The sequence below is a fragment of the Rhodopila sp. genome, assembly GCF_965276935.1.
Classification (GTDB): Bacteria; Pseudomonadota; Alphaproteobacteria; order Acetobacterales; family Acetobacteraceae; genus Rhodopila.
On the sequence record NZ_CBDIBS010000004.1, the window covers coordinates 1085039 to 1198005 of the forward strand.

A 112967-nucleotide genomic window follows, 5' to 3' on the forward strand; every position below is an offset into this window, starting at 1 on the left:
CCGCCCTGGTTCCAGGCGCCACCTCCTTGCGGTGGCGCCGGCTGTTGGCGGTTGCCGCCGCCGAATAGGCCGCTAAAGAACCCGCCGCCGCTGCCTGACCCGGCTCCGGGTGGCGGCGCGGCCTGTTGCGCCTGCTGCAAAGCCTGCTGGGTCTGCTGCTGCTCCCATTCCAGCCGCTTGATGCGGTTCTGCGCCTCCACCAGAGCGTGTTCCTGCACGAAGGCGAGTTGTGTGATGCGGTAGCGTGCCTCGGGGTATTGCTGGAAAAGCTGCCCGATCAGCCCATCGGCATCCCGATCAACCGGGGGCAGCGCAGGTTGCGTCGCTGGAACCGAACCGCCGGCAAAACCCGATGGCGCGGCCGAACCACTGACCCGGGTGATGAACTGGCTGATGATATCGCGTTCTTCGTTCGTCATGTATGCCCCCTTTGGTATCCCCTCGCGGGTCGGTCAGTGGGTCATCCCCGGCGGGTTAAGACGGATTCGTTTAGCATATGGTATGTGGCGCCGATATGGGCATGGTTCAATGGTGCGCGGCCTTATGCCGGAGGATCGAGCGGCTTGCTTGAACAGCAGGAAGAGGTGACCGACCACCTGCCCGTCTAGATCAGCAACAAGCGCGCCTCCGCTGGTCTCCCCAACAAGCTGCCAAGCCACGGCGAGAAATTCCCTCGCCGCCTGATGATCCGTAACCCGATCTCCGGTTATCGAATCTTCATGCACATTCAGTCAGAGGAATTGCGCCACCAGGGCGTCATGATCGTCAGGCGTGGCAGGACGGATGAGGACTCCGACGGCTTGACCCAGTCGTTTGCCAAACCGACCGTGTCGACCGATCAGGGAGCGCCATTAAACGGAAAAATACTTTGCCCGCGGGTTCAGCACGACGATCGCGCTGGTCGATTGCTCCGGGTGAAGCTGAAACTCATCGGACAACGAGATGCCGATCCGTTCCGCCCCCAGCAGGTCCAGGATCGGAATTTGGTCCTCCACGCGCGGGCAGGCCGGATAGCCGAAGGAGTAGCGGCTGCCGCGATAGCCCTGTGCCAGCATCTTCTCCATGTCACGGTCGTCCTCGCCGGCGAAACCGAGTTCAGCGCGGATGCGCTTGTGGACGTACTCGGCCATTGCCTCCGCCATCTCCACCGACAGGCCGTGCAGGTACAGATAATCCTGGTAGCGGTTATCCTCGAACCAGATGCGGGCGGTGTCGGAGGCTTTCTGGCCGACCGTCACCACCTGCAGCGCGATCACGTCGCGTTCGGCGTCGTCGATGTCGCGGAAGAAGTCGGCGATGCATTCACCATCATCTTTCGGCTGGCGTGGCAACAAGAATCGAGCCAGCTCGGTGGTGCCGTCCTGTGCGAAGATGATCAGGTCGTTGCCCTGGCCGGCGGCCTTCCAGTAGCCGTAGGCGGCCTGCGGCTTCAGGATGTCCTGCGTGTCGCACAAGGTCAGCATGCGGCGCATGATGGGCCGCAGTTCCTGCTTTGCCCAGCCGAGGAAGTCGTCCAATGAACGGCCCTGTTTCCGGAATCCCCACTGGAACTGGTACAGGCTCCGCTCATTGACGAAAGGCACGATCGCCTTGGGGGCCGATTCAACTATGCGGGCGCCCCAGAACGGCGGCTCGATCACCGGCAGGTCGCAGGTCATGCGATGGCGCCTGCTTCGTACCGCCGCGACATCAACGGGACGGAAGGCCCGTGTGTCGGCCTGACCAAGGGTGCGCGCGGTATTGCGGGCCTTGCCGCTGCGCTTCGACTGGATTGCCGCCAGGTAGTCGTCGAAGCCGTTGCCGGTGACCTTGTCCATCAGATGCAGCCCATCGAACGCGTCGCGGGCATAGGCGACTCGGCCGGAGGCATACGCCTGGACGCAGGCATCCTCCACGTAATTCCGGGTCAGCGCGGCGCCGCCCAACAGGACCGGGATCTCCACGCCCTGGCGCGACATCTCCTGCAAGTTCTCCCGCATCACGACGGTGGACTTCACCAGCAGGCCGGACATGCCGATGGCATGGGCGTGGTTGTCCTGCACCGCTTGCAGCATGTCCGCCAATGGCACCTTGATGCCAAGGTTCACAACACGATAGCCGTTGTTGGTGAGAATGATATCGACCAGGTTCTTGCCAATGTCGTGCACGTCGCCCTTCACCGTGGCCAGGACGATGGTGCCTTTCTCCTGACCCTCGACGCGCTCCATCATCGGCTCCAGGTAGGCGACGGCGCTCTTCATCGTTTCGGCGCTTTGCAGCACGAACGGCAACTGCATCTTGCCGGCGCCGAACAGGTCGCCGACCACCTTCATGCCGTCGAGCAGCACGTTGTTGATGATGTCCAAGGGTGCGAGGGTCAGCAGCGCCTCGTCCAGATCGTCGGTAAGACCCTTGCGGTCACCATCAACGATGCGGTCCTTCAGACGGCCCTCGGCGGTTTCGGCGCGTTCCTTCTTGACCGCGTCGGCGGCCTTGCGGCCGGCGAACAGTTCCAGCAGTTTCTGCAGCGGGTCATAGCCTTCGCGGCGGCGGTCGAAGATTAGGTCCTCGGCGACCTGCCTTTCCTCCGCCGCGATCAGGTGCAGCGAGCGGATCTTCGAGACATGCACGATGGCGCCGCTCATGCCGGCGCGCATGGCGTGGTCCAGGAACACCGAGTTCAGCACGGCGCGGGCCGCCGGGTTAAGGCCGAAGCTGACGTTCGACAGGCCCAGGATGATCTGGATGTCGGGAAATGCCGCCCGGATCGCGGCGATGCCTTCCAGCGTCCACTGCGCGAGCTTCCGGTCATCCTCGTTGCCGGTGGCGATGGTAAAGGTCAGCGGGTCGATCAGCAGGTCGGACTGCGCCAGGCCGTGCTGGTTGCAGGCGAAATCGACCAGCCGGCGGGCGATACGCAATTTTTCATCCACCGTCTTCGCCATGCCGACCTCATCGATGGTCAGCGCGATCACCGCGGCGCCGAAGCGTTTGGCCAGCACCAGCCGGTCAGCGGCGGCCTTCTCGCCGTCCTCGAAGTTGATCGAGTTGATAATCGGCTTGCCGCCGTGCAGCTTCAGCGCGGCCTCCAGCACCGGAGTTTCAGTACTGTCGATGACCAGCGGACTGTTCACCGAGGCGGTGAAGCGGCGAATCACCTCATTCATTTCGGACATCTCGTCGCGGCCGACAAAGGCGGTGCAGATGTCCAGCGCGTGCGAACCTTCATTGATCTGCTCGCGGCCCATGGCGACGCAGCCGTCCCAGTCCTGCGTCTCCTGCAGTTCGCGCCACTTCTTCGATCCGTTGGCGTTGCAACGCTCGCCGATGGCGAAGATCGCGTTCTCCTGCCGCAGCGGGACGGCCTGGTACAGGCTGGCGACCCCGGGTACCCACACCGGCTTGCGGGGGATCGGCGCCGGCCGGAAGTTTCCTCGGTTGCGCAACATCGCATCCAGCGCCTCGATATGGCCGATGGTGGTGCCGCAGCAGCCGCCGATCAAGTTGACGCCATCTTCCGCGATAAATCGTTCAAGCCACGTGGCGAGGTCGGCGGCGCCCAGCGGATAATGCGTGTGCCCATCCACCAGCTCGGGCAGGCCGGCGTTGGGCTGCACCGAGATCAGCCCGGGCCAGTTCGCCGCCAGCCAGCCGACGTGTTCGGCCATCTCCTGCGGGCCGGTGGCGCAGTTCAGGCCCATGAGCGGGACATCCAGCGCGCCGATCACCGCCGCGGCGGCGGCAATGTCGGGCCCGACCAGCAGCGTGCCGGTGGTTTCCACAGTGACCTGGACGAAGACCGGCGTGTCGGTGCCGGCCGCCCGACGGGCAATCTTGGCGCCATTGACCGCGGCCTTGATCTGCAGCGTGTCCTGGCAGGTCTCGATCAGGATCGCATCGACGCCGCCGGCGATCAGGCCGCGGCATTGCTCGGCCAATGCGGCTTCCAGAGGATCGTAGGCGATGTTGCCCAGGCTGGGCAGTTTCGTGCCGGGCCCGACGCTGCCAATGACCCAGCGCGGACGATCGTCGGCGAAAGACTCAGCGGCTTCGCGGGCCAGTTCGCCGGCGATCTTGTTGATCTCGAAGGCACGGTCGGCCAAGTCGAACTCGCCCAGCGTGACCGGCGAGCCGCCGAAGGTGTTGGTTTCCACCATGTCGGCGCCGGCGGCGAAATAGCCGCGGTGGATCTCTCGCACCAAGTCGGGGCGGGACAGCACCAAGACATCAGTGCAGTTCTCCCGTCCCCAATAGTCTTTCTCCACATCCAGGGTCAGTGCCTGGACGCGGCTGCCCATGCCGCCGTCGCACAGCAGCACGCGATCGCGCAGGGCATCGAGCAAATGGGGACGAGTCATGCTGGGACTGCTTTCAGAAGGCGCTTTCGAGGGCGTCGGTGGTGACGGCAACCGGGGCCGCTCCGGTTGCAGGCCAAATCCGCACGGCAAGCGGACCCAGAATCGTAAGAGAGGCTGTCGGATTCAAGCCGAGAGAGGCGAACAGGCGGTTGACGGTTTCATCGGAAAAGCCGGACCAGCGATGGGCGAGACGAGCGGTGAGTTCCTGGCGGTCGTGAGCGGCGAGATCGATCAGCAGCAGCCGGCCTCCTGGGCGCAGCACGCGGGCCGCTTCGGCCAGCACGAGGGCAGGATCCTCGGCATGGTGCAGGACCATCTGCAGCACGACGATGTCATAGGACCGGTCGGGCAGCGGCAGGCGATACATATCCGCCAGGCGAACCGCGCAATGCGTGAAGTCGGGGCCGGCAAGTCTGACGCGGGCCAGGGCGAGCATGGCTTTGGACGCATCCACGCCGAGCGCCTGCCTGACGTGTGGGGCGAGCAGTTCCAGTACTCGGCCGGTGCCGGTGCCGATGTCCAGCAGGCGACCGCCGCCCAGGCCGCTGCCATCGTGCGGTTGCACCAGCGACAGCAGGGCCGCTTCCACCGCCTGGGCTGGTAGGTCCAGCGCCCGCATCTCGTCCCAGTCGGCACCCTGACGCCGGAAACTCTCCGAGGCAATGCGGGCGCGTTCGGCCAGCACCCGCGCGGCCTGACGGCAATCAGCCTCCAGCACCGGGTCGTCCGAGGGCAATTGGGCAATCAGGGCGCGACCCAAAAGGCCATTATGCGCGCCACTGTCGCCAGCAGGCTGAGTGAACCAGACATTCGCCCCTTCCCGCACCCGGTCCAGCAGCCCGCAGTCGCACAGCAGCTTCAGGTGGCGCGACAAGCGTGGCTGCGACTGGCCGAGGATCTCGGTGAAGTCCATGACGCAGAACGCCCCGCGCGCGGCGAGGGCGAGCAGACGCAGGCGGGTCGGTTCGGCGGCGGCGCGCAGCCCGGCGAGGAGCATATCCATGATCGGTGCTCAATGACATAAAGACATCCTTATGTCCAGATATGCTTTGATCAGAAGCGGTCCTCCGAGCTGCCCTTGCCGGCTGGCAGCGTCCGCAGGCGTTCCAGCACGGCGGGTACGTCGTCCAGCACCTCGAACAGATCGCGGCAGGCGGGATCAGCGAAGCCTTGGACGATGGCTTGGTCGATGGTGGCGACCAGAGGTGCCGCCCATCCGGCTATATCGCACAGCAGGATCGGCTTGTTGTGCAGGCGAAGCTGCCGCCAGGTGATGATCTCGAAGGTCTCGTCAAAGGTGCCGAGGCCACCGGGCATGGTCAGGAACGCGTCCGATTCCTGGTACAGGCGGAACTTGCGAATGTGCATGCTGTCGGTGACGACCATGTCCTGCGCGCCTTGATGGGCAACCTCGAGCTGCTTGAGGAAGTCCGGGATCACGCCCAGCACCGTGCCGCCGGCTTCCAGCACGGCGTCCGCGATGACACCCATGATGCCAATGCGGCCACCGCCGTAGACCAGGCGAATGCCGGCGTTGGCCAGACCGTGGCCGAGCGCACGCCCCGCCTGGGCGTACGCCGGGTTGAAGCCAACGCGGGAGCCGCAGAACACGGCGAGTGAGTGAATGGCCGACATGATTATCCTTCTAGCTAAGCTTTCAGTCTGTTCCGCCGCCGCCAACTCTGCTAGCGGATCATTATGGCGGTGCAGCATTGTAATCCGCTGGTGCTACAGCGGCTTGCGATGTTTGACCAATACGAAGTGGAGAAGGCTTTCATCAATGAAATACAGGATCGCTTTAGGTGCCGCCGCCATGCTCGCGGCGATGGGCGCGGCGCGGGCCGAAGGGCCGGACCTGATCGCCGTCCGCCAGGCCGCCTATGATCTGAACGCCGGCACGTTCGCCTTGATCAAGCAGACCGTGACGACCAAAGGCGATGTCAAGCCGTTGGAACAGCCAGCCAGGGGAATAGCAAAGTGGGCTGCGGTGATCCCGTCGATGTTCCCCAAGGGCACGGAAACCGGTCACGACACCAAAGCATTGCCAGAAATCTGGTCTGATTCGGCCGGATTCCAGAAGGATGCGGCGGCGATGGGCGCCGCGGCGACCAAGCTGGCCGATGCGGCGAAGGCCGGCGACACCGAGGCGGTAGCGGCTGATTACAAGGTCCTCGGTGGCACCTGCGGCGCCTGTCACAAAGCCTATCGCGCGAGGTAGCTGGTGTCGTCAGATTACCCAGCCGCCATCCACGGCGATATCCTGCCCGGTGATCTGACGGGCGTGCTCGCCGACTAGGAACAGCACCGCGCCGGCGACATCGTCCGCAGTGGAGATCCGGCGCAAGGCATATTCCGCGGCCATCCGGTCGCGTGCCGCGTCCGCGGTGATTCCCAACCGCTCTGCCATGTCGCCGCGCACGCGGTCAAAGCGTTCGCCTTCCACCATGCCGGGGCAGACGCAGTTGACAGTCACGCCGAATGGGCCGGCCTCCAGCGCGGCTGACTTGGTCAGCCCGCGCAGGCCCCATTTCGAGGCGCTGTAGGCGGCCCGTCCGGCACGCCCGCGCAGGCCAAAGGTGCCGCCGACATTGACAATGCGGCCGTAGCCGCGAGCGATCATGCCGGGCATCACGGCGCGCATCGTCAGGAAGCAGCCGGTGACGTTCAGGGTCATGATCTGCTCGAATTCGGTCAGGCTGTTCTCCCAGAACGGACGACCCAGCGGGCCGGAGCCGCCGGCGATATTGACCAGGAAGTCGATGCGGCCGTCGAACGCGGTATCAACAAGTGTCATCGCGGCGGCGACGTCGGCTTCCCGCGTGACGTCGCAGGCGGCGACAACGATGCGCCGGCCAGTGGCGATGAGTTCGGCGGCAAGCGGCGCAATCGCGTCGGCGTCGCGGGCGACCAGCAGCAGATCGGCGCCGGCGGCGGCCAGCGCGCGGGTGATCGTGGCACCCATGCCCTTGGCGGGTCCGGTGACCAGCCCTACGCGTCCTGCCAGCATGTCATCCTCCGCTTTGGTTCGCGGGTTGGCGTGCAACGGCCGTGCCGGGAAAGATTTTGCGTCCGGGGCTGATGCGCCTGGGGAGCGCCTGAACCGGCGGCGGGATGAGGACGGGGCGATCGAGACCCGTGTGCTGACCGCGGGCGCGATCAGGCTGGACCCGCCGGGGCTGGAGATCACGGTTGAGGCGGTTTATACAGGTTAGGAGGCGACGCCAGTCGCTTGCCACACTGCGGATGTGGGCGATCTCAGGGCCACGGGATCGGCACCAGCACGTTCTTTCAGGAAAGGAGCTGACCGATGACCAGCCTTTACGATGAAGACATCCTACTATGGTCGGAGCGGCAGCGCGATCTGTTGCGCCGTGTTGCGGCCGGCGAGCCGGTGAACGAAGCGCCCGACTGGCCGAACATCATTGAGGAAGTTGAAAGCGTGGGACGCAGCCCCAGCATTGAACCGCCCTTTTGTATCACCAGGGCACCTCTAACCATCTGATATCCTAAACTAATCCGCTAAAACAGGACCTTAATAGGCGCTTGGTGGAGGGGGTTTCCGCCGTTAAGGCCAATTTATGTAGTTAAATCAGTGACTTGCAAAATAGCGTCGCGCTATCCCACAAACTAGCCCATGAGCCTGTGCAGCATGTCGGCGCACACTGGCGCATAACGCTTGACATGGCTGGAGTCGTTTTCAGATCGTGGTGCCGTTTGGTTTGAGCTAAATTAAGGGGTTGCCAGTGGCAGATGCACCAGTTGTCCGCATAGCAGAAAATTCGCCCGAGTATGTGGCATATCAGCTATTCAGGCATGTAGTCGTAGCAGACAAGAAGAGCCTGGGTGGCGGAGCCGCCCCCTCGTCAGTAGATCGAAAGTACATCCTTGATACCTATGCTGAATGCCTGATGGCAGTTAAGAGACCCGATCAGCGATTGCATTCGAATTAGGTCCGGCGTCGTCACCCTCGGCCAAATCGTCCCCCACCTTCCGGTGCTCGACGTGGCCTGCAACCGCTGCCCACGGCGCGGCAGGCTGCGCACCGACCGCCTGATGGCGGAGCATGGTCCAGCACTGCCCATGCCAGCACTGCGGCAGATCGTCGCGGCTGACTGTGCCCGGATGGCCGCAGGACAAACGCATGATGTGTGCGGGGTGCATTTCCCGACGCTGGCCGGGCTGGTGCTAATCCGCACCAGCCATGACAATACACCCATGCCCCTTAGCTACCGGGTCGCTTCTCACTGATACTCGATTGTCGAGAGCAGCTAGAATGACAATTAATCTATCCAAAGAGAAGCGTTCAACATTTCCATTTAGAATGCGCGACACGTCCGGCTGATCAATGCAATCAGCCCTGTCATAGGCGTTGACATGCCGCACCACATCGCTTTGCCTCCAGTTTTTATTTTCTATTGTCTCCCGAATTTTTTCGACTAAGCCGATTTTGATGCGGAAAAGCTCCGGATTTTGATGCCCTCTGGATTTTAAGAACCCCTCAGAACGCCGAACGATAGGCGTATTTTCAAGGGGATCATCGCGCCAGTTCGGGCCATCAAAGTTATGTCCTTGATCAGCCATGTACCCCACTCCTTTGTAAACGCGCACGTCGCTTGGCGCGGGCGTTGAATGCATCCCACAATTCGGCTGCGAGACTTTCGCTGTCGCGTTTTGCATTTGCCAACCGCTCAGCCAACCTGTCCTTCTGCCACTCCGGCACTTCCTTGCCGGACGGAGACTTCTTATCGCCAGCGTCCAGAACAAAAACCACTTGCTGACATCCTAACCAAACGTAAACACGAAAAGCATCACCGTCGTATGGGAGTTTGATTTCCCATATGCCAGTGAGCCTGCGGTCGTTCGTCATAGGCCCGTACATGTTGCCCGATGGAGTTCTACCATTTTGCAGTGCATCAAGAGCACCATCTGCCGTTTCTCCCACCTCTCTTGGCAGGAGAAGGTAGTCCTTCTCACATCGTTGGTTGATAAAGATCACCTCTTTGATATCGATGCTCGTTCCAGATGTCACCGCAATGTCCTAATATGGAAGTTCTGCCATAATCACAAGCGCAATTAGACATTACGGTGCAGCGATGCAAGCACTGTTTGGTTACCAGAGAATGATGGCCGCAGGCGACATCGCCGGCTACATCACCATATCGCGCAATGGTTGCTGAATGGTTAATGGCCGCTGCGAATAATCCAGCATTGCACATGCGTTAAGGTGGGCGGCCAGTGTGGTAGGGATAATATTCCTTTTTGGGGCTTTTGGTCAAGCTCAAATTGATCGGTCGCAGCTCGTCCCATCGGATCAGCTTCCGGCGCCCTTCCGCAGCCGCACCCCCGCCCCTCCACCGTTTTCCTGGATGAACTCGACGCCGGCCGCTTCGAGGGCGGCGCGGATGGCGTCAACGGTCCGGGGATAGAGCGTTTCACCGCGTTCCAACCGAGTTATCGTATTGGTCGAGACGTTCGCGGCCGTCGCCAGTTCCCTGACGCCAAGATTGAGCGCGGCCCGCGCCATCCGACACTGCTCTGGTGTCATGAAACCTCGCTACAGGGTAGCGATTTGGGCTTGCCAACCGCTGATTTGTCGCTACCGTGTAGCAACCTTGCGCCAGATGCACAAGGAAACAAACACGGGAGACACCCATGCCCACGGCTAAATCAGACCCTACCACATCCTCCACCGATTTCACCGCCGCGATCGGCCGGATGCGGGCCATCGCCACGCAGTCGGCCGATCACCTGTTGCTTGGCGACGGACCGCCGCACCCCGACGCGGCCTTGCTCGATATCTGCGCCGAGATCGGGCACCAGCGGCGGGTTGCCGATGCCGCCGCTCAGCGTTGGCGGGAGGCCGATCGCGCGGCACGGTTCCGCAAAACCGAAGCGGACCGAACGACGAAGGACGCATGTGACAAGGACTACACCGCAACCGGCCAGAAATACGCGCACCTGCTGCGAGCAGCCGCGAAGCTGAAGGCGACGACGGCGGCCGGGATCTACGCCAAGGCCATCGCCGTTCGCTCGTCCAAGACCGGCGCCGCCTATTTGGCGACGTCCATGGCCGATGACTTGATCGCCTGCGAGGAATTGCGGCAAACCCTTTGGGCGACGAATGAAGGCGATGCAGCATGACCCGCACCTTCCGTGCCACTGGCGATGCGCCTCCGGCCAAGCCGCCGAACTTTCCTTACAAGCCCCCGGCGAACAGTCCGCCGCGCCGCAAGCCGAAACCGATGCTGCTGCCGCAGAATGACCCACCTGCAGCCTGATCAGCCGCTTACCGATACAGGGGCCGTTCCGAGAGGGACGGCCCCAACGGTCATGCCGGCAGTCCGCCAATGACGACGAACGGGTGCTCTCCATACCACGCGGCATCCACCGCCCGCGCCTGAAACGCGTCCAGGGTTTCACCCGGCTCGCGCGCAATCGATTTACCACCGACCCGCGCCTGCATCGCTTCGCCGCCCGGAAGTCCGCCGTGGACGATGATGATGTCGGGATCGTGCATCGGAATCCTCAATGTGCCAACTGGCTGGCGGATACGACAGCGTTGCCGCCGGTTTGGTTCATGACGGTGACAGAAGCGCCGCCCGGCTTCTGCGCTCTGGCAAGCGCTTCAAGCGCGGTCGCGGCACGGGCCAGTTGCTGCCCGCTCAGGCCCTGATCGACGCCACGCTGAACAACCTCCGGGTCAAAGCGCCGCCCGGTTTCATGACGGGCCATTTCGGCGACTACAGCCGCGGCCGTCTCGCGATTGCGGAAATCAAGCGGGGCATCAGGCGCCAGCCCGGTGCCGCGCGAAACGCTGGCTATGTAGCTGTTCGTGTCGTTTCCGTCGCTGGCGGGTGCCCATTTGTTGATCACCCCGCTGAGCGTGCCAACCCCACCGGCTTGGTATCGCAGAAGCTGTCGCTCGGATGCGGCAAAGCCTGCCTCCGGCGTGTCATAGACGCCGAAGCGCCCATCTGACCCAACCGCTCCCTGACCAGGCGCATAGCTCAGATTCAGTGGGTTGTTGTTTCGGACACCACGAGGTTCCGTGAGCGGCGTCCAGTGGAACCCCAACCCTGGGGTAAAGCCCCATCCCGATTCGCCGGGTGCCGTCTCGGACTTGTTCAACGATGTCCCCGGCGTCGCGGCGGCCTGCTTGGACTTGTCGTCAGGAATAACCCAACTGGCCGCATACTCAAAAGCCGAGCCGATTGATCGCGCCAAGGCCCCAACCTTCGACGTGAAGGACTCCACGTCCGCGGCGAATTGCGGCGTGCCAATGAACTTGGCGAACGCCCCCAGCCCTTCCGCCAGGTCATCAATCCATGCCTTAACTTGGGGGCTTTGCAGGAACGAGCTGACGAGGCCGGTGAAGGCGCTGGACAGCTTCTCCAATTGAGGCGCAAGTGGCGTCAATCCTCGGATGAACGTCGTCTCGATTTCCTCGCCAGCTCGGTGCATTTGCACCTGGAGGTCTTGCCAAGCTTTCTGCTGTTGTGTGGTCAGGTCGAGGGCTTTGACATCGGTCTGATATTGTTTGCCATAGCCCGCGACCTCGTTGGCTGGCGTGGCTTTTAGGCGTTGAAGTTCGCTTAAGCTCATGACAGAGTCGGCTCTGTAAGCGGACATTGTCGGAGCAAACATCGGACCAAGCGGCGTCTTATCGACCAGTCTCTTCAATGCTTGAACTGATTCGATGGCTAAATCGGCGTTATTTTTATTCTGGATATCAGCAGACGATATTCCAGATGCATTGAGTGCAAGAAACTGGTTGCTCCGAACGTCGGTCTTCGCCGTGTTTATATTTTCCAGGAAACGGTTAGGGTCCACGAGCCGTCCGTAATTGACATCAAACGCTTTTTCCTCGCCGGGCGTGACGCCGAGGCCCATGGCGGAACGTCGGGAATTACCGGCGCCGATGGCAAGGCGATCAATACCGAACAAGCCGCCGCCGCCAAGTAGACCGCCGATCAGGCCGGTGAGTTCACCCCAGCGCAGGAGGGTTTTCGTCGCATCGGTAATATGGCCGACGAACGTCTTTGCATTCCGAGCCATGTCGCGCCAAGCCGCTGCCTGAGAGGCCGCAATGCGGCTGGCCGCCGATTGTGAGCCAACGGCTTTCTGAAGAGAACCTGCTTGACCCGCAAGAGCCGTGGCGCCTTTGGCATGAGCCGCGGAAACATCGGTTGCTGCCTTCGCCGTGCCATGCGTTGCTGCTTCTACGGCCTCCGCCCCGCCAATCACGCCTTCCATCGCGGCAACGGCTTCGGTTCCCGTTGTGCGCCACATCTCAGGCGTCTGTTTGAGTTGTTCGCTATACTTATTAAACAGGGATTGGAACCTGACGAAGGCGCCATCATTTATTTCTATGTCGATAATACTTTTCACGGCCACGGCTCAGGCCACCTTGAGTTGTGGCGTCATGTCGAGCACGGTTGCCCAGGAATTGGCATCTGGTTGCCGGAAATTGCCGTAGTGGTGGATTGCAATGACATTGAAATTTCCTGAGAACGTCAGCTTGTTCTTGTCCTGCCCTTGGAATGATGTAAACGCCGCCGCGTTGTTCGTGATCAATGTCTGAGGTAACGTCACCAAATCAAGCAGATCGATATCCCCGCGCATGACGGTCTTGATTTGAACCACGTTCGCTTCCCGCCAAGTCGGCTGTCCGACCAAATCTTGAAACGAAATAGCCGTGGCAGGGTTTGCCGGCCCATACAGATCGGAGGCAATCACTGTCGCACCATCGTAGGAGATGATGACGCCTGGATAACCTGCATCAGTGATAATGGATTTGCTCAACGGATTCAGCACAGCCGCCATGGACTCAAGCGTGCCCCAATAGCCCGTTTCGACATGAGAGAGCACCAGGCGCGGGCTGAGGTTGATGGTTTGCTTGGCCGTCGGCAATGCGGTTGCGAACGTGTTGGACAGAGCGCTCGCAAGCGTTGTTCCCGCCTGCCAGTCCAGCACGAAGTTCATCGGCGTGGTCGCGGTGCCAGTGGCTGGATAGAAGACCAGATCAATACTTTGATCGGTGCCAATCCAGTTCCCGAATGCCTGCAATATTTGCCCCTTGACCAAAAGTCGCGCTTGGCTCGGATCAGCCAATGGCAGTCCTTTCGACATGCCGCCATACACTGAAATGTCGGCGCCGTTCAGGTCGTAGGCGTTGCCGATGTCGCGAAGCCCAAGCCCCCAGATCCGCACGTACGCCGATCCTGCCGGCACATGAAATGGCGCCAAGGGTATATCCAGTTCCACATTCAGCGCGGCCGGATTGAACCCGCCGGTCGGCAACAAGCTCGTAATCCCCATGCCGCCGAGAGATGACGGCAGCAAAGACGCTCCAGTCGTGGGTGACGTGATGTCGATGCTGTAGAAACGCACTTACGCGACATCCCGGATGGCGGCCAGACGCGCCTCACTGGCGGCCCATGCTGCCATGTCGGTTTCCGCCGGCAACCGCTGTAGCGCTCTCTGGTGGCGATTGGTGGCAGTGAATAGGCCGGAGCCGCCGGCGAAATTGACCAGGCCATAAAGCGCACGGTAGACGCCGATCCCAGGCACCTCGGCGGCCAGGATCTGATCCGCCAGACCATCAGCCTGGCGCATGATCGACGCCACCGCCGCGTGATCAGCTTCTGTCATGCAGCCAACCTTTCCTCGTCACACCAGACGCGCCAGGCATGCCGCAGTGCCGCCCCCAGGTTCCGGCCAAACCGCGGACCATCGCACAACGGGCTGTGCCGCATCCGCTCCCGCAGGCCAGCGCGCAATGCGGCCAGCGCCGGAACATCGGCGGCCCGCGCCACAGCCATTTCGATGTAGTCCGGCACGGAACCGGCGATCCAATCCGCCAGGCCGACGTTACGCATGTGTCCGGACGAATGCCGTCCGGCGAAGAAATCGCCCGCTAGGGCAATTGAGGGCACGCCCATCCAGAGCGCCTCGCAGGTGGTCACGCCACCGGAATGGGGGAATGGGGCCAGGGCCACGTCGATTTCACACCACTCGGCCATGTAGCGTCGATGGCTAGACGAGCTCCGCAACTCAAGCCGTCCAGGGTCGATCCCGTTCGCCACGAAGACCGCCCGCATCCGGTCGATGGTCTGCCTATCGTGAAGCCCGTTAGCCTTCAAAATCAGCCGTGCTGTCGGCACCCGGCGAAGGATCACCGACCAGGTGTCGATCACGCCAGCGTTGATCTTTACCAATTCATGGAAACAGCCGAATGTCACATGGCCGTTCGCCAGAGTGGGCAACGGCACGACATCCGGCGCATACGGCGGCGGGCTGTAGCAGACATAGCTGCCTGGCAAGTATAGTAGGCGCTCGGTAAAATGCGCCTCAAACTCAGGCGGCGTATGCCACCAATCGGTGATGAACCAATCCATCTCCGGCATGCCGGCGGTGCCTTCTTTGCCGCCGGCCCACGTGATCTGCACCGGTGCCAAGCGATGGGCGCAGGCGGACAGTCGGCCACTTGTCCCCTGTCCGCCTATATCGAGTAGGATATCGATCCCGCGTTCGCGCGCGGTGGCAACCAGCGCGAGATTGTCCATCGCGCACACCTCCAGCCATTGCGACCGAAAACGAAAGCGATGCGTGACGGGATCATCCCGCAGTGGAATATTCGACAGGCAAATCACGTCAAACTGCGCCCGATCAAGGTTTTCAATGCCGCGGACGGTTACCCATCCCGGTGCATCGGCGCGGAAATGCCCACCCAGCAGGCCAATCGTCAGCTTTCGGTCGGGTGCGCGGGTGTTATTGAACAGCGGTTGCACGCTGCGTGGCAACAGCGCGGCGCTGTCACGCGCCGCTGCCAGCAAATCTTCCGGCGTCGTGCGTTCATGGTATAGCAAAAAGTCGAAGAGCGCCTGTCGCGGCAGCAATGCCGCGGGATCGGACGCTATGGCTTGGCGCACAAACGCCACGGCTCCGTCCTGTAGGCCGACGAGCATGGCAGCGATCGCCAGCATGTATAACACCCAGGCATTTGGCCCGAACCGTGCGAGCGCCGCCATGAGGATCTGTCCGGCTTCCTCGTTTCGAAGCAGCAGCATCAGCACCGTGGCGCAGTCGTATTCCACCCATTGTCTGTCGGGACACCGCGCCCGCAGACGACGCATCAGCGCATCCGCGTGCAGATGCAGTTGCAGCAGATCAGAGGCATAATTATCCTCTTTCTCGAAGACCGCGCCGGGATGCAGCGTGCGATATTGAACGATCATCGCCTCCACGCGCTGGCGAAACTGCATCATAGCCGCGTCGCGATCGACCGAGGTCATCAAGCCGGAGGCGGAGTCTACCTCCATGCGTTGAAGGCAACCTCGATCGCTCCGCCACCCGGCACACCTGACAAGACAATGCCAACCGAAAAATACAAATCCATACTCTGATTCGGCATAGCCGCCGCCATCGTCGCGGTGATTTTCAGCATCTGATTTCCGAGGCTGGCGTCAGCCAATCTTGCGCAGTCATTAAAAATGAACGAGCCAGGGCTGCCTTGCGTGATGACGGTGACACGGGCGATGTGACCGGGAACGGGCTTGATGACAGTCGGGACGGTAATGTTTCTTAGTATCAACGCCCCGGACGTATTAAAGGCTTGGACCGGATCGACCGGCGTCGCACCCCAATATTGTGAATAGGACCCGCTCATCTCAGCCTGCCGGTCGCGTGTTGATGCCGATCAAGCGGCGCGATGGACGTTTCATCTCGTGGATGAACGTATGATCACCAAAAAAATTGATCGTGCGCTGGCCGGTGGCGGGATCGACTTTGACAACCTCTCGGATCACGCCTGGAATGGTTTCAGGCGTGCGCGCCGCAACGACCGCATCGCCATAAATCCGGTCCTCGATCGCGTCGAAGGCCGGGCCTGACAGCGTGGCCAGATCGATCTTGTCAAAGCCCGCCGAATGCCGCTGCAAACCACGCGCCATCCGGGACCGGTAGCCCTGCAACGTTTCGCCCATCATCGGCGACGGCGCGCGCGAACCAAGTCCCAGATACGCGGCATCCGCACGAGCCTGGACAAGCGCCTTGGCAGCAGCATCGGCGCGTTCGTCCTTCGCCGTATCGGCGGCCGTTCGCCGCGTCTCCCCGCGGCCTGGAAGCGAACCATCGTCGTTCAGATCGAGGCCATCCGCATCTTTGCGCCTAGTATCCCGACGCGCCTTGTCGGCTGCCTCCATGGCATCCATCCTCGCACCTATGGTCCCCATGTGCGCAAGTATCTGGTCGATCTTCGCTTCCATATCGGCTGCGGCATCATTGGGCGCCTCAGCTTCTTTTTCCTCGGGGGTTTTTTCGATCTCGTCGCTCATGTCACTACCTTTCAATAAGTCGTTCCTAATACCGGACGGGCCGTTCTCGCGATCCCACACGCCGTTTTCCACCAAGCTGACGTGGCAGAGGTGTTGCGGAGATTTTTCGAGCAAAACATGACTGCCGTCGCCTAGCGGGATCGTCACATTGCCATCGCTCGGACTAAAATTGACCGAAGGGCTGGTCGAAATCGTCCGCTCCTGCAACAGATTGTTTGTTGCGTCGTCATAAATCCTGGCCACGGCCCATACGTCCGGCCCGAAATTCGCAGGATCAGTGTCGTTCTGAAATCCATCTGCATCAGCGATGTATGGCAACAAAATACTGCCAACGTTCCTGTCAGAAAACTCAGAAGAGGTGAGGCGGCCACCGGCCGGGTGCTCAACTAAAACTGGCAGGCCGGCAACTCGCGATAGCATTTCCGGGTCTAACCAGATGTTTGGATCACGAAATACCGTTTCATTGAGCGCAACTCTTTCGGCCGTTCCGGTCGATGTGATCCGGATAGCCCATAGCATGTGATCGGCACACGGAGTGGGGCTGGTCATCAACCCCGTCGCGATCAGTCGTGCGGTTTCAAGTTCGTTCAAGAGGTGGCCGCCGCCGTGCAAGGGCCAACAAACGCAGCGGCGGCCGGGTCCGGCGGGTGACTAGGCCGCCGTACGGGAATGAAGATCATGCGGTGCCGATCGGCTGCGCGCACGCTCGAATAGCCGCGGAGACTTGGAGTGCATCGATGGCAATTGTTTCAGCCATCGTGCCGGCAATCCGATCCGTTCCGAGGCCGTGCAGTCCGTTTAGAAGCGTCTGCGTGCCGCTTATGTGTTGCTCCGCATCCAACTCATTGCAGCCCCGCCCACGGATTTGCCGCGTCGAGTAGCTGACATGCTCAGCCAGACGCGCCGTTACCTCGATCGCAATCCGGTCCTTGGGTGCAGCTCGCGCAAACCGTGACAACAAATTTCGCTCGATGATGACAGCCATCTCGTCGCGAATTTCCGCAATTTCCATGCGCGCCCGTCGCTCGGTCTCGGTCATGGTCGCGCGTCCAGCGCCTGTGCGATGGCCGCACTGACGGCTTCCGCCTGAGCACCGCCTCGGGCAACGGCAACGGCGTCCAGGCGGTCCAGCCAGCCCGTCAGGACCGTTGTCGCTAGCCACGAACGCGTCACCCTCGCGTGCGAGGCTACGGCGTCAAGACGATCGCGGAGGTCAGAGGGGAGCGTCATAGAAACGGTTATGGTCGCCATGCAACACAATATAAGGCATTGGGCCGCCATGTTCAAGTAAAATGCGGATTTTCTCTCACATCTTGTGCGTGTGTGTGCGCCTTTACTACGGAGTAGAGAGTAAGACGCCCTATGGCGGTGGATCGAGCGCCAGTGTAATTGCCCACAACGCCGCCCGCCGCAGCGGATCGTCGCCATCGTCGCCGCCACGAAAGTCCAGCGCGCCACCGAAAGCCGATGTCTGCGCCTTCAGATGAGCCGGCAGGCATAACTTCACCCGGCCCGCCGCGATGTGCGCCGCGGCCGGCAACAGCAGCAGATCGGAAAGCTGGAGATGCTCCGGAATCTCGTGCACGAAATATCCCGCGACCTGAGCCGGGCGTACCAAATCCGGCTGCACGAACAACACTCCCCCACGCTGTGCCCGTATCGCCGTCGCCAGCTCGGCCAGGCGCGTGGCAATGCCACTGAACAAGCCGCCGGTCAGTGGTCCGGCATCGTAATCCAGCACCACCATCGTATCGTCAAACGTCATGGCGCAAAAAATGACAGCCACAATGCCTTGCCGACTGACAGCGAGCGTCGCGAAGATGCCCTTGCACACCGTCGGCAACGGCAATGCCGCATGCCCGGTTAGGAGATCGCCAGACCGCACCATCGCCGGCCGGCGATCCAGATCCAGACCGACCAGCACACCGGCCGCGGCATTGGCACAATCATCATGTGCGCCCTTGGGTTCCGCGATACTGTCCTTACCCGATCGGCCCGTGCGCCGCTCCAGCCCGACGAACTGTGACGCCAACCGCTTGTGGTCCAGCAACTCCACGCGGCCAGCGTTCGCCAGCGGCAGGAAGTCGGCATAGATGTCGGATTTCCCTCTGGCCGACTGCTCGAACGTGATGCCATGCGCGGCAAATCGGGCAACCGGCCACAGACCGGCATAGTGGTCCCCAACGATCCGGGTTATGCCGTAGCGCTTTAACAGCGCGGCACATTCGGCAACCGCCACGTCCGGATCAAACGGCGGCCGGATCTCCAGCAGCGCATCCAGAATGCCAATGTCGCCGGCCTGATGGCCAATCGCCAAGGTGAACGAATCGCTAGCTCCCCCGGACGGATCAACAAACGCCTGATGCTCAGCACCCGGTTCGGGGGGCAGTTCATGCCGTCCCCACATGGTAATGGCGTCGATCGCCTCGCGCGTGATGAAGTCGGCCAGGTCGTCGCGAAATTCTGCGCCGTATTCGGCGCGTGCTGCCTCCGGGTCTTCTTCGTATGCCTCAGCAATGATCGCCGGATCAATGCGCGGGTTCATCGCCTCCGTTGGGGCTTTCCATACCAGGACTCTGGCATCGTCCTTCCCATAGTGACGACGGAATGAGTTATACAGCGCCCCCTTCTTGCCGTAGGGGCTAGACGCCAGCATCAAGACCGATCCGGGTATCGACGCCATGCCGGGACGAAGCGCGCGTAGGATTTCGGTATCGGGGTTGAGGCTTTCCTCGGATCGCCAGAATGCCACCTCATCGGCCAGCACCGCCGCGTAGCTGTAGCCGCGCGTGCTGCGGAAGCTTGCGGCCGCAATCTCGATCTGCACGCGGTTGGACAGCAGGATCGTGTCCTGGGTCTCGTCCAGGATCATCGGGCGCAGGCTCGGTATCTCGCGTAGCAGGCCCTGGACGAAGCGGAAGATGCTCCGCCCTTGCTTCTGGGTCTGCGCCAGCACACCAATCGTCGCCACCTCGCCGGCCGCCAGGTGTTCGTCATAAGACCGCAGCACCGCCAGCGCGACCGCGACAAACGCCAGCACGCGCGATTTTCCGCCACGGCGGCCGACGATCAACGCAGCCTCCGTGAATGGCGTGGCCGGTGCCGTGGTCCGGCCGGTGTAGAGCCGGAACAGCGCGACCTGTTCGGTTGTCATCGGCGCGGCGAACAGGGCGGCCACGAAAGCCCGCCAGGCGTTCCAGGATGTGCCCCTGAAGTGCGGACCGAACATCTCAGGGTCAGTCAAGGCGTCCGAGATAGCCGCGCCATCGTGCATCTCAGGTCCCGCACGTCCTGCTCATCATGGGGTCAGTGGATCAAGGCCCGTGATCTGCCGTGGCGTCCTGACACGTGGCAGAGGAGGCGGGGCGACCTTGAGGCCAAGCTGGCGCAGTAGACGCGATAGGCTGTTTGCCCAGGCGAGGTACGTCCGGGAGTCGTGTTCGGTTTGCTGCTCGGTCTCGGTAAACTTGCGATCCATCGATGCGATGCGAACCGTCAACTGCACCGCCTGATTGATCAGCATGGCTTGCGTGGTTGATGGGTTGCCGCCGACATGTGCAATCAATGCCGCACGAGTGTCACGCATCAGCCGAGCTTCGCGGGTGCGTCCGTCCCGTTTCGCCAGTGCAGCGGGACGAGAGTAGGGTCCGATCGGCGGGATAGATGCGGTGTTGGTTGGCATGGTTGGCATGGTTGTCATCTCTGCATCAGCACATGAACGCACCGCAAGTAGTTTCGTGGGTTAATTTGTGGGATGAGTGCGCCGTTGTGCGGAGTTGTGTTGTAGCAGGCCGATGACAGCGCCAAGTGTGGTGGAAGATACGTCCGCCTATGTTTCGGTGGGGTGACGCAAGAAGTCCGGGACGGCCGAGCGAAAGCATTCGATGCGAGAGGTAGCGGAATTCGTGGCCCTTTTCCCCGCAATCGGACCGTTGACATCGCCGGTTGCGTGCGGTGTGGGGAGGGCGCGCTGCGGCGCGCACCCCCACCACCCGCGCGGCCAAGCCCAAAATTCCGCAGGTTACCCGCATGTCTCCCGCACCCGCATGTCTATGCCTTTGGCCTAGGGAAAAACCACACATGCGGCCGCATGTCTCCCGCATGTCTACCCGCATGTCTCGCCTCAATCCGTGAGCGCATTGACGACGCCGATCTCTGCCAAGATTTCTGCCGCCTTGGCGTCGTCTACCGTCACCCGCTCGACTGAATGCTTACTCGCGTCATGGTAATATTTGCTCTTCACCAGGACTCCGGACTCTATCCATGCGGCGATGATCCGACTGGCCTCACGCTCGGCGCGGCCACCGATGTCCATCAGCGGCTTGCCAGCCCATGGCGTGTGCTTGGCCTGCTTATTTGGGCTGTGGTCTGAGCGGCGCAGAACCGAGAAGACGGATGCCAGTGCAGCGGCGTCCATGCCTTCAAACATGGGACGTGCCTGCCAGACCGTCGCCACGCCGATCTCGTCGCCATCCGGATACTCTGCGGTGGCGTTGTTCAGCGGCACGCCGATCAACTTGAACCACGATGCCTTTTCCGGCGGCGGTGCGTAGTTCTCTTTCGATCCCGCGATCCGGATGTAGCGCCATGGATCTGGAATGTTCATCTTCTCCGCCACCTCTGGCGTCATCCGTGCCAGGATGCGGCAACTTCGAAACGTAGCTCGCAAGCTGGTGGCGCCCATCAGGTCGTCAGGGTTTCCGGCCGAACCTTTCCGCAGGTGATGCAAGACCAGAACCGCAGCATCGCTTTCGCGGGCGATACGGGACATTTCGCCTGCGACCTTGGCAATCATGGCGTTGTTGTTGCCGTCGTCGAGGTTGTGGGCATGGTTGAAGGGGTCGATTAGCATCATCGCGGCGCCGATGGCCTTCAGTTGTTCGATGATTGCAGCGCCATCCGGGTAGGTAACGAAGCCATCAACCGATGCGGCAAAGGACACCCGACCGCTCGGGTTGTGAATGAAGTGGACGCTCCGCAGGACTGCATCATAATCCAGTTGGTAATGGATGCAGGCGGCAGCGATTCGACGATGCCATTCGGTTTCGTCATCTTCGTAAGAGACAATCGCCACGGGTCCGGTTCGCCATATCCGTTCCCCGAGCAGTGGGCGTCCGGTGATCGTGGCCAACATCATGACAACACTGATCGCGCCCTTGCCACCGCCATCCACCGCACCGATGACGGCGGCACTGCCGAACAACAGGAAGCTTCCGTATGCCCATGGCCGGGGCGGAATCCTGTCTGCGCCGATCGGCTCAAGCTTGCTGCGATGGAGGGTACGCGCGTAACCGCCATCATCCGGCATGGGCGTAACCTGCGGATTGCTGTGCTGCCCATGAGGCTGTCTCGGCAATGACGTGCGGTGGAAGCGGTTGATCCCGGCAGCCGTTCATCGCGTGCAGCGTTGCCAGCAGTTGGTCTTCCGAGACGCCCATGCGCAGCAACCGGAATGCGGTGCGGGCAGTGGTTTGCCGGCGGGAATCGGGCACATGCGGCCGATCAGACTTGCGCCTCGGCACCGGGATCGGTGCGTGGCGCCCCGCGTCCAGCCCCCATTGAGCCGTCTTCTGTGCTGCATCCAGATCAAGCGCCGTGCTCGGCAACGCATCCACCAGCCACCGCACCGCCTCGGCGTCGCTGAAACGGGCCTGGTGCTGAATGCCCCCCAGCAACCGCGCCATGTTGCGGAGGGTATAGTGTTTCGCGGTATCCGGTGCGGCACGGACGCGGCTGATTATGTCGTCAACGAACGATACGACGTCGCTGTCCGACGTGGTTTCGCGATCGAGTCTGCGTCCCAGTTCTGGCGGTCTTGATGGGGGTTTCAGGGTGTCCGGGTGTGGCACCATCACGCAAGCCGCGCCGGGGGTGTCTACGATCCGGCAAGGCAGGTGATCCGGCCTGCCGACGAACACCGGAGCTGCGGTGTAAATCGGTTGCGCGGGGCGAAAGGTGCAGGGATCAACCGGATATTGCTTCAGCCAGAAGCCTAGCTCGTCGCCCGTTGCCGGTCGTGACAGCCAGAACCACAACCGCAGCCGGCAACCTAGCTTGATCCCATGCGACGTGGTGGCCTGGACAATGCAGCGCACGCCGTGAAATGCGCCAGGAAGGCACTGGACGGCCTCGGCAGCACAGGCGGCCAGATCATCGGCCCGGATGCTGTCGGGCCGCGCTACCCCGTCCATATCAAGCGCGACCCATTGATGTGGCACCGCTCGCAAGGTCGGCGGATCGCCGGTTGCGGGGTCCGGATAGGCCAGGCGCCGAACGTTCCGGATGCGGGCGGGATCGGCGATGGCACCAAATACCACCGCGCAACTTGGTTGCGGAAGCAGGCGCGCCAGCCAATACCCTATGGCGTCCAGGTTATGCGCGGGCATTTCGAATAGGTCGATTGTCTTGGCGTTGCCGTAGGCTTCGGTGCGGCCGTCCGCGTGGATAGTCTTGGCCAGTCGCAGATAGCGGGAACGAATCACGGTGAGAGTGTCGGTCACTGCATCTCGCTCCGAGCCATCGGTAGCGGATGCACGCCGGCTGGCGGCAGCAAACCGATGGCGGGAATGTTGCGCTTGTGCAGTGCCGCGCCCCATTCATGAGCATGTGCCGAACTAGTTTCGATCAGCAGGAACCGCTGCTTCGTAAGTGCCAATTCGATAGCGAGCCGGTATGAGGCAACGTCGCCGCCAGTTGCGTGGACCATCGCGCCGCGCGCCCAGTAGCCTAGGCGGCGAAAAGCGGTCCAGCCGATGGGGCCGGTGGTGGAATAATCGTCATCGCCCAAGAGCACGATGGTCGGCCGCAGGGACCGCTCCAGTTCTCGCGTAGGCGCGTCCGCGGTGCGCCCCAACTCCACCAGGTTCGTTTCGTGCTGACGCACGGAGCGCAGCAGTTCCACGCGGTGTGGCTTTTCAAGTCGCGCCATTTCGGCAATGAGTTTGTCTATATCCGATGGTTTGCTGATCTGAATGAAGGGGAGCATTTTTGCGTCCTGAATATGGACGCGGCTTGCACGATCGGTCCGGCTCGGCTAAATAATCGGTGTCACTGATTGCCTATCCAGAAGCCCCGCACGCCGCCGCGTGTGGGGTTTTCTTATGCTGCAACCGGCTGACGTGGCCGGGGCGCGCGGATGACAGCCGGCGGCCGGGACCGCAGCCACGCTAAGCCGGCTTCAACGTCGATCAAGGTGCGCGAGCCAACCTTGACGGCTTTCAGTTCGCCGCTGCCAAGATACTCATAGACACTGCGCCTGCCCATGCCGGACATGACAATCCAGTTGTCGATCGTCGTGAATTTCGGGGTTGGGTTTTCCATAATGGCTCCGCATGCATGTTTGTGCGGGGAACCAAATATGCGGGGTTCGTTTCTGAAGCCACGTCAGAAGTTTGGCAGAGGTTTCGACCTGGCCTCTCAACTTCCCCCGAAGTTTTACCCTTGACGTGCGATTCGTTTGGTCTGAGCAAGGCGTCGTCTCGCCCGCTCGGGAGATATGTTGCGCTCTTTCGTGATCGCCTCAACTGCGTTGTGCCCACGATCGGCATCTAGTCCATGCCGGTCATCGTGTCCGTGATCAGCCATTTGGATAAAGGCGTTTTTCTTTCCTTGGCGGCTCAGACCCATGGCGTGGGGGACACGAGCGAGCGCCTTGTCCGGGTCAACGGGCGCGTCACCTTGAAAGTCCCAACCTGACGCCAAGCGCTCAATATTGCGGGTAGTTTGTGCAAGATACGGCAGGCACCATGCGGGAATCGGAAGGGGTGGATCAGCATTCAAGCAGTATGCAAGAGCACGCCAGACATGCAGTGAATTACCGGTCTCCCTCCACCAGGTTTCAGATTGGTCGATCCACATGGCGGTGTATGCTGCTTGATCCATCGCCCCTACCCCATCGCCCGGATCGGCAGAACCGTGTTCGTGTCTGATCCGGTGCGACCGCAGAACGCTGCCCAATCGTTCATCAACCTTTGGCGCTTCTCGAACAGGTCGCCGCGGCGGTAGGCGGCCTCCACCTTCGAATCGATCGTGTGCGCCAACGCCTTCTCGACAACCGCATGCTCGTGCCTGGTCGCCTCGGCCGCCCAATCGCGAAAGCTGGACCGGAACCCATGCACGGTCAGATCATCGCGCCCCATCCGCCGCAGCACCGCCAGCATGGCCATGTTGGAAAGCCCGGTGGACGCCTTGCCGCCCTTGCCGCCGGCAAAGACTGGCGCATCAGCCGTTTCGGTCTGGCGTAGCTTCGCGGCCTGCCGCAGCACGGCCAGGGCGGCATCGGATAAGGGCACGCGATGTTCAGCACCGGCCTTCATGCGGGCGCCTGGCACCGTCCAGACGGCGGCCTTCAGGTCGATCTCCGCCCAGGTCGCGCCGATCACCTCGCCTGTCCGGGCGGCTGTCAGGATCGCGAATCGTAAGGCTAAGCCGGCGACACCTTCCAGCTTTTCCAGTTCCGCCATGAACGCGCCGATCTCTGTCCACGGCAAGGCCGCATGGTGTTCGACCTTGGATACCTTCGCGCGGGCGGGCAGAACGTTATCCAGGTGCCCCTTCCACCGGGCCGGGTTCTCTCCGGCGCGCCAACCATGCACCTTGGCGAAGTCGAGCACGGTTTCGATGCGGCCCCGAACCCGTGCTGCCGTCTCCGCCTTGGTGTTCCAGATCGGCGTCAGAATGCGGGTGACATGCCCGGTGTTGACCGCTGATACTGCGACATCTCCGATCACCGGGTAGACATGCGCCGCCAAGGTCGCGCCCCATTGCCAGGCGTGCTTTTCATTCCGCCATGCGGCCTTGTTGGCTTCAATGTAGCTTTCCGCGGCCTTTCTGAAGGTCACCAGCGCGGCGGCCTCGGCTGCCGCCTCGGCGGCCTTGCGCACCTTCTCCGCCCGCCTGGCGTCCAGCGGGTCGATCCCGTCCAGCCGGAGCTTGCGGGCGGCGGCGGCCCGCTCCCTGGCTTCCGCCAGCCCAATGGTGTGCAGCGGGCCGAGTCCCATCTCCCGCGCCGCGCCGTTCAGCATGAACCGGAACAGCCAACTCTTTCCGCCGGTAGGGCCGACGTTCAAATAGAGCCCGACACCGTCCCCATAGAGGCCGGGCTTGTTCGCATTCTTGACCGCCGCCGATGACAATTTGCCGATCTTCCGCGCCATCCGCCCAACTCCCTGACCCACGATCTATCCCACAATCTATCCCACAAAACATAGTGGGATATGGGCGCACACGGGCGCATAGTCAAGCACAATCGGAGCGACAGGGATGGCCGTTTTCTGCGGATTTTGGCGCTGTAATCGGCGGAGGTCCAAGGCTTTCTGGTGGAGGGGGTTGGATTCGAACCAACGTAGGCGCACGCCAGCGGATTTACAGTCCGCCCCCTTTAGCCACTCGGGCACCCCTCCGGAACCGGGAAGCGCGCACTAAAGCCAAACCCCTGTCCCTGTCAACGCACTTGACCCAGACCGCCTTTTCCCGCCACCTGCGACAAAACCAACCGCCGGGGACGACGCCCATCCACACCCAACTGCAAGCCCCACCCGGATGAGCACCCTCGTCGCTACCCGACACCCCACCTGGCTGCCCTCCCTCCTCGGCCTGTTCATCGCCGTCGGCCCCGCCGCCACCGACATGTACCTACCGGCCTTCCCGGCGGTGGAGGCTTCCTTCGGCACCGCGCCCGGCACCGCGCAACTCACCCTCGCCACCTGGTTCGCCGGCCTTGCCGTTGGCCAGATCACCCAGGGCAGCCTGTCCGACCGCTTCGGTCGAAGACGACCCCTGATGGCAGGATTCGCGATCTTCACCCTGTGTTCCATCGGCTGCGCGCTTGCCCCAACGCTGACTTGGCTGGCCATCTTCCGGGCCGCCGGCGCATTCGGCGCCTCCGCCGGCATGGTCATCGCCCGCGCCGTGGTGCGCGATCTCGCCGCCGGACAGGACGCCGCCATCATGATGTCCCGCTTGATCCTGGTCATGGGCATCTCCCCCATCCTCGCCCCCAGCATCGGCGGCGCCATCCTGATCTTCGCCCACTGGCGGGTCATCTTCTGGATACTGGCGGTCTACGGCACCGCCTGCGTCGTCACCGGCTGGCGCGTCCTGCCGGAGACCTTGCCGCCGGAGCGGCGGACCCGCCTCGGCCCCGCCGCCCAGCTCCAGCGCTATGCCATCATCCTGCGCGAGAGGACGTTTCTCACCCATGCCATCATGGGCGGCTGCAGCACGTTCTGCATGTTCGCCTACCTATCCGGCTGCTCCCCAGTGTTCGAGGATGGTTTCGGCCTCAGCCCTAATGGCTTCGCGCTGGTCTTCGGCCTGTGCGCGATCAGCCTGGTGATCTGCTCGCAGTTGAATGCGAGGCTGCTGCCGCGGTTCGGGCTGTCCGCCATGCTGACGGCGGTGGCATGGATCTCGCTGGGCGGGACAATCGTGCTGCTGGTGCTAGCGTTCAGCGGAGTCCATGTTCTGCCGCTGATCGTGGCACCGCTGGTGGTCGTGGTCGGCTGCCAGGGGTTCGCCAACGCCAACACCAACGCAGGGGCACTGTCGCATCAGGGCGGTCATGCCGGCAGCGCCGCCGCCCTGATGGGAACGTTTCAGTTCAGCCTCGGCGCCAGCTCCGGCCTGCTGGTCGGGTTCCTGACCGATGGCACGCCCCGCGGCATGGCGGCGATGATGTTCTGCGGCATGCTCGGCGCGGTCGTCGCCGACCGGTTCCGGCCGCGCGGCGGGAGCCTCCATCCATGATCGTCGGCATTCCCGCCTGCGCCAAGCGCATCAACGACATGCCGTTCCACCACACGCCGGCGCGCTACGCCGAAGCCGTCATGGGCGGCATCGGCGCCCTGCCGGTCCTCATCCCACCCCTGGGCGAGATCCAGCTCGGCCTGCTCGACCATATCCATGGCCTGCTGGTTCCCGGCAGCCCGAGCAACGTTCATCCCAGCCACTACGCCGGCGGCGACAGCGAAACGCCCGACTTCCATGACATGGAGCGCGACCACACCACCCTGCCGCTTATTCGCGCCGCGATCGCCCGCGGCATCCCCGTTTTGGCGATCTGCCGAGGGATCCAGGAGCTAAACGTCGCGCTGGGCGGCAGCTTGATCCAGCGCGTTCATGCGCGGCCCGGCAGAATGGACCATCGTGGTGGTGACGGCTCGCTTGAGCGCCGCTACGGCCCCAAGCACGAGATCGCGGTCACCGGCCAGCTCGCGCGGATCCTGGGCAATGACAGCATTACCGTGAACTCGCTGCACGGCCAGGCGATCGACCGTCTGGCACAGGGGCTGGTGGTGGAAGCCATCGCACCCGATGGCACGATCGAGGCCGTCTCGATGCCGGCGGCACGCGGTTTCCTGCTCGGCCTGCAATGGCATCCGGAGTGGCGGTTTGCCGACAACCACGACAGCCTTGCGATTTTTCGCGCCTTCGGTGATGCCTGCGGATCAAGATCGTGACCGCACGGGCTGAATCGCCACGGCGGGTGAAGTATGCTTTCAGGCGGTACAAACGTCCATCAGACAAGGCGGGACAACAATGGACCTTCAACTCGCAGGCAAGACGGTACTGATCACCGGCGGCTCCAAGGGCATCGGACGGGCGTCCGCCGAGGTTCTCGCCGAGGAAGGCTGCAACCTCATTCTGGTGGCCCGCGACGCGGCGCTGCTGGATGAAGCCGCGGCGGCGATCCGCGCCAAGCGACAGGTGAACGTCCGTACCATCGCCGCCGACCTGTCCAGCGACGCATCGGTGCGGCGCGTCGCGCAGGAAGCCGGAGAGCTGGACATCCTGGTAAACAACGCCGGGGCGATCCCGCCGGGCGATGTGCTGTCGATCGACGATGCCAGATGGCGTCAGGCCTGGGACCTCAAGGTATTCGGCTATATCTCGTTCTGCCGCGTGATCTACGCGCGGATGAAGGCCCGCCGCACGGGTGTGATCATCAACGTCGTCGGCGCCGCCGGAGAGAAATTCCCCACCAACTACATTGCCGGCGCGGCGGGTAATGCCTCCTTGATGGCGTTCTCGCGTGCGCTGGGCAAAGGCGCGCCGGCCGACGGGCTGCGGGTGGTGGCGATCAACCCTGGCCCGGTGGAAACCGACCGGCTGGTCATGCTCCGCAAGGCCGAAGCACAGCAGAAGTTCGGCGACGCGGAAAAGTGGCGGGAACTGACCACCAGCATGCCGTTCGGCCGAGCGGCAAGTCCGCGAGAGATTGGCAATGCTGTGGCGTTCCTGGCCAGTCCGGCGTCGGGCTACACCACCGGCACCGTGCTGACCATCGATGGCGGTGGCTGAAACCTCTTGCAATCTTCTGTCTGACCAGTTATCTGACTAGTCTAACCAATGAGCAGGAGGCTCATATGCAGACTTGGCCAGTGCAGGAAGCGAAATCGCGCTTCAGTGAATTCCTTGATACCTGCCTGGAAGATGGTCCACAGATCGTCTCCCGCCGCGGCACCGAGGCCGCGGTTCTGGTGCCGATCGGCCAGTGGCGCAAGCTGCAGGCCGCCAGTCAGCCCACGCTGAAGGATCTGCTGCTGTCAGATACGGCGCGCGGCGATCTGGACATTCCCGCCCGTGGCCGCCGCCGCCGCCGCGTGCCGGAAGCATTTAGCTGAACTTGTGTATCTGCTCGACACCAACGTCATCTCCGAACTGCGCAAGCGCCGGCCGCATCCAGCCGTCGTTGACTGGTTGCGGGGCGTGCCGGCCGACACCCTGTACCTGTCCGCGATGACGCTTGGGGAACTGCAGGCCGGTGTGGAAGCGACCCGCGCGCAAGACCACGAGAAGGCGGCGGAGATTGAGTCCTGGATCGATCAGGTGGCCGGCATATGGAACGTTCTTTCCCTGGATGCCCGCGTCATGCGCGCCTGGGCTCGGCTGATGGTCGGCAAATCCGATTATCTGCTGGAGGATGGCATGGTAGCCGCTGTCGCGGTCGTCCACCGGCTGATTGTCGTGACGCGAAATGTCAAGGACTTCAAGCCGTTCCAGGTGGAGATCCTGAACCCGTTCTTGTCGCGCTGACTTCAATGCCAGGTCTGTTCGAACCCGCCAGTCTCTGGCAGGTTCAGTGTGATGTTTAGAATCGCGACCGAAATCGGCCGACGCTTGCCACCAGACAGTCCAGCATGGCTCATGAAAGCACCTCTTCTCGGACACAACCAAGGGCCGCCGCTCGAGTCGGATGAGCCTGATCCGGCCACCGCCGGATGGCGCGCCTTCTGCTGGCGCAAATCCCACCGCGCCGCGTGGAAGACGCCGCCGCGCGAGATCGCGCTTCGCCGACTCGCCAGGGCGGAAGCGCTTGGGATGACCTACCGCGAATACACGCTCGAAATCATGGAGCGCGGCCGATACCTATGACCGCGCGCCTGATCATTCGATGAAGTCCAACGCCGCATTGTGCCGCTGCGATCAGGCCGCACGAACACTGCGGGCAAAGCTGTGCACTTCGGACGAGATCAGTTCCGCCTGCCGCGATAGTCCGCCGGCAGCGCCCAGCACCTGGGCGGCAGCCGTCCCGGTTTCAGTCGTCGCGCGGCTGACGTCGGCGATCGTCGACGTTACCTCCTGCGTGCTGGCCGCGGTCTGCTGGACATGACGGGCAATCTCCGCCGTCGCGCCGCCCTGCTCCTCGATCGCCAAGGCAATTGACCCGGAAATCCGGTTGGCGCGGTCGACGCGGCTGACAATCCCCTCGATCGCAAGCACCACCTGGTGAGTCGCCTCCTGGATCTGCGTGATCTGGGTGCCGATTTCCTCGGTCGCCTTGGCGGTCTGGCTGGCCAGGTTCTTGACCTCGGACGCCACCACCGCGAAGCCCTTGCCCGCGTCGCCGGCGCGCGCGGCCTCGATCGTCGCGTTCAGCGCGAGCAGGTTAGTCTGGCCGGCAATCCCGGTGATCAGCCCGACCACATCGCCAATCCGTTGCGCGGACTGGGCCAGAACCTGCACGATGCCGTTCGTCCGCTGCGCCTCCTCGGCGGTTTCGTTGGTCATCCGAGCACTCTCCGTGACCTGCTGATTGATCGCGCCAATGCTGGCCGCAAGCTCCTCGGCCGCCGCCGCCATGGTCTGCACGCCGGAACTCGCCTCACCCGACGCGCCCGCCACGACCCGCGCCTGACCGGTGGCCCGTTCGGCCGTCGTCGTCATCGTCTTCGCGGTTGCCTCGAGTTCGCCGGAAGCGGTGCGGAGCGCCTCGGCCAAGGAGCCCAGCCGCGTCTCGAACTCACCGGCGAGACGGTTCAGCGTGTCCTTACGGCTGCGCTCAGACGAGGTCTTCATCTCCTCCTGTTCGCCACGCAGGCGATGCACTTCCTGCATGGTGTCCCGGAACACCGCGACCGTGCGGGCCATCGCGCCAATCTCGTCGTTTGAAACGATCTGCGGAACCGCGACCTGGATGTCGCCGCCGGCAAGGCTTTCCATGGTCCGCCGCAAACCGCCCAGTGGACGCACGATGGAACGGATGGCGCCCCAGGACGCAGCCAGCAATACACCCAGGATGCATAGCGCGATTGCACATTCCTGCCGCGCGGATGCCCAGAACGCGGCATCAAGGTCATCAAGGTAGACACCGGTCTGGATGAACCAGCCCCACGGCTTGTAGAAGCGATAGTCGGCGATCTTTGCCAGCGGCGCCGTCTGTCCTGGGCGTGGATACACGTATTCGACAGTCGCATGCCCGTCCCGCGCGGCGCGCGGCATGACATCCTGAACAAAGCTGAAGCCATTGGCATCAGGCGTTTTCGCGCTATTCGTGCCAACGATCGCGGGGTTTGGATGCATCTGCACGATCGACTGGTCATTCGTAACGCTAAAATAACCACTCTCGCCGTAGCGCAATGCGGCAAGTGCCGCCAGCGCGCGGACTTTCGCATCTGCCTCGGTCATATGGTCGTCGGAAGCGACATGGCGAATACGTTCAACAGTGTCGACCGCGATTTCGGTCAACGATCCAAGTTCGGCGAGCCGTTCGGCCCGCATCCCCTGCCATTGCGCCCGTAGTGCGAGTCCCCCTACGGTCGCCAATCCGATGGCGAACAGGCCAATAAGAACATACAGCCGCCGCGTCAGGGTGAACAAAGTCAGAATCCGTTGCATCAAATGAGTCCCTCGCCAAAGCAGCGAAGATAAGGCCAGGGTCAGACGAAGTCTACATATTTCCGTAGCAAAACAACCAAGCACCTGATTTGCCGGGACTGGACAATTTCTGTGCAATAATGAATTGAACCTTAACGCTTGGAAAAGTCCACTATCGCGGCAAACCCGGTTTCCGTGCCAATCAACAGCGTGATGCCGTCCGCACTCCAGGCCAGCGTCGAGATCGGCCCATGATCTGGCGGCACCACCGGCAGAATACGCGAGGACGCGATATCAGCCACCACGACAAGCCCATCGGCGAAGCCGCCGGCGACGATTTCATCCTTCGGGTGGCAGGCGACCTGCTGGCAGATGATCCCGTCACCGCCGGCCAGTTCGACCGGTGCCTTGCCCATTGGGCCGCCGCCGAAGAACGGCCACAGCACCATCGCGTCGGCCCCGCTGCTGGCCAGCCATCGGCCATTGCGGGTAAACGACAGGCTGGCGGTCTTCGCGGGATAGCCGCTCATGCGCATGTGCTGGCCGTCTGGCAGCTTCCAGCCGTGCAAGGCATTTTCCTGCATGGCGGTGACCACGGCCTCGCCTTCCGGATGAAGGATGATGCCGGTGTGGCTACCCTTCCACTCCAGCTTGCGGGGCGTGTCGGTTTTCGCCGCGACGAACCAGAGCGAGGCGCCGTTATAGTGCGATGCGCCGATCCGCTTGCCCTTGCCGTCGAACATCAGCCCGGTGACGGAAGACGGATGCGTCAGTTCCTTTAGCACCTGGCCCGACTGGTCGAACAGCTTCACCAGTTTTCCGGCGCTGGCGGCAATCAGGCCGCGCGTCTTGTCCAGCGGCCAGACCGCGACATGCTCCACCCACTTCATGCCGAAACTGCCGATGTCCGACACCACGCCATCCGCGGCAACCCGACGCAGCGCGCCGTCATCGCCACCGGAGACAAACCCATCGCCGACCGCATCAGCCGCGAAATCCAGGATCGCGCCGTCATGCATAGCAGCGCCGGACCAGTCCGAAAGGTCGGACAGACGGACGATTCGCACGGTTCCATCACCCAGCGCGAACGCCGCGACGCGTCCGTCACGCGCGACGCGCGCCGCAACGACGAAGGCGCCCAAATGCCGCGACACGCCACGGGTTTCCAGAAGAAAGCTGGCCCTGGCAGCTTGACTCATCGCCGGTTCAATCCATCACGCAACTCTCGAACCCGCGCCGCAACTGCGGCCGGTTCAGGTTGCGGCCGATGAACACCAGACGGCTAACGCGCGGATCGCCGTCCTTCCATGGCCCGATGAAATCACCATCGGCAATCATGTGCACCGCCTGGAAGGCGAAGCGGCGATCCTCACTGGCATAGCTTAGAATGCCCTTGGTCCGCAGCAGATCCTGGCCCTTGTCCTGCAGCAGCACGCCGATCCAGGCGTTGAACTTCTCCGGATCGATCGGCTTCTCCACCTCAAAGCTCATGGAGGCGACGTCCTCGTTATGCTCGTGCTCATCATCGCCGCTGAGGAAATCCGGGTGCAGCGCCAGGATGCGTTCCAGGTCGAAGGCGCCACGGTTCAGCACCTGCTCGATCGGCAGGGCGGCACGCTCGGTCCGATGAATGACGGCGAAGCGATTGATCGAGCGGATCGTCGCTTCCACCGCCGCCAGTTCCGCCGGTGTGACCAGATCCGTCTTGTTCAGCACGATGACATCGGCGAAGGCGATCTGATCGGCCGCCTCGTGACTGTCGGCCAGGCGCGCCGGCAGATACTTGGCGTCCACCACGGTGACGATCGCATCCAGCCGGGTTTTCGCCTTCACCGTGTCGTCGACGAAGAAGGTCTGCGCCACCGGGGCGGGGTTCGCCAGGCCAGTGGTCTCGATGATGATGCCGTCGAACTTGTCACGCCGCTTCATCAGCCCGCCGACGATGCGGATCAGGTCGCCGCGCACGGTGCAGCAGATGCAGCCGTTGTTCATCTCGAAGACTTCCTCGTCGGTGTCCACGACAAGGTCGTTGTCGACTCCAAGCTCGCCGAATTCGTTTATGACGACAGCGTATTTGCGGCCGTGTTGTTCAGTGAGGATGCGGTTTAGCAGCGTCGTCTTGCCGGCCCCCAGATAGCCGGTCAGCACCGTCACCGGCACTTGGATGCTGGGCGCCGCGTTGGTGGTGTCAGCCATGATGATATGCTCCCACAGGGCTTGGTCGTCGGGCCAGAGGTGCCCGCCTGGGCCGCCACTAGCTGTCTTCGGGCCAGCAATATAGGTGTGGCGCGCGCGGTTAACCAGCGCCCCCTTCGCCGCCGGCATCCGCTACCCCAACGGCTGTCCTCCGGACGTGCCGATCAATGATGCGGCCCTTGGTCAAAGTCCTCCACCACGGCGGAGAGAGCTTCTGACCCCACCTTCACCGACCCCGCGAACGGATGGTCGATAGCGATGATAATCAGCAGGCCGGAGAAAATCAGCAATGACAGTGCTCCAGTCATCATGGACTGAGCACGGAGGTTTACTGTTCCAAAGAAGAACGTGAAGCCTATGGTGACGAACGCCCCGCCAAAAAGGACCATCCAAACGATTCCCGGCACAATACCCGCGGCCATGACAAGCCGTGCCCGCCGCGCTTCAGTGACGAGATCAAGCTGATGAAGAATCTCGGTAAAAATGGCCGCGCCGCGACGATCAGAAGGGTTGTATGACAAAAGCTCGGAATAGAGGTCGTTCAGCGCCTGGGTCACCACCAGGCTTCCCTTGCCCTGCTCCATTGCTGGCCAATCTTTGGCGATCGCCGCTTCCAGATAGCGCGTCACGCCTGTCCTCAGCGCATCCCCTGGTTCGGCTGCAATCCCGTTCGCCAGCCGGTATATCGTCGTCGCCGCGCCGGCCTCCCGCGCGACGCCCGTCTCAGCATCGCTGAATTTTTCCCATACGACGATAACCACAAAGGCGAGTAGCACGGCGTAAAGCACGCCGACAGTTGCAAACTTAAAACCTGCAACCTCATTGTTCGTGCTCAACTTCTGCAAGCTCACGCGGCGTCGGACGATAATGGGTCCAAGCATTGCAATGGACGTTGTAAGACCAACCAGAAGAACACCGGATAGCCACAAGGGCTGCGTGGTCAAGAACATCGGGCTTACCTGCTTCTGTCCGGTGCGGAGGCGGAAGCCAATTTGGGACTATTCGCAAGCATCAGGCAAACAGGCTAGAACATCATGAGGAATACCCGAATGATACTGCCCTTGTCGGGTTCGGCTACACCGTACTAGCATTGCCACTACTGCCGCGGCTACCACTCCCGCTGGCACTCCCGCTGCGTTAATCTCGTCTGGCAGCAACATTCAGGACATCGCGGCGTAAGGCTGCGAGCTTTTGGACAACAACGGCGACGTCAAACTGGCGCGCGCGCTGCCGGCCGGCCGCGGCCATGGCAGTGCGACGGCTCTCGTCGTGGGCAAGCATGCCGATGGCAGCGGCGATCTCCGCCGAATGGTCCGGATCGGCGTAGACAGCGGCGTCTCCGGCGACCTCCGGCAGGGCGCCGCGGCGGGAGCAGATCAACGCCGCGCCACTCGCCAAGGCCTCCAGCGCAACCAGCCCAAACGGCTCCGCCCAGCGGCTCGGCACCACGACGATGGCGGCGCGCGCCATGGCAGCCAGCACCTCGGGATGGTCGCGATACCCCAGCATGCGGACACCGGCGCTTTCAGCCAGAGCACGAACCATTTTAATAAAAGCCGTGTCGGGACTGCCGCGGCTGAAGCGATCGGCGCCGATGATCTCCGCCCGCCAACCGGGAAGGTCAGGCAAGGCCGCGGCGCAGGCGGTGACGAAGACATCGGGCGCCTTGTCGGCAACAACGCGACCCGCGAACAGGATCAGCTTTTCTCGATTTCCCTGGGGTGGAAGCTCCGTGAAATCCAGGCAGTTGGGCAGCACGACGGGCAGCCGGGTTGGGGCGTTGACGCCATCCATCAGGCGCCGGCGAAGGTACTCCGAGTTGGTGACCACCCGGGCAAGTCGGCCGAGCAGGACGGTGCGCTGAAGCGGGCTGTTGGCTTCGCGCATGGCTTGAGGATCGTTGTGGATGACCGCCGTCACCGGGATGCTGTTGAGGCGGGATGCCAGCGCTAGGGCAATCTCGGGACGGTTGTGCACCTCGACCAGTGCGGGTTTCAACGCCTTTAGCGCGTCGCCGACGGCGGCGGCGTAGCGGATGTTGGTGTTGCCCAGCGTCCAGACGGATGGGCCAATCGATTGGAACCTGATGCCGGGGAAGACCGGCCCGTCCTGCCGGCCGCCGAAGACGACGGTGTCGAAACCGGGGGTCTGTACCAGCCGGCGTACCAGCAGGCCGATCGCGCCGGCGCGGCCGGGGCCAAATCCTTCACGCGGCGGCAGTACGACGGCGACACTAGGAATGACTGACGACATGGCGCCCGGCTATACAGGGGGTCTGATGACCACGCTATCGGCGGCCCTTGCGTCGTCGTATGCCGCTTTTCAGCCGGCGCGGGCTGACAGAGCACCGACCGCCTGGTCGACAAGCATCTGGATGATCGCCGCGACCGGCTTCTCCTCGGTGACCATGCCAACCGACTGGCCGGCCATGACCGATCCGGTTTCGACGTCACCCTCGATCACCGCACGCCGCAGCGCCCCGGCCCAGAAGCGCTCGACGACAAGCTGGGCTGCATCCTTCGTCAGTTCGCCGGCAACCAGCCTGTCCCGCGTCTCCGCCTGATGCTCCAGGAACTTTCTGGTGCCCTGGTTGACCAGGCCGCGCACCGGGATCACCGGCAGGCGCGGGTCCAGTTCGACCGATGGCATCGCATCGCGCGCGCTGGCCCGGATGAACGCCTTCTTGAAATTGGCGTGGGCGATGGATTCCACCGCGGCGGCGAACATCGTGCCAAGCTGAACGCCAGAGGCGCCCATCTCCAGGTACGACAGGATCGCCTCGCCCCGGCCAAGGCCGCCGGCGACAAACACCGGCACCTCCTTCAGATGCGGCAGGATCTCCTGCGCCAGAACGGTCAGCGAGACCGGCCCGATATGGCCGCCGGCCTCGGACCCCTCGATGACGATGGCGTCGGCGCCGGAGCGGACGAGGCGCCGGGCCAGCGACAACGCCGGCGTGAAGGCGATCAGCTTCGCACCGCCATCCTTCACCGCCCGCACGGCAGTGCCTGGCGGGATGCCGCCGGCCAGCACGATGTGACCCACCTGTGCCGCCAGCGTCACCCGGATCAGGTCGTCAAGCTGCGGATGCATGGTAATCAGATTGACACCGAACGGCTTGTCGGTCAGCGCCTGCGCGCCGGCGATCTGCTCGGCCAGCAGATCCGGCGTCATGGCGCCACAGGCGATGACGCCAAAGCCGCCAGCGTTGGAAATCGCGGCAACCAGATGCTTCTCGCTCACCCAGCTCATGGCGCCGCCCATGATGGCGATCGGGCACCCCAGGAACGCCGTCCCGCGCGACCACAGGCGATCGAGGCCGGCGCGGGCGGTGTCTCCCACGCTGGCCGTTGTGGTGTCAGACGGCATCGAGACCATACGCCGTATGCAGTGCACGGACAGCAAGCTCGGTATACTCGGCCGCGATCAGCACGCTGACCTTGATCTCGCTGGTGGAGATCACCTGGATGTTGATCGCCTTGTCGGCCAGCGCGCTGAACATCGTGCTGGCGACGCCGGCGTGGCTGCGCATGCCGACGCCGACGACGCTGACCTTGGCGACATCCGGATCTTCCAGCATCTCGCCGTAGTTGATCAACGTGCGCAGGCCGGCCAAAGCGGTGCGGGCACGCGGCAGATCCGCCTTGCCCACGGTGAACGTCATGTCCGTGGTGCCATCGGCGGAGATGTTCTGCACGATCATGTCCACGTTGACGTTCTGCTCCGACAGCGCGCCGAAGATCGAGGCGGCGATGCCCGGCCGGTCCGGCACGCGGCGTACGGTGATCTTCGCCTCGTCGCGCGAATAGGCGATACCGGAGACAGTCTCTTTTTCCACGATCTCGTCCTCATCCACCACCAGGGTTCCGGTGTTCTCGTCGATCGGGGTATCCTGAAAACTGGATAGCACCCGCACCCGGACGCTTTCGTTCATCGCCAGTTCCACGCTACGGGTCTGCAGCACCTTGGTCCCGACCGACGCGAGTTCCAGCATCTCCTCGTAGGCGATCTTCGCGAGTTTCTTCGCCCTTGGCACGATGCGCGGATCGGTGGTGTAGACGCCGTCGACGTCGGTGTAGATATCGCAGCGATCCGCTTTGAGGGCGGCAGCCAGCGCGACCGCCGAGGTATCGGAACCGCCACGGCCGAGCGTTGTGATCCGGTTGTCGACGGCGAGCCCCTGGAAGCCGGCGACCACGGCCACCTGACCGGCCCGCATGCGGCGGATCAGTTCGCCGCCCTCGATATTCTGGATGCGCGCCTTGCCGTGCGCGGTGTCGGTGCGCAGCGGGATCTGCCAACCCTGCCAGGACCTCGCCTCCACGCCGAGGTCCTGCAGCGCGATGGCGAGCAGGCCCGACGTGACCTGTTCACCGGTGGCGACCACGGCGTCGTACTCGCGCGCATCGTGCATCGGCGACAGCTCGGTGCACCATCTGACAAGCTGGTTAGTGACGCCGGACATGGCGGAGACGACGACGGCGACCTGGTTGCCATGCGCGACCTCCCGCTGCACGCGTCTAGCGACGTTGCGGATACGGTCGAGGTCGGCGACGGAGGTGCCGCCAAATTTCATCACGATGCGGGCCATGAACGGTTGCCAGATTGCAGTGCGGGCGCACACATACTGGATCGGCGGCGACAGGAGCAACCATGACGAATGGGACGGTCTCGGCGGCGGAGATTGCCAAGTTCGACCGACTGGCGTCGCGCTGGTGGGATCCGCGCGGGCCGATGAAGCCGCTGCACCAGATGAACCCGGCGCGGATCGGCTGGATCCGGTCGGTCATCGGCGGCCCGACCCGCGTGCTAGATGTCGGCTGCGGCGCCGGTCTGGCGGCTGAGGCGTTGGCCGAACATGGCTACGACGTCCTTGGCATCGATGCCGCCGGCGAGGCCATCGAAGCAGCCAAGGCGCATTCCAAGGCGGCGCACGCGGACGCGGCGCTGGCCAAGGGAGAGCAGGCCAAAGGCCAGCAACCCGAGGGGCCGGCGCTACGGCTGACCTATCGTGCCTGCACGGCCGAGGACCTGATCGCCGAGGGCCTGCGCTTTCCTGCCATCACCGCCCTGGAGGTGATCGAACACGTGCCTGACCCTGCCGCCTTCGTGCGTGTCCTGGCGGGGTTGCTTGAACCAGGCGGCGTGCTGATCATGTCCACCTTGAACCGGACGCCGCGATCCTGGATCACGGCGAAGATCGGCGCTGAATACCTGCTGCGGATGCTGCCGGTGGGGACGCACGACTGGAAGGCGTTCATCACGCCGGCTGAACTGGCGCGCATGATGCGGACGGCAGGGCTGCGGGTGGCGCGGACCACGGGATTGCTGGCTGATCCGCTGACCGGACAGTGGCGGACCGGGCACGATATGAAGGTCAACTACATGATGGCGGGTATCAGATAGGGTTAGGACACCGTTACCTGATCAGTCCGGTCAGCGGACTCGACGGATCGGCGCCCATCCGCCGCGGCATGCGTCCGGCCAGATGCGCCAGTCGCCCGGCCTCCACCGCCAGCTTCATCGCCCTCGCCATGCGCACCGGGTCTCGCGCGTGGGCGATCGCGGAATTCAGCAGCACCGCGTGACAGCCCAGTTCCATGGCGATCGCCGCGTCGGACGCGGTGCCGACGCCGGCATCAACCAGGAACGGCACGGTGACCTGTTCCATCATCATGCTGAGCATCGCCGGGTTCTGAATGCCGAGCCCAGAGCCGATCGGCGCCCCCAGCGGCATGATCGCGACGCATCCCATGTCCTGCAGCCGCTTCGCCGCCAGCGGATCGTCGGCGCAGTAGACCATGACCTCGAAGCCGTCCTTGATCAGCGCCTCGGCCGCCTGGAAGGTGCCCTGCATATCCGGATACAGCAGCGGCGGCGGCCCAAGCACCTCCAGCTTCACCAGGTTCCAGCCGCCCGCCTCGCGCGCCAGGCGCAAGGTGCGGACAGCCTCGTTGGCGGTGAAGCAGCCGGCGGTGTTCGGCAGGTAGGTGTACTTTTTTGGATCAACGTAATCCTGCAGCATCGGCACCTTGGAATCCGACAGGTTCACGCGCCGCAGTGCCACGGTGACGATCTCAGCGCCGCTGGCCTCGATCGCTCGCCCGGTCTCCTCCAGATCCTTGTAGCGGCCGGTACCGACGATCAGCCGCGACCGGAAGGTTCGGCCCGCCACTGTCCAGGTGTCTTCGGCCCAGATGTCCTGGGCAGGGTATGATCCGTCCATATCTCAGCCTCCACCGATGAAATGCACGATCTCCAGCGCATCACCGCTGGCGAGCCACGTTTCGGTGTAGCGCGACCGCGGCACGATCTCCTCGTTGCGCTCGACCGCAACCTTGCTTGTGTCAAGGCCGAGCGCCACCAGCAGGGCGGTCACCGACAGCGGACCGTCGGCGGCCCCTTCAAACACGCGGCTCTCACCGTTCAATGTCAGGGTTACGGAGCTGTGCATGCCGTCACTATGGTGCGGCCGACGGCTGGCGGCAATGTCGGAGCTGAAGGATTGCCCCAGGGGACTGCTCCAGATCGCGCCGCGCATCGCCCCCAAGGGGGGATTGGACGTGGGCGCACCCGCTGTGCTACGGGCGCAGATCATGCCGCATTCCGCTCCCACGCCATTGATCGCGGTTCTGAACGGTCCAAACATCAACATGCTAGGCCTGCGTCAGCCGCATATCTATGGGCATGCGACGTTGGATGACGTCGAGACGCTGTGCGCCGAGGCGGCGGAGCAGGCCAGTCTCGCCATTGATTTCCGCCAGACCAACAGTGAAGGGGAATTGATTACCTGGGTGCAGGAATGCCGCGGCAAAGCAGCGGGGATTGTGATCAACCCGGCCGGGTATACAACAACGTCAATCGCGCTACTGGATGCCTTGCTGGCAACCGAACTGCCGGTCATCGAGGTGCATATCAGCAATATCCATCGGCGAGAGGCGTTTCGGCAGCAATCCTATGTCTCGATGGTCGCGGTCGGCGTGATCTGCGGGCTTGGTGTCCGCGGCTATGCCATGGCTCTGCAGGCGATGGCCGACATTCTGGAGGAAAATCGTTGACTCGTATTCCCATCGACCCCGACGCGATCCGGGCACTGGCCGCGGTACTGGTCGAAACCGGCCTGAGCGAGATTGAGATCGCCGAAAAGGACAGCCGTATTCGCCTGGTGCGGGGTGGGGTCCTGGCCGCTGCCCCGATGATGGCCACCGCCACGCCGCCCACAACGTCGCCTGGGATCTCCCCTGGCATCTCCCCTGGGCAGTCCTCGCTGGTTTCCGCTGTGCCCGTGCCGGATGTGGCATCGCATCCCGGCGCGGTGACCAGTCCGATGGTCGGCGTCGCCTATCTGATGCCCGAGCCTGGCGCGCCGCCTTTCGTGACGCTGGGCCAGGCCGTCGTGGCCGGCCAGACCCTGCTGCTGATCGAGGCGATGAAGACCTTCAACCAGATCAAGGCGCCGAAGGCCGGGACGGTCGCCGCCATCCTGGTGCAGAACAGTGCGCCGGTGGAATATGGCGAAGTGCTGATCATCCTGGAATAAGCCGTTGTTCCGCAAAATCCTGATTGCCAATCGTGGCGAGATCGCACTTCGCATCCAGCGCGCCTGCCGCGACCTTGGCATTGCCACGGTCGCGGTGCACTCCACGGCGGACGCCGAAGCCATGCATGTGCGGCTGTCCGACGAAAGCGTCTGCATCGGGCCGCCGGCCGCCAAGGACAGCTACCTGAACATTCCGGCGATCCTGTCGGCGGCGGCGATCACCGGGGCGGAGGCGATCCATCCCGGTTACGGGTTCCTGTCGGAGAACGCCGGCTTCGCCGAGATGGTGGAGGCGCATGGCATGGCCTTCATCGGACCTTCGCCGTCGCATATCGGCATGATGGGCGACAAGATCGCGGCGAAGGCGGCCATGGCCTCGCTGGGCGTGCCGCTGGTGCCCGGGTCGCCGGGCGCGGTCATGGATCTGGCGGCCGCGCGCCCAATTGCCGCCCGCATCGGCTATCCGGTCCTGATCAAGGCCGCGGCCGGCGGCGGCGGCCGGGGCATGAAGGTCGCCCGCGAGCCAGCCGAACTGGAGGACGCATTCCGCCTGGCACGCACCGAAGCGCGCGCCGCGTTCGGCAACGATGCCGTCTACATGGAGAAATATCTCGATCGGCCCCGGCACATCGAGTTGCAGGTTCTCGCCGACAATTACGGTCAGGTGGTGCATTTCGGCGAGCGTGACTGCAGCCTGCAACGCCGGCACCAGAAGCTGCTGGAGGAAGCCGGATCGCCGGCCATCACGCCGGCCCAGCGCGATACGTTGGGTGAAACGGCGACGGCCGCGCTGCGCAAGCTGGGCTACCGCAACGCCGGCACGCTGGAGTTCCTGTATCAGGACGGCCAGTTCGCCTTCATCGAGATGAACACGCGCCTGCAGGTCGAGCATCCGGTAACGGAAATGCTGTGCGGCATCGACCTGGTCCGCGAGCAGATCCGTATCGCCGAGGGGGCGCGCCTGGGTTACGAGCAGCGCGACATCAGTTTCACCGGCCACGCGATCGAGTGCCGGATCACGGCGGAGGACCCCACGACATTCATGCCGACGCCGGGCCGGGTGACCGCGTTCCACGCACCGGGCGGGTTGGGCGTGCGGGTGGATTCGGCGCTGTATGCCGGGTATTTCGTGCCACCCTACTACGACAGCATGGTGGCGAAGCTGATCGTCCACGCGCCCACCCGGCCGGACGCGATCAACCGGCTGCGGCGGGCCCTGGACGAGTTCGCGGTGCTGGGTATCCAGACGACCATCCCGCTGCATCGCCGGATCGTCGACGACAAGGCGTTCCAGGCGGGAGACTATACGATCCACTGGTTGGAACAGTTCGTCGCCGGCAACTAAGCCGTCTTTTCCGCGGAGACCATTCCCATGAGCCACAGCCATGATCACCCTTTTCACGATGAAGCACCCGCCGCGGGAACCGTCGACTGGCGGCTCAACGGGGTGCGGGTCATCAAGAGCGATCAGCTCGACAGCAACACTGCGCAGACCCCCGGCATGAACCGCGCCGCGGCGATCAATGCCGCCCGGGTCGGGGCGCGGAAGATCTGGGCCGGCACGGTCAACATCCATGCCAACGCCAAGACCGGGGTGCATCATCATGGCGCGCTGGAAAGCGTGATCTACGTGGTGCGCGGCAAGGCGCGGATGCGCTGGGGCGAAAAGCTGGAATTCGTCGCCGAGGCCGAACCCGGCGACTTCATCTTTGTGCCGCCTTATGTCCCGCACCAGGAGATCAATGCCAGCACGAACGAGACGCTGGAATGCGTGCTCGTCCGCAGCGACAACGAAGCCGTCGTGGTCAACCTAGACATCGAACCGGTCGAGAAGCCCGAGGCGGTCTATTGGGTCGATGCCATCCACAAGCAGCCCTGAGCAGCATTCACACCGCCGGCGCCTCCGGCAACAGGGCTTCAGGCGCCAGGGGTTTATGCAGCAGGCTTTAGGCCGCCGCCTTCAACGCCTTGACGATGGCCGCGACGCCCTGGCCATGCCAGCGCTGGATCGCCTTGTGGTCGGCGCCCAGCGCCTTTCCCAGCCGGCGCCACGGAAACAGATGGCGGTCGGTGATCGGATGCACCAGGCTCCGTGCGCCGACCACGCGGCGCAGCACGTAGCGGTCCAGCGGGATCAGCGGAATCCAGCTCATGGCCTCATCCATGCGGGTGATCTTCTCGGCCGAGGGAACCGCCGGCCGGATGCGCGCGTCGGACCAGCCGTAGGCTTCCAGCGCGGTTCGCACGATCTCCAGTGACGAGGTGCGCAGCCTGGTCGAGTAGCCCGTGCCCGGCAGGGCCAGCAGCGTCGCACCGGCTTCTTCCAGACGATAGATGACGAAATCGGCGTCGATGTCGTAGCCGTTCGTCATCACCGGGCGAACCGCCCGCCGGCTCCTTGCGGCAGTCCCGATAGTGGTTCCCGTATGGCTCCCGATGGCGGAGTTGGATTGGATGGCAGAGCCAGCCGAGGCCGTGGTGGCGCGCGAGATCGTCATGATGGTGTCCTTTATCGGTCGTAACGAGCCAAATGAGGCGTGGCCGGGGTGGACGTCAGCGGATGGCGTCGGGCGTCTGAAATCGCGCGTCTTCCAGCGACGTGCCGCGATTGATCGCCGCCCAGCTTTCGGCGTGGCCGGCCGGCAGCGGCGCGCGATCGGACTCGTCGAGTGCGGCGGCGGCATGCGCCGGCGGCTGTTCGACGCCCAGGATGCGGGCGCGCTCGATCAACGTACAGCGGGCCAGCCCCAGCACCTGAGCGATGACGTCCCAGGACGCGCCTTCGGTCCGCAGCCGCCTGATCTGCGTATCCTGTCCTTCGGTCCAGACGATCTTCCTAGGCATCGGCGCCTCCAACAGAGAACAATTAGCGAACGAAGCATTAGTTAGAGAAACTAACGGGAGACGTCAATGGAAATAACACCCATGCAGAGGAAAAGTTTCTTTGGCAGGGTTGGCTCGATCAGAACCCTCGCCGGGTCCGCCAGTAGCGGATCATGCAGTTGGCCAGAAGTTGGCTGAATCGGCGCTGCTTCATCGTCGTCGTGAGCAGGGTGACCGTGCCTGACAGCGGCGACCGTCCGATCGCTTGACTACTTGCGACGTTCATCCATTCACGGCGTCAGGTCCGTAACCTCGGAAGCCCGCGTACTCTACCGGACCTGCTGCCGGAGCCCACTCGAAGGACGCGGACAACCGGCCGCGACCCGACATTGGAAAGCACCCGCGAATTTTTCTGGCGCTGTTAGCGCAAGATAGTTATACTAACGGTCATGAGCACGCCGCATGATATCGGGACCCGCGTCCGCGCGATGCGCATTGATCGCGGCTTGACCCAGGACCAGCTTGCCGATCAGGTCGGCGTCTCACGCAGCGCGGTGGCGCAATGGGAAACCGGCCGCACGGGTCAAGTGACCGGCAACCTCTCCCGCATTGCCGCGGCGCTGGAGGTGAATGTGGAATACCTGATGTACGGCGACGACAAGCGCGCGCCAGCCGAGGTTCGTCAGGGCGATGAACTCGCCATGCTCCGCCTCTATCGGGAATGCGACCCGGAAGATCGTCAGATGCTGCTGCGCACCGCAAGGCGGCTGGCCCGCCGGGATACCAGTCGGGATACCGCGACAGGCACCGACTGAGGCGGCGGAATTAGAGCGTGATCGCCTGAGGCTGACCCAGTCAGAAGGCGTGAATTACGCAATCTAACAATGAGGTAAAGCGCGATTCGTAGGTCAACCTAAACCAATCGCGCTTTAGCCGCCGATATTCCCTCCCCCGTGACGGGCGCGGGGTCCGCCATTCATGCATTTGTATCCGCATAAGAAAGCTGTTGGTGCCGACCCTCCGTCGGCATGACCAACGCGCACCGCCTGATTGAAGAAGAACGACCTCGGCTGTTGCCGCTTCCGTCAGCCCCGGCTACCCCTGCTCACGCCCATCGCCTGACGCATGAACATTCGCTTCAAGGGTCCGGAGCGGTCTACCGCGGCAATGCCGACATCGCGCGCCTGCCGCAGCAGCCTGTTGTCCGTGCTGAACAGTCGATCCAGCCGATCGGTCATCGCCAGCATCAGCAGGTTGTCTGACTGGCGTTCGCGCTGGTAGCGCGCCAGCAGCGCCGCTCCACCGACATCCTGGCCAGCACGGTCGGCTTCGATGATCATCTCGGACAAGACGATGGCGTCGCGAAAGCCCAGGTTGAGCCCCTGCCCGGCGATGGGATGAATGCCGTGGGCCGAGTCACCCGCCAGCGCCAGCCGCGTATCGATATAGCGGTGCGCGACCATCGCGGCCAACGGATAGCTCCAGCGCCGGCCGATGCCATGGATCGCCCCCAGATGGTCGCCCAGGCGGCGCCCGACCTCCCGCGTGAACCTTGTGTCGTCGAGTGCGAGGATGGTCTTCGCGCCCTGGCTCTCCTCGGTCCAGACGATCGCGGAAACATGGGCGCAGCCACCCGGTTCGGCGTCCGGACTGGGAGCCATCGGCAGCGCGGCGAACGGACCGGCCGGCAGAAAATGCTCCAGCGCGGTGTCGTGATGCGGCCGCTCATGCGCGACGGCGCAGACAATCCCGGTCTGGTCATAGGGCACACGGGTGACCGGGATGCCGGCCTGTTCGCGCAGCGGAGAGTTTCGGCCCTCGGCGGCGACCACAAGCTGGCCGCGGATCGTCGCGCCGTCGGCCAGCCGCACCAGCACGGCGTCCGCCGACCGTTCCACCATCGCCCGGGCCGGGGCGAAGACATGCAGGTTTGCCCGATCGGGCAAGGTCGCATTCAGTGCCCGCCGCAGCGCGCGGGCCTCGACCATCCAGCCGAACGGCGTGGCGCTCTCCCCGACCTCCGCATGATCGGCGCGTTGATGATCGAAATGCAGATGCAGGCGGGAGGCGCGACGGCCAATGCGGCCATCGCTGACGCGAATGTCGCGGATCGGGTTGGGCAGCACTGGCAGGGCATTCCACAATCGCGCCTGCTGCAGCAAGACGCGCGACCCGGCGGCAATCGCGTAGGCCCTGCCGTCGAACGCGGGATGCTCCATCGGCGGCAGTGCCGCCTGGTCGATCAGGGCGACGCTGACCCCGGCGCTCGCCAGGCGGCAGGCCAGGGTACCGCCGACCGGACCGGCACCGACGACGCAGACCTGAACAGAAAGCGTTCCAGTCATGTCAGCTTCCGGCATGTCAGCTTCCGGCATGTCAGCTTCCGGTCTGGGCCGATCGGGTCACCGGCGCGTTGCCAGCAGCATTCCCACTGGTCGTCCATGTCGAAGCCGGCGGTGGCGGACCCGACGCCGGGTTCCAGCGGCCCGACTTCTTCAGCGCATCCGCGACCTCCTTCGGCATGTAGGATTCGTCGTGCTTGGCCAGCACCTCGGAGGCGCGGAACACCCCGTTCGGCTGCATGTTGCCCAGCGCCACCACGCCCTGTCCCTCACGGAACAGGTCAGGCAGGATGCCTCTGTAGGTCACCTCCACGCTGGCCGAACCATCCGTCACCTTGAACCGCGCCGTGGGCTGGCCGTTGCTGGAGCGTTCGACGCTGCCTTGCGCCACCAGGCCACCAAGACGGACGGAGTGCGAGCCGTGGTTTTCCCTTGCCAGATCCGAGGGCGAGACGAAGAAGACCAGATTGTCGCTGAAAGCGGACAAGGTCAGCGCGGTCGCCCCACCTAGCCCGACGCCGCACACCAGCAGAAGGATCAGGCGCCGGCGCTTGCGGGTCATGACTCGCCCCGCTTCCGCCGCGGATCGATCGCGTCGAGGCGGCGGCGAGCGGTGCGAAGCCGCAGCAGCGCCTGCATGGTGAACAAAATCGGCAGCCCGGCCCCAAGGCCATAGGATGCGACGACAAACGGCAGATGGGTCACGAGAAGGCTTCCATGTCGGACGTGGCGCGGGCCATCAGCAAGGCGCGGATGCGACGCTCCATGACAGCGGCCCGCATGCGCCCAACTGACAGCGCCGCGAACAGCAATGTGTAGCCGATCGTGCAAACCAGAAGGGGCCACAACATGCTGGATGCGATTGTCGGCGAGCCGGTCAGCCCGATCGAGGCCGGCTGATGCAGGGTGTTCCACCAGTCCACGCTGAACTTGATGATCGGCAGGTTGATCACGCCCACCAGGGCCAGGATGGCACCGGCACGATAGCCTCGGGTCGGGTCGTCGAACGCGCGCACCAGCGTGATGTGGCCGAGATAGAGGAAGAACAGCACCAGCACCGAGGTCAGCCGCGCATCCCAGACCCACCAGGCGCCCCACATCGGCTTGCCCCACAGGCTGCCGGTGGCGAGGCACAACGCGGTGAAGCCGGCGCCGACCGGGGCAATTTCCACCGCCGCGATATCGGCCAGCGGATGCCGCCAGACCAGCGACACGAAGCTGGCGACGGCGAGGGAAAAATAGCCAGCCGAGGCGAGCCACGCCGACGGCACATGGATATACATGATCCGCGAGGCATCGCCCTGCTGCCAATCCGCCGGCGCGAACAGCAGGCCCCAGACCAGGCCAATCACCGTCAACAGCCAGCCTGTTGACATGAGCCAGGGGAACACCTGTCGGGACAGCCGCAGGAACCGGCCCGGGTTGGCGAAACGGTGCAGCGAGCGTGCCGAACGAAGCGGCGTCGCGGGCAAGGGTGTGTCCACAGGCATTGACATAGCTGATCATCCGCTTGGTTGAAAGCGTCCCTCTATTGACGTATCGACATATTGTGCGGTTCGCCGGCGGTCAAACCAGGAGGGCGATTTGGGCGGCTTTTGGCTGGTGAAATCGGAGCCGGACGCTTTCTCGTGGGATCAGCAGGTCGCCAACCATGTCGAATCCTGGACCGGCGTGCGCAATCACATGGCGAAGAACAACCTGAAGGCGATGCGCAAAGGCGATCTGGCGTTCTTCTATCACTCGAACATCGGCAAGCAGATCGTCGGTATCGTGCAAGTGGCGCGGGAAGCCTATCCGGATCCCACGGCGGAAACTGGCGACTGGGTGTGCGTTGACATGAAGGCCGTCCGTCCACTGCCGAAGCCGGTCCGCCTGACCGAGATCAGAGCCGATGTCGAATTCACCGATCTCGCTCTGGTGCGTCAGCCGCGGCTGTCGGTGATGCCAATTTCGAAGACGCACTGGGACCGGCTATGCCGGATGGGAGGATGGAAGGCATGACCGACAAGTTGCACGCCGCCGACACACCGCCTGCCGCCGACGAACCGCCCCCCGCCGAGGAACCGCCCCCCGCCGAGGAATTGCGTCTTCCCGACGAATTGTATGTTCCAAACGAATTGCGTGTCCCCGACGCGTTGCGTGTCCTCTGCCGGCTGGATGATCTGGCGGACGGTGAATCCAAAGGATTTGAAGGGGCGGCGGGAAGCTTTGTCGGGCTGTTCGCGGTGCGCCAGGGGGACCAGGTGCACGTCTATGCCAATGCCTGCCCACATATTGGCACACCGTTGGACTGGGTGCCCGGCCGTTTCCTGTCGGCCGACCGCAGCCGCATCATCTGCGCCACGCACGGCGCGGAATTCCGCATCGCCGACGGGCTGTGCTTGCGCGGCCCGTGCCGCGGTGACGTGCTCGATGCCGTCCAGGTCCAGGTCAATGACGGCGTAATCTACGTGTCAACAACGGCCGGGGTATAGCTTGTCAACGAGACCCCCACGAGACTACGGCAGGTCGCCTTGCCCGAGGTATGCCTTGCGATGAGCATGTCGCATGCCGCCACGCGCTGGCAATGAACCGACCGCGGCCACCGGGGCCGCCACGGGTCGCGCCGGACACCTGACCTTTGGCAAAAACCGCCGTTCAACGATAGATTCGAGGAAGCGCGCGGTATCGCTCTGGCGACCGGTTCCCGGTCCCGCTCAGCGAACCGGACGTGCGGATTTCCCGCATCCGGCATGTCGACTGGCTGCATGTCAGGCTCACGGCGGAACGCCTCCCCGCCGGCAACGGCGCAGCCTCGGCGCACCGCGGGCTAAACCCGGCTTTCATCGTGAACCGCCTGATGCTCCACGGCGGGCTTCGCGCGGAGCGGTTTTGAGCGCCGTCGCGGACAAGACGGACCCGCACTGAAATGTCCGGACGTCGCCCCGAAGCGACCTGAACCGACGGGGTCCGGCCAAACCACTTTCGCCGCGCTTGAACCGGGCCTAAATGAGGTATGGCTGCGTCCGTCGTCATGTCGGTCCAGCCGGATCACGTATACCGGATCGAGCAAACAAGAAACCATCAGGGATCTCAACCATGTCCGCCATCCAGCCCACCGATACTCGGCTTTTTCCGGTGCGCCCGGAATTTGTCGAGCAGGCGCACGTCACCGCTGAACAGTACCGCGCGCGGTATGACCGCGCCGCCAGCGATCCCGACGGCTACTGGACGGAAGAGGCAAAACGCATCACCTGGATCAAGCCGCCGACCAAGATCAAGAACACCTCGTTTTCCGGCGATGTGTCCATCAAATGGTTCGAGGACGGCATCCTGAACGCGTCAGTATCATGCATCGATCGGCACCTCGCGACAAAGGCCGACCAGACGGCGATCATCTGGGAGAGCGACGATCCCGCGGTCAGCCGGCACGTGACCTATCGCGAGCTGCACGACAAGGTCAGCCGGCTGGCCAACGCGATGAAGTCGCTTGGCGTCAGGCGCGGCGACGTGGTGACGATCTACCTGCCGATGGTGCCGGAAGCCGCGGTGGCGATGCTGGCCTGTGCGCGGATCGGCGCGATTCATTCCGTGGTGTTCGGCGGGTTTTCTACCGACAGCCTGGCCAACCGCATCCAGGATTGCGGCTCCAAGCTGCTGATCACCGCTGATGAGGGCCGCCGCGGTGGCCGCAAGGTGCCGCTGAAGACCAGCGCCGACGCGGCTCTGGCCTCCTGTCCAAGCGTCACCTCGGTGATCATGGTGACTGTCACAGGGGGCGCTGTCACCCAACGACCCGGCCGCGACCACGAGTACGCGGCGTTGCTGGAAGCCGCCTCGCCGGATTGCCCAGCCGAACCGATGGGGGCGGAAGATCCGCTGTTCATTCTGTATACCTCCGGCAGCACCGGCAAGCCGAAGGGCGTGCTGCACACCACCGGCGGCTACCTGGTCTGGGCCAGCTACACGCATGAAACGGTCTTCGATTACCGCCCGGGCGAGATCTACTGGTGCACCGCCGATGTCGGATGGGTGACCGGCCACACCTATATCGTCTATGGCCCGCTCGCCAACGGCGCCACCACGCTGATGTTCGAGGGGATTCCCAACTACCCGGACAGCGCCCGCTTCTGGCAGGTGGTGGACAAGCATCGGGTAAATATCTTTTACACTGCGCCAACCGCGATCCGCGCGCTGATGCGCGAGGGCGAGGCGCCGGTCAAGCGCACCTCCCGTGCTTCGCTGCGGGTGCTGGGCAGCGTCGGCGAGCCGATTAATCCCGAAGCCTGGCTATGGTATCACCGGGTTGTCGGAGACGCGCGCTGCCCGATCCTTGATACCTGGTGGCAGACGGAAACCGGCGGGATCCTGATCAGCCCCCTGCCCGGCGCCACGGCGCTGAAGCCTGGATCGGCAACCCTGCCGCTGCCCGGCGTGCAGCCGCTGCTGGTCGATGCCGAAGGGGTTGAACTGACCGGCGCAACCGAGGGCAACCTATGTATCGCCGACTCCTGGCCTGGCCAGATGCGCACTGTCTACGGCGACCATGCGCGGTTCGTACAGACCTACTTTTCCACCTTCAAGGGCCGGTACTTTACCGGCGACGGCGCGCGCCGGGATGCCGACGGGTATTACTGGATCACCGGGCGGGTCGACGACGTGATCAACGTCTCCGGCCATCGCATGGGCACGGCGGAGGTGGAAAGCGCGCTGGTGGCGCATCCGAAAGTGGCCGAGGCAGCGGTGGTGGGTTTTCCGCACGATCTCAAGGGTCAAGGCATCTACGCCTACGTGACCTTGAACGCCGATGAGGAACCGACCGAGGCGTTGCGCAAGGAACTGGTCGCTTGGGTTCGCAAGGAAATTGGCCCGATCGCCTCGCCCGACGCGATCCAGTGGGCGCCGGGACTGCCGAAGACGCGCAGCGGCAAGATCATGCGACGCATCCTGCGTAAGATCGCGGCGAACGAGACCGACGGGCTGGGTGACATATCGACACTGGCCGACCCAGGCGTGGTGACCGATCTGGTGGACAACAGGGTTCACTAGCCCACGACAGGGAATATGACGTTTCATTTCCGACGGGGACCAGGCCGCCGACGTCTTGATCGGTTATCCGGCTTAACATGCCGGTGAGATGGGGCAGGTTGACCGCGTCTGGCGATTGATGACAAACCCGGTCGCGCCATCACGGCCAGTGCGGAAGCGACGAGAAAAGCATGACCACATCAGCGTCGACCTTGCTGGCGCACGCGACCGGCGATCTCGCGGCCTTCGCGTCGGGCCTGACCTTTGAAGACATTCCGCCCGAGGTCGTGCAGCGTGCCAAGCAGTGCCTGCTGGACGGCATCGGTGTCTGCCTGCATGGCGCCGCGCTGCCGTGGACGCGCATGGTCCAGGACATGGTCATCGCCGAGGGCGGCAATGCCACAGTGTCCATCTGGGGCCGGCGGCAGCGGAGCTCATGGTCGCACGCCGTGCTGGCGAACAGCACCGCTGGGCACGCCTTCGAAATGGATGACATGCACAAGGAGTCCGTGCTGCATCCAAACTCGATCACAGTGCCGATCGCTCTCGGATATGCCGAGATGCAAGGCGGACTGTCCGGAACGGATGTGCTCACCGCGATCATTGCGGGATACGAGATCGGAACGCGGGTGGGAAACGCGGCAACGACGCAGCTTTTCCTGAACGGCTTCCATCCACAAGGCACCACGGGAACCTTTGCCGCAAGTGTCGTGGCCGGCAAGCTGCTCGGCCTCGACACGACGGCGATGCATCAGGCGCTTGGTTCGGCGGGATCGATGGCATCCGGCCTGATGGCGGCGCAGGAGGGCGCCATGGTCAAGCGCCTTCACGCCGGGCGCGCAGCCCAGGGTGGGGTTTATGCTGCCTTGCTCGCGCGGCGTGGCTTCACCGGGATTTCCGATGTGCTGGAGGCGCCATACGGAGGTTTCCTGAGTTCACTATCGCGCGAGCCCGACATGAGCAGGCTCACCAGCCGGCTGGGCGATGAATGGGAGACGTTGCAGGTTGGATTCAAGATGTACCCGTGCGTCACCAGCATTCATGCGGCATTGGACGCACTTCAGGAATTGATGCGCGCTAATGGACTACAACCGGAGGACATCAAAGCGATTGAGGCCGGCGTTGGCCACATGACCTACGTTCACACGGCTTGGCCGTACAAACCGGCTGGAACCACCGCCGCCCAGATGAACATCTTCTTTGGGCTGGCCACCCTGGCCCGCGGTTGCGGCGTGTCCCCCGACGACTATGCGGAGGGCCGCTTGGCCGACCCGGCGCTGCTGGCGTTCTTGCACCGTATTACCGTATTTGAGGATCCTGAGATCAATGCAGGGGGACGCCAAGCCAGGCATGCCTGCCGCATGACCGTCACGACCCGTCGCGGCGAGCGGCTGCGCAAGGATATATACGACCGCCGCGGCAGCCCGGAGAATCCGGTGGACCAGCCCACACTGGAAACCAAGTTCCGTAACAACGTCCGCCATTGCCTGGCAGACAGCCAGGCCGAACGTGTGATGGCGCTGGTCGCCATGTTCGAGCACCTTGAGAGCACCAAGGAACTCACCGGCCTGCTCAGCGGCGCGGGCGACAGATGAGCAGCATCCTGGCCGGCACCCTTCCGACGTCCGATGCGTTCCTGGCGATTAACCCCGTGTGCGGTCTAAGCGACCAAGGGTAGAGTTCAATATTCCGACGGCTGATGCATCTTTGCAGAAGTTGGACGGTGTATTTGTATCGCGGCTTGCGGCATAACCCGTCACCCACCCTGGCATTTCGCCAGCCGCCGCCAACCAATAGTCCATGATCTGGCACTATAAGCAGCAAGACTGGCGGAGGGGATGAGATTCGAACTCACGGTACGGCTTGACACCGTACAACGGTTTAGCAAACCGCCGCCTTCAGCCACTCGGCCACCCCTCCGCCGGAGGGCAAATCCCCAAGCCACCTGCAAAAGCAACCTGGACACGACGTTTGCACGCCTCTTTGTAGGGACCCGTCGCGAAGGCGTCAAACACCAATCAACCAAGCCAACGCAACGGCGGGACTTCCCGACCCACCGTATCAGCTCAGCGCAACCTCAAATCCGCGGGCGACTGCTGGACGCGCCATGATCGTCGAGTACCACCGCTTCACGTTCGGAAAGTCGGCAAGGTCAATCTGATGCCGTTCATGGCGCCAGGCCCAACCCAGGATGGCGAAGTCGGCGATGGAGATCTCATCGGCCACGTAATCCCGCCCCTCGAGACGCCGGTCCAGCACGCCATACAGCCGACGCGTCTCCTTCGAATACCGCTCCAGCCCGTAGCGCTGGTCCTGCGGATCGGTCACGCCAAGGAAGTGATGCACCTGCCCCGGCATCGGGCCAAATCCGCCCATCTGCCACATTAGCCATTCCAGCACCGGCACCTGCCTGCGCGGATCTGTCGGATAGAACTTGCCCGTCTTCTGGCCCAGATAAATCAGGATCGCACCGGATTCAAAGACACTGAGCGACGTCCCGCCAGGACCTTCAGGATCGATGATCGCCGGGATGCGGTTATTCGGACTGATCTTCAGGAAATCCGGCGCGAACTGCTCGTTCTTCGAGATGTTGACCGTGTGCACGGAATAAGGCAGCCCCATTTCCTCCAGCGCCACACTGATCTTGCGGCCGTTCGGAGTATTCCAGGTATGGAGTTCGATTGGCATGGTTCCGCCCTTCACACAGCTCTAATCCGCAGACTGAACACAACTGCGGCCCGCGACAAGGAGACTCAGCCGCCAAATGGAGCAATCCGCATGAAGATCGCGACCTGGAACGTCAACTCCATCCGCCAGCGCGAGGCCCACGTGCTGCGGTGGATCGGCCAGACCCAGCCTGACGTCCTGTTCCTGCAGGAAATCAAGTGCGAGGCGTCCGGCTTTCCCGCCCTCGGGTTCCACGCCGCAGGCTACAAGGCGGAGGTGGTGGGCCAAAAAGCCTATAACGGCGTCGCGGTTCTGGCTCGCGTGCCATTCCGGGTGGTCCATCAGGCCTTGCCGGGGCTGCCGCCCGACGATGCTCAAGCCCGCTACATCGAGGTCGAAGTCAATGGCATCACCCTGATCGGCATCTATCTGCCGAACGGCAACTCCCGCGGTGACGACGGCTTTGCCTACAAGTTGGCCTGGATGGACCACTTGGTGAACCGCGCGCAAGCACTGCTCGATGCCGATATCCCCTTTGTTATCATCGGCGATTTCAATGTCTGCCCGACCGATGATGATTTCGCGCCTGGCTCGCTGTCTCCCACGGATGCCCTGGTGCGCCCGGAAACCCGTCAGCGCTTTCGCCGGCTGCTGTGGATGGGCCTGACCGATGCGATCCGCGCGATCCACCCGCACAGATCGATCTATACCTTCTGGGACTATCAAGCGGGTGCCTGGCAGCGTGACATCGGGTTGCGCATCGACCACGCCCTGCTGTCGCCCAGTTTGGCGGAACAGCTTGTGTCGGCCGACCCCGACAAGGACGAGCGCGGCCTGCCGCAGCCATCGGACCATGTGCCGGTCGTCATCCGGCTGGGATAACGGCTATTGCCAGTGCGCTGGACGCCAGATCCATCGCCCCTGGCGCGGGCCCCAGACCCAGCGACCTGAGGCATACCGCCCGTACTGCGGCCGCCGGTCGACGTAACGACCGCCGAACCAGACATAGCGAACACTGTTCCACTGCCAATGGCCAGGTTCCCAAACCAGCCGTGGGTTCGGCGGCGGCGGCACCACCTCGGCGCGCGGCGGTGGTATTCGGGTATAGCCGGGCGGCGGCGGCTGCGCATTGGCGATGCCGAGCCCGACCAGCAACACCACCCAGCCGGCCAAAAGCCATCTCATCGTCACACTCCTCGAAAGCACCCTTCGCCGTACCACCGCTCCGGGTATCGCCGGACCGCAAAAAGTAACCGATCGTGCAGGGGGCGGTTGCGTCAGATATCGGCGTAGCAATGTGTCTCCGCCGCGGTCCCCGGATGCGTCGTGGCGCCCAGATAGGCCGGCCCGACAAGCTGCGCATATTTCCAGATCGCCCCCGCGTTGTAGTCGGTCCGCCGCGGTACCCACGCCGCCCTGCGCGCCGCCAGCTCGCCGGCCGGCACCGCCAGATCGATGGTGCCCATCTCGGCGTCGATCACGATCCTGTCGCCATTCTTCAGCAGGGCGATAGGGCCGCCCACCGCCGCCTCCGGTCCCACATGGCCAATGCAGAAGCCGCGCGTGCCGCCTGAGAACCGGCCATCGGTGATCAGCGCCACCTGCTCGCCCATCCCCTGGCCATAGATGGCGCCGGTGGTCGACAGCATCTCCCGCATGCCGGGACCGCCCTTCGGACCCTCGTAGCGAATGACGATCACGTCGCCGGCCTTGTAAGCCCGCGCCTGGACAGCGGCGAAACATTCCTCTTCCGAATCGAAACACAGCGCGGTGCCCTCGAACCGCAGCTTGTGTAATCCGGCGACCTTCACGATTGCCCCATCCGGCGCCAGACTGCCTTTAAGGCCAACAACGCCGCCGGTGGCGGAGATCGGGTTGGACACCGGGTAGATCACGTCCTGATCCGTCGGGAACACGACGTCCTTGTGGTTCTCCGCCAGGGTCTTGCCGGTGACGGTCAGACAGTCGCCATGCAGCAGGCCGCCATCGAGCAGCGCCTTGATGATCACCGGAATGCCGCCGACATTGTGCACATCGAAGGCGACATATTTTCCGCCCGGCTTCAGGTCGGCGATGTACGGCGTGCGCCGCATGATCTCCACCACGTCGTCCATGGTGAACGGGATACCCACCTCATGCGCCAGCGCCGGCAGATGCAGGCCGGCGTTGGTGGACCCACCCGTCGCGCCCACCACCACGGCGGCGTTCTGCAGCGCCTTCAACGTGACGATATCGCGCGGCCGGATGCGCTGCTCGATCAGATCCATCACCGCCCGCCCGGACTCTGCCGCGAAACGGTCACGCTCCTCATACGGCGCCGGAGAGCCGGCCGATCCGGGCAGCGCCAGACCGATCGCCTCGGACACCGTCGCCATGGTGTTGGCGGTAAACTGGCCGCCGCAGGCGCCGGCGGACGGGCAGGCGGCGCACTCCAGCGCATGCAGGTCCGCGTCCGACATGGCGCCGGCGGCATGCTGACCCACCGCCTCGAACACATCCACCACGGTGACGTCGCGGCCTTGGAACCGGCCGGGCAGAATCGACCCGCCATACATGAACACGCTGGGAATGTTCAGCCGCAGCATCGCCATCATCATGCCCGGCAGCGACTTGTCGCAGCCAGCCAGCCCGACCAGCGCATCGTAGCAGTGGCCGCGCACCGTCAGCTCCACGCTGTCGGCAATCAGGTCGCGGGAAACCAGCGACGACTTCATGCCCTGATGCCCCATGGCGATGCCGTCGGTCACCGTGATCGTGGTGAATTCCCGCGGCGTTCCACCGGCCTCCGACACGCCCTGCTTGACCGACTGAGCCTGCCGGCTGAGCGCGATGTTGCATGGAGCGGCCTCGTTCCAGCAGGTGGCGACGCCGACGAAGGGCTGGTTGATCTCATCCTCTGTCAGGCCCATCGCATAGTAGTAGCTGCGATGCGGCGCACGTCCCGGTCCAACCGTTACGTGGCGCGACGGCATCTTGCTCTTGTCCCAGCGTCTCTGCGGCATCGTCGTTCCTTTCCGGCATTGTCTGCATGCGGCTGGCGTATCCGATACATGCAGCCGTCGCACCCGTTATAGCGCCACCGGGCGGGTCGCCAAGCCGGGTGATCTCGTGACGTTAATCCAACATTAACCAAATCATTGCATGATGGTGGCTTCCCGAAAGAGGGCCAAGGATGCGGAGAGCTGTCACGTCATGCGCGGCCGTGCTAATCGTTGCCGCCGCGACGACCTGCCACGCATTGAATCCGGCAAATCTTGATATTGTCGGGCTGCGTCTCGGCATGGCGGAGCCGCAGGTCGACGCCCTACTCTTGCGCCAGGGGATCCCCATAAGCCGGATTAACCGCTCGGTTGAACGTTGCCGAAGTTCGCAGGCCTGCGACGTGATGATCACGGCGTCCACCAAGGATGGAACGCTGACGATCAGCCTGAACAAGATTAATATCGAAGCAGACCCCACGGTTGGTCGGATCGCCTATGTTCTGCGAGGGCATGCGGCGGGGGAAGCCAAGATCATTGAAGCGTCGGTCCTTGAACGGTTTGGCCAGCCTGATCAGGCCGTGCCCATGACGTGGTGTCAAAATCCCTCGGCCAATCAGATATGTTCGGCTGGTCAACCATCCCTGCGCTTCGTTCCGGAGTCGCTCACCCTGATCCTGAAATCTGGCGCAGCGGAGGGCGCTGCGGAACAATCCGCGCCAGCCCCGGATTCATAAACCTTTCGTTCATGATTAGCTTCTAAGCGTCGCCGCATGATGTGGCGCGCGATCACTCTCCTCATACTGCTGCTGACGGCGGTTCCAGGCAGAGCGGACGTCCCGTTGATGGGAAGCGACGGTTCGGGACGACTTTGTCGCCCGGCGATCAGTTCGGCGGAACGATCACATGCCATCCCATCGCATCTGCTGGCGGCGATCGCTCACGTCGAGAGCGGTCGTAAGGATCCTGCATCCGGCGCCTTCAACCCCTGGCCATGGACGGTGAACGCGGAAGGGCAAGGCTACTTCTATGACAGCAAGGCGCAGGCTGTCGCCGCCGTGGCAACAATGCGCCGGCAGGGCATACGCTCGATCGACGTGGGCTGCATGCAGATCAGCCTGCTCCACCATCCGGACGCGTTCCCCGGCTTGGAGCAGGCATTCGATCCCACCGCCAACGCCAATTATGGCGCACAATTCCTCAATGAATTGCATGACAAGACAAATTCCTGGCCGAAAGCGGTGGAGTTCTATCATTCCGCCACCCCGGAACTCGGGCAGGACTACGGCCGAAAAGTTTATGCGGCACTGCCGGATGAGCAGCGCCTGGCCGGGCTGAGCCCGTTTGACAATCTCGCCGCCGCCTGGTCCGCGACGATCCCCCGATCACCCTTCGGCGGGTTCCGGGCCAGTCCGGCGCGGGTGATCCTGTTGCCAGCGACGGCGCAACCGGGGATTGGCCCAGGAGGAATTGGCCCAGGCGGAATTGGCCCACGAGGAACAGGCCTGCAGGCGAGCGGCCAAGCAGGGATCGGCCTAGGCGGGAGCGGCCTCGGGCGAAGCCTGCAGTCGTACCGGATGACGCCCGTCCGCCTGGCGTTTCGCGCTCCATAGCAAGTCAGTCGCCCAGGTTCGCTGGATAAGTGATAAAACCGGTTTCGTTATGACCCAACGGCATCTGGTCGTTCATCAGGCTGCCTTGCGAAACGTCGGCGGCAAGCCGGCTTTTGGCATTTGGCCGTGCATCGGCTCCGCCGGCAGCCCGGCGTGCAAGATCCTGCGTGATTCCAGCAGCAGCGGAATGTCGATGCCCGTCGTGACCCCCATGCTTTCCAGCATGAAGACCAAATCTTCCGTCACCACATTGCCCGAGGCGCCCGGTGCATAGGGGCAGCCGCCGAGACCGGCAAGGCACGAGTCGAAAGCGCGGATGCCGACCTCCAGCCCGGCCAGCGCATTGGCAATGCCAAGCCCGCAGGTATCGTGCAGATGCAGGCCATACAGCACAGGGCCAATCGCCTCCCGCGTCGCCGATACCACCTCCCGGACCTGCGCCGGATGGGCATATCCGACGGTGTCCGCCAGCATGATCTGGTCCACGCCCGCGTCCGCCAGACCCCGGCACAGCGCTACCGTCTTCGCCGTCGGCACCACGCCGTCGATCGAGCAGCCAAACGCGGTGGACGCGCCGGCAACCACCGGCACCTTCCGCGGCTGCGCCTTCAGCCAAGCCATGATTTCCCGCATCATCTCGACCGACTGGGCCGGCGTGCGGTTCAGGTTCGCCTGGCTGTGGCCGTCACTGACGGACACCGGAATGCTGATCTTGTGCACCCCGGCATGATAGGCGTTCTGCACGCCGCGCAGGTTGGGCGCCAGCGCCTGGACGGTCAGGCCAGCGATCGTCGCCAGCACCTTCGCGACAATCTCAGGCGTGTCGGCGAGCTGCGGGATCACCCGCGGTGGAACAAAGCTGCCGACCTCGATCTCCTTTATGCCGGCCGCGGCGATGGAGGCGATCCAGGCCACCTTGTCGTCGGCGGTCATGCGACTCTTGGCGATTTGCAGGCCGTCGCGTGGACCGACCTCGCAGATGGATACGAATTCGCTGCTCATGATGGGGGGATCTCCGCGATCAGACTTGCTCTTTGGTCATGCCGAAGCTTCTCCAACCGATCCTTTGGTCATGCCGAAGCCTTTCCAACCGAAGTCAAGATATTGCCGGTAGCGACGCCGCCGGCGAGGCATTGGTCGATCAAACCGGATGCTTTCCAAACTCAATGCGCCCGGATTGGCACCCTGTGCCAGGCGGCGCTCAGGTAGCCTTTGAAGTTCCAGATGTCTTCGGGCCGTGCCGGCTGCGCCTGCCCGGCGGAGTCCCAGGCACGGACGACCAACTCGTGCTCGCCCTTGGGCAGCGTGCAACCCACCTCCCAGAAGGTCCAACTCCAGGGCGCGTCAGCGCGCGGCTCAAGCGCCGCCTGCATCCACGTACCGCCTCCGTTGACCGACACCTCGACGCGCACGATCTTCCGCGCGGTGGCAATCGCGTAGCCGCGCAGCGTCACAAAACCAGCCTCGAGGTCCGCAAAAGGCGCCGGCTCGCAGATCGCGGCATTCAGCGGCATGTCGTAGATCATGATGCCGCGCTCCCAGTCGACGGTCTCGCGCGTCATGTCGGCTGGCAGCATCTTGTAGTCGCGCCGCTGCATGTGGTTGTCGGATGGCCGATCCTGCACGATGACGTCGGTCAGCCATTTCGCGCTACGCACGCCCGCGAAACCTGGCACCACGGCTCGCAAGGGAAAGCCGTGCTGTGGCATCAAGGGTTCGCCGTTCATCTCGAACGCCAGCAACACCTCGGGCGACAAGGCTTTGCCGATTGGGATCGAAACCCCATAGGTGAAGCGGCCCTCACCGTCCATCTCGATCTCGTCCCCGGCGGAGAAGGCGACGTGCAGAGATGGATCCTGTTCTGCCACGCCGGCCGCTCGCAGAACGTCGGCCAGCGCCACGCCGGTCCAGTCGGCGTTGCCGATCGCGCCTGGCGCCCAGGGGTCACCGGTCACCGGTCTCACGGCGTTCAGGTCCGCCCGCCGGTTGCCCGCGCACTGCATGACGGCGGACACCGTCCGGATGGGAAACCGCTCGCGCAGTGCGTCCAGCGACAGCACCATCGGTGTCGTGACGCGCCCGGCCACACGCAGCCGGTACGACGCCGCGTCCAGCGCCGGGATGTCGCCATGGCTGCGGACGTAGAAATCCGCCTGCGCCGTGCGAAAAGCAGCACGCAGCCGCACCAGCCCAGGCTCGGCATTGAACGGGTCGCGTGAACGGATGATCAGGTCCGGATCGACATGAAGCGGGTTCAACATTCGTCCCTCCTTGCACAGCCCAAAGCGCGAACCAGACGAGAAGGTTGCGTCCGTATGGGTCCTAGATCCAAAGCAAAGGCGCGAGCTCATCCTCCTGGACCTTGGCGGATGGGAGCATGCAACAACTGGGGTTCGGACCGTCAGGCCATCGGCGGCATTGGCTTAATGATGAGCGGGCGGATGCCGGCTGGTCAATCGTCGCGGTGCACCCGCTCCATCCGCTCATGCCGTTCCTGCGCCTCGATCGACATCGTGGCGATCGGCCGAGCCTCGAGGCGCTTGATGCCGATGGGCTCGTCGGTTTCCTCGCAGTAGCCATAGGTGCCAAGTTCAATCCGAACCAGTGCCTGATCGATCTTGGAGATCAGCTTGCGGGCGCGGTCCCGGGTTCGCAGTTCCAGAGCCCGGTCTGTCTCCACACTGGCGCGGTCGGTGATGTCGGCTTCGTGGATGCCGCCCTCCGACAGGCTGGCCAGCGTTCCGTCGGCATCCCGCAACAGATCGCCGCGCCAACGCAGCAGCTTCTGGCGGAAATACTCGACCTGGATGGGATTCATGAAATCCTCATCCTCGGTGGGTCGATAATCAGGGGGCAGACTGACCATCATGCGTACGATCCTGGTTATCCTTCCGCCTACCCAGGCCGGGGACACCGAGGGCAGGCGCCCGGCCCATTCCGGGTAGGGAACGCGCTGGCTTATATCCATGTGTCTGCGCCGCGCCAAGACCATCCACGAAAGTGTCAGGCGGTTGTAATGAAACATTTGCTACCTCGGCACGATCTGCCGGCAGATTTTGCCGACCGGCCATTTCTGCCGAGCTCAGTCACCTGGTTTTCCCGGCGAACCGGCCCGCTCCGATCTGGCACGACGGTTGCTGTACGTTCTATACTTTTGTCTTCAGGATGAACCCGTGCGCAAGACGCGCCTGACCGCTGCCCTCGTTGCCGTCCTTTGGTCCATCCACTTGCTGCCAGCGCTGGCCGAGGTGCGGATCAAGGACATCGTCGATGTGGAGGGCGTTCGGGAGAATCAGCTTATCGGCTACGGCCTCGTGGTCGGCCTGAACGGCACCGGCGACAAGCTCAACAACAATGTCTTCACCCGCGAATCGCTGATCGGCATGCTGGAGCGGCTTGGCGTGAACACGCGCGACCAGGTCACCGCCCTGTCCACCAAGAACCTCGCCGCCGTCATGGTCACGGCGGAGTTGCCGCCCTTCGCGCGCAGCGGCAGCCGAATCGACATCGCGGTCTCCGCCCTGGGCGACGCGACCAACTTGACCGGCGGCACCTTGCTGGTGACGCCCCTGCTGGCGGCTGACGGCGAGGTCTATGCCGTCGGGCAGGGCGCGATTTCCACAGGTGCGGTCGCCGTGCGCGGGGCGGCCAGTTCTGTCACCCGCGGCGTGCCAACCGCTGGACGCATCGCAAATGGCGCTACGGTGGAGCGCGAAGTGCCCTTTCAGTTGAGCAAGGAATCCACACTGCGCCTGGGGCTCCGCAATCCAGACCTTACCACGGCCATGCGCATCGCCACGGCGATCAACAGGGCAATTGGTCCCATCGCCAAGGCCACTGACCCACGAACCGTGCAACTCAATCTTGCCAATCGCGACCCGATCGAGACGCTGGGCCTGCTTGAGGACCTGCGTGTGGAACCCGACGATTCGGCGGTCGTGGTGATCGACGAAGCCAGCGGCACCATCGTGATGGGGGCTAACGTGCGGGTCAGCACCGTGGCGATCGCCCAGGGCAACCTGACCATCCGGGTGACGGAGACACCGGAAGTCAGCCAGCCGGATGCCCTGTCAAGAGGAAGAACGACGGTGGTGCCGCGGACATCGATCCAGGTGGACGACGGCCACGACAAGAAGCTGGGGATCCTGAACGGGGGTGTCACCTTGCGCGATCTGGTCGCCAGCCTGAACGCGCTTGGCGTGGGGCCGCGCGACATGATCAGCATCCTGCAATCGATCAAGGCCGCCGGCGCGCTGCAGGCGGACCTGGAGGTACGTTGATGACGAAGATCACGCCGCCGCCAATTCCGCCCTCGGCTCCGCTCATGCCTCGACCGGCGGTTGCCCCTTCACGGCTGGCCGAGCCGCCCGATCCGGCGAAGATCGCCAAGGCCGCGAAGGACTTCGAGGCGATGGCGATCGGCCAGTTGCTGCAGCCGATGTTCGACACCGTGGACACCGCCCATTCCGCGTTTGGTGGAGGCGATGGCGAAGCGGCATGGAAGCCGATGCTGGTGCAGGAAATCGCCAAGCAGATCGCGGCCAACGGCGGACTGGGACTGGCCCAGCCGGTCTATGAGGCGATGCTGCGCATGCAGGAGGCAAAGTCGAAGTGACAGCAGATCTGATGCAGGCCGCGCAGACGTTGGCGGACGTGCTGGCGCGGGAAAATGATGCCTTGAAGCGTCTCGACTTTCGCACCGCGATCGCGCTGGTGCCGGCCAAGGAAGCGGCACTCCTGAGCATCACCAAGGGACGCTCCCCTGCCCCGGCGACCGATCGCAACCCGGTCCTTGCCGCACTTGGCCGGCGCCTGAACAGCCTGGCGGCGGAGAACCGCGCGCTGCTTGAACGCGCGATCACGGTGCAGACCCGTATCGTTGGCATCATCGTCCGGGCCGCGGCTCCGCCAGCCCCGGCAGGGCGCTACGCCGCCAACGGCTACAAGAACCAGCCGCGCAAAGCATCAGCGATGGCATTGTCGGCCCGTGCCTGATCCAAGGGACGCCTGATCCAGGGGACGCCTGATCCAGGGGATGCCTGATCCAGGAGATGCCGGCAGCGGCTGGCAAACCGGCAGTTCAGCCCCGGCCCGAATAGGTCTACAACCTGCGCGGCGCGGCCGGCGGCAACCAACCGGCTTGACGCGCCGAAACAGGTCGAACCAGGGAACCATGGTCATGTCTGCCGTCAGTATTGAGGATCGCGGCGCGATCTCTATTATCCGTATCAACCGGCCGGAGCGGCTGAACGCGATCAGCCAGGCAGTGGCGGTGGAAATGCAGCAAGCTTTCCTGGCTTTCGACGCCGATCCCGGCAAGCGGGTGGCAATCCTGAGCGCCGCGGGGGAACGGGCATTTTCCTCCGGCGCCGACGTCAACGACCTGCCGGAACTGTGGCGCGCGATCCCCAATGTCGGCTTCCGCACCGACAAGCCGATCATCGCCGCGACCTCCGGCTGGGTAGTGGGCGGCGGGATCGTCATGGTCATGATGTGCGACCTGATGGTCTCCACCGAGGACACCCAGTTCTACTATCCCGAGGCGAAGCTGGGCACGACCGCCGGCGGCATCAGCTCGCTCGTCGCGCGGATGCCGCACAAGCTGGCCATGGAGATCATGCTGCTCGGCACCAAGGTGCCAGCCAAAAGAGCCTACGAGGTCGGCTTCGTGAACCGGGTCGTGCCAAACGGCCAGCATGAGACCGAAGCTCTGGCGATGGCCGAACAACTGCTCGAGTCGGCGCCACTGGTAATCAGCACGCTGAAGCGACTGGTTAATGAAATCATGCCCGTGGGTCCGATTGAGCGTATGGTGGCGGTCAGCCAGACGATCGCCCAGGTGCGGCAGTCGGAGGATCTGCAGGAGGGTATTCGTGCCTATAAGGAACGACGCAAGCCCAGCTTCAAGGGTCGGTGATTGGCGGCGGCGAAATGTCTAGCAGGTCCGAACAGGATCGCCGTGATCTTGAACGTTCATTGCGCTGTCCGCGGTTCGGGTGCCTCGCCAATCGGCGGAACCGGCAATGATGCAGCCGGACCGGCTGCACTGTCCGTGTTGCAAGAGTCGGCTCACGGCTATCGCGGCACCGTCCGCAAACGGTTTCCCAGGCGGCTCGCTTCGCTGCACCGGCTGCGATTGGGTCGGCCAGGTCAGGGATGGCATCGCTGATTTCGTCGGTGAGAGCGCCGTATCCGACACCGATCCGCATCAATTCAGCGGTGATGCATCTCATGATGATGTCGCCGCGGCTGAGCTGATCGAACGAATTCGTCTAGCCGCCGGCGATCGCTGGCCGGCAAGCCTGGGCGAGGTGCTGGAGCTTGGTTGCGGCAGCGGGCAGTTGACCCGCGCCTTTTTCCTTACGCTGAACAATGGGGTGCGCGGGCTGATCGTGGCCGACACCGAATTGGACAAGGTGCGTACCTGCCGCGATCGCCTTGTCGGGTTGGGCCTGGGGGCGGACGCGCCGGTGATGTTCGTCCGCCTTAGCGGCCAGGAGGATTCGATCCGCGACACGGTGGCCGACACGGTGGCCGGCACGGCGGTCCTGCCGCGCATCGGCGATGTGCGGGGTTTTCTGACGACGGTGCATCGCGTACTCAAACCGGGCGGGAGGGCTTTCTTCGTGGTGCCCAACCGCCGCTATCACCAGGCGCTGTGTCATGCCGTGGCGAATGCCCTTGTCCATCAGTATGCGCATCACGGCGCATGGTCGGGGCAGGGCGAAGGTGTCATGCACATGCTGGCACGCCTGCGGCGGCAACTGGTCCACCAGGGCGACCTGACCTTTCTAGCCGCGCTGCGGGATAAGCATCTGTTCGACAGCGACGGGCTGGAGGATCTGGCACGGGAAGTCGGTTTTGCCGACGTAAGCGTCATTCCAGTGGACCCGGACCCACTTGGGGGCGAAACAACCAAGCGTCTTTGCCATCACGCCGCGGTACCAGACGCGGTGGCAACCGAATTGGCTGCGCTGGTCGTCTCCGCCGGCGCACCCTATTTCAGCCTGCTGTCGCGCCAGGATGCATCCGCAGAGATGCTGGTGTGGCTGACCAAAGGTGTCGGGCCGCGCCCGTCGACCTTCAGCGCCTTGCCGGTCGCCCCAACCGTCGCTTTCGCAGGGCCGGAAGCCGCGTTGGGTGGTGCGCCACCGCGCTGGTCGATCGAACTGGCGGCGCGCGATACGGTCGATGGCGTTGCGGTCGCGATGGGCGGCTGGTGCCTGATGAACATTGATGTCGTCTGGGTTCGCCTCGGGCTGGATGACGTCACGCGTGAAGTCCCGGTTTGGCGACCTCGTCCGGACGTGCACGAGGTCCTGAACGCCAAGGGCCTATATCATCCGCTGAATGCACTGTGCTGCGGCCTGGATACCAACCTGCTGTTCGACGGCCTGCATCCGAAGGACAATCGATGCCTGCTCCACCTCGAGATCGTTCTGGCGAACGGCATGGTCGTGAAGGGACCGGTCCCGGACATGTTGGTGATGAATGAGAAGCTGATTGTAACTCAGTAGCATCGGATCCCGGCGTGGCCAGAAGGTCGGCGATCAGGCAGGGTCGAGGCATTGTTGATGGCGCGGCACGGGCTGTCGCATTCCTGCTGGTTCTGATCACCCTGGTGCCATCGCCGGCGGTCGCGGCATCCCCGAAGCAAGACGCGGCCCGTCGGGACCTGCGCGATTCGGAACGCCTGAGACGCGAGCAGGTCGCGGCTGGCAAGGATGCCGCCGCACGGGCGGACCGCGCCGCCGCGGACGCATTGCGGCTGTCGCAGGAGCGGGTGCAGGCAGCGGCGAAGCTGCAACAGGCGGACGCCGTGATGCAGGGGGTCACCAGCCGGATCGATGCGCTGGCGGTTCGGCAGCGGGAGGCCGAGCAGCGGGTGAAGGCAAACGCCGCCGCGATACAGCCCTTGTTGCCGCTGGTCGAGCGCCTTTCGCTTTATCCGGCGGAAACCCTCCTCGCGGTGCCAGGCTCGCCCGAATCGACGCTGCGCGGCCTGCTGGTCCTGAAGGGCCTGTCGCGACAGATCGAGCTTGAGACGGAGACCCTGCGACGAGATCAGGCCGATCTCGACGCCGCGACGGATGCGCTGCGGGCGGAGGCCCCCAGGCTGGCGCAAGCTCGGGCGGCGCAGGCGCATGAGGCGGAGGCGCTGGACCAGCAGATCGCGATGGCGCACGCCTCTCGTGCGAAAGCCGAAGCCGAGGCGAGCCTTGCGGCGAACCGGGCTGCTCTGGCGGCCGCACGGACGGATACGCTGCGCGCCGCGCTGACCGTATTGGAGGAGCAGCAGCGCGTTGAAGCGGCGAACGCTCAGGCGGAGGCAGAGCGTGCCGAACGGCAAAAGCGGCCCGAAGTGCCACAGGCTGCGCAGCGGCGGGAAGCAATGCTGGCCCGGATCGCGGGTGCGCCATCCATGGTCGGCGCGGCACCAATTGGTCAGCTTCAGCCGCCGGTCATTGGCGTGGTTGTGAAAAGATGGGGTGATCAGACGGATAGTGGGCCTGCCATCGGGATCTCCTATGATGCGCCACCCCATGCGCGAGTCATCTCCCCCTGCGGTGGCCACGTGGTCTTCGCGGATAGCTTCCGCAGCTATGGTCTGTTGCTGATCGTCGACTGCGGCGGCGGCTACCATGTGGTGCTGTCCGGTCTTGACCGACTGGACGTGAAGCTCGGCCAGAGCATCGTGACAGGGGAACCCGTCGGCGTGATGCCATCATGGGAGCCAGGTTCAACCGCGCCGCGCCCGGCGCTGTATGTCGAACTGCGGCACAATGGACAGCCGGTAAATCCGGCACTTTGGCTGAGGGCAGCGAGCTAGAGTGTGATCGCCTGAGGCTGACCAGTCAGAAGGCGTTGATCACGCGATCAAACCAGACCTGGACCATGATCGGACACTGGTAATGATGCAACCTCAAACAATCATGGTCTAGCGCACGGCCAGTCATGGGATAACCGCATTCATTGGCGGTCAATCCGCACGACGCCGATGCATCTCCACGCTGCCGCAACATGGCTTACCAAAACAACACTGGACGGGGACGGGGCAGCCGCGCGAAAAGATGATGCTGGCCATTTGCGCGATCGGATACGCCATTATCTGTTGTATGTAGGCTGGTCACGCGGCGGGATTGGTCCCGCTGCGTCGAGGGGAATAACGCATGAAATTCCGCGCGCGGCATTTGCGCTATGGTCTTTTGCTTGGAACCGCGTTCATGGCCGGCGTGGCGGCGGGCTCAGGTTTGGGCGTCTTGCATGAGGCGTTCGCCCAGGACAGCTCCCATACCGACATGTACCAGTTGCTGAATGTTTTTAGCGACGTCGTGCAGCGCGTGCGCGCCGAGTATGTCGATCCTGTCGATGATAAGGAGTTGATCGAGAATGCGATCAACGGCATGCTAACAGGACTCGACCCTCATAGCTCCTATATGAACGCGAAAGCGTTTAGGGACATGCAGGTCCAGACCAAGGGCGAGTTCGGCGGCCTGGGAATTGAGGTCAACGAGGATAAGGGCCTGATCAAGGTCGTCTCCCCTATCGATGATACGCCAGCAGCCAAAGGCGGCATTAAGCCGGGCGACATCATCACCGCACTGGATGGCAAGACGCTGATTGGCCTGTCGCTGAACGATGCGGTCGACAAGATGCGCGGGCCGCCGAATTCCAAGATCGTGCTGACGATCAAGCGGGACAAGGTTGACAAGCCGATCGAGATTTCGCTGGTCCGGGAAATAATCCATCTTCAGGTCGTCAAGTCGCGGATGGAGCCGGATGATATTGGCTACGTGCGGCTGTCGCAGTTCACCGAACAGGCCGATGCCGGCATCAAGCAGGCCGTGAAGGCGCTGAAACAGCAAAATGGCGGCAAGCTGCGCGGGTTGATCCTGGATCTGCGTAATGACCCGGGCGGCCTGCTGGATCAGGCCGTGTCGGTCTCTTCCGACTTTGTTGGGCAGGGTGAAATCGTCTCCACTCGTGCTCGGCATCCCGATGACAGCCAGCGGTGGGATGCCAAGGGCACCGATATTCTGGACGGTGCGCCGATGGTGGTGCTGATCAACGGCGGTTCCGCGTCGGCGTCCGAGATCGTATCGGGCGCTCTGCAGGATCATCGGCGCGCAATCCTTCTGGGAACCCGCAGCTTTGGCAAGGGTTCGGTGCAGACCGTGATCCCGCTGCCTGGCAACGGGGCGATGCGGCTGACCACCGCGCGCTACTACACGCCGTCCGGACGTTCCATCCAGGGACTGGGTATCACGCCGGACGTACGGGTACAGGAAACCCGCGACGAGCCCGCCAGTTTTGGCGGCGACCGGGAGTCCGACCTGAACCACGTGCTGAACAACCAGGGCGGCACGGGAGCCCAGGCGCTGCCGCCGCGAACCGATCTGCCGCTGGTCGCCAAGCAGATCCCCGACAAGCCGCCAGAGAATTTCCCCAAGTTCGACGCGTCGAAGCCCGACGAGACCGATTTCCAACTGCAGCAGGGGGTCATGCTGGTTAAAGCCATGGCGGCGCCGAAAAGCGCATCCGCCGACTGATCAAGCTCCTGGCAGGTGGCGCGCGTTTGTGGCCCAGGCGCGACCTTCTGTCCGGGTGGGCCGGGATCGGACGCTTCTGGCTCTTGGTTCTGGCTGTCGCGGGGATCAGCGCCGGGGTATTGCAGACGATCGGTCCCCCGGTGACGGCGCGGCAGACGGCATCAAATCCGCCACAGCCGCCGTCGGGCATCATGCCTGTCGTTCCAGTGCCGGCGGAAAAGCCGGCCCTGGTGACCGCGGATCGGGCACCGCAAGCAGCGACGAGACATCAGGCGGAAGCGCCAGGCCGCAGTGTACCCGGCCCCGTCGCCGACCCTGATCCGGCGCTGATGCAGCCTGACAATGCGGAGGAAAAGACGTTCTTGCCGCGGATCGCCGCGGACGGCAGAACACCGATGCACGAATACGCGGCCGGTTTCGATCCCACCAGCCGGCGGCCGCGCGTCGGTATCCTGGTTGCCGGCATTGGCATGAGCCAGGCGGACAGCCTGAGCGCCGTGCATCTTCTGCCGGGACCGGTAACGCTGGCGATCTCTCCCTATGCGACGAACACGGATCGGCTGCTGGCCATGGCGCGCCTGGCGGAGCATGAATACCTGTTGTCGATTGCCATGGAGCCACAGGGTTATCCGGTCAACGACCCGGATGACCGCCGCGCGCTGATGAGTTCCCTGCCATTGGCGGAGAACCTGACGCGTCTGCACTGGGCCTTGTCGCGCATTGCCGGATATGTCGGCGTGACCAATGCCCTGGGACCAATGCGCGGAGAGCGGCTGGCCGACATGGCGGATCAGTTCGGCGCGATGCTGAAGGATGTGGCCGCGCGCGGCCTGCTGTTCGTAGACGCCAGGCCAGGGCAGCCTGGCGGAAGACTGGCCTGGAACCGCTCGGTCGATCTGGTCATTGATGACCAACCGTTGGATCAAGCTACCTTGGATAGTCGATTGGAGACATTGAGCAAGATGGCAAAAGACAATGGTTCGGCACTGGGGCTGGTTTCGCTGCCCCGGCCGATGACCATGGCGCGTGTCGTCGCCTGGAGCAACACACTGGCCGACAAGGGACTGGTGCTGGCGCCTGTCAGCGCGCTGGTCCGGCCGCCGGCCGAGTCCGAACCGAGCCAATGAGCGAGCTTCCTTATCGGCCGAATGTCGGCGCGGTGCTGTTCAACCCGGCTGGTCTCGTCTTCGTCGCCAGACGCGCCAACATGCCGAACGCGGAGGGGCCGGCCGGCGGATGGCAGCTACCGCAGGGTGGTATCGACGAAGGCGAGGATCCCAGAACGGCAGTACTGCGTGAACTGGAGGAAGAGATCGGCACCCGCAAGGCGGAGGTGATTGGCGAGCATCCGGAATGGCTGACCTATGACCTGCCGCCGGACCTGCTTGGCATAGCTTGGCGCGGCCGGTATCGCGGCCAGCGGCAGCGTTGGTTCGCCATGCGGTTCACCGGACAGGATAGCGACATCCGACTGGACCTGGACCCGCATCCAGAATTTGATGCCTGGCGCTGGGTGACCTTGGCCGAATTGCCAGCGCTGGCGGTGCCGTTCAAGCGGTCGATCTATCAGGAGCTGGCGCGGTCTTTTGCACCGTTCGTGTCGTCTCCACGCGGTTGACGGATCGGACAACTTCGCCATGCTGCGGCATCGCTTGAACAAGAGGGGATGCCAGATGGGTGAGATGATTCAGTTGAAGGCCGCCGACGGCTTCACATTCTCGGCATATGTCGCCGGTCCGGCGAGCGCGACCAAGGGTGTGGTCGTGGTGCAGGAGATTTTCGGTGTCAACCACCACATCCGCGAAGTGGCCGACCGCTTCGCCGCACTGGGTTACGCGGTCGTCGCGCCGGGATTGTTCGACCGGGCATCGCCGGGCGTGGAACTTGGCTACACGCAGGCGGATGTCGACCAGGGCCGGGAACTGCGGATGAAGCTATCGGATGCCGACGTAATGAAGGACATCGAGGCGGCCGCGAACCATTTATCCGGCAAGACGCTGGGTATCGTTGGCTACTGCTTCGGTGGCACGGTCGCCTGGTGGGGAGCAACGCGGACCACGAAGTTCGCGGCATCCTCCTGCTGGTATGGCGGCGGCATTCCCGGCACGAAAGACGAGCAGGCAAACTGCCCCGTACAGATGCACTTCGGTGAGAAGGATGCGTCGATTCCGATGACCGACGTGGATGCGGTGCGCGCCGCGCAGCCGAAGGCCGAGGTGTTTGTCTACGAAGGCGCGCAGCACGGTTTCGGCTGCGACGAGCGGGGCAGCTACAGTGCGCCGGATTACGAACTGGCACAGCAGCGGACGGTCGATTTCTTCGCCAAGAACCTGGGATAGCCGGATCTGGCGATCTGGTCGCCCCTGTACCTCTGATAGGGGGCACGTTATCGCTTTGGCGCAGCGACTTTCACAAATGGGATGGCCGGCCTGCTGCGCCACCCGCCGGCTGACGGCGGCGATATTGCCTCCGTGGATGGGCTGGTTGCCGTCGCACGCCAGCCCACTACAGGCGAACTCGGGCTATGCTCCACGCGCCACATGTACGCGTTGAGACTAATTCCCATCGAGATGAAGTACCAAAACATCGGTTGAAACGCGATGCCGACGAACGCCCCGCTGGTCAGGAATACAGCCAGTCCGGCCTGCAGCGCATCCGAAAGTGCCACGACCCATCGCAGTTCCGGATCTTCACGTGCTCTTTTCGCCGCGCGATGAAGCCGAACGAATGTTACGCCAGCGAGTGCCAGGAACATCAGCAGACCAGGATAGCCCTGCTCGCCCAGGACCTCGAAATAGATACTATGGAAGGCTCTTCCGAACTCGGTAAATCCCGGTTCGTTATCAACGCCGGGGACTTCGATGTGATCGGTTAGATAGGCCTGGAAGCCGCCACCGAAAGGATGCTCCGCGACATAGCCCAGCGTCCATTTCCAGACCAGGATCCGGACATACGCGGAATTTTCGTTTTCGAAATGTCCGATTGTTTCAATTCGCGCATCCCAGGCACTGGATGTGGAATAGACGAGCAGGCATGCCCCTAGGCAGCCGACGACGCCTAAGCGAAGTTTGTGCCGGGACCGCATCCACATGTACGCGAACAGGACAACAAGTCCGATCAGCGCGCTACGTTCAAAAGTACCGATGGCCGTGACAACCGCCAGCCCGGCGATCGCCCAGTACGCCAACGGCATCAGCTTCAGGCGGGGCATGAGCTGACTGTGGCTGCCGAGGTAGATCGCCAGTGGCACGGCCATGAGGCCGACGGTTGACAGCAGGCCACCTTCCGCCAGACCGCTGTTGCCCGCCTGCAGTCCAAGGTTACTGCCGTAGCCGCCGCCCGAAATCAGCGTCTTCAAACCGAACGGTACGAAGTTGGCGGCGAGGGAGAAAACATAGGTTTGGGCGAATGCCTCGATCTGCACGCGGGACCGGATGACGTAGGGCAGAAAGGCAGCGAACATCACGGTCTTGAAAGCCCAGTCCCACTTCTCCCAGGCTGCATCAGGCACCGCCGCCCATATAATGGTCAGGGTAACCCAGATGCCCATCGCCACCTGAAGTATCGTCTCAAGGCTTAGGCGTGGCGGCGAACGTCGGTCGAGCAGGAGGTAAAGCCCAAATGCGGCCGCGCCCATGATCATTGCGACAGGCAATTGATTCAGTATGATGTAGGATATGGCCTGAGGCTGGAACGTATCCACCCACACATATCCAAGTGTGGCGACGAACGGCGCGTTGACGCCCAATCCCAGGAAAGACGTGTAGAGGAACAGCAGCCAGAGGCTACGAAGCATGTAACGGCGGTCCTGCCGAAATTAGACGCGCCGGCTCCAGACTCGATCGGCTTGTCTCTTGGCGCCGTCCTTGCTGGCAATGGTCTCGAACCACGGTTGAACGCGATCGAGTTGCACGGCACGAAGAATGACGAACAGCATCATCCCTGAACTGAAAAGAATTCCAGCTATATCAAGCATTCAAATCCCCTGAATGATGACGACAGCGCCATGCGAAACGATGGCTCGCTATACAGCCTCTCAGGCGATCATGTCACGAAATCTTGTTTGTCCTCCGGTTCACTCGCCTCGTGACTCAGGTATCCGCCAGCGCCTTCATGATTGCGTCCCGCGCCGCCCGGTCGCCCTCGGCATGCACCGGCTGAATTGCGACATGGGTGGCACCAGCGTCAAAATGGGCCCGCAGGCCGTCTTTCACCTTCTCCGCGCTGCCCCACAGCACCATCGCATCGATGAACCCATCGGATCCGCCGTCGGCCAGATCGGCTTCGGTAAATCCGATCTCAAGCCAGGAATTCCGATAATTATCCAATCCCATATACCGAGACAGTTCCGCTCGGCCGAGCGCGCGGGCACGTGCGGGATCGGTTTCAATGGTGACCTTCTGCTCGACCGCCAGCCATTTATCCGGCCCAAGGGCCTTCGCCGCCTTCGCCGTGTGTTTCGGCGTGGTGTTGTAGGGCAGCGCCCCGCGCGTCATCTCGGCTGACAGCTTCAGCATCAGCGGGCGCAGGGCGGCAAGGGCGATGGGCCAGCTTTCGGCGCCGGTCTCGCCCTTCATGATGCCGTTCAGGTAGGACCGCATGGCGGGGATGGGCTTTTCGTAGGTATGGCCGCGCAGGCCCTCCACCATCGGCACATGGCTCACGCCCAGGCCAAGAATGAAACGATCGCCGTACAGCGTGTTCAGGCTGATCATGCCGCGACGGGCGGTGAACGCGTCGCGGGCATAGATCGAGGTAATGGAACTGCCAAGTTTCAACGTTTTCGCCTGCGACAGCATGTAGCCGCCGACCGTGAACGACTCGTAGCCGCGGCTTTCCGGATACCACAGCGTGTCGTAGCCGAGGCCCTCCACGGTCTTGACGAAATCGGCGATGGCACCGGCACCACCTACTTTGTCGGCGGCGTACCAGATGCCCAGGCGACCGAGTTGCATGGTACTCTCCTGCTCAGATGATGTTGTCGGCGCGGAAACCGGCGATCTCGGCTTCGTTGTAGCCCAGTTCCGTCAGCACTTCCTCATTGTGCTGCCCGAACGTCGGCGGTGGCCGGTCGACGGCCGGTCCGTCATGCTCGAACTTGAACGCCGTGACGGGCACTGTGAAGGACCCACTGACGCCGGGGGAATTCTCATGCCGGTGCAGCACGTTGCGAGAGGCGATCTGGGGGTCGTCCAGCGCCTCATGCATCGGGCGCACGCGTGAGGCCGGTACGTGACGCTCCTGCAAGAAGATTTCCCACTCCGCGGCACCGCGGGTCAGCATGATCTCGGTCAGGATTTTCTCCTCACGGTCGTGATCGGCGTCGCGTTCGTCGTTGCTGCGCTTGATCATGTCCGCCCGTTCCAGCACGGTCCACAGCCGGTGCTGCTGCCGCAGGTTCGACGCACCCAGCATGACGATGCCGTCCGCGGTCCGGTAGGCCATGGAGGTGGCGTGGCCAGTGCGGTTGCCCGACGGTTTCGGGTGCTTGCCATTGCGAAGATAGCCGGTGACGTGGCTAGCCATCAGGATCATCGCAACGTCGAGCATCGCCATGTCGATGCGTTGGCCTGCGCCGGTGCGCTCTCGCTGAAACAGCGCGGCGGACAGGGCATAGGCGCCCATCGTGCCGGTCGCGTAATCAATGGCCGGCGCGCCGATCTTGACCGGGTTGACCTCCGGCGTGCCGGTCATGGCCATGATGCCGGAGGTGGACTGGATGACGTGATCGTAGGCCGTGCGCTGACGTTTGGGTCCGCCCTGTCCGAAAGCCGAGAACGAGGCATAGATCAGTCTGGGGTTGATCTTGCGCAGGTCCTCGTAGCCAAGGCCGAGCGCCTCGAACGCGCCAGGGCGGTAGTTTTCCACCAGCACGTCGGCGGTGGCGACAAGTTTCTTCAGGATGGCCCGACCGGTTTCAGTTTTCAGGTTCAGGGTGATGGCGCGCTTGTTGGACCCCTGGGTCAGAAAGCCGGTGCCCATCAGCGCGTGGTTCAGGTCATTGTCCGTGCCGGAGTCCCGGCTCTGATCGGGATCGTCCGGGTGCTCCACCTTGATGACATCGGCACCCATCAGGCCGAGCTGATAGGCGGCGAAGGGGCCGGCGAGGACATGGGTGATGTCGATGATGCGAATGCCTTCGAAGGGGCGGGCCATCGTGTCCTCCTGCGTTTGTCGATTGGCAGGGTGCGTCGTTGGCTGGATGGCGTCAACACGAGTGGGTGTTCGGCTAATCCCTTACCTCCGCTGCATGGGACAGCGAACTTGGGGCAAGATACGCATTCGTCCGGTTTCGCCGGGTTCATTACTACAAAGCACACACCCTGCATCCTGGGCCTCACGCGACGGCCTGACTGCCGGCCTTCAGAACCGCCAGGATCGCGTCGCCTTTCGGCGATCCCAGGCCAGTGACCGGGTCCCATCCGACGCTGCAACGAAAACCATTGTTGTTGCCGGTGATGATGTCGGTCATTGCGTCGGGGCGCGCATACAACGCGGGATTGACGAAGCCCACGTTCGTCTTGAGCGACTGGTTGATCAAAGCGATCAGCCCGGCCCATAGCGGCGCCACCGCACTGGTGCCCCCGACGACCGTGTCCTGCCCATTGATGGTAACGTTGTATCCGGTCACCGGGTCGGCATCGCCCGCCACGTCCGGCACGCCACGGCCAGGCTGGCTGTTGCCGCTCTGCCAGTCTGGCCGGTTGAAGTGCGTGCTGTAGCCGCCGCCGGTGGCGCCGCCTTGCGTGCCGTCATTCCACGCGGTTTCGGCCCCCTGGCGCGGCAACCGCGTGCCGCCGCAGCCAAGAACATGCGGACTGGACGCGGGGAAATCCACCGTCAGCGTACCTTGCGGACCACCGTCCGAGGCGCCGCTATCCCCGGATGCAGCACAGATCGTGATACCAAGGCTGGCGGCGGTCTGAAAGAGCTGGTCCATGGCGTCTACGTCCTGCCCCGCCCAGCCAGTTTCCGGGCCACCCCAGCTAATCGAGATCACCGAGGGCGTGCGCTGCGTATCGTGCACCGCTGCCGCAATGGCATCCAGAAACCCGCTGCCGGCATTGCTGCCGAAGTAGACGGCTATGTTGGCCGATGGCGCGATCGAACCTGCCACCTCGATGTCCAGTTGCACCTCGCCATCCGGCCCGCCGGGATCACTCGGCGGCTGGTTCTGTACGCCGCCGACGGGCACGGCTTCCAATGTGCCGAGCCGCTTGATGTTCTTTGCCGTGAAGTAGTCTGACATCCGCGCGGGATCATAGCCGCCGCCAAGCTCGATCAGCGCGATTGTCTGGTTGGCGCCGGTCAGATCGGCCGGAAAGCCGTAACGCGTGGCGATATCGGCCGGATTGTAGGACACCTTGGCAGGTGTGGTAAGCGGGCGAATGCGGAAATGCGGCCAGGCGATTGGGCGCTGGTCGAACCCCATCACGGCAACCACATTCTCGGCCAGGTGCGCCGGCACGGCCAGGTAGCCGCTGCGCGCGATGAAATCCTGTGCGTTGACGCGGTAGACACCCACTCCCTCCGGTTCGAATGCGCTCTGCGCCTGGGCGTAGGTGCCGGAGAGCCTGACCAGATGCGTTGCCGCATCGGCGTGCTCCACCTGCAATCCGTGGCTTCGGACGTACTCGACAAGATCGTCGACCACCGCCTGACGCGTTCCGTGACGCCTGCCGTAATCCTCACGGCTCATGATCGGGCGCATCGTGTCGATCGACGCATGCGGCTTCAAGACGATGGTCAACTGGATCGGCGTTCCGCCGGGGACATCGCCGACCCGGTCGGCAGTGAGTTCGGCCTGGAAGCTGCGGGCAAATTTCTGCAGATGATGGTTTACCACGAGGGCGTGCTCCTCTGTATTTTTTTCATGTTTGGCACTTAACGGCGACGGCAGGTCTGACCGCCAAGCAAACAAGCGGCGACCCCGCAGGCCGATGCCGTAAATCAGCTTCCAGTGGGTGAAGCGGCCGAATCTTTTGCTTCCTGTGTTGACCGCTGCAATGAACGGACGCGCGCCATGGCGGCGTGATCCGCGGTCGTGACGTCATAAAGATGCACGAGATCCGCTTTCAGCGCGGTCCGTGAGGCACCGTCCAGGTAGATCATGTGCCCGGAAGGATAACATCTGATCGTCAGGTTTTGGCGAATGGTCTGGTTGACGAGCGGCATTGCCTGCAGGTCCAGGATGGTCTGGTGGAACGGCGTCACGGAGTCGTAGTAACCATTCGCCGACAGTACCTTCAGATCGATATTCAAGCTCATCGTCGCCGCTAGATCACCCGCGGTGTAGAGAATGACGTTGCCTTTATCATCAATCCCCTTCTGCGCACCGGTCGGGTCAACATGGTGGAAGTCCCAGTTCGCGAATGCCTGGTCATTCAGATCAGTGAAGGACGAGGTCGAGGTAAACCGCAGATCCTCATTGAGGTAGGTATTCCACATGACGGTATAGGCACCGTTCACCGCCGTCATGGTCGGATCGTTGCCGCCCGATTTCGGATCGATTTGTTCGGCAATTCCGGTGTCCACAGCCGTGGCACGACCATCATAGGAGCCTAGAGCGAGTCCCTTCTCCTTCAGCAGCGTCACGAGAAAAAGCGACGTGCCAAGATCGTTTGCCGCTGCGACGTTGAGGTTCCACGTCAGCAGCGTCTGCGGATCAATGCCGATCCGATCGCTGATCTGGCGCACCGTGTCGGCGTTTGGGTGCGGCATCTGCCGCAGCGCAGCGGCGTAATCCGTATCAGCGAAACGCATGACCTGATCCGCGAACGAAGCTAGATCCGCGGGCATTGGCTGGACCGTGACCTTGCCGTGATACCAGGCATCGGCGGCGCAGGTCGGAAGCAGTCCAACCGGATTGCCCGCCTGGGCATAGTCGAGAATGGACGATTGGATGGTCACGCCATTTAGGTCGACGCCGTCCTCGTGCAACATATAGGACAGCACGGCCGTGCGCGCCGTTCCATAGGATTCTCCAAATAGGAACTTGGGGGAGTTCCAGCGGTCGTTCGCCGTCAGATAGCGCTTGATGAACTGCTTGAGCGACGTCGCATCCTGGTCGGTACCCCAGAAGTCCTTGTTGACTTTCGGGGCGATTGCCGCCGAATACCCGGTGCCGACAGGATTGATGAAAACAAGGTCGCTGCGATCCATCAGGCTGTCGGTATTGGTCTCGATTTCATACGGTGCGGGCGGCGTGAAGCTGGGCAGCGATGTCTTCAGCCGCATCGGCGCAAACGATCCCAGTAGAACATAAACCGAGGATGATCCTGGGCCACCGTTATAGAAGAATGTCACCGGGCGCGTTGTGGGCTCAGCCCCGTCCTTGGTGAACGCGACATAGAAGATCTTCGCGTCTGGCTTCGAGCTGCTAGGGTCTACCGTGACAAGGTGGCCTGCCTTGGCAGTGAATTGAATGAGCGTGCCGCCAAGCTCGATCGAATGATGCGTGGTCGCGGCGTTTTCAGTTGCGTCTGTAACTGAATCGTGCGGTCCGTTGCCGTACGCAACCGGATCGTCAAACGGTTCGTCCCTTTCAGCGGCTCGCACGGGTTGTTTCCGGGGATCGAGCGGCGGTTTCATATTTGCTTGCAACGACACCTGGCCCTCCGTTCACGAACACTACGAAGCTCGGTCCTGGCGTAACGCCGCAATGGCTTGTCGGTTCTTCACTTGGTGAGCGAGCGCGTGATTACCTGAAGCTGTCCGGTAAGGCGACGTTGAGCACGCGATCGAACATGGCGTCACCTATGATCGAGCGCTCGACCCGAAGCAGTCTCAAACGATCATGGCCTAACGCCGCACGACTGGCGATGGAATGCTCTCGATTATGACGTTCACCACCGACGGCTTGCCGCTGGCCAGGGACCGTTCGATCGCGCCGCGCAGGTCCGCCGCGGCTTCCACCAGTTCACCATGGCCGCCGAGGGCAGTGGCGACAAGATCATACCGTGTCGGGTTCAGCTCGCAGCCATGGGCGCGGTTCGGGCCATAGTCGCGCACTTGCAGATTATATTCGGCGTTCCAGCGCGAGTCGGTGCCGACGATCGCCACATAGGGCAGCTCCAGCCGCACCGCCGTTTCGATTTCCGACATGTGAAAACCGAACGTCCCATCGCCCAGCACCGCGAACACGGGCGCGGTCCTTTCGACAACCCGCGCGCCGCCGGCCATCGGCAGCGACGAGCCGATGGACCCCGCCACACCATTGATCATGCGGCGGTCGTTGCGCAGCAGGCTCTGGCCCCACTGCGCGAATTCGCCGCCATCACAGATCAGGACACTGTCCGGCTCGCGTTCGATGAACGGTTGCAGGGTCCGGAAGACCTCCGCCGGATGGAGTCTTCCGGGCGTGCGGGAAACCAGCTCCAACCATGTCGAGGGTCGGTCATCGAAGCAGGCGCGGGCGTCGGCCAGCCAGGCGCGATCGCCCATGAACCGGTCGGCACCACGACCCAGCAGCGCCTCGCCAGCCGGGTAGGTATCGGCAATGCAGCCAAGGCTCAGCAACCGGCCCTTGAAGCGCGCGGCACGATCCAGGATCGCGCCGTCGGGGTCGATCGCGATGAAGCGGCAATCGGACGCGAAGGGCGCGTCACCAAACTTCAGGGTGAAATCCAGCGCCTTGCCCAGCAGCAGCACCATGTCGGTCCGCCGTGCCACCTCGGCATAGGCGCCAAGGCTGGCATCATTGAAGCCACGCGGGCCTTCGCTCAGGCAGGCCGGAATGCCGAGTGTTGCCTCGATCCGGCGCAGCAGATTACGGCCGGCGCGAGTCGCCAGGACCGGCGCACCAATAATCAGCGGCCGCTTCGCGCCTGCCAGCAGATTGAGGACGGTATCAACCACCGCGTCGTGCAATGGCACGGGCGGCGCGGTGAAATCCGCATCCATCGGCCAGAGGACAGCGTCCGCGGCAACCGTCGCGTCCAGCACGTCGGAAGGCAGGCTGAGGTGCACCGGCCCAGGTCGGCCGGCGGTGGCGGTGCGGATCGCATGAGCAACATCCAACCCGACACGAGCGGTATCGGTCGCCATCCACGATGCCTTGGTGACCGGCGCGGCCATCTCAACCTGTCGCAGTTCCTGGAAGCCACCGCGTCCCAACTGGTCAGTCTCGGTATGGCCGGACAGCAGGACCAACGGGGTTTCCTGGCCCAGCGCAGTGAACAGGGCGCCCACTGCATTGGCATGGCCGGGCCCGCCGGTAACCCAGGCAATGCCAGGCCGCCCGGTCAGCCGTCCGTAGGCATCCGCCATATGAACGGTCGCGGCTTCATGCCGCACGTGCATCAGGTTGAGAGACGTCTCGATCGCGGCATCGAACAGCGACATGATGTGGTTGCCGGACAGTGTGAAAATGTCCGTCAGGCCGGCGCGTTCCAAGGTGCGCACCACGATGTCGGCGCCGCGGAGTGTCGATGGCATGGGATGCTGGTCCTCGGGCACTGGTGTCCTGCCCCCAAAGTTCGTCATATCTTATGACGGACGTAGGGGATCAGCAGGCCACTGAAAACAAGTTTGCGATGAAGGTGCCTTTTTGGCTTCGGGCAAGCCCGGTTCCTCATGGCAGGAGAAGATCCACCATTCACACCTCGCGGCGCTGATGGCACCATGGGCATGGATGGTGTGCCTTCGCGCACCATGACGGTAGCGGCTAAAAGATCAGACCGGATCCCACGCGTAAACGTCGCGCGTGCGCTCCAGCGGCGTGAAGTTGTTCTTGACCGCCGGCAGCCAATGTTCGGCCAGCTTCTCCGGCGTCCAGCCGTCCGGACGGGCCATGATCCGGATCGGGCGCGGCTGGTTGTATAAATAAACCTCGTTGCCGCGCACACCGAAGATCTGGCCGGAAACCCCGGCCGCCGCGTCGGTGCCAAGGAATGCGATCAACTGCGCGATGTGGTCCGGACGAGTCTTCGACGCGCGCGCCTGAAGCTGCTCCTCGGTCTGGCCCGGCACTGTCTCGATCATGCGGCTGAACGCGTGCGGCCCGATGCAGTTGGATCGGATGTTGTACCGTTGCATATCCATGGCAATGCAGCGGGACAGCCCGGCGATTCCCAGCTTCGCGGCACCGTAATTCACCTGTCCGACGCTGCCGATCAGGCCGGACGTCGAGGTCATGTGCACGTAGCACCCGCTCTCCTGCTTGCGGAAGTGCGGCACGGCAGCGCGTGACACGTAGAAGGCGCCATAGAGATGCACCTTCATCACCGCGTCGAATTCCTCGATCGACATGTAGTGGAACATGCGGTCCCGCAGGATGCCGGCGTTGTTCACCACCATGTCGATGCGGCCGAAGTTGTCGATCGCATCCTGCACCATTTTCTGGGCATCTTCCCAGCTCGCGACGCTGCCGCCGTTGGCGACGGCGCGTCCGGAACCATTCGCCTGGGTGATCTCCGCCACCACGCGCTGTGCCGGGCCGGCATCCTGGCCCTCCCCCGTCACCGTGGCGCCGATGTCGTTCACCACCACCTTGGCGCCATTCGCCGCCAGCGCCAGCGCGGTCGCGCGGCCGATGCCATTGCCGGCGCCGGTGACGACAGCGACCTTTCCGTCCAACATACCCATTGCGTTTCCTCCTTCGTGCAGGGTCGACGCAGCATGCGACAGAGCGTGATCCGTGTCACGCCACCGGGCCGCGCCACGCCAAGCCGCTCAACAACCAGTCATGGATGTCGCATCCGTCGTCATGGCTGCGCGTGCGCAATCCTCACAGCTGGTCACCTTGGCTGCGTTTCCGAGCAAGGCGTTCAAATGCCTGGCACGGTGGATGCGGAAATTTTCGATGATAATATAGGCTTTACAGGGTGATAAATTGAACATTTGATGGTTCTTTCAGCTAGTTGCTGATTTTAGCGGCAATTTGAGAAGCAGGCGGCGCGTGCTGCATTGCAGCGTATCCGGCTCAAGGCTATGTTCGGCCTGACGAGTTCAGTTCCGGAACCAAATCAAGGACGCAGCCGCATGACGCCACGCGACCATCCGCCGGAATGAAAGAGCCTGTCGCGGAGGATCGCGATCCGACTCGTCGCTGATACGACTTTATCACTTCCTGAACTGGAGCGTTTGTGATGCAGCTTGGTGTCTTCATTCCGATCGGGAACAACGGCTGGCTGATTTCGACCACGTCGCCGCAATACAAGCCCAGCTACGACCTGAACAAGGCGATTGTCGACAAGGCCGAGCAGTTCGGCTTCGATTTTGCCTTGTCGATGATCAAGCTGCACGGCTTCGGCGGTCCGTCCGGGTTCTGGGACTACAACCTGGAATCCTTCACGTTGATGGCTGGCCTCGCCGCGACGACAACGAAGATCAAGCTGTTCGCCACCTGCGCGGTCCTGACCATGCCGCCGCCGATCGCGGCGCGGATGGCGGTGACCATCGACAGCATCTCGCACGGCCGGTTCGGAGTGAACATCATCTCTGGCTGGCAGCGGCGTGAATACACCCAGATGGGCATCTGGCCGGGCGCGGAGCACTACAAGCGCCGCTACGAATACTGCGCCGAGTATGTGACCGTAATGAACGAACTGTGGGCGACCGGCCGTTCGGACTTCAAGGGCGATTTCTTCCAGATGGACGACTGCCGCTGCCTGCCGACGCCGACGGCGGCGAAGATCCCCATCATCTGCGCCGCCCAGAGTGACGCTGGCACGAAGTTCGCCGCCCAGTACGCGGATTACAATTTCTGCGCCGCCTTCGGCTACAACGCACCGACCTCGGTGGCACCCAGCGTCGCCCGCCTGGTGACGGCGACGCAACAGACCGGCCGCGATTGCGGTGCGCTGATCCTGATCATGATCATCGCCGACGAAACCGATGCAGCCGCCGAGGCCAAGTGGGAGCACTACAAGGCCGGCACCGACCTGGAAGCGCTGGCCTACCGCGATGAGCAGGCGCAGGACGACCCGAGCACCGACATCTACGCCCAGCCCAACCGGCGCCGTATCATGGGCACCGACAAGCTGCCGACGAACCAGGGCGTGCTGGTCGGCTCCTACGCCACCGTCGCGCGCATGCTCGACGAATTGTCCGAAGTGCCCGGGGTGCGCGGGGTGATGATGACGTTCGACGATTTCATCATCGGCATGGAGCAGTTCGGCACCCGCATCATGCCGCTGATGCGGTGCAAGAACGCGATCAAGCAAGCCGCATGAGCAGTGCCGGGGAAAGTTCGCTTGTCTCGTCCAGCTTGAATGACCGGTCGATCGCCGTATCGCGAACGCGGCGATCGACCCGGATGCCACCCTGGCTGGTGTCGTGGATCCAGGTCAGCCCGCTTGCCCTGATCCTGGTGCTGCTGTTCGCGCTGCCCACCATTCTGTTCCTGATCGTCAGCTTCTACGATTATGACCGGACCGGCATCTATCCAGCATTCATCTTCGACAATTATCGTGAACTGCTGACGACGCCAGCAACGTGGCGGGTCTATGTCAGCTCGCTCCGGTTCGCTTTCATCGTCTGGGCAATCACCCTCTTCCTGGGCTTCAACATTTCCTACTTTCTGATCTTTCATGTGCGAAACCCGATCACTCGCACGGTTTTCTTCCTGCTGTGCGCGATCCCCTTCTGGACGTCGGGCATCATTCGCACCATCGCCTGGATTCCTTTTCTTGGTCGAAACGGCGCCTTCAACCAGATTCTGATGGACCTGGGACTGACCTCGCAGCCATTGACCTTCCTGCTGTTTTCCGACTTCGCGGTGATCATCACCTATGTGCATCTGTTCACCCTGCTGATGATAGGCCCGATCGCCAACTCGCTGTCGAAGATTGATCCGGCGTTGATGGAGGCGGCCCGGGACGCCGGCGCCAGCCGCTGGCGGACCATGACCAATGTCGTGATCCCGCTGTCGAAGACCGGCATCACGCTGGGCTCCATCCTGGTCTTCACCCAGGTAATGGGGGACTACTTCGTGGTGCGGCAAATGAGCGGCGGACAAAGCGCCTCGATCGTGTCGATGCTGTCCACCGAGATCCAGGCCATGCAGTATCCGCCGGCGTCGGCCAACGCGATGGTGCTGGTGGTCTTCGTCGCCTGTCTGGTCGCCATGATGATGCGGGTCGTCGATGTCCGCAAGGAACTGGTGAAGTAGGAGGCAATCGCATGGCCTACACCGCGATCACCGACAAGCGGCCCTGGACCTTCTACGCACTGGCAACCCTGTTCGGCCTGTTCCTGCTGTTCTTGTATGGTCCGATGCTGGTGATCTATGTGCTGTCGTTCCAGGGACCAAACGGCGGCGTCACCTTCCCGATGGTGGGATTTTCGACCGTCTGGTTCAAGGAAATCATGCAGCCGGGCCAGATGGCGAACATCCCAGTCGCCTTCGGCCGCTCCATTGCCCTGGCGGCCGTCGTCAGTAGCCTGACAGTTGTCATCTCGGTCGCGGCGGGCCTGGGCTTCCGCCGCAATTTTCCTGGGTCGGGCGCATTGTTCTATCTGGCGATCGCCAGCCTGGTGATGCCAAGCCTGCTCGTTGGCTTCGGCATCGGCCTTGGTTTCCAGTTTCTGGGATGGCAGCCCAGCCTGTTCACCTCGGCGTTGGGCGCGCAATTGACCTGGACGCTGCCCTTCGGGTTGTTCGCGATGTTCGCCGTGGTGAACCGCTTCAACCGGGCGTGGGAAGAAGCCGCGACCGACCTTGGTGCCAGCGCCTGGCAGCGGCTGCGCCATATCACCATACCGATCCTGCTGCCGGGGATCATCGGCGTGGCAATGGGCGCGTTCACATTATCCTATGACGAATATGCCCGTACCACCCTGACGATTGGCCCGAAGAACACCTTGCCGCTGGAAATCTACGCGTTGATCTCCTCGGCCACCTCCCCCACGCTGTTCGCGATCGGCACGGTCACCACGGGGGTTTCGTTCCTGGCGATCACCATCGGCCTGCTGGTCGTGCTGCGCATGCAGCGCCGACGCGGCAGAGCACTCGTGAAGGTTGAATGATGGACACACGTTTCGATGTCGAGCTGGTATCCGCCACCAAGCGCTACGGCACGACCTTGGCTGTCGACTCCATCTCCCTCCGCATCCCCCGCGCCACCTACTGCTGTCTGCTCGGCCCCAGCGGCTGCGGCAAAACCACGACCCTGCGGATGATCGCGGGGCATGAGGCGGTGACCGATGGCGATATCCTGATCCACGGCGAAAACGTGTCCGACCTGCCGCCGATCCGGCGTGGCACGGCGATGATGTTCCAGAGCTACGCGCTGTTCCCGCACCTGACCTGCCTGGACAACGTTGCCTTCAGCCTGAAGATGCGCGGCGTCGGCAAGGCCGAACGCCATCGCAAGGCCAAGGAATTCTTGGCCCTGGTTCACATGGAGGGCTTCGCGGCCCGCCTGCCCACGCAGCTTTCCGGCGGTCAGCAGCAACGGATCGCCTTGGCGCGCGCGCTGATCACCAAGCCTCGGGTCCTGCTGCTGGACGAGCCTTTGTCGGCGCTGGACCCATTCCTCCGCATCAAGGTCCGGGAGGAACTGAAGCGCCTTCAGCGCGAGCTTGGCATCACCTTTATCCACGTCACCCACAGCCAGGATGAGGCAATGGCGCTGGCCGACCTGATGGTGGTGATGGAAGACGGCCACATCCGCCAGTCGGCGCATCCGCGCGATGTCTTCGAGCGGCCGGTCAGTCCGTTCATCGCCCGCTTCATCGGCAGCCACAACGTGCTGCGGAACCATGCGGGCTCGATCGCGGTCCGGGCGGATCGGTGCTGGCTGGGTTCGGCGCAGGACGGGCCGCATGTGACCGGCCACGTCGTCGCGGTGGAATATCAGGGGGCGATGGTGCGGGTTGCAGTGATGACGGATTCCGGGGATGAGGTGTCCGCGCTGGTACCGGACCGGTTATTCTACCAGCAACCGACCGAACCGGGGCAGCAGGCGACGTTGGTGTGGTCGGCGCAGGATACGCACGCGTTGATGGAAGCGGAAATCGCAGCCGAGTAGGACACTTTGTCCACGGCAACGCTTGATTGGTTGAGGCAAGCCTTACAAAAGGCCGCGGCACTGGCTTCCGCCTGACACGACATCATGAATGATCGCGCCTGGTCTCCTGTGTCAGCGCCAATAAAGCGTATCGCTCCGACTTCGCGCGTCAACTGTTATCGGCCGGAGCAACACCGACAAACTTGAACTGGTGGACAATGTCGGTTGGCGGGTATTTCGGATCGTAGCGAACCTGAAAGACACTGACCACGTGCGACTCCAGATCGCCGTTCGGATCGAACGCAAGCTCGCCCTGTAGCGTCTTCACCCGACCAACCTGTATGGCGTCGCGAACCGCCGCGCGAGCAACCGGCTTGCCCGACTTCGCCACCGCCGCGATCGCTGCCAGCACCACCTGTGCCGCGTCATAGGCGGTAATCGAGTAGTCGGCCGGCGGTGTGCCCCAGCGCTTGACGTATCGGTCGATCCAGGGCTGCATGACCTTGTCATCCAGCATGTGTGGCGCGGCAATGGTGCTGTACCAGCCTTCCGCCGCTGGAAACCCAGCGCCACCGAGGATGGAAGCCTGGTGCAGGCCGTCGCCGCCAGCTTTCACCACATTGGGCAGGATGTCGTATGATTGCTTGACCAGCTTGATCCCGGCCAACGCGCTGGAGCCACAATACAGCGCCTGTGCATTCAGGCTGCGCACCTTGGTCAGCAGCGCGGAATAGTCGGACGCCATGGGATCCACCCGGTCGCGGCCGAGCACGGTCATGCCGATCTTGCTCGCGCGCGCCTGGAAGGTGTCCGCGATGCCGACCCCGTAGGCCCCACTGTCATCCAGCACGAAAACCGATTTGATCTTGAGTTCCTCGGCCATGAAGTTGGCCATGTTCGGCCCCTGGTAGGAATCCGTGGTCACGGTGCGAAAGTAGATCGGCAGTCCGCCAGGACGGTAGAGCGCGGCGAACTTCGGATCGGTCAGATCGGGATTCGTCGAACTGGGAGTCACCGTCGCCAGATCGGCCTGGCTCAGGATCGCCGCCATCGCCTTGCCGCTGCCGCTGTTCATCGGGCCGATCGCGCCCACCACTGTCTTGTCGATGACCAGCTTGCGGGCGTTGACCGCCGCCTGCACCGGATCATACTGGCCGGCGGTGGTGGTGGCGTTATCCAGCGTCTCGATCCTGACATGGTAGCCTCCAGGACCGCCCGCCGCATTCGCCTCCTCGATCGCGAGCACGGCACCATGCAGGACGTTGACGGCATCCTCGGCACCCGCCCCGGTCAATGGCAGGGTAATGCCGATGGTGACACTGCGGTCCTCGGCCCGCACGGGTTTCGGCCGCAACAGCGAAGCGGCCGCGGTGGTGGCGAGCAAGGCTGTCAAGGTGCGGCGCGTGGGATGCATGAGAGGATCTCCGGGATAAGCGGACGCGCGAGCCAAAAGTCATTATACTGGTAGACTAGCAAGAAACATGCCAGTTTTGCCGTCCTGCCTCGCGATACTGGGATGGCATTAGCCGGAATTCATGCATCTCCAGCCGCACGCTGATCGTGCGCATGCGCACGGGAAATCCCCTGCTTCCTCCGCGCATCAGCGCTTACGGGCGGCTTGACCAAGCCTATCGGCGGATGCTGAATTCGGACAGAATTGGATGTTCAGGCAGCAGCCATTCGGGTGGCCGGTACCGCCGCCTGACATAACCAGGAGAAGCGATCCATGCTCGCAGAACACCAGGTTCGACAATACCATGAGGAAGGCTATTTGTTCCTGCCGGAGACCTTTACCGCGGAAGAAGTCGCTGTCCTGCGATCCGAGGCCGAGGCTATCTATCGTCAGCAGCGTCCGGAAGTGTGGCGGGAGAAGTCAGGCGCGCCGCGTACCGCCTTCGCCGCGCACACTTATAACGAGGCGCACGCGCTTCTGGCCCACCATCCCCGCATGATCCGCCCCATCGAGCAGTTGTTCGGCGAGCAGGTCTACATGCACCAGTACAAGATCAATGCGAAGGCCTCGTTCACCGGCGATGTCTGGCAGTGGCATCAGGATTACGGCACCTGGGCACGCGACGACGGTATGCCGGAGCCGCGGGCGATGAACATCGCCGTCTTCCTCGACGAGGTGATGCCGATCAACGGCCCGCTCATGCTGGTGCCGCGCAGCCACACGCAGGGCGTGCTCACGGCCGAACACGACATCAGCACCACGTCCTATCCGCTGTGGACCCTCGATGAGGATATGGTTACCAAACTGGTGGAGCAGGGTGGCATCGTCGCGCCGACCGGCGCGCCAGGCGGATTGCTGCTGTTTCATGGCAACCTGGTGCACGGATCGGCCGGCAACATCACGCCATACCCGCGCAAGATCGTCTATCTGACGCTCAACGCGGTGTCCAACGCGATCCGGAAGCCGACCCGCCCAGAGTGGATCGCCCACACCGACTTCACACCGATCGTGGCGACGGATGAGGCTGCGCTGACCCGCTACGCGCAGCGGTTCAGGCAGGCCGCCGAGTAGCTTCGGAAACCGTCGCGTTACGCGCTCGGACCGGCGTTTGTCCTCGGCCGGGCATCATGCTCGACCGAGGCACCATCCGGGCTGCCGCCGGGTCAAGCCTTGGGGTGACATCGGGCAGATCGTCACGCACACTCAACGCCGGCTGCTCGCGTGTTACTGAATTGACGGACTTGGTCGGAATCTTGCCACGAGATCACTTTCCAAGCTGTTGCAGACCCGCCAGAAACGGCAATGGCACAGTCTGGCTGCGCCCGGCCGATCCCGCTGGCGGGCCTTTTCAAGGAACCAGGACGATGCAACCAAATCAGCCGATAGGCGTCGTCAGCCGGGGATGACGGAGCCTAGGCGCCTCCTGTCCCGGCTGCGGGACCTCCGGGCGCATGGGGCAGCCCCTTTGTCCGCACTGGTCCGCCTTGTTGGCTCCGAGTTGGTCAGCGAGGTGTGTTCCGTCTACGTCCAGCGTCCTGGCGACATTCTGGAACTTGCCGCGACGGAAGGGCTGAACCCGAATGCGATCGGCTATACCAAACTGAGGGTTGGCGAGGGCATCATCGGCCTCTGTGCCGCGACCGGCACTGTCATGAACCTGCCGGACGCGCAGAATCATCCCGGCTTTGCCTATCGCCCGGAAACCGGGGAAGAGCCTTTCGCCTCGATGCTTGCGGTGCCGGTTCGCCGCTCCGGGCGGATGCTTGGGGTACTGGCGGTGCAGAACCGTGCGCCGCGCCGCTTCACGGATGAGGAGGTGGATGATCTGGAAACCGTGGCCATGCTGCTGGCGGACCTGCTGCCGAACAGCGGTGCCAAGGATGCGTCGCCGGAAGGTGTCGGCGCGACGGTGCCGCGATTGTTTACCGGCACGGCCCTGATGCACGGCCTCGCGGTCGGTCCCGTGGTGCTGCTGCGTTCGACGCGGTCACCAATCAAATTGCTCGCCGACGATCCACAAGCCGAACAGACCCGTCTGGGCCAGGCCGTGGATCGTATGCAGCGCGGCCTGGACGACCTGTTCTCCGATCTGCCGCAGAATGGCCGAACGGCCGATGTGACGGCATCACGGGAGGTCCTGGACGCCTACCGCCTGGTCGCCTCCGATGCCGGGTGGCTGCGACGCGTCGCCGACGTGATCCGCGGCGGAATGACAGCCGAGGCCGCGGTGCAGCGGGTCGCCACCGAACTGCACGACCGCATGCGGCGGATCAGCGACGTTTATCTGCGTGAGCGGCTGGCCGACATGGAAGACCTGGCCAACCGGCTGCAGGCCACCCTGACGGGCGATGGCCACGTCGCCGCCATTCCCGAAGGCGCCATCCTGCTGGCCCGCCGCCTTGGTCCCGCGGAGTTGCTGGACTGGCACGCCCGCGGCATTGCCGGACTCGCGATCGAGGAGGCCAGCCCCGCCGGCCATGCCGCCATCCTGGCCCGCGCCCTGGGCATCCCGGCGCTGGGCGGCCTGAGGGGGATGCTGGAAAGCGCGGAGCCTGGCGATGACGCCGTGGTGGACGCGGACGAAGGACAGTTCATCTTGCGTCCGCAACTGGAGGTCCAGGAGGGTTATGCCCGGGCGCGCGAAGCCCGCAGTGCGAAATTCGCCGGCCTGGCGCCCCTGCGCCATCGTCCCGCCGTCACCGCCGATGGCATCAGCCTGAAGCTGATGCTGAATATCGGGCTGAGCCTGGAACTGCCGCAGCTTGAGCGGACCGGCGCCGACGGCATTGGCCTGTTCCGCACCGAGATCGCCATCCTGGCCCGCGGCTCGATGACGGATGTCGCCGAACAGGCGGCGCTCTATGCTCGCGTGCTGGATGAGGCTGGCGACAAGCCGGTCTTGTTCCGCACCCTGGACCTTGGCGCGGACAAATTGCTGCCGGGCACCGTCAGCGAGGAGGAAAATCCGGCCATGGGCTGGCGATCCTTGCGCGTGGGCCTGGACCGGCCGGCGCTGTTGCGGCGCCAGTTGCGCGGCCTGCTGCTCGCCGCCGGCGGCCGCGACCTGTCGGTGATGTTCCCGATGGTCGCCACGGTCGGCGAGTTTCGCGCCGCCAAGGCGCTGCTGGTGGCCGAGACGAAACGGCTCCACCCGTCACCAGGGTGCCTGAAGGTCGGCACCATGATCGAGATACCCGCGTTGCTATGGCAACTTCCCGAACTGCTGAAGGAAACCGATTTTGTCTCGGTCGGATCAAATGACCTGTTGCAGTTCCTGTTCGCCGCCGACCGCGCCACGCCATCCTTATATGATCGATATGACTTCCTGTCCCAGCCTGTCCTTGATATGCTGGAGCAATTGATCGGCGCGGCCGGTGCCGCCTCGGTTCCCATCTCGGTCTGCGGCGAAGCGGCCTCCAGACCGCTGGAAGCCCTTGTGCTGACGGCGCTGGGGGTAACGACACTGTCGATGCCGGCAAGCGGGATCCTGCCAATGAAGGCAATGTTCGCCGGCGTCGATCTATCGTCGTTTCGCTCCGTCCTGGCGACCATACGCCGCAGCGGTGGCGCCAGAATGCGTGATTCCATCACGACCTGGGCGCGGGAGCGCGGCGTGTTGACGTAGGCCGTCGCCCGCCTGCCGCGAAACATTTCGCCAAACGCCTCAAGAAGCTCGTATCGATCGCTGGAAAAAACTTTTCGTGTGGTCTACAAGCCTACAACCATACTTCACCGTGCAACACGGAATGGTTGTGAGTTTCCCGCAGATGATCGAGATCAACGGGCCCGCGGTGCGACACGAACACTGGTCCAGGCCAGTTGACCGTCAGCCATGATGTCGACGATCGTGCCACGGACGGAAACGCTGACGGCCGGAAGGGTCGGGTCAGCCCTGCGCATCGCGCGGGAGCGTCTGGTCCTGGCCTTGCCGGACATCGCCGCCAGCCTGCACATTCGCCAATGCCACCTTGAAGCACTGGAAGCGGGAGATATCGCGCTGCTTCCCGGCAATGCCTATGCGGTTGGTTTTGTGCGATCCTACGCGAGGGCATTGGGGCTGGACGCGGAGGAGATGGTCAAGCGCTTCAAGGCGGAAGCCGCGGCGGTGGACAGCCGGACAGACCTGGTATTTCCGGTTCCGATGCCGGATCGCGGCCTGCCGGCGGGCGCTGTCATGCTGCTTGGCCTGGTGCTGTCGATCGGCGCCTATGTCGGCTGGTATCGATTGTCCGGCGAAGGCCGCCTGCCGGCCGAGACCGTCACCGCGATCCCGGAGCGGTTGGCACCCTTGGCCGAACAGGCGCTGCCCGCGCCGGTGGCCGAACAGGCACTGCCCGCGCCGGCAAGGTCCGTCATCGCTGCCGCAATACAACCGCAACCACCGTCGCAGGTTGCGCCAGCCGATCCGGCCCCGGCTGTTTCGCTGGTTTCACCGACCTCGGCCGCCGCCGCGCTGGTCCGCGAGCCAATACCGGATCAGGTCCCGGATCAGGTCATGGCGCCGCCTGCTGCCGCCGCCGCGCCGCCGACGGTGGACCCCGGTCGGATCGTGCTGCGGGCGAGCGCCGACGCCTGGCTTCAGGTCAAGGATCGCAATGGCGTCATTCTGCTGAACCGGACGATCAAGGCTGGCGAAACCTGGCCGGTGCCGCGGCAGGATAACCTGCTGCTGACTACCGGCAATGCCGGCGGCACCGACATCCTGGTGGATGGCGTCGCCACGCCCAGCCTCGGTGCCTCCGGCACCGTCCGGCGCGACATGCCGCTGGACCCGGACCAGATCAGGGATGGTAAACTCGCCGCCGCCCTGGCGCCACAGCTTGCCTCAAACCGCCCCCGCCAGTAGCGGATCGTGGTGGAAGACACCATAATGGTGATTGCCGCATCCAGGGTTGCCGAAGACCGGTCGCCTGTTCCAGTGGCCGCGACGGATCCGTCCGTTGCCGGCAAAGGAGACTTGCATGAGCTATCGTCCCTACCAGGAAATCGTCCGTCGGAAGTCCCGCCGGGTCTATGTCGGAAAAGTTCCGGTCGGCGACGGCGCACCCATCACCGTGCAAACGATGACGAACACCTTGACCACCGATGTCGCCGGCACCGTGGCGCAGATCAGGCGCGCCGAAGCGGCAGGCGTGGATATCGTCCGGGTCTCCTGCCCCGATCAGGAAAGTGCGCTGGCGCTGAAGGACATCGTTCGCCAGGTTGAGGTGCCGATCGTCGCCGACATCCATTTTCACTACAGGCGTGCGCTGGAAGCCGCCGACAGCGGCGCGGCCTGCCTGCGCATCAATCCCGGCAACATCGGCAGCGATGAGCGGGTGAAGGAGGTCGTGAAGTCCGCCCGCGACCATGGCTGCTCGATGCGGATCGGCGTGAACGCCGGCTCGCTGGAAAAGCACCTGCTGGAGAAATACGGCGAGCCCAACCCGGAAGCGCTGGTGGAAAGCGCGCTGTACCACGCCAACATCCTGCAGCAGCACGATTTTCACGATTTCAAGATCAGCGTGAAGGCGTCCGACGTGTTCCTCGCCGTCGCCGCCTATCAACAACTGGCCGAGGTCTGCGACCACCCGCTGCATATCGGCATCACCGAGGCAGGCGGCCGCCGGATGGGAACGGTGAAGTCCTCGATCGGCCTCGGGTCGCTGCTCTGGGCCGGCATCGGCGACACGCTGCGGGTGTCGCTGTCGGACGAGCCGGAGGAAGAGGTGCGGGTCGGCTGGGACATGCTGAAGACGCTGGGCATCCGCCATCGCGGGGTGAAGGTGATCTCCTGCCCGTCCTGCGCACGCCAGGGCTACAACGTGATCGAGACAGTGCGAACGCTGGAGGACCGGCTCGGCCATATCGAGACGCCGATCACCTTGTCGATCATTGGCTGTGTGGTAAACGGCCCAGGTGAGGCGCTGATGACCGACCTGGGGGTCACCGGCGGTGGAAACGGTCGGCACATGATCTACAGTGCCGGCAAGACCGACCACACGATCGATGGCGGGTCGATGGTGGATCACATCGTCGATCTGGTGGAGGCGAAAGCCGCCGCGCTGCGGGCGGCGCAGGAGCGTGAGAAGATCGCGGCGGAGTAGTCTCCCATCGGCGCGTAACCGGAAACAACACGGTGTCTCTGGACATAACGCCCTTGATCAAGGCGATTGATCGCTTGCGCGAGGGGCTGGCCCGTTATCAAAACGAGCCGGCGGATGACCAACTGCGAGACGGCCTGATCCAGAGGTTCGCGTTTACCTATGAGCCGTGCCATGGCATGTTGAAGCGCTTTATCCGGCAAGCCGCCGCCTCCCCTGGGGAGGTGGACCGGATGACCTTCCAGGACCTTATCCATACCGCCAACCAACAGGACCTGCTTCTCGGTGACTGGCCGGTCTGGCATTGCTATCGTGATCTGCGTGCGAAAACCAGCCTCGCCTATCATGCCGAAACGGCGGATCAGATCGCGACGTCCATCCCGGCATTTCTGGCTGAAGCCAGCCATCTGCGTGACAGGTTGATACGGCGGCTGGCGTGACCCGGGTCATTGATCTTTCGGACGCCGAACAGGCTGTTGTCAGGGACATCTTGCGCACCCGCCGGCCCGCGTGCGTGGATCCTTGGCTCCCGTGCGACCGGGACCGTTCGGCGATACTCCGATCTGGACGTTGCGCTTGAGGGTAACAATCCTCTGGGCCATGCCGTGCTGGGCCAGATCACCGAGGCGCTGTCAGTGTCGGATCTGCCGTTCAAGGTTGACGTGCTGGATCTCCGCGTAACTGAGGCGGGATTTCAGGCTGTCATCGAGCCGGACATGATCACCCTGCCGTTCTGACATCGGTTAGAAGCACGGCTTTGGCTAGGGACTTCGCGGCCAGCATCCGGCGTCCGACGTGGCTTACCGTGACGGTCCTGCCGGGCAGCCTGGCTGCCCAGGGCCGGTGAACGCCTGCGCAGCGGCAACTGTCGAAACTGGCTCATAATCGTCGTTTGGCTTAAGCGACTGGTCCGGCCGCTTGACGCGGACCACATAGATACTATGCGCTGCGACACCGTCGGCGCGCACCGTCACGGTGCCCAGCAGTGGATCCGGGATCGCGGCTTTTCGTAACGCCGACATGATCTTGTCGCCATCAACGCTCCGCACCGCGTCCATGGCATTCAGCAATGCGAGCGTAGCGGAATACACCTCCGCGTCGATCTCGGTCGGCCCTGCCGCGACCATTCGGTGGGTGAAGCGCCGGGCGAAGTCGCGGGATGCGTCGTTGCGGTTCGCGTAGAACGGTGTCGCGAGGTAGAGCCCTTGTGCATCCCGCAACATCCCCGCGACATCCTGCTGCTGGACATAAAGCCCCGCCATCTTTGGCCCGGACGCGACACCGCTTCGCATGGCTTGCCGCAGCAGGGTTTGCAGGTCTTTTCCGGTTTCGCCGATCGCGACCACGTCGGGCTTTTGCGACATCGCCTGCATCAGATCGTGCGAGAAGTCGCCGGTTCCAAGCGGCGGGTTGATTGATCCGACCACTTCGCCACCAAGTCCGGTTATCGCCGCGCGAGCGGTTCTTTCGACTGCCTGATCAAGCGGTTGATCCGCGGAGATGAAGAACCATCGTCGCGCCCCGTCCTGATGCAGTACGCTTACAAGGCTGCTGCTCAATGCCGCCGGGCTGGCGCCCCATCGCAGCGTCGTCGGCGAGCAGTGGCTGCCGCTGAAACCGAGACCGACGAGATTGACCACGACGAAGATCCGGTTGTGCTGCCGAAGCATGTCGCTGATCGGCAGCGCGGCAGCACTCGCCGCCACATCGATCACCGCGTCGATGTGCTCCTTGTCCAGCCAATCCCGTACCATCCCAGGCTCATTGTCGGGCCTTGCGGTATTGTCCTTGTGTGACTCAACATCCAGATAAGCGTGCCTGGCGCCAAAATCCTCGATCGCCATCTCCATGGCGACCTCGGCACTGCGGGGTGTGCGATGCTCATACAGCGCGGAAGCATCGTCCAGGAAGCCCAGCTTGATCTTGTTCTCTGGGATCTCGGCACGTGCTATGCCCGGTAGCAACAGGATGATGAGCAGGACAGCGTGGGTATGAAAGCGCATGGTTATCCACTGCAATGGGAGCCAGATGTCGCGGTCAAGGCAAATGCCGAGACAACAAGCCTTGGGTTGAGTGGCCTTGCGCCAAGCCTCGGGCTATGAACGCTCTGACCGTGGATGCGGCGAATCAAGTCCTGTTGACGGACAAGACTTATGCACCGGGTGAGGCGCGGGATACCGGCGGTCGGACCGGGAGTTCGCGACCTCTTGCTTTCAATCCGCACCTGGATGGATGTGCCGCTCCGCGCATATCCTGTGGTAGCGCGCTGCAACAGCCGTCAAGACCGCCTGAAGGACCAACCGTGACCAATCTGCAACCCGCCCGCGGCACCCATGATCTGATCGGCGAGGAGCAGCGTCGTTTCCATTATGTCGTGGAAACCGCACGCCGCGTCGTCGCCACCTATGGCTTCGATGAGTGGATGACGCCGATCTTCGAGGACACCCGCGTCTTCGCCCGCACGTTGGGAGAAACTTCTGATGTAGTAACGAAGGAGATGTACAGCTTCAACGACCGAGGCGGCGAATCCATCACCCTGCGTCCCGAGGGCACCGCCGGCGTCTGCCGAGCGCTGGTGTCCAACGGTCTGACTCAGTCGCTGCCGCAGAAAGTCTTCTATGCCGGCCCGATGTTTCGTTATGAACGGCCACAGAAAGGCCGCTATCGCCAGTTCCATCAGCTCGGCATGGAACTGATCGGCCCCGCTGAACCGCTCGCCGATGCCGAGGTCATCGCCTGCGGCTGGGACATCCTGAAAACACTGAACGTTGCCAATGACACGGTGCTGGAACTCAACACCCTGGGCGACAGGGAAAGCCGCCAAGCCTACCGCGACGCACTCCTGGTTTATTTCACCGAGCACCAGGGCGCCCTGTCGCAGGACAGTCTTGCGCGTCTCGATCGCAATCCGATGCGCATCCTGGACAGCAAGGATGAAGCCGATCGCCACATCGTCGCGGGCGCGCCCACCATTGGCCCCTACCTGACCGAAGCGGCCTCGACCTTCTATGCGAAGCTGCAAGACCTCTTGACTATGTTCGGCGTTCCGTTCCGTGAAAACCCTCGCATTGTCCGGGGTCTGGACTATTACGGGCACACCGCTTTTGAATTTGTTACTGCCAGGCTTGGTGCGCAGGGCACCGTCATGGCAGGGGGCCGCTATGACGGGCTGGTGGCGGAGATGGGGGGGCCGCCTACCCCCGCCGTCGGCTGGGCCGCGGGAATCGAGCGGCTGGCCATGCTGTTGGACGCAGCACCTGCCTCACCCGCTCCTGTCGCGGTCGTGCCCATCGGCGAAGCGGCCGAGGCCGCCGCGATCCCGATCCTGCAAGCCCTGCGCGCCGGCGGCATCCGCGCCGAGATGGCCTATCGCGGCAACCTGAAGCGTCGCCTGGAACGCGCCAACCGCACCGGCGCCCGCGCCGCGATCATCCTGGGGAACGACGACATCGCCTCGGGCGTAGCCCAGGTCAAGAATCTGCTCACCGGCACCCAGGAAGCCGTGCCGATCAACCAAATCGCCGACCGCCTGCGATGAACCTTGCTTTCAAGCTCGACCGCATTACCGCCCGCGCCGAGGAACTGCGTGCACTGCTGTCCGAGGGCATCTCCGGCGAAGCCTACGTCAAGGCGTCGAAGGAACTGTCGGACATCGAACCCGTCGTCGCGCGCATCGGCGACCTGCGCGCCGCCGAACAATCCCGCTCCGAAGCGGAATCTCTGCTTGCCGATCCGGAGATGAAGGATTTGGCGCAAGCTGAGCTGTTTACCCTGAAGGACCAGATCCCGGCGCTGGAACATGAAATCCGCCTGGCCCTGCTGCCGCGGGACGAGGCCGATGCGCGCTCCGCCATCCTGGAAATTCGTCCCGCCGCCGGCGGCGACGAAGCTGGCTTGTTCGCCGCGGAACTGTTCGCGATGTATCAGAAATACGCCGAAGCCAAAGGCTGGCGCTTCGAGATCCTGGATTACGCCGACACCGGTCTCGGTGCCATCAAGGAAGCCACCGCCGAGATCACCGGCCGCAACGTCTTCGCGCGACTGAAATATGAATCCGGCGTGCACCGCGTGCAACGTGTCCCGGCGACGGAAAATCAGGGTCGCATCCACACCTCCACCGTCACCGTCGCGGTGCTGCCGGAAGCCGAGGAAGTTGACGTCCAGATCAACGAAGGCGACCTGCGGATCGACATCTATCGCGCCTCGGGGGCCGGCGGGCAGCACGTCAACAAGACCGATAGCGCGGTGCGGATCACCCACCTTCCCACCGGCATCGTGGTGGCGATGCAGGAGGAGCGCAGCCAGCACAAGAACCGCGCCAAGGCGATGAAGATCCTCCGCGCCCGCATGTATGAGCAGCAGCGCGCCAGTTTGCACGCCACGCGCGCCGCCGACCGCAAATCCCAGGTCGGCACCGGCGACCGCAGCGAGCGCATCCGCACCTATAATTTTCCCCAGGGCCGCGTGTCCGATCATCGCATCAACCTGACGCTGTATAAGATCGACCGGGTCATGCAAGGCGATCTGGATGAATTCGTCGATGCTCTGACGGCTGAAGACCAGGCTGCACGGCTTGCCACCGAGGAATGATGCTGTCGACCATCGCCGAAGCCGTTCAGCACGGCGCCGCCCGTCTCGCACCCATCGCCGACAACCCCCGCCTCGAGGCTCGCCTCTTGCTCGCACACGCGCTGGGCCTCGCGCGGAACGACCTCATCCGTGATCCGCGCAAGGTGGTTGAGACGAACAGCTACGATCGGCTTCTTGCTCGCCGGGAAGCGCGGGAGCCCATCGCCCTGATCCTGGGACACCGGGAGTTCTGGAGCATGGACTTCCAGGTGTCCCCCGCCACGCTGATCCCGCGCGCTGACACCGAGACGCTGATCACGGCGGCGCTGAAGGTTTTCGCCCACCGAACGCCGCCACAAGTCATCCTCGACCTTGGAACCGGCACAGGTTGCCTGCTGCTCGCGTTGCTGCGGGAATATCCCGGTGCTTTCGGCATCGGCGTGGATATCGCCCCGAAAGCCGCCGCCCTGGCGAAGCGCAACGCAAACCGTCTCGGACTGGCCGGCCGGTCCGCTTTCGTCTGCGGCAACTGGACCAGTGCCATCGATGGGAGATTTGACCTGATTGTCTCGAACCCGCCCTATATCGCACGCAAGCAGGTGGCGGAGCTGATGCCGGAAGTGGCGCTGTACGAGCCGCGGCTTGCGCTGGAGGGTGGCGCGGATGGATACGACGCCTACCGTACCCTGATGCCGCGTTTGCGTCAGGCTTTGGCGAGCGGTGGGGCCGCCATCCTTGAATTGGGCGTCGGGCAGGCCGATGTGATGCGCGTCCTGGCGCGGAGCCATGGATTTCGTGTCGAATTTTGGACGGACCTCGGGGGAATTGTTCGTGCGTGCGTCCTGACTCTGGGCCCGGCCTGAAAAAACGTTTGGCAGCGTGCCATCAAGGGTATACAGTGTTGACGATGGTTGGGGATGCCGCAGGTCGGCTGTCCCTTCGCGTGAAGGGCTAAGCAAACAGATCCTTCGCCTGCCATCTTCAACGCCGATGGATCGTGGTCGTTCAAGGGGATACGCTTGGCGACGTGTCCGGCCGGTTCCACCGGTCCGCCGACAATGGGAAAGCATGACGGCAACAGAATGAACATCAAACGTATGCGTGGCCGCAACCATCGCCCAGGCGGCGGGGGCGGCGGAGGTGGTGGCGCCGTGCGCCATCATCCGGGCGGCGGAACACCGCTCAATCGCAACCATGTCTTTGACAGTAATGGCCCGGAAGTTCGCATCCGCGGCACCGCCCAGCAGCTCTTTGAAAAATATCTTCAGCTTGGCCGCGACGCCACCAGCAGCGGCGACAGGGTAACAGCGGAAGGCTTCTTTCAGCACGCCGAGCATTATTTTCGTATCCTGAACGCGATGAACCAGGCCGCCCAGCAGGGCCAGCCGAATGGTCAAGGCCAGAATCAGGGCGGTAACCGCCGGAACTACCAGCAAAGCGACAGCTATCAGGGCAATGACGATAGCTCGGCCGGTCAGGACACCGAGGATTCCGATCCACGTGCCCCTGGCATGGGGGACCAGCCGGATGCCCGGGACATTCCAATCGCGGCGGCGCCGCCAGAAGGTTGATGCCCCAGAAGGTTGGTGCCACGGATGAAAAACCATTCCTGCGCGCTCAAGACAAAGTGTCCGTAAGCGTCCGCTCTAACGTGTAGCTCGGCTCGCCGTGCGGGCGTTGACAGGACTTCTCTGTCAAGCACCGGGCGGCGATAAAGCCTGCGAAGGTCGTTCAGGGGTGCGGAGACAACCGCGCGGTCCTCCGCTTCCTCGTCGTCATGGGAACGGCAGGCCGCATGACGTCGTCACGCGGGCGCCAAAGCCGCACTCAGCGACTTCGCTTCCGCACCGGCGATCAGTCCCTGGCGGATGAACAGATCGATCAGCACTAGATTCACGTTGAATTTGAACGCGTTGGTTGTCCGTACGGTGTCCATTACACGTTCGACCGGCCATAGCTCGAATGCCTCCACCTCGCCATCTGCCGCGACAGGCGTAAAATCGGACGGCAAATTCAGGTCGTAGCAGTACAAAAAGTCACGTCGCAGCCCTTCCGCTCGCTCCATGGTGTAATCCAGAACGGAAGCCTCGGTCGCCCTGGCCGCGAGCGCCGGCGGGATCGAGGCTTCCTCGCCGGCTTCCTTGATCAAGGTCTCCAAACGACCAAGGCCAGCGGGCACGCCACCAGCAACGACATGATCCAGCTTGCCAGGGTCTAGTGCCTTGGTCTTCGCTCGCCGGGCGATCCATACATGCAGCCCTTCAGGTCGCTGCACCAATCCATTGACGTGAACGCCCAGCGCCTGGATGCCGAAGGACGGCAGGGCTCCACGATCGATCTGGGCAAGCGCCGGTCCCAGCGGATCGGCCCTTACGTCGAACATCTCGTTTCTGTTACCGAACATGCCCCGCTCGGACAAGGTCCGGGCAATTCGTGGCAGGGCATCGGGGTCGACGACCGTCAACCCATCGACCGAAGGGCGGATCACATCGAACCCGCGCAACGCCGAGGCAATGGCCGGCGAGGCCCAACCAACCTGTGCCTGGCCGATGCGAATTGCGCACTTGTCGCCTGGCAGGCGCGCATTGTTGCAGGCGCGCACATGACGCTCGAAACCGGTCTCGGTCAGGTCCTGATCCAAAGGCTCGCCTTTCAAAAACCGCCTGATGATGCCACATGCGAACCATGAGACGAAGCCGTTATGCTACACCTGCGCCGGCGGCTCTGCCCGCCTCGCTGCAGGTGGGGCGATCCAGCCTGCAGACCGTGATCTCGCTGCTGCCTTATCTTTGGCCGGCCGGGAGCGTCGGCGCCCGGATCAGGGTGGTCACGGCGATTCTGTTCATGCTGCTGGCCAAGGTCGCCAGCGTCTACGTGCCGCTGATCTATGCCCGCCTCGTGGACGCGCTGGCACCCAAGGATCCCAGCCATATTGCTCTTACCATCCCGCTGGCGCTGATCCTGGCCTATGGCGCCGCGCGCATCGCCGGCGCCGGCTTTGGTGAATTGCGCGACGCGCTGTTCGCGCCGGTGCAGCAGCGGACGGTCCGCCTGCTGGCGTTACGTACGTTCCGGCATCTTCACGACCTGAGCATGCGCTTCCACATGGACCGCCAAACCGGCGGCCTGTCGCGCGTGATCGATCGCGGCGTGCTGGGCATGCAGTCAGTACTGCGTCTGGCGGTCTTCAACATCGTGCCCACCGCGCTGGAGCTGGTGATGGTCACCACCATTATCTGGCGCCTGTTCGACTGGCGTTACGCTGTCGTCACTTGCTTCGCGGTCGTCCTGTATGTCGCCTTCACCACCTTCTTCGCCGGACAGCGCGTCCGCTACCGCCGCACGATGAACGACACCGACAATGACGCCTCTATCAAGGCGCTTGACAGTCTCCTCAACTATGAAACCGTCAAGTATTTCGGCAACGAAGCGTATGAGGCGGAGCGCTATGACCTCGCCTTGACTCGCTATGAGCACGCCGCGGTGCGCGTGCAGGTCTCGTTGAACATGCTGAACCTGGGCCAGGCGGCGATCATTGCGGTTGGCCTGACCCTAATCATGCTGCTGGCCGCCACCGGCATGCGCGATGGCAGCATGACAATCGGCAAATTCGTGCTGGTGAACACCTATCTGATCCAGCTCTACCAGCCGCTGACGTTCCTCGGCGTGGTCTACATGACGATCAAGCAGGGTCTGGTGGACATGGAGCAGATGTTCACCTTGCTGCGTGTCCAACAGGATGTACGTGACAAGCCCGGCGCCGTCGCGCTGGTGGCGCATCTGGCGGAAGGTGCGGCCGGAGAGGTCTGCTTCGAGAACGTCCGCTTCGGCTACCAGCCCGACCGGACTATCCTGAAAGGCATCGACCTGACCATCCCGGCCGGCCGCAAGCTGGCCATCGTCGGCCCGACCGGCGCCGGAAAGTCGACCATCAGCCGCCTGCTGTTCCGCTTCTACGACGTGACCGGCGGCCGCATCCTGATCGACGGCCAGGATATTCGCGACATCACCCAGGACAGCCTGCGCGCCGCCATCGGCGTGGTGCCGCAGGACACCGTGCTGTTCAACGACACCATACGCTATAACATTGGTTACGGCCGACCCGGCGCATCACAGGCGGACATCGAGCAGGCGGCGCGGCTGGCGCAGGTGCATGATTTCGTCCTGAAGCTGCCGGATGGCTACGATACGCAGGTCGGTGAACGCGGCCTGAAATTGTCCGGCGGCGAAAAGCAGCGCGTGGCCATCGCCCGCACCATCCTGAAAGACCCGCGCATCCTGATCCTGGATGAGGCGACAAGCGCGCTGGACAGCCGCACCGAGCAGGACATTCAAGCGGCCCTGCGCGCGGTCGCTAGCCATCGTACCAGTCTGGTGATCGCGCATCGATTATCCACGGTCACCGATGCCGATGAGATCATCGTCCTGCGCGATGGAGCGATTGCCGAACGCGGTCGGCACAACACCTTGCTGGCCGAGGGTGGATTGTACGCCCGCATGTGGGCCTTGCAGGCGACCGAACGGGACCTGGAGCCGGAACCGGCTCACGCCAACTGAAGGATGTCTTGAAATGTCAGAGAATGCGAACGCTCCGGCCGACCTCAGTCATGCCGGTGCGGTGGTGGACAAGGCGATCGAATACATGACAGGGCAGAATATCGGCTCGCTGGCGATTGCGTCGGCGTTGCTTGGTGGCGCCATGGCCCTGCTGTCCCGCGGCATGTCGGATGACGCGATCGTCGCCATCCTGAACAACGCGATCGCCTCCGTGCGGTCGGGCGAGTTGCAGAAGCGGGCGGATTGATATTAGCGGCCCAGAGGACTGATCGGTATGTATACGGGCTGGCCGCGCGCCAACTGAACTAAGTTGCCGGTGGCAGGTCACTTTGAGTTACCTTTTCTGCGCGCAATTTGGGCATTGCGAGTTTGAACCTATCGCCTCCCAAACAGACGATTGACCGTGATTGATCCGTTTAATATCGCTTCTGCAAGTAACTGCGGGTGGGCGTGGAGATACATGGAGCAATGTGCTCCCCACCTTGGTCGCCACTGGTCGTGTGAAATCAGCGGTGGGTGGCGTACCTCGCTTTGTTCCGAAGGTGGTGAGGCATGGCCAACGTGAAGAGCAACCGATTTACGAGATACTTCCCGCTGCTCCTGGATGCACTTCGTTCGGCCGATCCCAACCCAATGCGCCCTGCCGAAGCCATGGCCTGGATCCGATCGAAGGCGGAGGTTCCAGTTGATGACCTAACTAGAGAGGTGGTCGGCTAAATTCGGACAGTCTGCTAAGTGGAACTTCTGCCTGAGAGCGGCGAGGATGCCGCGGATCAGGAGCGAATATGACGAAGCGAACACGCCGGACCCACGCTGCGGCCTTCAAGGCCAAGGTGGCGCTGGCCGCGATCAAGGGCGAGAAGACGCTGGCCGAGTTGGCGCAACAGTTTGAGGTGCATCCGAACCAGATCACTGCCTGGAAGGGACACCTGCTGGAGGCAGCCTCGGGCCTGTTTGGTTCGGGCGGCGGAGCATCCGAACCGGCACCTGTCATCGACGTCAAGACACTCCACGCCAAGATCGGAGAGCTGACGCTGGAGAACGATTTTTTGTCCGGTGCGCTCAGCAAGGCCGGCCTGCGGAGCGCAAAGCGATGATTGACCGGACGCACGAGTTGCCGCTGGGGCGGCAGGCGGCGTTGCTGCGATTGAGCCGCAGCAGCCTGTACTACGACCCGCAGCCGGTGCCCGAGGGCGAGCTTGTCATCATGCGGCGGATTGATGCGCTGCACCTGGACTACCCGTTCGCGGGCAGCCGGATGCTGCGCGATCTGCTACGCGGGGAGGGGGTGATCATTGGCCGCGAGATGGTGCGGACGATGATGCGCCGAATGTGTATTGAGGCGATCTACCGTCGGCCGAACACGTCAAAGCCGTGTCCAGGACACAAGATTTACCCATATCTTTTGCGCGGCCTGCCGGTTGACCGGCCCAACCAGGTGTGGTCGATGGACATCACCTACATTCCGATGGCGAAAGGCTTTGTCTATCTGGCGGCGGTGGTTGACTGGTTTAGCCGGCGGGTTCTGGCGTGGCGGGTGTCGGTCACCATGGAGGTTGATTTCTGCCTCGAGACCGTCGAGGAAGCGCTGGCGCGGCAGGGAAAACCGGACATTTTCAACACCGATCAAGGCAGCCAGTTCACCAGTGCCGCGTTCACCGGGCTGCTGCTGGAGAACGGGATCGCCATCAGCATGGACGGTCGTGGTGCGTGGCGAGACAACGTATTTGTCGAGCGGCTGTGGCGGTCGGTGAAGTACGAGGAGGTCTATCTGCGGGCCTATGAAACCGTCGCCGAAGCGCGGCGCCTGATCGGGGTATATCTGGATTTCTTCAACTGCAAACGACCGCACTCGAGCCTTGACGCCCGGACGCCGGACCAAGCCTACTTCACCCACCTGCCGCCACACGTGGCAGCCGCATGAATTTTGCCGCTGCTGTCGGGTCGCCTCTCCGATCAGGCTACGCCCTCCCTGCGAGGCGACCTGACAGCAGTACCTTACGTAACCAACAGGCAGGAGATCCACTTAACGGAGGCGAAATGCTGTAGCGACGAAGCCGACCATCTCTCTAGGTTGGTCCAAAACGGCACACAGTCCATATTCGAAAACGATGTCCACTGGGCGCGCTTTTACCTGGTAAAAGCTGGCCTTCTCGGCAATGCACGGCGCGGATTGTGGAGCCTTACCCCCGGGGGACGTGAAGCGAGGCTCTCGCCGGAAGAAACCTGGGACCTCTACGTTCGGATTCGCGACGCCACCCGGCCCAGCAGTCTTTCGGCTGAGGAAGACGCGCCCGCCCCCGGTGCCGCAGGAGATAGCGAGGAGGAGGGAAGATCGTACTGGTTCGCGGGCGCGGTTTGGAATGGGAACGACGATCAGCTTCCTCGTTTTCTAGAACAAGGCATTTGGGAGAACGGGGACGAAGATCAATTTTTGGACCTTGTTCGCCGGATACGGCCTGGAGACCAGATCGCGATAAAGGCAAGCTTTGTCAAAAAGCGGGTGCCGTTTGAAGCCGGCGGCAAGGCGGTATCAGTCATGAGGATCAAGGCTACTGGCACGGTCCTCGACAATGCCGGTGACGGGCAGACTGTGAAAGTTGCCTGGGACCCACCAACGGAACCGCGCGACTGGTACTTCTACACCTACCGAACCACCATCGTTGAAGCCGACCCGGAGGCCGAAGACGGTCGCCGATTGATCGACTTTACGTTTCGAGGGGCGCCGCAGGATTACGCGTGGTTTCTGGGACAGCCTTATTGGCTGGAGAAATATGGCGTCAAACCAGAGACCATTTTGGATGACACTACGGTAACCCCGATAACCATTGAAGACGAAGAAATCGCTGAGGAAGAATCTCCTTACACGATTGAAGACATTGTTGCCGATGGATGCTTTTTAACAAATTTAGAGCTCGCGGAAATCCTCGACCGATGGCGTTCCAAGATGAACCTTATTCTCCAGGGGCCGCCCGGCACAGGAAAGACTTGGCTGGCGAAACGCCTCGGATTCGCGCTCGCCGGCTCCAACGACCGCGAGACAGCTCGATCGAGACTCCGCGTCGTGCAATTTCACCCGTCGCTTGCCTACGAGGACTTTGTGCGTGGATGGCGGCCTGCCGGCGACGGGCGCCTCGAACTCGTCGATGGCATATTGATGCAGGCTATCCAAGCCGCCGAGAGCGAGCCAGATCGGCCATTTGTGCTGGTCATTGAAGAAATCAACCGCGGAAATCCAGCTCAGATTTTTGGTGAGATGCTCACGCTGTTGGAGGTATCGAAACGCCGACGCTCGGAAGCAATCGAGCTGGCCTACCGTAAGGAGCCGGGCGAGCGAGTCCATGTGCCAGCGAACTTATATGTCATCGGGACGATGAACGTCGCTGACCGCTCCCTCGCAATTGTCGACCTAGCGCTGAGGCGTCGCTTCGCCTTCATCGATCTCGAGCCCAGATTTGGGAACCCTTGGCGGGCATGGTGCGCACACCGGGGCATTGAAAGCACGCTGCTTACTGAAATTGAAAACCGAATTGGTGTACTTAATACCGAGATTTCGGCGGCGATCTCGCTCGGTCCTCAGTTCCGAATCGGGCATTCTTACGTGACCCCGGACACCGACGCTCCAATTATCGACGCTCGCGCGTGGTTCCGAGCCAGGGTTGAGACAGAAATTGGCCCATTGTTGGATGAGTATTGGTATGACGCGCCCGAGACAGCTAAAGCGGCGCGAGCGAAGCTGGTCACGGGGCTGAGTTGATATCGCCTTCAGACGACAAAAGCTCATCTCCCGGCGACAGAAAGATCGGTCGTATTCCGGTTCGGAATCTCTGGCTATTAATGCTCTACGCTTCGGACCTGACTCGCGTCAGAGGTGCTTTCGACGCGATTGTTGAAAAAGACATCACAGATATTCCCGAATTGATCGCGCGACTTCTGATTGACGCCGTTGAGCGTCGCCTACGTCGAAACCTCACCCGAGGCTATTGTCATCGCGAAAAAACGCTCACGCGCGTCCGCGGTCGGATCAATATTCTGATTACTGAATCGCGACAGCTCCTTTCCAAAGGAGAGGTCTCTTGTCGCTTTGAAGAACTCACCATTGACACGGCGCGCAATAGACTTGTCCGGGCGGCGCTGGAGTTGATGGCTCGGCTTGTCCGGGACAACGACCTAATTCACCAATGCCGAGCCTTGTCAGCGACACTCGGCCGGGCGGGCGTCGGGGGAACGCGTCCGTCTCGCGCCAATCTTGCAGCCGACCAAATCGGAAGGAACGATGCTACCGACCGATTTATGGTTGCCCTTGCTCGTTTAGCCTTCGATTTGGCCCTTCCTACTGAAGATGCGGGCGCAACGCCGCTTGTGGCCCCTGATCGCGAGGAGGCATGGGTGCGTCGGTTGTTTGAGAAGGCAATACTCGGCTTTGCCCGCGTCGATCTGGCGCCGCTTGGGTGGTCCGTCCGTGGTAGCATTCCCCTCGAATGGCAGTTGTCATCCGCATCGGCGCAACTTGGGACAATCCTACCACGTATGGTGACCGACATAGTTATCGACGCGCCAGACGCTGTCCGAAGACTCGTGATCGACACCAAATTCACGTCCATTTTAGGGTTCGGCCGGTTCGGCGATGCAAGTCTGAAAAGCGGATATCTTTACCAGATGTACGCCTACCTTCGATCTCAGGAGGGCTACGATCAGCGGTGTGACATGTCGGCAGGTTTATTTTTGCATCCGGCAGTCGGCTTACAACTTTACGAGCACGCCACAATCCAAGGCCATTCAATTGCGTTCGCGACCATAGACCTTGGCGGTTCGGCTACGGCTATCCGAAGTGAGCTGCGGCGCATCATCCGCTACGATCCATGGCTTGATACCTTTCGGGCATCCGACCGTGAAACCTCGGAAAGCAAAGGGGCAAGAACAGCATAATAGCCGGGTGAACCGGAGTTGAGCGTACCTGCGGGTGGAAGGTCGTGAGCCGTGCAATGCACCATAATTTAACGTCTGTTTCTTATGCCTGAAAATTAAAAGCGGCCGTTCCGGATTTGAGAGTTCTAACCAAAGATAGCCAAGAACGTCTTGGCATAAGTGGCATAGTTTTCCGGATCTTGCAGGTGGTGGAGCAGGCGCAGTGACAGATCGACCATGGTGGGACACTTGGACACGACCTTGGTCTTGCGTCGAAAGCGAGCGAGATAATGCCTGACGTTGCTGTTGTCCTGCTCAATGGGGAAGGTCAAGTCCTTGCCGGTGAACAGTTGATCCTCCGGGATCAGCCGGTGGTAACCCTCCCAATCATCGGTGACGAAGGTCTTGCCGCTCAGGCCGACCTTGTCGAGCAGGCGGCGGCAGGTTGCATCATCACGCCCACCCAGAACCCAGGCCACAACGCGGCGTGTATCAACGTCATAGGCGCGCCAGACCCACAGCTTGGCAGACTTTTTTTGATGAAGTGCCACATCTCGTCCGCCTCGACCGTGATCACCTGCGCCGCTACCTCAGGCTCCGGCAAGGCGGAGGCTTCGGCTCGCACCCACTTCAGCACCGCCACGTCGCTGACACCCAGCAGGCGTCCGATCATGCTAAAGCTCATGTTGCCCATGCCATACAGCAGCATAGCCAGCGCCTTCATCGCAGGCGGCTTGCCCCGCAACGGGGTATCGGTGAAGTTGCAGCCACAGCGATGACACCGGTAGCGCTGGTGGCCGCGCACCGTGCCGCTCTTGACGTAGTCCAATCCTCCGCACTGCTTGCAGTTCAAACCATCCGCAGACATTACAGCCTCCAGCCCAAAAACCGTCAGTCTAGCAAAGCTGGCAGATATCTCAAGTTAGAACTCTCCCGGATTTGGCTAGCTCCGGAAATTCAACCTAGCCCACTATCAACTTGCCCCATCGCTTGACGCTGACCGCCTCGGCCGCCATAACCCGCGCCTTACGATCTGGACCAAGGGATTAAGTGCGATGGCGCGCCGCTGTGAGATTACCGGCAAGGCTGTTTTAAGCGGCAACAACGTCAGTCATGCCAACAACAAGACCCGGCGCCGGTTCCTGCCGAACCTGCAGGTCACGTCGCTGCTTTCCGACGTTCTAGGACATTCGGTGCGGCTTCGCCTGTCGACCCGCGCCATCCGCACCGTCGAGCATAACGGCGGCATTGATGCGTTCCTGCTTGGCACCGCCAACACCAAGCTGACGCCCGAAGGCTTGGTCCTGAAGCGCCGGATTACGCGGGCACAGGCCAAGCGCGCAGGCTCTGCCGCGGCCTGAAGCCGTTTCGATCGGGTGCTATGGCGCGCCAGTCTCGTTGTTGTTAACATATTCGGCTCAGTAACCGCACCAAGGTCTTGGTCCGGTCTGAAAACAGCCGCGACGCGAAGAATGTGCCAACCGCCCGCTTCGCCGCCTCCGAGCGGGTAGGATAAGGCACGATCATCCCGGCCAAAGCAGACAATGGTGTGCGCCGAGCGATCGCCAGACTCCACTGGCTGATCATCTCCCCGGCGTGAGGCGCAAGGATTCCCGCCCCAACGATCCGGTTCCGGCTGACCACCAGCTTTACCAACCCGGCTGTGTCGTCCTCGGCCACGGCGCGGTCGTTGTCCGCCAGCGACCAGCGCAACAGTCGCGGGGACAGTCCCGCCGCGGTTGCTTCGGCTTCCGTCAGACCGGTCTGAGCCAGTTCCGGATCGGTGTAGGTGACTCTCGGCAGAGCCGCGTAATCAACCCGCGCCGGCAGCCGGAACAGAATGCGTCGGATGACGATGCCGGCGTGATAGGATGCGACATGGGTGAACGCCCGCGGTCCAACCCCGGCGGGATCGGCGATGTCGCCCACCGCGTAGACCCGCCGGTTGGTCAGGCTGCGCAGGCCGCGATCGGTTGCAATTCCGGCCGAACCGGCCTGGATGTTACCCGCTGGCAGGTCCAGCGCCGCCAAATTCGGCGTGCGCCCGGCCGCCACCAGCAGGTGCGAGCCGCTGATCTGGCTACCGTCGGCCAGAATGAGCACCGGACCTGCCGCCACGCTGGATACCGACGCATCTTCCCGGATCGTTATGCCGCGCGCGGTCAGGGCAATCCGCAGGCCGGCGGCAAGTTCGGCATCCTCCTTCGCGGCGATCTGCTTACCCTCCACGACAGTGACCCGACACCCCAGGCCGGCGAACGCGTCCGCCATTTCCAGACCAATCGGCCCGCCGCCCAGGATCAGCAGATGGTCCGGCTTTTCAGCCAGATCGAACAGGCTTTCATTGGTCCAATAGGCAACCCGGTCGAGTCCCTCGACCGCGGGCACGGTCGCTCGACTGCCGGCTGCCACGACAAAGCGCCGCGCGGTGATGGCCTTCCCTGCGACCGAGATCGTGGCGGGATCGAGAAAGCGGGCTTCGCCTTGCATCACCACGGCGCCAAGCGCCCGGTAGCGTTCCGCGGAATCGGCCGGTGCGATGTCCTTGATGACCGAGTGGACGTAATCCCTCACCTGATCCCAGATGATCACCGAGCCATCCACGGTGATCCCGAACCGACTCACGTCCCGCACCGCGCGAGCCGCACGCGACGCCGCCAACAGCGCCTTGCTGGGAACACAACCTGTGTTGAGGCAATCGCCGCCCATGCGCCCGCGCTCGATCAGCACGACGCGCGCACCGAGCTGGGCCGCCCCCGCGGCGACGGACAGGCCGGCCGACCCGGCGCCGATAACCGCCAGATCGAAGTCAGGCATGTGTCCCCCAACGGCTGCGTAGCAGCACGGGCAACAGCGACAGCGCGGCCAGCCCCAGCAGCGGCAGGATGATCCACGGCGCGAACAACACCGAAAGGTCTGGCGTGCGGCCTTCCGCCAGGATGCCGCCGACGCCGGACCCGATCGAGCACAGCACGAGACTGTCCGGAATGATACCCAACACGGTGGCCGGCACGAACACGCGCAACCGCATGCCGCAAACCGCCGCGGCCAGATTGACAACCCAGAACGGCACCAAAGGCACCAGCCGCAACGCCAGCAGATAGTTGAATCCATCCCGTTGCAGGCGGTCACGGACCGATGTCACGAGTCCTCCACCCCGTTGTACCAGCGTGTCCCCAAGCGCCGAACGCGCCGCGACAAGCAGCAGAGAGGCACCAGTCGTCGCGCCGACAACCGTCAGCACGCAGCCGAGAACCGTGCCGAACAGCAATCCGCCGGCCACCGTCAGCACCGTCGCATTCGGCAACGACAGTGCCGCGGTCAGGATATACGCCAGCACGAACAGCAGAACCGCGGCCACCGGGTGCGCCGCGACCCATCGCGTCATCGCATCCTGGTTGTGCGCCAGCGTTGCCCAACTGATCCGGCGGCCAGCCACGAACGCCAGAGCGACCGCAGCGCCGATGACCAGCAGCAACAAGACCATTCGGCGATGACGGCGCATGTCCCGACAATGCGGCGGTACACCGCGGTTGTCGCGTCAAAACCGCATGCCGCGACCGACACTTGCTTGTTCGCTCGTCTGGCGCGCCGATATATTCTCGCATGAGCGAGACACACCACACCAAGGTCCTGATCATTGGCGCCGGACCCGCCGGCTACACTGCGGCGATCTACGCCGCGCGCGCCAACCTGTCACCCATCCTGGTCGCCGGCCTGCAGCCGGGGGGGCAGCTCATGATCACCACCGACGTGGAAAACTATCCCGGCTTCTCCGACGTCATCCAGGGCCCGTGGCTGATGGAGCAGATGGAAGCGCAAGCCACCCATGTCGGCACGCGCATCATCCACGACATCATTACCGAGGTCGATTTCAGCCGTCAGCCCTTCCGCTGCCGCGGCGACGGCGGCGACACCTACATCGCCGACTCCATCATCATCGCCACCGGCGCCCAAGCCCGTTGGCTCGGCCTTGACTCCGAGCAGAGCCTGCAAGGCCGCGGCGTCTCCGCCTGCGCCACCTGCGACGGGTTCTTCTATCGCGGCAAGACAGTTGCCGTCGTCGGCGGCGGCAACACGGCGGTCGAGGAGGCGCTGTACCTGACCCACCATGCCGACAAGGTCACGCTGATCCATCGTCGGAACGAGCTGCGGGCCGAGAAAATCCTGCAAGCCAGATTGTTCGCGCATCCAAAGATCAACGTTATCTGGAACAGCACGGTGCAGGAGATCATTGGCGGCGGCATGCCGGAGGCCGTGGTCGGAGTCCGGTTGCATGACACGGTCGCCGACACCGAATCGGTCTTGCCGGTGGACGGCGCCTTCATCGCCATCGGCCATAGCCCAACGACCTTGGTTTTCAGCGGTCATGTCGAGATGGATGAGGAGGGCTACATCACCACCGCGCCTGGCAGCACGCGTACCTCCGTCCCTGGTGTGTTCGCCGCGGGCGATGTCCAGGACAAGGTGTTCCGTCAGGCGGTTACTGCCGCCGGAACTGGCTGCATGGCGGCTCTGGAAGCTGAAAAATTCCTCGCGGAGCAGACAATTCGGCCCGCGCTTGCGGCGGAATAGGCAAAATCATCCCAAATCACCAATTTCTGCCCCGGGAATCGTGAAAGAGTGTTTAGTCTCATGTCATCTTACATACGCATGATGCGGCTGTGATCTAGCGCGTGATCGCCTGAGGCTGACCAGTCAGAAGGCGTGAATCACGCGATCAACAAGGGGTAGACCATGATCGGACGCCGGCGAGGATGCAACCTCAGACGATCATGGTCTAACCCACAGGTCAGGCCCCGCCCTCAGGGAGAGGCTTTGTAATGGACTGGGACAAGCTGCGCGTTTTCCACGCGGTGGCGGAGGCTGGCAGCTTCACGCATGCCGGCGATACCCTTAGCCTCAGCCAGTCCGCGGTATCCCGCCAGATCTCGGCCTTGGAGGAAGCGCTTCAGGTTCCC

115 protein-coding genes and 2 tRNA genes (2 of these 117 running past the window's edge) are annotated in these 112967 nt (G+C 63.2%); 56 read left to right on the forward strand and 61 right to left on the reverse strand.

The window, feature by feature from the left end:
- From ACQY4S_RS21245 to ACQY4S_RS21260, 4 genes are all read right to left on the reverse strand, one after another.
- On the reverse strand, positions 1–419 hold the 5' portion of the coding sequence (locus ACQY4S_RS21245) for a DUF2076 domain-containing protein (RefSeq protein ID WP_428487192.1). Its footprint begins 469 nt before the window's first position; only the first 419 of its 888 coding nucleotides appear in the window; the start codon lies at positions 417–419; its stop codon lies off the left edge, out of view.
- 432 nt (positions 420–851) lie between these two features.
- A complete protein-coding gene (gene metH / locus ACQY4S_RS21250; RefSeq protein WP_428487193.1) occupies positions 852–4337 on the reverse strand; it encodes a methionine synthase in 3486 nt (1161 codons plus the stop codon).
- 13 nt (positions 4338–4350) lie between these two features.
- Positions 4351–5340 (reverse strand): metalloregulator ArsR/SmtB family transcription factor, encoded by a 990-nt coding sequence (locus ACQY4S_RS21255; protein ID WP_428487194.1) that lies wholly within the window; start codon positions 5338–5340, stop codon positions 4351–4353.
- A gap of 50 nt (positions 5341–5390) precedes the next feature.
- Positions 5391–5972, reverse strand: coding sequence for a TIGR00730 family Rossman fold protein (locus tag ACQY4S_RS21260; protein ID WP_428487195.1), 582 nt, complete (start codon positions 5970–5972; stop codon positions 5391–5393).
- Between the two features lie 145 nt (positions 5973–6117).
- On the opposite strand from ACQY4S_RS21260, the gene ACQY4S_RS21265 reads away from it, so the two are divergent.
- Positions 6118–6555, forward strand: a complete 438-nt coding sequence (locus ACQY4S_RS21265) for a c-type cytochrome (RefSeq protein ID WP_428487196.1) — start codon at positions 6118–6120, stop codon at positions 6553–6555.
- A 9-nt stretch (positions 6556–6564) separates the two neighbouring features.
- On the opposite strand, the gene ACQY4S_RS21270 is transcribed toward ACQY4S_RS21265, so the two are convergent.
- Positions 6565–7344: an SDR family NAD(P)-dependent oxidoreductase gene (locus tag ACQY4S_RS21270; protein WP_428487197.1), complete on the reverse strand. Its 780-nt coding sequence runs from the start codon at positions 7342–7344 to the stop codon at positions 6565–6567.
- On the opposite strand from ACQY4S_RS21270, the gene ACQY4S_RS21275 reads away from it, so the two are divergent.
- Together ACQY4S_RS21275 and ACQY4S_RS21280 are read left to right on the forward strand one after the other, a co-directional pair.
- The gene (locus ACQY4S_RS21275) at positions 7343–7549 is read left to right on the forward strand and encodes a hypothetical protein (protein ID WP_428487198.1); all 207 of its coding nucleotides are present in this window, start codon (positions 7343–7345) and stop codon (positions 7547–7549) included. The genes ACQY4S_RS21270 and ACQY4S_RS21275 overlap by 2 nt on opposite strands.
- Before the next feature lie 95 nt (positions 7550–7644).
- On the forward strand, positions 7645–7839 hold the full coding sequence (locus ACQY4S_RS21280; RefSeq protein WP_428487199.1) for a DUF29 family protein: 195 nt from the start codon (positions 7645–7647) through the stop codon (positions 7837–7839).
- Positions 7840–8522: 683 nt separating this feature from the next.
- Here the strand turns inward: ACQY4S_RS21280 and ACQY4S_RS21285 are convergent.
- The 3 genes from ACQY4S_RS21285 to ACQY4S_RS21295 form a co-directional block, all read right to left on the reverse strand.
- The gene (locus tag ACQY4S_RS21285) at positions 8523–8918 is read right to left on the reverse strand and encodes a helix-turn-helix domain-containing protein (protein WP_428487200.1); all 396 of its coding nucleotides are present in this window, start codon (positions 8916–8918) and stop codon (positions 8523–8525) included.
- Entirely contained in the window at positions 8911–9366 is a 456-nt protein-coding gene (locus ACQY4S_RS21290; protein ID WP_428487201.1) for a type II toxin-antitoxin system RelE/ParE family toxin, read from the reverse strand. The genes ACQY4S_RS21285 and ACQY4S_RS21290 overlap by 8 nt, the downstream gene beginning before the upstream one ends.
- 282 nt (positions 9367–9648) lie before the next feature.
- On the reverse strand, positions 9649–9861 hold the full coding sequence (locus ACQY4S_RS21295; RefSeq protein WP_428487202.1) for a helix-turn-helix domain-containing protein: 213 nt from the start codon (positions 9859–9861) through the stop codon (positions 9649–9651).
- 128 nt (positions 9862–9989) lie between these two features.
- Between ACQY4S_RS21295 and ACQY4S_RS21300 the strand changes: the two genes are divergently transcribed.
- Positions 9990–10478 carry a hypothetical protein gene (locus ACQY4S_RS21300; RefSeq protein WP_428487203.1) on the forward strand — a complete coding sequence of 163 codons (489 nt, stop codon included), beginning with the start codon at positions 9990–9992 and terminating at the stop codon, positions 10476–10478.
- Positions 10475–10615 carry a hypothetical protein gene (locus ACQY4S_RS21305; protein WP_428487204.1) on the forward strand — a complete coding sequence of 47 codons (141 nt, stop codon included), beginning with the start codon at positions 10475–10477 and terminating at the stop codon, positions 10613–10615. The genes ACQY4S_RS21300 and ACQY4S_RS21305 overlap by 4 nt, the downstream gene beginning before the upstream one ends.
- 50 nt (positions 10616–10665) lie before the next feature.
- Here ACQY4S_RS21305 and ACQY4S_RS21310 read toward each other — a convergent pair whose 3' ends face one another.
- The 17 genes from ACQY4S_RS21310 to ACQY4S_RS21390 all read right to left on the reverse strand — a co-directional run bounded on the left by ACQY4S_RS21310 (position 10666) and on the right by ACQY4S_RS21390 (position 26073).
- Positions 10666–10854, reverse strand: a complete 189-nt coding sequence (locus ACQY4S_RS21310; protein WP_428487205.1) for a hypothetical protein — start codon at positions 10852–10854, stop codon at positions 10666–10668.
- Between the two features lie 8 nt (positions 10855–10862).
- Positions 10863–12725, reverse strand: coding sequence for a hypothetical protein (locus ACQY4S_RS21315; RefSeq protein ID WP_428487206.1), 1863 nt, complete (start codon positions 12723–12725; stop codon positions 10863–10865).
- Positions 12726–12734: 9 nt separating this feature from the next.
- On the reverse strand, positions 12735–13727 hold the full coding sequence (locus tag ACQY4S_RS21320; protein ID WP_428487207.1) for a hypothetical protein: 993 nt from the start codon (positions 13725–13727) through the stop codon (positions 12735–12737).
- Entirely contained in the window at positions 13728–13988 is a 261-nt protein-coding gene (locus ACQY4S_RS21325; RefSeq protein WP_428487208.1) for a hypothetical protein, read from the reverse strand.
- A complete protein-coding gene (locus ACQY4S_RS21330; protein ID WP_428487209.1) occupies positions 13985–15658 on the reverse strand; it encodes a hypothetical protein in 1674 nt (557 codons plus the stop codon). The genes ACQY4S_RS21325 and ACQY4S_RS21330 overlap by 4 nt, the downstream gene beginning before the upstream one ends.
- Complete coding sequence (locus ACQY4S_RS21335) at positions 15649–16005, reverse strand: hypothetical protein (RefSeq protein ID WP_428487210.1); 357 nt, start codon at positions 16003–16005, stop codon at positions 15649–15651. The genes ACQY4S_RS21330 and ACQY4S_RS21335 overlap by 10 nt, the downstream gene beginning before the upstream one ends.
- Before the next feature lies 1 nt (position 16006).
- Positions 16007–17263 (reverse strand): hypothetical protein, encoded by a 1257-nt coding sequence (locus ACQY4S_RS21340; protein WP_428487211.1) that lies wholly within the window; start codon positions 17261–17263, stop codon positions 16007–16009.
- 85 nt (positions 17264–17348) lie between these two features.
- Complete coding sequence (locus tag ACQY4S_RS21345; RefSeq protein ID WP_428487213.1) at positions 17349–17711, reverse strand: hypothetical protein; 363 nt, start codon at positions 17709–17711, stop codon at positions 17349–17351.
- A gap of 321 nt (positions 17712–18032) precedes the next feature.
- The gene (locus ACQY4S_RS21350) at positions 18033–19946 is read right to left on the reverse strand and encodes a hypothetical protein (RefSeq protein ID WP_428487214.1); all 1914 of its coding nucleotides are present in this window, start codon (positions 19944–19946) and stop codon (positions 18033–18035) included.
- A gap of 24 nt (positions 19947–19970) precedes the next feature.
- Positions 19971–20372 (reverse strand): hypothetical protein, encoded by a 402-nt coding sequence (locus ACQY4S_RS21355; protein WP_428487215.1) that lies wholly within the window; start codon positions 20370–20372, stop codon positions 19971–19973.
- Positions 20373–20795: 423 nt separating this feature from the next.
- Positions 20796–21980: an AAA family ATPase gene (locus ACQY4S_RS21360; RefSeq protein ID WP_428487216.1), complete on the reverse strand. Its 1185-nt coding sequence runs from the start codon at positions 21978–21980 to the stop codon at positions 20796–20798.
- A complete protein-coding gene (locus ACQY4S_RS21365) occupies positions 21970–23172 on the reverse strand; it encodes a hypothetical protein (protein WP_428487217.1) in 1203 nt (400 codons plus the stop codon). Before ACQY4S_RS21365 ends, ACQY4S_RS21360 begins: the two co-directional genes overlap by 11 nt.
- Entirely contained in the window at positions 23169–23657 is a 489-nt protein-coding gene (locus ACQY4S_RS21370; RefSeq protein WP_428487218.1) for a hypothetical protein, read from the reverse strand. Before ACQY4S_RS21370 ends, ACQY4S_RS21365 begins: the two co-directional genes overlap by 4 nt.
- A gap of 113 nt (positions 23658–23770) precedes the next feature.
- Positions 23771–23992 carry a helix-turn-helix domain-containing protein gene (locus ACQY4S_RS21375; RefSeq protein WP_428487219.1) on the reverse strand — a complete coding sequence of 74 codons (222 nt, stop codon included), beginning with the start codon at positions 23990–23992 and terminating at the stop codon, positions 23771–23773.
- A 114-nt stretch (positions 23993–24106) separates the two neighbouring features.
- Complete coding sequence (locus ACQY4S_RS21380) at positions 24107–24553, reverse strand: hypothetical protein (RefSeq protein ID WP_428487220.1); 447 nt, start codon at positions 24551–24553, stop codon at positions 24107–24109.
- 5 nt (positions 24554–24558) lie between these two features.
- Positions 24559–25827 (reverse strand): tyrosine-type recombinase/integrase, encoded by a 1269-nt coding sequence (locus ACQY4S_RS21385; RefSeq protein ID WP_428487221.1) that lies wholly within the window; start codon positions 25825–25827, stop codon positions 24559–24561.
- A 160-nt stretch (positions 25828–25987) separates the two neighbouring features.
- Positions 25988–26073: transfer RNA gene (locus tag ACQY4S_RS21390), tRNA-Tyr, on the reverse strand.
- 139 nt (positions 26074–26212) lie between these two features.
- Here ACQY4S_RS21390 and ACQY4S_RS21395 point away from each other — a divergent pair.
- The 6 genes from ACQY4S_RS21395 (at position 26213) to ACQY4S_RS21420 (ending at position 30046) form a co-directional block, all read left to right on the forward strand.
- Positions 26213–27418: a multidrug effflux MFS transporter gene (locus tag ACQY4S_RS21395; protein WP_428487222.1), complete on the forward strand. Its 1206-nt coding sequence runs from the start codon at positions 26213–26215 to the stop codon at positions 27416–27418.
- A complete protein-coding gene (locus ACQY4S_RS21400) occupies positions 27415–28131 on the forward strand; it encodes a gamma-glutamyl-gamma-aminobutyrate hydrolase family protein (RefSeq protein WP_428487223.1) in 717 nt (238 codons plus the stop codon). The genes ACQY4S_RS21395 and ACQY4S_RS21400 overlap by 4 nt, the downstream gene beginning before the upstream one ends.
- A 79-nt stretch (positions 28132–28210) precedes the next feature.
- Positions 28211–28972: a short-chain dehydrogenase/reductase gene (locus ACQY4S_RS21405; protein ID WP_428487224.1), complete on the forward strand. Its 762-nt coding sequence runs from the start codon at positions 28211–28213 to the stop codon at positions 28970–28972.
- A gap of 65 nt (positions 28973–29037) precedes the next feature.
- Positions 29038–29295 (forward strand): type II toxin-antitoxin system Phd/YefM family antitoxin, encoded by a 258-nt coding sequence (locus ACQY4S_RS21410; RefSeq protein ID WP_428487225.1) that lies wholly within the window; start codon positions 29038–29040, stop codon positions 29293–29295.
- Complete coding sequence (locus ACQY4S_RS21415) at positions 29255–29707, forward strand: type II toxin-antitoxin system VapC family toxin (RefSeq protein ID WP_428487226.1); 453 nt, start codon at positions 29255–29257, stop codon at positions 29705–29707. Before ACQY4S_RS21410 ends, ACQY4S_RS21415 begins: the two co-directional genes overlap by 41 nt.
- 111 nt (positions 29708–29818) lie before the next feature.
- Complete coding sequence (locus ACQY4S_RS21420) at positions 29819–30046, forward strand: hypothetical protein (protein WP_428487227.1); 228 nt, start codon at positions 29819–29821, stop codon at positions 30044–30046.
- A gap of 51 nt (positions 30047–30097) precedes the next feature.
- Here the strand turns inward: ACQY4S_RS21420 and ACQY4S_RS21425 are convergent, their stop codons facing one another.
- From ACQY4S_RS21425 to ACQY4S_RS21455, 7 genes are all read right to left on the reverse strand, one after another.
- On the reverse strand, positions 30098–31789 hold the full coding sequence (locus ACQY4S_RS21425; RefSeq protein WP_428487228.1) for a methyl-accepting chemotaxis protein: 1692 nt from the start codon (positions 31787–31789) through the stop codon (positions 30098–30100).
- Between the two features lie 131 nt (positions 31790–31920).
- Positions 31921–32967, reverse strand: coding sequence for a WD40 repeat domain-containing protein (locus tag ACQY4S_RS21430; protein WP_428487229.1), 1047 nt, complete (start codon positions 32965–32967; stop codon positions 31921–31923).
- Between the two features lie 7 nt (positions 32968–32974).
- A complete protein-coding gene (locus ACQY4S_RS21435; RefSeq protein ID WP_428487230.1) occupies positions 32975–33964 on the reverse strand; it encodes a CobW family GTP-binding protein in 990 nt (329 codons plus the stop codon).
- 164 nt (positions 33965–34128) lie between these two features.
- Positions 34129–34914: a DUF4239 domain-containing protein gene (locus tag ACQY4S_RS21440; protein ID WP_428487231.1), complete on the reverse strand. Its 786-nt coding sequence runs from the start codon at positions 34912–34914 to the stop codon at positions 34129–34131.
- A gap of 187 nt (positions 34915–35101) precedes the next feature.
- A complete protein-coding gene (locus ACQY4S_RS21445; RefSeq protein ID WP_428487232.1) occupies positions 35102–36217 on the reverse strand; it encodes a glycosyltransferase family 4 protein in 1116 nt (371 codons plus the stop codon).
- Positions 36218–36286: 69 nt separating this feature from the next.
- Positions 36287–37333, reverse strand: coding sequence for an NAD(P)H-dependent flavin oxidoreductase (locus ACQY4S_RS21450; RefSeq protein ID WP_428487233.1), 1047 nt, complete (start codon positions 37331–37333; stop codon positions 36287–36289).
- Positions 37323–38555, reverse strand: a complete 1233-nt coding sequence (locus ACQY4S_RS21455) for an aspartate kinase (RefSeq protein ID WP_428487234.1) — start codon at positions 38553–38555, stop codon at positions 37323–37325. Before ACQY4S_RS21455 ends, ACQY4S_RS21450 begins: the two co-directional genes overlap by 11 nt.
- Before the next feature lie 62 nt (positions 38556–38617).
- Between ACQY4S_RS21455 and ubiG the strand changes: the two genes are divergently transcribed.
- Positions 38618–39370, forward strand: coding sequence for a bifunctional 2-polyprenyl-6-hydroxyphenol methylase/3-demethylubiquinol 3-O-methyltransferase UbiG (gene ubiG, locus ACQY4S_RS21460; RefSeq protein WP_428487235.1), 753 nt, complete (start codon positions 38618–38620; stop codon positions 39368–39370).
- Positions 39371–39383: 13 nt separating this feature from the next.
- On the opposite strand, the gene ACQY4S_RS21465 is transcribed toward ubiG, so the two are convergent.
- Both ACQY4S_RS21465 and thiS read right to left on the reverse strand, forming a co-directional pair.
- Complete coding sequence (locus tag ACQY4S_RS21465; RefSeq protein ID WP_428487236.1) at positions 39384–40190, reverse strand: thiazole synthase; 807 nt, start codon at positions 40188–40190, stop codon at positions 39384–39386.
- 3 nt (positions 40191–40193) lie between these two features.
- Positions 40194–40418, reverse strand: coding sequence for a sulfur carrier protein ThiS (gene thiS, locus ACQY4S_RS21470; protein WP_428487237.1), 225 nt, complete (start codon positions 40416–40418; stop codon positions 40194–40196).
- A 142-nt stretch (positions 40419–40560) separates the two neighbouring features.
- Here thiS and aroQ point away from each other — a divergent pair, with 142 nt between their 5' ends.
- The 4 genes from aroQ to ACQY4S_RS21490 are packed head-to-tail and all read left to right on the forward strand — an operon-like array spanning position 40561 to position 43383.
- Complete coding sequence (aroQ, locus tag ACQY4S_RS21475) at positions 40561–41022, forward strand: type II 3-dehydroquinate dehydratase (protein WP_428488471.1); 462 nt, start codon at positions 40561–40563, stop codon at positions 41020–41022.
- Positions 41019–41504 carry an acetyl-CoA carboxylase biotin carboxyl carrier protein gene (locus ACQY4S_RS21480; protein ID WP_428487238.1) on the forward strand — a complete coding sequence of 162 codons (486 nt, stop codon included), beginning with the start codon at positions 41019–41021 and terminating at the stop codon, positions 41502–41504. The genes aroQ and ACQY4S_RS21480 overlap by 4 nt, the downstream gene beginning before the upstream one ends.
- Before the next feature lie 4 nt (positions 41505–41508).
- Positions 41509–42849, forward strand: coding sequence for an acetyl-CoA carboxylase biotin carboxylase subunit (gene accC / locus ACQY4S_RS21485; RefSeq protein ID WP_428487239.1), 1341 nt, complete (start codon positions 41509–41511; stop codon positions 42847–42849).
- A gap of 27 nt (positions 42850–42876) precedes the next feature.
- Positions 42877–43383, forward strand: a complete 507-nt coding sequence (locus tag ACQY4S_RS21490) for a cupin domain-containing protein (RefSeq protein ID WP_428487240.1) — start codon at positions 42877–42879, stop codon at positions 43381–43383.
- Between the two features lie 67 nt (positions 43384–43450).
- Here the strand turns inward: ACQY4S_RS21490 and ACQY4S_RS21495 are convergent, their stop codons facing one another.
- Together ACQY4S_RS21495 and ACQY4S_RS21500 are read right to left on the reverse strand one after the other, a co-directional pair.
- On the reverse strand, positions 43451–44002 hold the full coding sequence (locus tag ACQY4S_RS21495; protein WP_428487241.1) for a DUF6362 family protein: 552 nt from the start codon (positions 44000–44002) through the stop codon (positions 43451–43453).
- Between the two features lie 55 nt (positions 44003–44057).
- Entirely contained in the window at positions 44058–44348 is a 291-nt protein-coding gene (locus ACQY4S_RS21500) for an AsnC family protein (protein WP_428487242.1), read from the reverse strand.
- A gap of 428 nt (positions 44349–44776) precedes the next feature.
- Here ACQY4S_RS21500 and ACQY4S_RS21505 point away from each other — a divergent pair, with 428 nt between their 5' ends.
- On the forward strand, positions 44777–45142 hold the full coding sequence (locus ACQY4S_RS21505; protein ID WP_428487243.1) for a helix-turn-helix domain-containing protein: 366 nt from the start codon (positions 44777–44779) through the stop codon (positions 45140–45142).
- A 270-nt stretch (positions 45143–45412) separates the two neighbouring features.
- Here the strand turns inward: ACQY4S_RS21505 and ACQY4S_RS21510 are convergent, their stop codons facing one another.
- From ACQY4S_RS21510 to ACQY4S_RS21525, 4 genes are read right to left on the reverse strand one after another with little or no spacing between them, the layout of a single operon-like run.
- Positions 45413–46702: a UbiH/UbiF/VisC/COQ6 family ubiquinone biosynthesis hydroxylase gene (locus ACQY4S_RS21510; RefSeq protein ID WP_428487244.1), complete on the reverse strand. Its 1290-nt coding sequence runs from the start codon at positions 46700–46702 to the stop codon at positions 45413–45415.
- 1 nt (position 46703) lies between these two features.
- Positions 46704–47231, reverse strand: a complete 528-nt coding sequence (gene ccmE / locus ACQY4S_RS21515) for a cytochrome c maturation protein CcmE (RefSeq protein ID WP_428487245.1) — start codon at positions 47229–47231, stop codon at positions 46704–46706.
- Positions 47228–47374: a hypothetical protein gene (locus ACQY4S_RS21520; protein WP_428487246.1), complete on the reverse strand. Its 147-nt coding sequence runs from the start codon at positions 47372–47374 to the stop codon at positions 47228–47230. Before ACQY4S_RS21520 ends, ccmE begins: the two co-directional genes overlap by 4 nt.
- A complete protein-coding gene (locus ACQY4S_RS21525) occupies positions 47371–48165 on the reverse strand; it encodes a heme ABC transporter permease (RefSeq protein ID WP_428487247.1) in 795 nt (264 codons plus the stop codon). The genes ACQY4S_RS21520 and ACQY4S_RS21525 overlap by 4 nt, the downstream gene beginning before the upstream one ends.
- Positions 48166–48253: 88 nt before the next feature.
- Between ACQY4S_RS21525 and ACQY4S_RS21530 the strand changes: the two genes are divergently transcribed.
- The 4 genes from ACQY4S_RS21530 to ACQY4S_RS21545 all read left to right on the forward strand — a co-directional run bounded on the left by ACQY4S_RS21530 (position 48254) and on the right by ACQY4S_RS21545 (position 53271).
- Positions 48254–48670, forward strand: coding sequence for an EVE domain-containing protein (locus ACQY4S_RS21530; RefSeq protein WP_428487248.1), 417 nt, complete (start codon positions 48254–48256; stop codon positions 48668–48670).
- Complete coding sequence (locus ACQY4S_RS21535; protein ID WP_428487249.1) at positions 48667–49143, forward strand: Rieske (2Fe-2S) protein; 477 nt, start codon at positions 48667–48669, stop codon at positions 49141–49143. The genes ACQY4S_RS21530 and ACQY4S_RS21535 overlap by 4 nt, the downstream gene beginning before the upstream one ends.
- Before the next feature lie 604 nt (positions 49144–49747).
- The gene (gene acs, locus ACQY4S_RS21540) at positions 49748–51697 is read left to right on the forward strand and encodes an acetate--CoA ligase (protein WP_428487250.1); all 1950 of its coding nucleotides are present in this window, start codon (positions 49748–49750) and stop codon (positions 51695–51697) included.
- 170 nt (positions 51698–51867) lie between these two features.
- Positions 51868–53271 carry an MmgE/PrpD family protein gene (locus tag ACQY4S_RS21545; protein ID WP_428487251.1) on the forward strand — a complete coding sequence of 468 codons (1404 nt, stop codon included), beginning with the start codon at positions 51868–51870 and terminating at the stop codon, positions 53269–53271.
- Between the two features lie 232 nt (positions 53272–53503).
- Here the strand turns inward: ACQY4S_RS21545 and ACQY4S_RS21550 are convergent.
- Positions 53504–53596, reverse strand: a tRNA-Ser gene (locus ACQY4S_RS21550).
- Positions 53597–53737: 141 nt separating this feature from the next.
- Positions 53738–54364, reverse strand: a complete 627-nt coding sequence (locus tag ACQY4S_RS21555) for a glutathione S-transferase family protein (protein ID WP_428487252.1) — start codon at positions 54362–54364, stop codon at positions 53738–53740.
- Positions 54365–54454: 90 nt separating this feature from the next.
- Here ACQY4S_RS21555 and ACQY4S_RS21560 point away from each other — a divergent pair, with 90 nt between their 5' ends.
- Positions 54455–55225: an exodeoxyribonuclease III gene (locus tag ACQY4S_RS21560; RefSeq protein ID WP_428487253.1), complete on the forward strand. Its 771-nt coding sequence runs from the start codon at positions 54455–54457 to the stop codon at positions 55223–55225.
- 3 nt (positions 55226–55228) lie between these two features.
- On the opposite strand, the gene ACQY4S_RS21565 is transcribed toward ACQY4S_RS21560, so the two are convergent.
- A complete protein-coding gene (locus ACQY4S_RS21565) occupies positions 55229–55528 on the reverse strand; it encodes a hypothetical protein (protein ID WP_428487254.1) in 300 nt (99 codons plus the stop codon).
- A 92-nt stretch (positions 55529–55620) separates the two neighbouring features.
- Positions 55621–57345, reverse strand: coding sequence for a dihydroxy-acid dehydratase (gene ilvD / locus ACQY4S_RS21570; RefSeq protein ID WP_428487255.1), 1725 nt, complete (start codon positions 57343–57345; stop codon positions 55621–55623).
- Between the two features lie 200 nt (positions 57346–57545).
- Here ilvD and ACQY4S_RS21575 point away from each other — a divergent pair, with 200 nt between their 5' ends.
- Both ACQY4S_RS21575 and ACQY4S_RS21580 read left to right on the forward strand, forming a co-directional pair.
- Positions 57546–58058: a hypothetical protein gene (locus ACQY4S_RS21575; RefSeq protein WP_428487256.1), complete on the forward strand. Its 513-nt coding sequence runs from the start codon at positions 57546–57548 to the stop codon at positions 58056–58058.
- A gap of 36 nt (positions 58059–58094) precedes the next feature.
- Positions 58095–58934 carry a lytic transglycosylase domain-containing protein gene (locus ACQY4S_RS21580; protein WP_428487257.1) on the forward strand — a complete coding sequence of 280 codons (840 nt, stop codon included), beginning with the start codon at positions 58095–58097 and terminating at the stop codon, positions 58932–58934.
- Between the two features lie 75 nt (positions 58935–59009).
- On the opposite strand, the gene ACQY4S_RS21585 is transcribed toward ACQY4S_RS21580, so the two are convergent.
- The 3 genes from ACQY4S_RS21585 to dksA form a co-directional block, all read right to left on the reverse strand.
- Positions 59010–59936: a hydroxymethylglutaryl-CoA lyase gene (locus tag ACQY4S_RS21585; protein ID WP_428487258.1), complete on the reverse strand. Its 927-nt coding sequence runs from the start codon at positions 59934–59936 to the stop codon at positions 59010–59012.
- Between the two features lie 161 nt (positions 59937–60097).
- Positions 60098–61195, reverse strand: a complete 1098-nt coding sequence (locus ACQY4S_RS21590) for a molybdopterin-dependent oxidoreductase (RefSeq protein WP_428487259.1) — start codon at positions 61193–61195, stop codon at positions 60098–60100.
- 191 nt (positions 61196–61386) lie between these two features.
- Positions 61387–61800, reverse strand: a complete 414-nt coding sequence (dksA, locus tag ACQY4S_RS21595; RefSeq protein WP_428488472.1) for an RNA polymerase-binding protein DksA — start codon at positions 61798–61800, stop codon at positions 61387–61389.
- A 307-nt stretch (positions 61801–62107) separates the two neighbouring features.
- Here dksA and ACQY4S_RS21600 point away from each other — a divergent pair, with 307 nt between their 5' ends.
- The 10 genes from ACQY4S_RS21600 to ACQY4S_RS21645 all read left to right on the forward strand — a co-directional run bounded on the left by ACQY4S_RS21600 (position 62108) and on the right by ACQY4S_RS21645 (position 71823).
- The gene (locus tag ACQY4S_RS21600) at positions 62108–63214 is read left to right on the forward strand and encodes a flagellar basal body P-ring protein FlgI (protein WP_428487260.1); all 1107 of its coding nucleotides are present in this window, start codon (positions 62108–62110) and stop codon (positions 63212–63214) included.
- Complete coding sequence (locus tag ACQY4S_RS21605; RefSeq protein ID WP_428487261.1) at positions 63214–63549, forward strand: rod-binding protein; 336 nt, start codon at positions 63214–63216, stop codon at positions 63547–63549. The genes ACQY4S_RS21600 and ACQY4S_RS21605 overlap by 1 nt, the downstream gene beginning before the upstream one ends.
- On the forward strand, positions 63546–63929 hold the full coding sequence (locus ACQY4S_RS21610; protein ID WP_428487262.1) for a hypothetical protein: 384 nt from the start codon (positions 63546–63548) through the stop codon (positions 63927–63929). Before ACQY4S_RS21605 ends, ACQY4S_RS21610 begins: the two co-directional genes overlap by 4 nt.
- Before the next feature lie 184 nt (positions 63930–64113).
- Positions 64114–64851, forward strand: a complete 738-nt coding sequence (locus ACQY4S_RS21615) for an enoyl-CoA hydratase/isomerase family protein (RefSeq protein ID WP_428487263.1) — start codon at positions 64114–64116, stop codon at positions 64849–64851.
- Positions 64852–64957: 106 nt separating this feature from the next.
- On the forward strand, positions 64958–66451 hold the full coding sequence (locus tag ACQY4S_RS21620) for a class I SAM-dependent methyltransferase (RefSeq protein ID WP_428487264.1): 1494 nt from the start codon (positions 64958–64960) through the stop codon (positions 66449–66451).
- Between the two features lie 14 nt (positions 66452–66465).
- Positions 66466–67764 carry a murein hydrolase activator EnvC family protein gene (locus tag ACQY4S_RS21625; protein ID WP_428487265.1) on the forward strand — a complete coding sequence of 433 codons (1299 nt, stop codon included), beginning with the start codon at positions 66466–66468 and terminating at the stop codon, positions 67762–67764.
- Between the two features lie 340 nt (positions 67765–68104).
- Positions 68105–69484: a S41 family peptidase gene (locus ACQY4S_RS21630; RefSeq protein WP_428487266.1), complete on the forward strand. Its 1380-nt coding sequence runs from the start codon at positions 68105–68107 to the stop codon at positions 69482–69484.
- An 83-nt stretch (positions 69485–69567) separates the two neighbouring features.
- Positions 69568–70611, forward strand: a complete 1044-nt coding sequence (locus ACQY4S_RS21635; RefSeq protein WP_428487267.1) for a divergent polysaccharide deacetylase family protein — start codon at positions 69568–69570, stop codon at positions 70609–70611.
- The gene (locus ACQY4S_RS21640) at positions 70608–71102 is read left to right on the forward strand and encodes an RNA pyrophosphohydrolase (protein ID WP_428487268.1); all 495 of its coding nucleotides are present in this window, start codon (positions 70608–70610) and stop codon (positions 71100–71102) included. Before ACQY4S_RS21635 ends, ACQY4S_RS21640 begins: the two co-directional genes overlap by 4 nt.
- 55 nt (positions 71103–71157) lie before the next feature.
- Positions 71158–71823, forward strand: a complete 666-nt coding sequence (locus ACQY4S_RS21645) for a dienelactone hydrolase family protein (RefSeq protein ID WP_428487269.1) — start codon at positions 71158–71160, stop codon at positions 71821–71823.
- 47 nt (positions 71824–71870) lie between these two features.
- Here ACQY4S_RS21645 and ACQY4S_RS21650 read toward each other — a convergent pair whose 3' ends face one another.
- The 7 genes from ACQY4S_RS21650 to ACQY4S_RS21680 form a co-directional block, all read right to left on the reverse strand.
- Positions 71871–73280 carry a putative O-glycosylation ligase, exosortase A system-associated gene (locus ACQY4S_RS21650; RefSeq protein WP_428487270.1) on the reverse strand — a complete coding sequence of 470 codons (1410 nt, stop codon included), beginning with the start codon at positions 73278–73280 and terminating at the stop codon, positions 71871–71873.
- Positions 73281–73575: 295 nt separating this feature from the next.
- A complete protein-coding gene (locus ACQY4S_RS21655; protein WP_428487271.1) occupies positions 73576–74439 on the reverse strand; it encodes a TIGR03620 family F420-dependent LLM class oxidoreductase in 864 nt (287 codons plus the stop codon).
- A gap of 13 nt (positions 74440–74452) precedes the next feature.
- Positions 74453–75640 (reverse strand): CaiB/BaiF CoA transferase family protein, encoded by a 1188-nt coding sequence (locus tag ACQY4S_RS21660; protein WP_428487272.1) that lies wholly within the window; start codon positions 75638–75640, stop codon positions 74453–74455.
- 181 nt (positions 75641–75821) lie between these two features.
- Positions 75822–77330, reverse strand: coding sequence for a S53 family peptidase (locus ACQY4S_RS21665; RefSeq protein ID WP_428487273.1), 1509 nt, complete (start codon positions 77328–77330; stop codon positions 75822–75824).
- A 104-nt stretch (positions 77331–77434) separates the two neighbouring features.
- Positions 77435–79075 carry a S10 family peptidase gene (locus ACQY4S_RS21670; protein WP_428487274.1) on the reverse strand — a complete coding sequence of 547 codons (1641 nt, stop codon included), beginning with the start codon at positions 79073–79075 and terminating at the stop codon, positions 77435–77437.
- Positions 79076–79285: 210 nt separating this feature from the next.
- Positions 79286–80920: a thiamine pyrophosphate-binding protein gene (locus ACQY4S_RS21675; RefSeq protein WP_428487275.1), complete on the reverse strand. Its 1635-nt coding sequence runs from the start codon at positions 80918–80920 to the stop codon at positions 79286–79288.
- 237 nt (positions 80921–81157) lie between these two features.
- Positions 81158–82069: an SDR family NAD(P)-dependent oxidoreductase gene (locus ACQY4S_RS21680; RefSeq protein ID WP_428487276.1), complete on the reverse strand. Its 912-nt coding sequence runs from the start codon at positions 82067–82069 to the stop codon at positions 81158–81160.
- Between the two features lie 503 nt (positions 82070–82572).
- Between ACQY4S_RS21680 and rutA the strand changes: the two genes are divergently transcribed.
- From rutA to ACQY4S_RS21700, 4 genes are all read left to right on the forward strand, one after another.
- The gene (gene rutA / locus ACQY4S_RS21685) at positions 82573–83658 is read left to right on the forward strand and encodes a pyrimidine utilization protein A (RefSeq protein ID WP_428487277.1); all 1086 of its coding nucleotides are present in this window, start codon (positions 82573–82575) and stop codon (positions 83656–83658) included.
- Between the two features lie 83 nt (positions 83659–83741).
- Positions 83742–84596 (forward strand): ABC transporter permease, encoded by an 855-nt coding sequence (locus ACQY4S_RS21690; RefSeq protein ID WP_428487278.1) that lies wholly within the window; start codon positions 83742–83744, stop codon positions 84594–84596.
- A gap of 11 nt (positions 84597–84607) precedes the next feature.
- On the forward strand, positions 84608–85453 hold the full coding sequence (locus ACQY4S_RS21695) for an ABC transporter permease (protein ID WP_428487279.1): 846 nt from the start codon (positions 84608–84610) through the stop codon (positions 85451–85453).
- The gene (locus ACQY4S_RS21700) at positions 85450–86457 is read left to right on the forward strand and encodes an ABC transporter ATP-binding protein (RefSeq protein ID WP_428487280.1); all 1008 of its coding nucleotides are present in this window, start codon (positions 85450–85452) and stop codon (positions 86455–86457) included. Before ACQY4S_RS21695 ends, ACQY4S_RS21700 begins: the two co-directional genes overlap by 4 nt.
- Positions 86458–86605: 148 nt before the next feature.
- On the opposite strand, the gene ACQY4S_RS21705 is transcribed toward ACQY4S_RS21700, so the two are convergent.
- Positions 86606–87850 carry a branched-chain amino acid ABC transporter substrate-binding protein gene (locus ACQY4S_RS21705; RefSeq protein ID WP_428487281.1) on the reverse strand — a complete coding sequence of 415 codons (1245 nt, stop codon included), beginning with the start codon at positions 87848–87850 and terminating at the stop codon, positions 86606–86608.
- Between the two features lie 312 nt (positions 87851–88162).
- On the opposite strand from ACQY4S_RS21705, the gene ACQY4S_RS21710 reads away from it, so the two are divergent.
- From ACQY4S_RS21710 to ACQY4S_RS21735, 6 genes are all read left to right on the forward strand, one after another.
- A complete protein-coding gene (locus ACQY4S_RS21710) occupies positions 88163–88960 on the forward strand; it encodes a phytanoyl-CoA dioxygenase family protein (protein WP_428487282.1) in 798 nt (265 codons plus the stop codon).
- 394 nt (positions 88961–89354) lie between these two features.
- The gene (locus tag ACQY4S_RS21715) at positions 89355–91514 is read left to right on the forward strand and encodes a putative PEP-binding protein (RefSeq protein ID WP_428487283.1); all 2160 of its coding nucleotides are present in this window, start codon (positions 89355–89357) and stop codon (positions 91512–91514) included.
- Positions 91515–91721: 207 nt separating this feature from the next.
- Complete coding sequence (locus ACQY4S_RS21720) at positions 91722–92735, forward strand: RodZ domain-containing protein (protein WP_428487284.1); 1014 nt, start codon at positions 91722–91724, stop codon at positions 92733–92735.
- A gap of 115 nt (positions 92736–92850) precedes the next feature.
- A complete protein-coding gene (gene ispG / locus ACQY4S_RS21725) occupies positions 92851–93975 on the forward strand; it encodes a flavodoxin-dependent (E)-4-hydroxy-3-methylbut-2-enyl-diphosphate synthase (RefSeq protein ID WP_428487285.1) in 1125 nt (374 codons plus the stop codon).
- Between the two features lie 32 nt (positions 93976–94007).
- On the forward strand, positions 94008–94412 hold the full coding sequence (locus ACQY4S_RS21730) for an HI0074 family nucleotidyltransferase substrate-binding subunit (protein WP_428487286.1): 405 nt from the start codon (positions 94008–94010) through the stop codon (positions 94410–94412).
- 36 nt (positions 94413–94448) lie between these two features.
- The gene (locus ACQY4S_RS21735) at positions 94449–94709 is read left to right on the forward strand and encodes a nucleotidyltransferase family protein (protein WP_428487287.1); all 261 of its coding nucleotides are present in this window, start codon (positions 94449–94451) and stop codon (positions 94707–94709) included.
- 63 nt (positions 94710–94772) lie between these two features.
- Here ACQY4S_RS21735 and ACQY4S_RS21740 read toward each other — a convergent pair whose 3' ends face one another.
- Complete coding sequence (locus tag ACQY4S_RS21740) at positions 94773–95975, reverse strand: ABC transporter substrate-binding protein (RefSeq protein ID WP_428487288.1); 1203 nt, start codon at positions 95973–95975, stop codon at positions 94773–94775.
- Positions 95976–96274: 299 nt separating this feature from the next.
- On the opposite strand from ACQY4S_RS21740, the gene hisS reads away from it, so the two are divergent.
- The 4 genes from hisS to ACQY4S_RS21760 all read left to right on the forward strand — a co-directional run bounded on the left by hisS (position 96275) and on the right by ACQY4S_RS21760 (position 100112).
- Positions 96275–97510 (forward strand): histidine--tRNA ligase, encoded by a 1236-nt coding sequence (hisS, locus tag ACQY4S_RS21745; RefSeq protein ID WP_428487289.1) that lies wholly within the window; start codon positions 96275–96277, stop codon positions 97508–97510.
- Positions 97507–98562 (forward strand): peptide chain release factor 1, encoded by a 1056-nt coding sequence (gene prfA, locus ACQY4S_RS21750; protein ID WP_428487290.1) that lies wholly within the window; start codon positions 97507–97509, stop codon positions 98560–98562. Before hisS ends, prfA begins: the two co-directional genes overlap by 4 nt.
- The gene (gene prmC, locus ACQY4S_RS21755; RefSeq protein ID WP_428487291.1) at positions 98559–99404 is read left to right on the forward strand and encodes a peptide chain release factor N(5)-glutamine methyltransferase; all 846 of its coding nucleotides are present in this window, start codon (positions 98559–98561) and stop codon (positions 99402–99404) included. Before prfA ends, prmC begins: the two co-directional genes overlap by 4 nt.
- 219 nt (positions 99405–99623) lie before the next feature.
- On the forward strand, positions 99624–100112 hold the full coding sequence (locus tag ACQY4S_RS21760; protein ID WP_428487292.1) for a DUF4167 domain-containing protein: 489 nt from the start codon (positions 99624–99626) through the stop codon (positions 100110–100112).
- 233 nt (positions 100113–100345) lie between these two features.
- Here the strand turns inward: ACQY4S_RS21760 and ACQY4S_RS21765 are convergent, their stop codons facing one another.
- Positions 100346–101182, reverse strand: a complete 837-nt coding sequence (locus ACQY4S_RS21765) for an NUDIX domain-containing protein (RefSeq protein ID WP_428487293.1) — start codon at positions 101180–101182, stop codon at positions 100346–100348.
- 44 nt (positions 101183–101226) lie between these two features.
- On the opposite strand from ACQY4S_RS21765, the gene ACQY4S_RS21770 reads away from it, so the two are divergent.
- From ACQY4S_RS21770 to mcrC, 5 genes are all read left to right on the forward strand, one after another.
- The gene (locus tag ACQY4S_RS21770) at positions 101227–103098 is read left to right on the forward strand and encodes an ABCB family ABC transporter ATP-binding protein/permease (protein WP_428488473.1); all 1872 of its coding nucleotides are present in this window, start codon (positions 101227–101229) and stop codon (positions 103096–103098) included.
- Between the two features lie 13 nt (positions 103099–103111).
- On the forward strand, positions 103112–103345 hold the full coding sequence (locus ACQY4S_RS21775; protein ID WP_428487294.1) for a hypothetical protein: 234 nt from the start codon (positions 103112–103114) through the stop codon (positions 103343–103345).
- Between the two features lie 538 nt (positions 103346–103883).
- Positions 103884–105022 (forward strand): IS3 family transposase gene (locus ACQY4S_RS21780; RefSeq protein ID WP_428483442.1). Its coding sequence is split into 2 segments (ribosomal slippage): positions 103884–104142 and positions 104142–105022, totalling 1140 coding nucleotides; the frame shifts between segments, so codons are not numbered across the junction.
- A 3-nt stretch (positions 105023–105025) separates the two neighbouring features.
- On the forward strand, positions 105026–106855 hold the full coding sequence (locus tag ACQY4S_RS21785; protein WP_428487295.1) for an AAA family ATPase: 1830 nt from the start codon (positions 105026–105028) through the stop codon (positions 106853–106855).
- Positions 106852–108027 carry a 5-methylcytosine-specific restriction endonuclease system specificity protein McrC gene (gene mcrC / locus ACQY4S_RS21790; protein WP_428487296.1) on the forward strand — a complete coding sequence of 392 codons (1176 nt, stop codon included), beginning with the start codon at positions 106852–106854 and terminating at the stop codon, positions 108025–108027. The genes ACQY4S_RS21785 and mcrC overlap by 4 nt, the downstream gene beginning before the upstream one ends.
- A gap of 125 nt (positions 108028–108152) precedes the next feature.
- Here the strand turns inward: mcrC and ACQY4S_RS21795 are convergent, their stop codons facing one another.
- Together ACQY4S_RS21795 and ACQY4S_RS21800 are read right to left on the reverse strand one after the other, a co-directional pair.
- The gene (locus ACQY4S_RS21795) at positions 108153–108485 is read right to left on the reverse strand and encodes an IS1 family transposase (protein WP_428483390.1); all 333 of its coding nucleotides are present in this window, start codon (positions 108483–108485) and stop codon (positions 108153–108155) included.
- Positions 108419–108874 (reverse strand): IS1/IS1595 family N-terminal zinc-binding domain-containing protein, encoded by a 456-nt coding sequence (locus ACQY4S_RS21800; RefSeq protein ID WP_428483389.1) that lies wholly within the window; start codon positions 108872–108874, stop codon positions 108419–108421. Before ACQY4S_RS21800 ends, ACQY4S_RS21795 begins: the two co-directional genes overlap by 67 nt.
- Positions 108875–109061: 187 nt before the next feature.
- On the opposite strand from ACQY4S_RS21800, the gene rpmB reads away from it, so the two are divergent.
- Entirely contained in the window at positions 109062–109367 is a 306-nt protein-coding gene (gene rpmB / locus ACQY4S_RS21805) for a 50S ribosomal protein L28 (RefSeq protein ID WP_428487297.1), read from the forward strand.
- Positions 109368–109410: 43 nt separating this feature from the next.
- Here rpmB and ACQY4S_RS21810 read toward each other — a convergent pair whose 3' ends face one another.
- Both ACQY4S_RS21810 and ACQY4S_RS21815 read right to left on the reverse strand, forming a co-directional pair.
- Positions 109411–110823: a dihydrolipoyl dehydrogenase family protein gene (locus ACQY4S_RS21810; RefSeq protein ID WP_428487298.1), complete on the reverse strand. Its 1413-nt coding sequence runs from the start codon at positions 110821–110823 to the stop codon at positions 109411–109413.
- Positions 110816–111493: a TVP38/TMEM64 family protein gene (locus tag ACQY4S_RS21815; RefSeq protein WP_428487299.1), complete on the reverse strand. Its 678-nt coding sequence runs from the start codon at positions 111491–111493 to the stop codon at positions 110816–110818. The genes ACQY4S_RS21810 and ACQY4S_RS21815 overlap by 8 nt, the downstream gene beginning before the upstream one ends.
- A gap of 119 nt (positions 111494–111612) precedes the next feature.
- Between ACQY4S_RS21815 and trxB the strand changes: the two genes are divergently transcribed.
- Positions 111613–112581: a thioredoxin-disulfide reductase gene (gene trxB, locus ACQY4S_RS21820; protein WP_428487300.1), complete on the forward strand. Its 969-nt coding sequence runs from the start codon at positions 111613–111615 to the stop codon at positions 112579–112581.
- A 248-nt stretch (positions 112582–112829) separates the two neighbouring features.
- Positions 112830–112967, forward strand: partial view of a LysR family transcriptional regulator gene (locus tag ACQY4S_RS21825; protein WP_428487301.1) — the 5' end (the start) only. It continues 747 nt past the right edge of the window; 138 of the gene's 885 nt are visible here — the first part of the coding sequence; it begins with the start codon at positions 112830–112832; its stop codon lies beyond the right edge, outside the window.

Coding starts and splice junctions, on each gene's coding strand:
- ACQY4S_RS21505 (WP_428487243.1), top strand. CDS start 44,777: ATGAGCACGCCGCATGATATCGGGACCCGCGTCCGCGCGATGCGCATT.
- ACQY4S_RS21770 (WP_428488473.1), top strand. CDS start 101,227: ATGAGACGAAGCCGTTATGCTACACCTGCGCCGGCGGCTCTGCCCGCC.
- ACQY4S_RS21800 (WP_428483389.1), bottom strand. CDS start 108,874: ATGTCTGCGGATGGTTTGAACTGCAAGCAGTGCGGAGGATTGGACTAC.
- ACQY4S_RS21455 (WP_428487234.1), bottom strand. CDS start 38,555: ATGGCCCGCATCGTGATGAAATTTGGCGGCACCTCCGTCGCCGACCTC.
- ACQY4S_RS21395 (WP_428487222.1), top strand. CDS start 26,213: ATGAGCACCCTCGTCGCTACCCGACACCCCACCTGGCTGCCCTCCCTC.
- ACQY4S_RS21760 (WP_428487292.1), top strand. CDS start 99,624: ATGAACATCAAACGTATGCGTGGCCGCAACCATCGCCCAGGCGGCGGG.
- ACQY4S_RS21445 (WP_428487232.1), bottom strand. CDS start 36,217: ATGTCGTCAGTCATTCCTAGTGTCGCCGTCGTACTGCCGCCGCGTGAA.
- ACQY4S_RS21370 (WP_428487218.1), bottom strand. CDS start 23,657: ATGCTCCCCTTCATTCAGATCAGCAAACCATCGGATATAGACAAACTC.
- ACQY4S_RS21265 (WP_428487196.1), top strand. CDS start 6,118: ATGAAATACAGGATCGCTTTAGGTGCCGCCGCCATGCTCGCGGCGATG.
- ACQY4S_RS21430 (WP_428487229.1), bottom strand. CDS start 32,967: ATGAGTCAAGCTGCCAGGGCCAGCTTTCTTCTGGAAACCCGTGGCGTG.
- ACQY4S_RS21360 (WP_428487216.1), bottom strand. CDS start 21,980: ATGCCGGATGATGGCGGTTACGCGCGTACCCTCCATCGCAGCAAGCTT.
- ACQY4S_RS21565 (WP_428487254.1), bottom strand. CDS start 55,528: ATGAGATGGCTTTTGGCCGGCTGGGTGGTGTTGCTGGTCGGGCTCGGC.
- ACQY4S_RS21705 (WP_428487281.1), bottom strand. CDS start 87,850: ATGCATCCCACGCGCCGCACCTTGACAGCCTTGCTCGCCACCACCGCG.
- ACQY4S_RS21440 (WP_428487231.1), bottom strand. CDS start 34,914: ATGTTCTTGACCACGCAGCCCTTGTGGCTATCCGGTGTTCTTCTGGTT.
- trxB (WP_428487300.1), top strand. CDS start 111,613: ATGAGCGAGACACACCACACCAAGGTCCTGATCATTGGCGCCGGACCC.
- ccmE (WP_428487245.1), bottom strand. CDS start 47,231: ATGACCCGCAAGCGCCGGCGCCTGATCCTTCTGCTGGTGTGCGGCGTC.
- ACQY4S_RS21655 (WP_428487271.1), bottom strand. CDS start 74,439: ATGCAACTCGGTCGCCTGGGCATCTGGTACGCCGCCGACAAAGTAGGT.
- ACQY4S_RS21260 (WP_428487195.1), bottom strand. CDS start 5,972: ATGTCGGCCATTCACTCACTCGCCGTGTTCTGCGGCTCCCGCGTTGGC.
- ACQY4S_RS21325 (WP_428487208.1), bottom strand. CDS start 13,988: ATGACAGAAGCTGATCACGCGGCGGTGGCGTCGATCATGCGCCAGGCT.
- ACQY4S_RS21305 (WP_428487204.1), top strand. CDS start 10,475: ATGACCCGCACCTTCCGTGCCACTGGCGATGCGCCTCCGGCCAAGCCG.
- ACQY4S_RS21630 (WP_428487266.1), top strand. CDS start 68,105: ATGAAATTCCGCGCGCGGCATTTGCGCTATGGTCTTTTGCTTGGAACC.
- metH (WP_428487193.1), bottom strand. CDS start 4,337: ATGACTCGTCCCCATTTGCTCGATGCCCTGCGCGATCGCGTGCTGCTG.
- ACQY4S_RS21645 (WP_428487269.1), top strand. CDS start 71,158: ATGGGTGAGATGATTCAGTTGAAGGCCGCCGACGGCTTCACATTCTCG.
- ACQY4S_RS21535 (WP_428487249.1), top strand. CDS start 48,667: ATGACCGACAAGTTGCACGCCGCCGACACACCGCCTGCCGCCGACGAA.
- ACQY4S_RS21345 (WP_428487213.1), bottom strand. CDS start 17,711: ATGACCGAGACCGAGCGACGGGCGCGCATGGAAATTGCGGAAATTCGC.
- ACQY4S_RS21605 (WP_428487261.1), top strand. CDS start 63,214: ATGACGAAGATCACGCCGCCGCCAATTCCGCCCTCGGCTCCGCTCATG.
- ACQY4S_RS21585 (WP_428487258.1), bottom strand. CDS start 59,936: ATGAGCAGCGAATTCGTATCCATCTGCGAGGTCGGTCCACGCGACGGC.
- ACQY4S_RS21620 (WP_428487264.1), top strand. CDS start 64,958: ATGATGCAGCCGGACCGGCTGCACTGTCCGTGTTGCAAGAGTCGGCTC.
- ACQY4S_RS21335 (WP_428487210.1), bottom strand. CDS start 16,005: ATGAGCGGGTCCTATTCACAATATTGGGGTGCGACGCCGGTCGATCCG.
- rutA (WP_428487277.1), top strand. CDS start 82,573: ATGCAGCTTGGTGTCTTCATTCCGATCGGGAACAACGGCTGGCTGATT.
- ACQY4S_RS21435 (WP_428487230.1), bottom strand. CDS start 33,964: ATGGCTGACACCACCAACGCGGCGCCCAGCATCCAAGTGCCGGTGACG.
- ACQY4S_RS21410 (WP_428487225.1), top strand. CDS start 29,038: ATGCAGACTTGGCCAGTGCAGGAAGCGAAATCGCGCTTCAGTGAATTC.
- ACQY4S_RS21810 (WP_428487298.1), bottom strand. CDS start 110,823: ATGCCTGACTTCGATCTGGCGGTTATCGGCGCCGGGTCGGCCGGCCTG.
- ACQY4S_RS21545 (WP_428487251.1), top strand. CDS start 51,868: ATGACCACATCAGCGTCGACCTTGCTGGCGCACGCGACCGGCGATCTC.
- ACQY4S_RS21775 (WP_428487294.1), top strand. CDS start 103,112: ATGTCAGAGAATGCGAACGCTCCGGCCGACCTCAGTCATGCCGGTGCG.
- ACQY4S_RS21675 (WP_428487275.1), bottom strand. CDS start 80,920: ATGCCATCGACACTCCGCGGCGCCGACATCGTGGTGCGCACCTTGGAA.
- ACQY4S_RS21300 (WP_428487203.1), top strand. CDS start 9,990: ATGCCCACGGCTAAATCAGACCCTACCACATCCTCCACCGATTTCACC.
- ACQY4S_RS21815 (WP_428487299.1), bottom strand. CDS start 111,493: ATGGTCTTGTTGCTGCTGGTCATCGGCGCTGCGGTCGCTCTGGCGTTC.
- ACQY4S_RS21355 (WP_428487215.1), bottom strand. CDS start 20,372: ATGACAACCATGCCAACCATGCCAACCAACACCGCATCTATCCCGCCG.
- ACQY4S_RS21495 (WP_428487241.1), bottom strand. CDS start 44,002: ATGACGATCTCGCGCGCCACCACGGCCTCGGCTGGCTCTGCCATCCAA.
- ACQY4S_RS21590 (WP_428487259.1), bottom strand. CDS start 61,195: ATGTTGAACCCGCTTCATGTCGATCCGGACCTGATCATCCGTTCACGC.
- ACQY4S_RS21310 (WP_428487205.1), bottom strand. CDS start 10,854: ATGCACGATCCCGACATCATCATCGTCCACGGCGGACTTCCGGGCGGC.
- ACQY4S_RS21465 (WP_428487236.1), bottom strand. CDS start 40,190: ATGGACGGATCATACCCTGCCCAGGACATCTGGGCCGAAGACACCTGG.
- ACQY4S_RS21720 (WP_428487284.1), top strand. CDS start 91,722: ATGATGTCGACGATCGTGCCACGGACGGAAACGCTGACGGCCGGAAGG.
- ACQY4S_RS21330 (WP_428487209.1), bottom strand. CDS start 15,658: ATGGAGGTAGACTCCGCCTCCGGCTTGATGACCTCGGTCGATCGCGAC.
- ACQY4S_RS21690 (WP_428487278.1), top strand. CDS start 83,742: ATGCCACCCTGGCTGGTGTCGTGGATCCAGGTCAGCCCGCTTGCCCTG.
- ACQY4S_RS21580 (WP_428487257.1), top strand. CDS start 58,095: ATGATGTGGCGCGCGATCACTCTCCTCATACTGCTGCTGACGGCGGTT.
- ACQY4S_RS21270 (WP_428487197.1), bottom strand. CDS start 7,344: ATGCTGGCAGGACGCGTAGGGCTGGTCACCGGACCCGCCAAGGGCATG.
- ACQY4S_RS21350 (WP_428487214.1), bottom strand. CDS start 19,946: ATGCACGATGGCGCGGCTATCTCGGACGCCTTGACTGACCCTGAGATG.
- thiS (WP_428487237.1), bottom strand. CDS start 40,418: ATGCACAGCTCCGTAACCCTGACATTGAACGGTGAGAGCCGCGTGTTT.
- ACQY4S_RS21275 (WP_428487198.1), top strand. CDS start 7,343: ATGTCATCCTCCGCTTTGGTTCGCGGGTTGGCGTGCAACGGCCGTGCC.
- dksA (WP_428488472.1), bottom strand. CDS start 61,800: ATGGTCAGTCTGCCCCCTGATTATCGACCCACCGAGGATGAGGATTTC.
- ACQY4S_RS21555 (WP_428487252.1), bottom strand. CDS start 54,364: ATGCCAATCGAACTCCATACCTGGAATACTCCGAACGGCCGCAAGATC.
- ACQY4S_RS21425 (WP_428487228.1), bottom strand. CDS start 31,789: ATGCAACGGATTCTGACTTTGTTCACCCTGACGCGGCGGCTGTATGTT.
- ACQY4S_RS21640 (WP_428487268.1), top strand. CDS start 70,608: ATGAGCGAGCTTCCTTATCGGCCGAATGTCGGCGCGGTGCTGTTCAAC.
- acs (WP_428487250.1), top strand. CDS start 49,748: ATGTCCGCCATCCAGCCCACCGATACTCGGCTTTTTCCGGTGCGCCCG.
- ACQY4S_RS21255 (WP_428487194.1), bottom strand. CDS start 5,340: ATGGATATGCTCCTCGCCGGGCTGCGCGCCGCCGCCGAACCGACCCGC.
- ACQY4S_RS21695 (WP_428487279.1), top strand. CDS start 84,608: ATGGCCTACACCGCGATCACCGACAAGCGGCCCTGGACCTTCTACGCA.
- ubiG (WP_428487235.1), top strand. CDS start 38,618: ATGACGAATGGGACGGTCTCGGCGGCGGAGATTGCCAAGTTCGACCGA.
- ACQY4S_RS21285 (WP_428487200.1), bottom strand. CDS start 8,918: ATGGCTGATCAAGGACATAACTTTGATGGCCCGAACTGGCGCGATGAT.
- ACQY4S_RS21420 (WP_428487227.1), top strand. CDS start 29,819: ATGAAAGCACCTCTTCTCGGACACAACCAAGGGCCGCCGCTCGAGTCG.
- ACQY4S_RS21490 (WP_428487240.1), top strand. CDS start 42,877: ATGAGCCACAGCCATGATCACCCTTTTCACGATGAAGCACCCGCCGCG.
- prmC (WP_428487291.1), top strand. CDS start 98,559: ATGATGCTGTCGACCATCGCCGAAGCCGTTCAGCACGGCGCCGCCCGT.
- ACQY4S_RS21680 (WP_428487276.1), bottom strand. CDS start 82,069: ATGGGTATGTTGGACGGAAAGGTCGCTGTCGTCACCGGCGCCGGCAAT.
- ACQY4S_RS21525 (WP_428487247.1), bottom strand. CDS start 48,165: ATGTCAATGCCTGTGGACACACCCTTGCCCGCGACGCCGCTTCGTTCG.
- ACQY4S_RS21450 (WP_428487233.1), bottom strand. CDS start 37,333: ATGCCGTCTGACACCACAACGGCCAGCGTGGGAGACACCGCCCGCGCC.
- ispG (WP_428487285.1), top strand. CDS start 92,851: ATGAGCTATCGTCCCTACCAGGAAATCGTCCGTCGGAAGTCCCGCCGG.
- ACQY4S_RS21510 (WP_428487244.1), bottom strand. CDS start 46,702: ATGCCGGAAGCTGACATGCCGGAAGCTGACATGACTGGAACGCTTTCT.
- ACQY4S_RS21660 (WP_428487272.1), bottom strand. CDS start 75,640: ATGGCCCGCCCCTTCGAAGGCATTCGCATCATCGACATCACCCATGTC.
- ACQY4S_RS21650 (WP_428487270.1), bottom strand. CDS start 73,280: ATGCTTCGTAGCCTCTGGCTGCTGTTCCTCTACACGTCTTTCCTGGGA.
- ACQY4S_RS21375 (WP_428487219.1), bottom strand. CDS start 23,992: ATGGAAAACCCAACCCCGAAATTCACGACGATCGACAACTGGATTGTC.
- ilvD (WP_428487255.1), bottom strand. CDS start 57,345: ATGCCGCAGAGACGCTGGGACAAGAGCAAGATGCCGTCGCGCCACGTA.
- ACQY4S_RS21560 (WP_428487253.1), top strand. CDS start 54,455: ATGAAGATCGCGACCTGGAACGTCAACTCCATCCGCCAGCGCGAGGCC.
- ACQY4S_RS21615 (WP_428487263.1), top strand. CDS start 64,114: ATGTCTGCCGTCAGTATTGAGGATCGCGGCGCGATCTCTATTATCCGT.
- ACQY4S_RS21400 (WP_428487223.1), top strand. CDS start 27,415: ATGATCGTCGGCATTCCCGCCTGCGCCAAGCGCATCAACGACATGCCG.
- ACQY4S_RS21500 (WP_428487242.1), bottom strand. CDS start 44,348: ATGCCTAGGAAGATCGTCTGGACCGAAGGACAGGATACGCAGATCAGG.
- ACQY4S_RS21700 (WP_428487280.1), top strand. CDS start 85,450: ATGATGGACACACGTTTCGATGTCGAGCTGGTATCCGCCACCAAGCGC.
- ACQY4S_RS21280 (WP_428487199.1), top strand. CDS start 7,645: ATGACCAGCCTTTACGATGAAGACATCCTACTATGGTCGGAGCGGCAG.
- ACQY4S_RS21405 (WP_428487224.1), top strand. CDS start 28,211: ATGGACCTTCAACTCGCAGGCAAGACGGTACTGATCACCGGCGGCTCC.
- ACQY4S_RS21295 (WP_428487202.1), bottom strand. CDS start 9,861: ATGGCGCGGGCCGCGCTCAATCTTGGCGTCAGGGAACTGGCGACGGCC.
- aroQ (WP_428488471.1), top strand. CDS start 40,561: ATGCCGCATTCCGCTCCCACGCCATTGATCGCGGTTCTGAACGGTCCA.
- prfA (WP_428487290.1), top strand. CDS start 97,507: ATGAACCTTGCTTTCAAGCTCGACCGCATTACCGCCCGCGCCGAGGAA.
- ACQY4S_RS21740 (WP_428487288.1), bottom strand. CDS start 95,975: ATGCGCTTTCATACCCACGCTGTCCTGCTCATCATCCTGTTGCTACCG.
- ACQY4S_RS21670 (WP_428487274.1), bottom strand. CDS start 79,075: ATGAAACCGCCGCTCGATCCCCGGAAACAACCCGTGCGAGCCGCTGAA.
- ACQY4S_RS21380 (WP_428487220.1), bottom strand. CDS start 24,553: ATGGATCAAGCAGCATACACCGCCATGTGGATCGACCAATCTGAAACC.
- ACQY4S_RS21385 (WP_428487221.1), bottom strand. CDS start 25,827: ATGGCGCGGAAGATCGGCAAATTGTCATCGGCGGCGGTCAAGAATGCG.
- ACQY4S_RS21710 (WP_428487282.1), top strand. CDS start 88,163: ATGCTCGCAGAACACCAGGTTCGACAATACCATGAGGAAGGCTATTTG.
- rpmB (WP_428487297.1), top strand. CDS start 109,062: ATGGCGCGCCGCTGTGAGATTACCGGCAAGGCTGTTTTAAGCGGCAAC.